This window comes from Aeromonas sp. INTO2 (assembly GCF_049860605.1).
Lineage (GTDB): Bacteria > Pseudomonadota > Gammaproteobacteria > Enterobacterales > Aeromonadaceae > Aeromonas > Aeromonas caviae.
The window spans coordinates 4185001-4297500 of sequence record NZ_CP187588.1 but is presented as its reverse complement, the minus strand read 5'-3'; the positions used below and the strand labels follow the sequence as shown (position 1 = coordinate 4297500).

At 61.4% G+C, this 112500-nt stretch carries 104 protein-coding genes, 4 tRNA genes and 1 riboswitch; of the genes, 68 read left to right on the top strand and 40 right to left on the bottom strand.

The features are described from left to right. The first annotated feature begins 285 nt into the window (after nt 1-285). The 3 genes from ACPW74_RS20335 to ACPW74_RS20325 all read left to right on the top strand — a co-directional run bounded on the left by ACPW74_RS20335 (nt 286) and on the right by ACPW74_RS20325 (nt 2067). Nucleotides 286-600, top strand: a complete 315-nt coding sequence (locus tag ACPW74_RS20335; RefSeq protein WP_039026396.1) for a transposase — start codon at nt 286-288, stop codon at nt 598-600. Further along, nucleotides 597-1418 carry an IS3 family transposase gene (locus tag ACPW74_RS20330; RefSeq protein WP_039026397.1) on the top strand — a complete coding sequence of 274 codons (822 nt, stop codon included), beginning with the start codon at nt 597-599 and terminating at the stop codon, nt 1416-1418. Before ACPW74_RS20335 ends, ACPW74_RS20330 begins: the two co-directional genes overlap by 4 nt. Nucleotides 1419-1575: 157 nt before the next feature. Further along, nucleotides 1576-2067 carry an RNA recognition motif domain-containing protein gene (locus ACPW74_RS20325; protein ID WP_279980915.1) on the top strand — a complete coding sequence of 164 codons (492 nt, stop codon included), beginning with the start codon at nt 1576-1578 and terminating at the stop codon, nt 2065-2067. 3 nt (nt 2068-2070) lie between these two features. On the opposite strand, the gene murI is transcribed toward ACPW74_RS20325, so the two are convergent. Together murI and ACPW74_RS20315 are read right to left on the bottom strand one after the other, a co-directional pair. Continuing rightward, complete coding sequence (murI, locus tag ACPW74_RS20320; protein ID WP_048209425.1) at nt 2071-2859, bottom strand: glutamate racemase; 789 nt, start codon at nt 2857-2859, stop codon at nt 2071-2073. Between the two features lie 108 nt (nt 2860-2967). After that, the gene (locus ACPW74_RS20315) at nt 2968-4833 is read right to left on the bottom strand and encodes a TonB-dependent receptor domain-containing protein (RefSeq protein ID WP_041212100.1); all 1866 of its coding nucleotides are present in this window, start codon (nt 4831-4833) and stop codon (nt 2968-2970) included. Nucleotides 4834-4885: 52 nt separating this feature from the next. Beyond that, nucleotides 4886-5063: riboswitch (cobalamin riboswitch) on the bottom strand. 207 nt (nt 5064-5270) lie between these two features. Between ACPW74_RS20315 and purE the strand changes: the two genes are divergently transcribed. Both purE and ACPW74_RS20305 read left to right on the top strand, forming a co-directional pair. Then, nucleotides 5271-5780 (top strand): 5-(carboxyamino)imidazole ribonucleotide mutase, encoded by a 510-nt coding sequence (purE, locus tag ACPW74_RS20310; protein WP_029313402.1) that lies wholly within the window; start codon nt 5271-5273, stop codon nt 5778-5780. Beyond that, a complete protein-coding gene (locus ACPW74_RS20305; RefSeq protein ID WP_219604248.1) occupies nt 5777-6901 on the top strand; it encodes a 5-(carboxyamino)imidazole ribonucleotide synthase in 1125 nt (374 codons plus the stop codon). The genes purE and ACPW74_RS20305 overlap by 4 nt, the downstream gene beginning before the upstream one ends. A 72-nt stretch (nt 6902-6973) precedes the next feature. On the opposite strand, the gene ACPW74_RS20300 is transcribed toward ACPW74_RS20305, so the two are convergent. The 3 genes from ACPW74_RS20300 to ACPW74_RS20290 form a co-directional block, all read right to left on the bottom strand. Continuing rightward, entirely contained in the window at nt 6974-8167 is a 1194-nt protein-coding gene (locus ACPW74_RS20300) for an L-lactate MFS transporter (RefSeq protein WP_039040686.1), read from the bottom strand. A 109-nt stretch (nt 8168-8276) separates the two neighbouring features. Then, on the bottom strand, nt 8277-9005 hold the full coding sequence (locus ACPW74_RS20295; RefSeq protein WP_010672346.1) for a LytR/AlgR family response regulator transcription factor: 729 nt from the start codon (nt 9003-9005) through the stop codon (nt 8277-8279). Between the two features lie 76 nt (nt 9006-9081). Continuing rightward, on the bottom strand, nt 9082-10755 hold the full coding sequence (locus tag ACPW74_RS20290) for a sensor histidine kinase (RefSeq protein WP_279980910.1): 1674 nt from the start codon (nt 10753-10755) through the stop codon (nt 9082-9084). Nucleotides 10756-10915: 160 nt separating this feature from the next. Between ACPW74_RS20290 and ACPW74_RS20285 the strand changes: the two genes are divergently transcribed. After that, entirely contained in the window at nt 10916-11356 is a 441-nt protein-coding gene (locus ACPW74_RS20285) for a hypothetical protein (protein WP_425858455.1), read from the top strand. Between the two features lie 31 nt (nt 11357-11387). On the opposite strand, the gene ACPW74_RS20280 is transcribed toward ACPW74_RS20285, so the two are convergent. From ACPW74_RS20280 to ACPW74_RS20265, 4 genes are all read right to left on the bottom strand, one after another. Next, nucleotides 11388-11741 carry an Hpt domain-containing protein gene (locus ACPW74_RS20280; protein ID WP_223917310.1) on the bottom strand — a complete coding sequence of 118 codons (354 nt, stop codon included), beginning with the start codon at nt 11739-11741 and terminating at the stop codon, nt 11388-11390. 6 nt (nt 11742-11747) lie between these two features. Further along, nucleotides 11748-12956: an ATP-binding protein gene (locus ACPW74_RS20275; protein ID WP_279980907.1), complete on the bottom strand. Its 1209-nt coding sequence runs from the start codon at nt 12954-12956 to the stop codon at nt 11748-11750. Further along, entirely contained in the window at nt 12842-14377 is a 1536-nt protein-coding gene (locus tag ACPW74_RS20270; RefSeq protein WP_279980906.1) for a transporter substrate-binding domain-containing protein, read from the bottom strand. The genes ACPW74_RS20275 and ACPW74_RS20270 overlap by 115 nt, the downstream gene beginning before the upstream one ends. Nucleotides 14378-14475: 98 nt before the next feature. Further along, nucleotides 14476-15456: an IS5-like element IS5 family transposase gene (locus tag ACPW74_RS20265; protein WP_425858454.1), complete on the bottom strand. Its 981-nt coding sequence runs from the start codon at nt 15454-15456 to the stop codon at nt 14476-14478. On the opposite strand from ACPW74_RS20265, the gene ACPW74_RS20260 reads away from it, so the two are divergent. Together ACPW74_RS20260 and ACPW74_RS20255 are read left to right on the top strand one after the other, a co-directional pair. Then, nucleotides 15455-16249, top strand: a complete 795-nt coding sequence (locus ACPW74_RS20260; protein ID WP_223931207.1) for a hypothetical protein — start codon at nt 15455-15457, stop codon at nt 16247-16249. The two genes, ACPW74_RS20265 and ACPW74_RS20260, sit on opposite strands and share 2 nt — an antisense overlap. 14 nt (nt 16250-16263) lie before the next feature. Continuing rightward, a complete protein-coding gene (locus ACPW74_RS20255) occupies nt 16264-16926 on the top strand; it encodes a fimbria/pilus periplasmic chaperone (protein ID WP_425858453.1) in 663 nt (220 codons plus the stop codon). A 34-nt stretch (nt 16927-16960) separates the two neighbouring features. Here the strand turns inward: ACPW74_RS20255 and leuE are convergent, their stop codons facing one another. Next, complete coding sequence (gene leuE / locus ACPW74_RS20250) at nt 16961-17599, bottom strand: leucine efflux protein LeuE (protein WP_010672336.1); 639 nt, start codon at nt 17597-17599, stop codon at nt 16961-16963. Nucleotides 17600-17810: 211 nt separating this feature from the next. Here leuE and ACPW74_RS20245 point away from each other — a divergent pair, with 211 nt between their 5' ends. Then, the gene (locus ACPW74_RS20245) at nt 17811-19031 is read left to right on the top strand and encodes an MFS transporter (protein WP_039040678.1); all 1221 of its coding nucleotides are present in this window, start codon (nt 17811-17813) and stop codon (nt 19029-19031) included. A 218-nt stretch (nt 19032-19249) separates the two neighbouring features. On the opposite strand, the gene ACPW74_RS20240 is transcribed toward ACPW74_RS20245, so the two are convergent. Together ACPW74_RS20240 and ftnA are read right to left on the bottom strand one after the other, a co-directional pair. Continuing rightward, nucleotides 19250-20434 carry an NAD(P)/FAD-dependent oxidoreductase gene (locus ACPW74_RS20240; RefSeq protein WP_279980903.1) on the bottom strand — a complete coding sequence of 395 codons (1185 nt, stop codon included), beginning with the start codon at nt 20432-20434 and terminating at the stop codon, nt 19250-19252. A gap of 162 nt (nt 20435-20596) precedes the next feature. Beyond that, entirely contained in the window at nt 20597-21121 is a 525-nt protein-coding gene (ftnA, locus tag ACPW74_RS20235; RefSeq protein ID WP_010672333.1) for a non-heme ferritin, read from the bottom strand. 209 nt (nt 21122-21330) lie between these two features. Between ftnA and ACPW74_RS20230 the strand changes: the two genes are divergently transcribed. Further along, a complete protein-coding gene (locus ACPW74_RS20230; protein ID WP_103243938.1) occupies nt 21331-23115 on the top strand; it encodes a GGDEF domain-containing protein in 1785 nt (594 codons plus the stop codon). Between the two features lie 17 nt (nt 23116-23132). On the opposite strand, the gene fabV is transcribed toward ACPW74_RS20230, so the two are convergent. Then, the gene (fabV, locus tag ACPW74_RS20225) at nt 23133-24320 is read right to left on the bottom strand and encodes an enoyl-ACP reductase FabV (protein ID WP_160837954.1); all 1188 of its coding nucleotides are present in this window, start codon (nt 24318-24320) and stop codon (nt 23133-23135) included. Nucleotides 24321-24772: 452 nt separating this feature from the next. On the opposite strand from fabV, the gene ACPW74_RS20220 reads away from it, so the two are divergent. Together ACPW74_RS20220 and trpS are read left to right on the top strand one after the other, a co-directional pair. Then, nucleotides 24773-25207 carry a universal stress protein gene (locus ACPW74_RS20220; RefSeq protein ID WP_010672329.1) on the top strand — a complete coding sequence of 145 codons (435 nt, stop codon included), beginning with the start codon at nt 24773-24775 and terminating at the stop codon, nt 25205-25207. A gap of 191 nt (nt 25208-25398) precedes the next feature. Continuing rightward, complete coding sequence (trpS, locus tag ACPW74_RS20215; RefSeq protein WP_104455000.1) at nt 25399-26412, top strand: tryptophan--tRNA ligase; 1014 nt, start codon at nt 25399-25401, stop codon at nt 26410-26412. Here the strand turns inward: trpS and ACPW74_RS20210 are convergent. Beyond that, the gene (locus ACPW74_RS20210; protein WP_039040672.1) at nt 26391-27365 is read right to left on the bottom strand and encodes a LysR family transcriptional regulator; all 975 of its coding nucleotides are present in this window, start codon (nt 27363-27365) and stop codon (nt 26391-26393) included. The genes trpS and ACPW74_RS20210 overlap by 22 nt on opposite strands. A 91-nt stretch (nt 27366-27456) precedes the next feature. Here ACPW74_RS20210 and ACPW74_RS20205 point away from each other — a divergent pair, with 91 nt between their 5' ends. Together ACPW74_RS20205 and ACPW74_RS20200 are read left to right on the top strand one after the other, a co-directional pair. Beyond that, entirely contained in the window at nt 27457-28356 is a 900-nt protein-coding gene (locus tag ACPW74_RS20205) for a DMT family transporter (protein WP_041212088.1), read from the top strand. Continuing rightward, entirely contained in the window at nt 28341-28502 is a 162-nt protein-coding gene (locus ACPW74_RS20200; RefSeq protein WP_010672325.1) for a hypothetical protein, read from the top strand. Before ACPW74_RS20205 ends, ACPW74_RS20200 begins: the two co-directional genes overlap by 16 nt. A gap of 105 nt (nt 28503-28607) precedes the next feature. On the opposite strand, the gene ACPW74_RS20195 is transcribed toward ACPW74_RS20200, so the two are convergent. Continuing rightward, nucleotides 28608-29081 (bottom strand): DUF6314 family protein, encoded by a 474-nt coding sequence (locus tag ACPW74_RS20195; protein WP_266140310.1) that lies wholly within the window; start codon nt 29079-29081, stop codon nt 28608-28610. A 39-nt stretch (nt 29082-29120) separates the two neighbouring features. Here ACPW74_RS20195 and ACPW74_RS20190 point away from each other — a divergent pair, with 39 nt between their 5' ends. Continuing rightward, on the top strand, nt 29121-29975 hold the full coding sequence (locus tag ACPW74_RS20190; RefSeq protein WP_053287971.1) for a carboxylate/amino acid/amine transporter: 855 nt from the start codon (nt 29121-29123) through the stop codon (nt 29973-29975). 63 nt (nt 29976-30038) lie between these two features. On the opposite strand, the gene ACPW74_RS20185 is transcribed toward ACPW74_RS20190, so the two are convergent. Next, complete coding sequence (locus ACPW74_RS20185; protein ID WP_039040669.1) at nt 30039-30902, bottom strand: GGDEF domain-containing protein; 864 nt, start codon at nt 30900-30902, stop codon at nt 30039-30041. A gap of 169 nt (nt 30903-31071) precedes the next feature. Beyond that, nucleotides 31072-31785: a 3-deoxy-D-manno-octulosonic acid kinase gene (locus tag ACPW74_RS20180; protein ID WP_010672321.1), complete on the bottom strand. Its 714-nt coding sequence runs from the start codon at nt 31783-31785 to the stop codon at nt 31072-31074. A 138-nt stretch (nt 31786-31923) separates the two neighbouring features. On the opposite strand from ACPW74_RS20180, the gene ACPW74_RS20175 reads away from it, so the two are divergent. From ACPW74_RS20175 to ACPW74_RS20140, 8 genes are all read left to right on the top strand, one after another. Beyond that, nucleotides 31924-33024: a glycosyltransferase family 9 protein gene (locus ACPW74_RS20175; protein WP_043153783.1), complete on the top strand. Its 1101-nt coding sequence runs from the start codon at nt 31924-31926 to the stop codon at nt 33022-33024. A 256-nt stretch (nt 33025-33280) separates the two neighbouring features. After that, the gene (gmk, locus tag ACPW74_RS20170) at nt 33281-33907 is read left to right on the top strand and encodes a guanylate kinase (protein ID WP_043153719.1); all 627 of its coding nucleotides are present in this window, start codon (nt 33281-33283) and stop codon (nt 33905-33907) included. Between the two features lie 79 nt (nt 33908-33986). Continuing rightward, nucleotides 33987-34262, top strand: coding sequence for a DNA-directed RNA polymerase subunit omega (gene rpoZ, locus ACPW74_RS20165; protein ID WP_005307060.1), 276 nt, complete (start codon nt 33987-33989; stop codon nt 34260-34262). A gap of 135 nt (nt 34263-34397) precedes the next feature. After that, nucleotides 34398-36515: a bifunctional GTP diphosphokinase/guanosine-3',5'-bis pyrophosphate 3'-pyrophosphohydrolase gene (spoT, locus tag ACPW74_RS20160; protein WP_039040667.1), complete on the top strand. Its 2118-nt coding sequence runs from the start codon at nt 34398-34400 to the stop codon at nt 36513-36515. 107 nt (nt 36516-36622) lie between these two features. Continuing rightward, nucleotides 36623-37354: a tRNA (guanosine(18)-2'-O)-methyltransferase TrmH gene (gene trmH, locus ACPW74_RS20155; RefSeq protein ID WP_216944887.1), complete on the top strand. Its 732-nt coding sequence runs from the start codon at nt 36623-36625 to the stop codon at nt 37352-37354. Next, nucleotides 37354-38019: a CatB-related O-acetyltransferase gene (locus ACPW74_RS20150; RefSeq protein WP_042882094.1), complete on the top strand. Its 666-nt coding sequence runs from the start codon at nt 37354-37356 to the stop codon at nt 38017-38019. Before trmH ends, ACPW74_RS20150 begins: the two co-directional genes overlap by 1 nt. Then, the gene (locus ACPW74_RS20145) at nt 38016-39056 is read left to right on the top strand and encodes an alpha/beta fold hydrolase (RefSeq protein ID WP_290437824.1); all 1041 of its coding nucleotides are present in this window, start codon (nt 38016-38018) and stop codon (nt 39054-39056) included. Before ACPW74_RS20150 ends, ACPW74_RS20145 begins: the two co-directional genes overlap by 4 nt. 103 nt (nt 39057-39159) lie before the next feature. Beyond that, nucleotides 39160-39963, top strand: coding sequence for a Cof-type HAD-IIB family hydrolase (locus tag ACPW74_RS20140; RefSeq protein ID WP_201972530.1), 804 nt, complete (start codon nt 39160-39162; stop codon nt 39961-39963). 70 nt (nt 39964-40033) lie between these two features. On the opposite strand, the gene ACPW74_RS20135 is transcribed toward ACPW74_RS20140, so the two are convergent. The 5 genes from ACPW74_RS20135 to ACPW74_RS20115 all read right to left on the bottom strand — a co-directional run bounded on the left by ACPW74_RS20135 (nt 40034) and on the right by ACPW74_RS20115 (nt 41168). Continuing rightward, nucleotides 40034-40552 (bottom strand): RICIN domain-containing protein, encoded by a 519-nt coding sequence (locus ACPW74_RS20135; protein WP_102948986.1) that lies wholly within the window; start codon nt 40550-40552, stop codon nt 40034-40036. A 171-nt stretch (nt 40553-40723) separates the two neighbouring features. Continuing rightward, nucleotides 40724-40800: transfer RNA gene (locus ACPW74_RS20130), tRNA-Pro, on the bottom strand. Between the two features lie 59 nt (nt 40801-40859). Next, a tRNA-Leu gene (locus ACPW74_RS20125) sits at nt 40860-40945 on the bottom strand. Between the two features lie 20 nt (nt 40946-40965). After that, nucleotides 40966-41041, bottom strand: a tRNA-His gene (locus ACPW74_RS20120). Nucleotides 41042-41091: 50 nt separating this feature from the next. Beyond that, nucleotides 41092-41168: transfer RNA gene (locus tag ACPW74_RS20115), tRNA-Arg, on the bottom strand. 263 nt (nt 41169-41431) lie between these two features. Here ACPW74_RS20115 and ACPW74_RS20110 point away from each other — a divergent pair. The 10 genes from ACPW74_RS20110 to ACPW74_RS20065 all read left to right on the top strand — a co-directional run bounded on the left by ACPW74_RS20110 (nt 41432) and on the right by ACPW74_RS20065 (nt 57849). Next, nucleotides 41432-42022, top strand: coding sequence for a TetR/AcrR family transcriptional regulator (locus ACPW74_RS20110; RefSeq protein ID WP_201972529.1), 591 nt, complete (start codon nt 41432-41434; stop codon nt 42020-42022). After that, the gene (locus ACPW74_RS20105) at nt 42019-43125 is read left to right on the top strand and encodes an efflux RND transporter periplasmic adaptor subunit (protein ID WP_039040661.1); all 1107 of its coding nucleotides are present in this window, start codon (nt 42019-42021) and stop codon (nt 43123-43125) included. The genes ACPW74_RS20110 and ACPW74_RS20105 overlap by 4 nt, the downstream gene beginning before the upstream one ends. 15 nt (nt 43126-43140) lie before the next feature. Beyond that, the gene (locus tag ACPW74_RS20100) at nt 43141-46221 is read left to right on the top strand and encodes a multidrug efflux RND transporter permease subunit (RefSeq protein WP_045522654.1); all 3081 of its coding nucleotides are present in this window, start codon (nt 43141-43143) and stop codon (nt 46219-46221) included. A gap of 120 nt (nt 46222-46341) precedes the next feature. Further along, a complete protein-coding gene (locus ACPW74_RS20095; protein WP_319855324.1) occupies nt 46342-48300 on the top strand; it encodes an ATP-binding protein in 1959 nt (652 codons plus the stop codon). A 76-nt stretch (nt 48301-48376) separates the two neighbouring features. Next, nucleotides 48377-49726, top strand: coding sequence for a glutathione-disulfide reductase (gene gorA / locus ACPW74_RS20090; RefSeq protein WP_048209396.1), 1350 nt, complete (start codon nt 48377-48379; stop codon nt 49724-49726). A 325-nt stretch (nt 49727-50051) separates the two neighbouring features. Then, nucleotides 50052-51734 (top strand): potassium-transporting ATPase subunit KdpA, encoded by a 1683-nt coding sequence (gene kdpA, locus ACPW74_RS20085; RefSeq protein ID WP_425858452.1) that lies wholly within the window; start codon nt 50052-50054, stop codon nt 51732-51734. A gap of 55 nt (nt 51735-51789) precedes the next feature. After that, nucleotides 51790-53847 (top strand): potassium-transporting ATPase subunit KdpB, encoded by a 2058-nt coding sequence (kdpB, locus tag ACPW74_RS20080; protein WP_425858451.1) that lies wholly within the window; start codon nt 51790-51792, stop codon nt 53845-53847. Nucleotides 53848-53905: 58 nt separating this feature from the next. Next, nucleotides 53906-54433 (top strand): potassium-transporting ATPase subunit C, encoded by a 528-nt coding sequence (locus tag ACPW74_RS20075; protein ID WP_425858450.1) that lies wholly within the window; start codon nt 53906-53908, stop codon nt 54431-54433. 105 nt (nt 54434-54538) lie between these two features. Next, nucleotides 54539-57127, top strand: coding sequence for a DUF4118 domain-containing protein (locus tag ACPW74_RS20070; RefSeq protein ID WP_425858449.1), 2589 nt, complete (start codon nt 54539-54541; stop codon nt 57125-57127). Nucleotides 57128-57165: 38 nt separating this feature from the next. After that, on the top strand, nt 57166-57849 hold the full coding sequence (locus tag ACPW74_RS20065; protein ID WP_279980894.1) for a response regulator: 684 nt from the start codon (nt 57166-57168) through the stop codon (nt 57847-57849). A gap of 4 nt (nt 57850-57853) precedes the next feature. Here the strand turns inward: ACPW74_RS20065 and ACPW74_RS20060 are convergent, their stop codons facing one another. Beyond that, nucleotides 57854-58981 carry a multidrug effflux MFS transporter gene (locus ACPW74_RS20060; RefSeq protein WP_279980893.1) on the bottom strand — a complete coding sequence of 376 codons (1128 nt, stop codon included), beginning with the start codon at nt 58979-58981 and terminating at the stop codon, nt 57854-57856. A 92-nt stretch (nt 58982-59073) separates the two neighbouring features. On the opposite strand from ACPW74_RS20060, the gene ACPW74_RS20055 reads away from it, so the two are divergent. Then, entirely contained in the window at nt 59074-59898 is an 825-nt protein-coding gene (locus ACPW74_RS20055; RefSeq protein ID WP_279980891.1) for an AraC family transcriptional regulator, read from the top strand. Here ACPW74_RS20055 and ACPW74_RS20050 read toward each other — a convergent pair. Next, nucleotides 59828-60061 carry a hypothetical protein gene (locus ACPW74_RS20050; RefSeq protein WP_041214189.1) on the bottom strand — a complete coding sequence of 78 codons (234 nt, stop codon included), beginning with the start codon at nt 60059-60061 and terminating at the stop codon, nt 59828-59830. The genes ACPW74_RS20055 and ACPW74_RS20050 overlap by 71 nt on opposite strands. A 283-nt stretch (nt 60062-60344) precedes the next feature. On the opposite strand from ACPW74_RS20050, the gene ACPW74_RS20045 reads away from it, so the two are divergent. Continuing rightward, nucleotides 60345-61595: a valine--pyruvate transaminase gene (locus ACPW74_RS20045; protein ID WP_042864675.1), complete on the top strand. Its 1251-nt coding sequence runs from the start codon at nt 60345-60347 to the stop codon at nt 61593-61595. Nucleotides 61596-61669: 74 nt separating this feature from the next. Here the strand turns inward: ACPW74_RS20045 and ACPW74_RS20040 are convergent, their stop codons facing one another. Together ACPW74_RS20040 and ACPW74_RS20035 are read right to left on the bottom strand one after the other, a co-directional pair. After that, on the bottom strand, nt 61670-62110 hold the full coding sequence (locus tag ACPW74_RS20040) for an Hsp20 family protein (protein WP_010672292.1): 441 nt from the start codon (nt 62108-62110) through the stop codon (nt 61670-61672). Between the two features lie 92 nt (nt 62111-62202). Beyond that, nucleotides 62203-62616 (bottom strand): Hsp20 family protein, encoded by a 414-nt coding sequence (locus ACPW74_RS20035; protein ID WP_010672291.1) that lies wholly within the window; start codon nt 62614-62616, stop codon nt 62203-62205. 256 nt (nt 62617-62872) lie between these two features. Between ACPW74_RS20035 and ACPW74_RS20030 the strand changes: the two genes are divergently transcribed. Next, on the top strand, nt 62873-63643 hold the full coding sequence (locus ACPW74_RS20030; protein ID WP_223931925.1) for an MBL fold metallo-hydrolase: 771 nt from the start codon (nt 62873-62875) through the stop codon (nt 63641-63643). 85 nt (nt 63644-63728) lie between these two features. Next, nucleotides 63729-64694, top strand: a complete 966-nt coding sequence (locus ACPW74_RS20025; protein WP_042864676.1) for a GlxA family transcriptional regulator — start codon at nt 63729-63731, stop codon at nt 64692-64694. Nucleotides 64695-64793: 99 nt separating this feature from the next. Here ACPW74_RS20025 and gyrB read toward each other — a convergent pair whose 3' ends face one another. The 4 genes from gyrB to dnaA all read right to left on the bottom strand — a co-directional run bounded on the left by gyrB (nt 64794) and on the right by dnaA (nt 70865). Then, entirely contained in the window at nt 64794-67205 is a 2412-nt protein-coding gene (gene gyrB, locus ACPW74_RS20020) for a DNA topoisomerase (ATP-hydrolyzing) subunit B (protein ID WP_042016138.1), read from the bottom strand. Beyond that, nucleotides 67202-68305: a DNA replication/repair protein RecF gene (recF, locus tag ACPW74_RS20015; protein ID WP_010672287.1), complete on the bottom strand. Its 1104-nt coding sequence runs from the start codon at nt 68303-68305 to the stop codon at nt 67202-67204. Before recF ends, gyrB begins: the two co-directional genes overlap by 4 nt. Nucleotides 68306-68307: 2 nt before the next feature. After that, nucleotides 68308-69411 carry a DNA polymerase III subunit beta gene (dnaN, locus tag ACPW74_RS20010; protein ID WP_041212068.1) on the bottom strand — a complete coding sequence of 368 codons (1104 nt, stop codon included), beginning with the start codon at nt 69409-69411 and terminating at the stop codon, nt 68308-68310. 83 nt (nt 69412-69494) lie between these two features. After that, the gene (gene dnaA, locus ACPW74_RS20005; protein ID WP_039040645.1) at nt 69495-70865 is read right to left on the bottom strand and encodes a chromosomal replication initiator protein DnaA; all 1371 of its coding nucleotides are present in this window, start codon (nt 70863-70865) and stop codon (nt 69495-69497) included. A gap of 310 nt (nt 70866-71175) precedes the next feature. Here dnaA and ACPW74_RS20000 point away from each other — a divergent pair, with 310 nt between their 5' ends. The 8 genes from ACPW74_RS20000 to mnmE all read left to right on the top strand — a co-directional run bounded on the left by ACPW74_RS20000 (nt 71176) and on the right by mnmE (nt 77451). After that, nucleotides 71176-71934, top strand: coding sequence for an amino acid ABC transporter substrate-binding protein (locus tag ACPW74_RS20000; RefSeq protein WP_010672284.1), 759 nt, complete (start codon nt 71176-71178; stop codon nt 71932-71934). After that, a complete protein-coding gene (locus ACPW74_RS19995) occupies nt 71935-72603 on the top strand; it encodes an amino acid ABC transporter permease (RefSeq protein ID WP_010672283.1) in 669 nt (222 codons plus the stop codon). Nucleotides 72604-72615: 12 nt separating this feature from the next. Continuing rightward, nucleotides 72616-73350: an amino acid ABC transporter ATP-binding protein gene (locus ACPW74_RS19990; protein ID WP_010672282.1), complete on the top strand. Its 735-nt coding sequence runs from the start codon at nt 72616-72618 to the stop codon at nt 73348-73350. Nucleotides 73351-73619: 269 nt separating this feature from the next. Then, the gene (gene rpmH / locus ACPW74_RS19985) at nt 73620-73754 is read left to right on the top strand and encodes a 50S ribosomal protein L34 (protein WP_005307156.1); all 135 of its coding nucleotides are present in this window, start codon (nt 73620-73622) and stop codon (nt 73752-73754) included. Further along, entirely contained in the window at nt 73754-74113 is a 360-nt protein-coding gene (rnpA, locus tag ACPW74_RS19980; RefSeq protein WP_010672281.1) for a ribonuclease P protein component, read from the top strand. Before rpmH ends, rnpA begins: the two co-directional genes overlap by 1 nt. Next, complete coding sequence (gene yidD / locus ACPW74_RS19975; RefSeq protein ID WP_010672280.1) at nt 74080-74328, top strand: membrane protein insertion efficiency factor YidD; 249 nt, start codon at nt 74080-74082, stop codon at nt 74326-74328. Before rnpA ends, yidD begins: the two co-directional genes overlap by 34 nt. A 5-nt stretch (nt 74329-74333) precedes the next feature. Continuing rightward, nucleotides 74334-75980: a membrane protein insertase YidC gene (yidC, locus tag ACPW74_RS19970; protein WP_010672279.1), complete on the top strand. Its 1647-nt coding sequence runs from the start codon at nt 74334-74336 to the stop codon at nt 75978-75980. 109 nt (nt 75981-76089) lie between these two features. After that, on the top strand, nt 76090-77451 hold the full coding sequence (gene mnmE / locus ACPW74_RS19965; protein WP_010672278.1) for a tRNA uridine-5-carboxymethylaminomethyl(34) synthesis GTPase MnmE: 1362 nt from the start codon (nt 76090-76092) through the stop codon (nt 77449-77451). Between the two features lie 70 nt (nt 77452-77521). Here the strand turns inward: mnmE and fhuB are convergent, their stop codons facing one another. The 5 genes from fhuB to ACPW74_RS19940 are packed head-to-tail and all read right to left on the bottom strand — an operon-like array spanning nt 77522 to nt 85061. Continuing rightward, nucleotides 77522-79504, bottom strand: a complete 1983-nt coding sequence (gene fhuB, locus ACPW74_RS19960; protein ID WP_268452389.1) for a Fe(3+)-hydroxamate ABC transporter permease FhuB — start codon at nt 79502-79504, stop codon at nt 77522-77524. Further along, nucleotides 79501-80403 carry an ABC transporter substrate-binding protein gene (locus tag ACPW74_RS19955; protein WP_043153776.1) on the bottom strand — a complete coding sequence of 301 codons (903 nt, stop codon included), beginning with the start codon at nt 80401-80403 and terminating at the stop codon, nt 79501-79503. The genes fhuB and ACPW74_RS19955 overlap by 4 nt, the downstream gene beginning before the upstream one ends. A gap of 31 nt (nt 80404-80434) precedes the next feature. Continuing rightward, nucleotides 80435-81199: an ATP-binding cassette domain-containing protein gene (locus ACPW74_RS19950; RefSeq protein ID WP_010672275.1), complete on the bottom strand. Its 765-nt coding sequence runs from the start codon at nt 81197-81199 to the stop codon at nt 80435-80437. A gap of 46 nt (nt 81200-81245) precedes the next feature. Beyond that, nucleotides 81246-82892, bottom strand: coding sequence for a multidrug ABC transporter permease/ATP-binding protein (locus ACPW74_RS19945; protein ID WP_268452387.1), 1647 nt, complete (start codon nt 82890-82892; stop codon nt 81246-81248). A gap of 60 nt (nt 82893-82952) precedes the next feature. Next, the gene (locus ACPW74_RS19940) at nt 82953-85061 is read right to left on the bottom strand and encodes a TonB-dependent siderophore receptor (RefSeq protein WP_425858448.1); all 2109 of its coding nucleotides are present in this window, start codon (nt 85059-85061) and stop codon (nt 82953-82955) included. A gap of 371 nt (nt 85062-85432) precedes the next feature. Here ACPW74_RS19940 and mioC point away from each other — a divergent pair, with 371 nt between their 5' ends. The 15 genes from mioC (at nt 85433) to glmU (ending at nt 99212) form a co-directional block, all read left to right on the top strand. After that, nucleotides 85433-85882, top strand: coding sequence for an FMN-binding protein MioC (gene mioC / locus ACPW74_RS19935; protein ID WP_164882028.1), 450 nt, complete (start codon nt 85433-85435; stop codon nt 85880-85882). Between the two features lie 508 nt (nt 85883-86390). Beyond that, nucleotides 86391-88280 carry a tRNA uridine-5-carboxymethylaminomethyl(34) synthesis enzyme MnmG gene (mnmG, locus tag ACPW74_RS19930; RefSeq protein ID WP_010672271.1) on the top strand — a complete coding sequence of 630 codons (1890 nt, stop codon included), beginning with the start codon at nt 86391-86393 and terminating at the stop codon, nt 88278-88280. Nucleotides 88281-88300: 20 nt separating this feature from the next. Then, nucleotides 88301-88927, top strand: a complete 627-nt coding sequence (rsmG, locus tag ACPW74_RS19925) for a 16S rRNA (guanine(527)-N(7))-methyltransferase RsmG (protein ID WP_010672270.1) — start codon at nt 88301-88303, stop codon at nt 88925-88927. A gap of 27 nt (nt 88928-88954) precedes the next feature. After that, the gene (locus ACPW74_RS19920; protein ID WP_029313362.1) at nt 88955-89758 is read left to right on the top strand and encodes a ParA family protein; all 804 of its coding nucleotides are present in this window, start codon (nt 88955-88957) and stop codon (nt 89756-89758) included. Further along, a complete protein-coding gene (locus tag ACPW74_RS19915) occupies nt 89755-90663 on the top strand; it encodes a ParB/RepB/Spo0J family partition protein (RefSeq protein ID WP_010672268.1) in 909 nt (302 codons plus the stop codon). The genes ACPW74_RS19920 and ACPW74_RS19915 overlap by 4 nt, the downstream gene beginning before the upstream one ends. A 190-nt stretch (nt 90664-90853) precedes the next feature. Further along, on the top strand, nt 90854-91264 hold the full coding sequence (locus ACPW74_RS19910) for an ATP synthase subunit I (RefSeq protein WP_010672267.1): 411 nt from the start codon (nt 90854-90856) through the stop codon (nt 91262-91264). Between the two features lie 8 nt (nt 91265-91272). Next, nucleotides 91273-92055 (top strand): F0F1 ATP synthase subunit A, encoded by a 783-nt coding sequence (atpB, locus tag ACPW74_RS19905; RefSeq protein WP_010672266.1) that lies wholly within the window; start codon nt 91273-91275, stop codon nt 92053-92055. 58 nt (nt 92056-92113) lie between these two features. After that, the gene (atpE, locus tag ACPW74_RS19900; protein WP_010672265.1) at nt 92114-92353 is read left to right on the top strand and encodes a F0F1 ATP synthase subunit C; all 240 of its coding nucleotides are present in this window, start codon (nt 92114-92116) and stop codon (nt 92351-92353) included. A 51-nt stretch (nt 92354-92404) separates the two neighbouring features. Beyond that, nucleotides 92405-92875 carry a F0F1 ATP synthase subunit B gene (gene atpF / locus ACPW74_RS19895; RefSeq protein WP_010672264.1) on the top strand — a complete coding sequence of 157 codons (471 nt, stop codon included), beginning with the start codon at nt 92405-92407 and terminating at the stop codon, nt 92873-92875. 13 nt (nt 92876-92888) lie between these two features. Further along, nucleotides 92889-93422 carry a F0F1 ATP synthase subunit delta gene (atpH, locus tag ACPW74_RS19890; RefSeq protein WP_010672263.1) on the top strand — a complete coding sequence of 178 codons (534 nt, stop codon included), beginning with the start codon at nt 92889-92891 and terminating at the stop codon, nt 93420-93422. Between the two features lie 15 nt (nt 93423-93437). After that, nucleotides 93438-94979: a F0F1 ATP synthase subunit alpha gene (atpA, locus tag ACPW74_RS19885; protein WP_041214174.1), complete on the top strand. Its 1542-nt coding sequence runs from the start codon at nt 93438-93440 to the stop codon at nt 94977-94979. 42 nt (nt 94980-95021) lie between these two features. Continuing rightward, a complete protein-coding gene (gene atpG, locus ACPW74_RS19880) occupies nt 95022-95888 on the top strand; it encodes a F0F1 ATP synthase subunit gamma (protein WP_010672261.1) in 867 nt (288 codons plus the stop codon). 33 nt (nt 95889-95921) lie between these two features. After that, a complete protein-coding gene (atpD, locus tag ACPW74_RS19875) occupies nt 95922-97310 on the top strand; it encodes a F0F1 ATP synthase subunit beta (RefSeq protein WP_010672260.1) in 1389 nt (462 codons plus the stop codon). An 18-nt stretch (nt 97311-97328) separates the two neighbouring features. Beyond that, nucleotides 97329-97757: a F0F1 ATP synthase subunit epsilon gene (locus ACPW74_RS19870; protein ID WP_010672259.1), complete on the top strand. Its 429-nt coding sequence runs from the start codon at nt 97329-97331 to the stop codon at nt 97755-97757. 93 nt (nt 97758-97850) lie between these two features. Continuing rightward, nucleotides 97851-99212 carry a bifunctional UDP-N-acetylglucosamine diphosphorylase/glucosamine-1-phosphate N-acetyltransferase GlmU gene (gene glmU, locus ACPW74_RS19865; protein WP_279982228.1) on the top strand — a complete coding sequence of 454 codons (1362 nt, stop codon included), beginning with the start codon at nt 97851-97853 and terminating at the stop codon, nt 99210-99212. Between the two features lie 51 nt (nt 99213-99263). On the opposite strand, the gene creD is transcribed toward glmU, so the two are convergent. From creD to blrA, 4 genes are all read right to left on the bottom strand, one after another. Next, on the bottom strand, nt 99264-100655 hold the full coding sequence (gene creD / locus ACPW74_RS19860; protein ID WP_279982225.1) for a cell envelope integrity protein CreD: 1392 nt from the start codon (nt 100653-100655) through the stop codon (nt 99264-99266). Nucleotides 100656-100776: 121 nt separating this feature from the next. Continuing rightward, nucleotides 100777-101571: a class D beta-lactamase gene (gene blaOXA / locus ACPW74_RS19855; RefSeq protein WP_103858081.1), complete on the bottom strand. Its 795-nt coding sequence runs from the start codon at nt 101569-101571 to the stop codon at nt 100777-100779. 99 nt (nt 101572-101670) lie between these two features. Then, nucleotides 101671-103092, bottom strand: a complete 1422-nt coding sequence (blrB, locus tag ACPW74_RS19850; protein ID WP_103858086.1) for a beta-lactam sensor histidine kinase BlrB — start codon at nt 103090-103092, stop codon at nt 101671-101673. 34 nt (nt 103093-103126) lie between these two features. Further along, nucleotides 103127-103801, bottom strand: coding sequence for a beta-lactam response regulator transcription factor BlrA (gene blrA, locus ACPW74_RS19845; RefSeq protein ID WP_279982223.1), 675 nt, complete (start codon nt 103799-103801; stop codon nt 103127-103129). 122 nt (nt 103802-103923) lie between these two features. Between blrA and ACPW74_RS19840 the strand changes: the two genes are divergently transcribed. Further along, entirely contained in the window at nt 103924-104697 is a 774-nt protein-coding gene (locus ACPW74_RS19840) for a DeoR/GlpR family DNA-binding transcription regulator (RefSeq protein WP_010672253.1), read from the top strand. Between the two features lie 55 nt (nt 104698-104752). Beyond that, a complete protein-coding gene (glmS, locus tag ACPW74_RS19835) occupies nt 104753-106585 on the top strand; it encodes a glutamine--fructose-6-phosphate transaminase (isomerizing) (protein ID WP_124244473.1) in 1833 nt (610 codons plus the stop codon). A 60-nt stretch (nt 106586-106645) separates the two neighbouring features. On the opposite strand, the gene ACPW74_RS19830 is transcribed toward glmS, so the two are convergent. Further along, the gene (locus ACPW74_RS19830) at nt 106646-107422 is read right to left on the bottom strand and encodes a LuxR family transcriptional regulator (RefSeq protein ID WP_010672236.1); all 777 of its coding nucleotides are present in this window, start codon (nt 107420-107422) and stop codon (nt 106646-106648) included. A gap of 211 nt (nt 107423-107633) precedes the next feature. On the opposite strand from ACPW74_RS19830, the gene ACPW74_RS19825 reads away from it, so the two are divergent. From ACPW74_RS19825 to ACPW74_RS19800, 6 genes are read left to right on the top strand one after another with little or no spacing between them, the layout of a single operon-like run. Next, nucleotides 107634-108395 carry a DUF3450 domain-containing protein gene (locus ACPW74_RS19825; protein WP_279982221.1) on the top strand — a complete coding sequence of 254 codons (762 nt, stop codon included), beginning with the start codon at nt 107634-107636 and terminating at the stop codon, nt 108393-108395. Then, complete coding sequence (locus tag ACPW74_RS19820; RefSeq protein ID WP_275873062.1) at nt 108392-109699, top strand: MotA/TolQ/ExbB proton channel family protein; 1308 nt, start codon at nt 108392-108394, stop codon at nt 109697-109699. The genes ACPW74_RS19825 and ACPW74_RS19820 overlap by 4 nt, the downstream gene beginning before the upstream one ends. Further along, a complete protein-coding gene (locus tag ACPW74_RS19815) occupies nt 109696-110226 on the top strand; it encodes a MotA/TolQ/ExbB proton channel family protein (protein WP_010672233.1) in 531 nt (176 codons plus the stop codon). Before ACPW74_RS19820 ends, ACPW74_RS19815 begins: the two co-directional genes overlap by 4 nt. Beyond that, nucleotides 110223-110624: an ExbD/TolR family protein gene (locus ACPW74_RS19810; protein WP_010672232.1), complete on the top strand. Its 402-nt coding sequence runs from the start codon at nt 110223-110225 to the stop codon at nt 110622-110624. Before ACPW74_RS19815 ends, ACPW74_RS19810 begins: the two co-directional genes overlap by 4 nt. Next, nucleotides 110621-111283, top strand: coding sequence for an energy transducer TonB (locus ACPW74_RS19805; protein WP_103858085.1), 663 nt, complete (start codon nt 110621-110623; stop codon nt 111281-111283). Before ACPW74_RS19810 ends, ACPW74_RS19805 begins: the two co-directional genes overlap by 4 nt. 2 nt (nt 111284-111285) lie before the next feature. Then, nucleotides 111286-112464 carry a hypothetical protein gene (locus ACPW74_RS19800; protein WP_279982217.1) on the top strand — a complete coding sequence of 393 codons (1179 nt, stop codon included), beginning with the start codon at nt 111286-111288 and terminating at the stop codon, nt 112462-112464. The last annotated feature ends 36 nt before the right edge of the window (nt 112465-112500 follow it).

Sequence of the window (112500 nt, the reverse complement as noted above, 5' to 3'; positions counted from 1 at the left end):
CCACCTCATCAGGAAGCTAGCTCATCAGTTCGGCGTGGTCCGCCGTGCTGGTAGGGGCGCATTATAGGGAGGCCGGTTACGATGACAAGGGATTTTTTGAAGAAAGTCACGGAAACTTCAAATTATCCAGTTAGAAACAACTTACCCAGTGTATATATACAATGTTATCCACAAGCTGATGATTTCAGCCCTCTTTTATTGGCATTTATCAGGATCTTCCTGGCTGAAGGAATGTAATGACCCACTGAAATCCTGCTCAGGTCATAATGAGTGGAGATCACAGACATGAGCATCACGATGGACGAAGAAATCAAACGTTGGACGGCCAAGCGCAAGTCCGCCTTGGTCATGGAAATCATTCAGGGCAAGACCACCGTCGCCGAAGCGGCTCGAGCCTTTGATTTGCCGCCCTCCGAGATTGAAGAATGGGTAGATGACGCCAAACGGGGCATGGAAAACGCCTTACGGGCCAAGCCACTGGATATTCGCGAGCAGTACGAGAAGCAGCTCAAGGAACTCCAGGAAGCTTATGGCGAGGCCATGCTGGAGTTACGCGCCAGAAAAAAGCTGGCCTCCCTGCTGGGCGAGGACGACAGATAGTCGCCGATGTTCAGCAGGGATTACGCGCAGAAGGTATTGATGTCTCCGTCAGCAAGCTCTGCCGCTGGTTTGGCCTGCCGCGTCGTAGTTGGTACTACCGCAGCGTCAAGGCCGCGCCCAAGCTTCAGGAGCATCTGGTCACCCCGATCAAAAACATGATTGAGGAGAACCCATCGTTCGGTTACCGGACGGTTGCAGCCCTGTTGGGGTTCAACAAGAACACGGTACAGCGCATCTTCCAGCTCAAGGGCTGGCAAGTTCGCAAGCGTCCGGTTGGGTTTCGCCCCCGGATCCAGGCCCTGCCTTCGGTGGCCTCAGCGCCTAACCAACGCTGGGCGACGGACCTATGCCGGATCTGGGCTGGTCGCGATGGCTGGTGTTCCTTGGCGCTGGTGATTGATTGCCATACCCGTGAACTACTGGGATGGCATCTCTCGCGCAGTGGTAAATCGAAAACGGCCGAGGCAGCGCTGGAGCAAGCCTTAATTGCTCGCTTCGGCAGCTTGGGACGAGTTGCATCGCCGTTTTTGTTACGTAGCGACAATGGGTTGGTGTTTACCAGCCGCAACTACACAGCACTGGTGAAGAGCTATGGGTTGCAGCAGGAGTTCATCACGCCGTACACGCCGGAACAAAACGGCATGGTCGAGCGGGTGATCAGAACGCTCAAGGAGCAGTGTGCCCATCGGCAGAGGTTCGAGACCTTGCAGCATGCCAGTCGGGTGATTGGCGACTGGATCCAGTTTTACAACCAGAAGCGTCCTCACCAGGCGCTAAAGATGAAAACACCGGCGCAGGCCTATGCCGAAGCCGCTTAGTTGTGCAGGAACGGCTGGGTCATTACAGGAATGCCATACTGAAGCGGATAATTTGCCTCAAGTGGTCCATGGTAGCGTCTGGTCGTAAAGCTGGTTACCATGAAGGTGAATAGAGTGTTGCACCTTTTTTGCTTTCATTTACAAAAGGTCTTTAAAGATGAATTTATCCAAGTTTCCCGTTTATGTGCAGGCAGCAGTTCTTGCTCTGGTATTGGCGCTGCTCGGCTATCTGGTTGCCCAGGCCCTGCAGTTCTCTCTGAAAGTCGAAGTCATTTTTGCCGCCGGTCTGGCCATTGGCGGTTTCGTGGTACCGCTCTTCCTTAACCGTGCGCCTGCCACCGCCCTCGAAGAGGCGACCAGCCAGGAGACCTGTACCTTATATGTAGGCAACCTGCCCTATCGCGCCAACGAGATTGCGGTGCGCGAACTCTTTGCCGAGCAAGGTCAGGTACTGTCAGTTCGTCTGATGAAGGACAAGGCCACCGGCAAACGCAGGGGCTTCGGGTTTGTGGAGATGCCTGTCGCCGATGCGGCCAAGGCCATCGCCGCGCTCAATGACAAGGAGTATCAGCAGCGCACCCTGAAAGTGCGTGAAGCAAATGACAAGCGGGACCGGGATGAGAAGGACGTCAACGACGTCGACGCCTGATATTCAGTACACCACTTCTTCGAGTGACGACAGCCCCCAAGCTTGCAAGGGGGCTGTCAGTTTCTGGGCCCCAGCATCCAGTCGCGTGCAGTAGGCACGCCCCGTCCCCTCGCCAGGTGCCTGGACCGGCAGTGTCGCAAGCAGATGCGCCACCCGCCTTGCCACGGCAAGACCCGAATCGACCAGTTGGCATTCCGGCATCAGCTGTTTGATCTCTTCGTTGAGCAAGGGGAAGTGGGTACATCCCAGTACCAGGGTATCCGGCCTCTCCTCCCCTTCCATCCAGTCTGTGAGCACCTCTCTGAGCAGGGCCATATTGACCGGCAACCCCGCCAGCTTGCGCTCGGCTTCGATAACCAGTTCGGTGGCCCCCTTCAGCAGCACATGCTTGCCCGGGGCGAACTGGGCGATGAGTTCATGGGTATAGTCACGGCTGACGGTGCCGGGCGTTGCCAGCAGACCGATGTAGCCGTTACGGGTCAGGGCGGCGGCAGGCTTGATCGCGGGAACCACGCCGACCACGGGAATGCTGAGTGCGGTACGCAGGGATGGCAGGGCAATGGTACTGGCGGTATTGCAGGCGATCACCACCAGATCGATGGCGTGCTCGGCCACCATGTGGCTGACCAGTCCGGTACAAGCCTCGATGAGGGCCGCCTCACTCAGCTCGCCATAGGGAAAGTGGGCATTGTCGAAACTGTAGAAATAGTTGTGCTCCGGCAGAGCGCGACGGATCTCCCCATAGACGGTCAGACCGCCCATACCGGAGTCGAACACGAGAATATTGGCCACCTGAGCTCCCCCTTGAATGCGAGGCCGCGATCATACTCCCGCCCGGCGCCAATAGAAAAGGCCCTGCCAATGGCAGGGCCCCTGATTTTTCAGATCCAGACAAGGGGATCAGAGTGCGTAGTCCACCGTCACATAGTAGGCACGCTCGTCAGCCGGGTAACCCACCGAGGTCTGGTACTCCTTGTCCAGCAGGTTGCTGATCTTGCCGGAGACCTTCCAGGACGGTGCAACTTGATAGCCCACCGCCAGGTTCCACACGCTGTAACCGCCCAGCTGGGTGGTATTGGCCGCGTCACCATAACGCTCACCCTGGTAGATCCAGCTCAGGGAGCCATCGAACTGCTGCCACTGCGCCTGGCTCACCCACTTGGCCCCCTTGCGGGAGATCAGCTGCAACTGCTTGTCGGTGACCTTGTCCTTGGGATCCTTGTATTCGGCGGAAACGCGATGGCTCAGCCAGCCGGTCTCGAACTCCCCTTCCAGCTCAACCCCTTCAATCCGCGCCTTGCCGACGTTTTGCGGCGTCCACATGCCCTGGCTGTCCGGTGCCCACTGGATCATCTGCTCGAAGTCGTTGCGATAACCGGTCAAGCGCCACTCCACACCAGCGGTCTGTCCGTCCAGCATCAACTCGTGGCTTTTCGACTCTTCCGGCTTCAGATCCGGATTGCCGGACCCCGGGTAGTAGAGATCGTTGAAGGAGGGGGCACGGAAACCGGTGCCGTAACGGGCACTGAGGCGATAATCCTCAACGAAGCGCCAGCCAGCGCCGGTTTGCCAGGTGTTGTGACGTCCGAACTGCTCGTTGTCATCGCTGCGACCGCTCAGCTCGGCCTGCCAGACCTGGTTGTCAAACTGGGCCAGGGCATAGAGCCCGGTGTTGTCACGCTCATCGGCCTCACTCGGGAAGGCGACGCCAGAGGAGCGGGAACTATCGTCCAGCATGTCGCGCTGCCAGTCGGCGCCGCCCCCCAGGGTCCAGCTCTCGTCCAACTTGACGCTGTTGACCCAGTTCAGGGTGTATTGACGGGTATAGAGTCGATCAGCGGACTGATCGCGGCCGCTGGTATCCGGGTAGTCGTAGGCATCCTGTTTGGAGAAGGCGCCGCGCAGCTCGCTCAGGTAGCGCTCGTCATGATAGCGGGAGCCGAGCTGGTAGCTCTGGTTCTCGGTCCAGGTCTCGTTGCGTTGATGAAACGCCGGGCCCCAGGCGGAAGCGGCAGAGGATCTGTCGTACTGGGCAATGTTGCGGAACCAGCGGGTCGTACCGAACAGATCCCAGTTGCTGGCCAGCGCCTGCTGATAATCCACCATGGCGTTATAGCCCCGGTGTCCATGCTTGTCGCCATCGTTCACCCCGACGATGGGATGCACGTTGTAGCCGGTCTCGTCATCGAAACCACCAGCGACCTTGATCTGACCCGCATCACCCACCTGGCTGGCGCTGCTGAAGGCAGCCTGACGCTGCTTGTGGGAGCCCGCGCCCAGGTTGAACTTGTGCTGATTGGTCCCCTGGTCCGGGCGAGTGATGATGTTGATGACCCCACCGATGGCATCGGACCCATAAATAGTGGCGCGTGCACCGCGGATATATTCGATCCGCTCCACCTGGTTGAGGGGCAGGTTGTTGAGCTCGGTCATCCCGGCGGTCAGAGAGGCGCTGCGCACCCCGTCCACCAGCACCAGGGTCTGGGAAGAGGTGCCACCACGTACCCGCAGCGAGCTGAGCTGGCCGCGGCCGCCGTTGCTGACCACTTCCACGCCGGGCAGGGTCTTGACCACGTCGGTCACGGTCTGGGCTTGCAGGCGATCGATCTCGTCACGGGTCACCACGTTGACGGGAGCCAGCACACTGGAGGCAGGCTGGGCGACACGGGTAGCGGTCACCACCATGGTGGGATTGACGGGGATGGTCAGTTGTTGGGCAAAGGCCGCAGTTGGCAACAGGGCAGCCGCCAATAATGTCTTGGACATGAGAGATCCTTAAGTTCGCGTAAGCATCTACTTCGTGGCCGGTTTCTCTCGGCCCGAAATACGAACTTTGGCAGGTCTTCGGGCTTGGGGGCTGATGGCCTACGGCGACGGCTTCCCACCTGACGGCAGTGCCCTGATGTCGCTTCGTTCCCCCTTACCGCTGCGCGCCAGCTCCGGATTCTCACCGGATTCCCTTTTAAGCATGATGCGCCAAAGCGGGGGAATTATAGGCAGAGCCGCCTTGGATGTATAGCCATCTGGATTTCTAATGTCGTTTTTACCCAAAGCCGGTGCCAAGTGGCGCAGATCCTCGCCCCCTCTCATACCTTGAGGCTCGTTGACCGTCATTCGAGAGGGTCAAACACAAGAAATGTTGAGCCAGATCCCACGGCTTTTTGGTAACATGCGGCAAACGTTTGACATCCGAGGAAGCCGTAATGACGACCCCCCCTATGATCGGCCTGGTAATGGGCTCCGACTCTGACTGGCCCGTGATGCAGGCCGCCGCCCGCATCCTCAAGGAGCACGGCGTGCCCTATGAAGCGCGCGTCGTATCCGCCCATCGCACCCCGGATCTCCTGTTTGAATATGCCGCCAGTGCGCGCGATCGCGGTCTGCGCGCCATCATCGCCGGCGCCGGCGGCGCAGCCCACCTGCCGGGCATGCTGGCCGCCAAGACCACGATCCCGGTGCTGGGCGTGCCCATCCCCACCCGCCAGCTCAAGGGGATGGATTCCCTGCTATCCATCGTGCAGATGCCCAAGGGCGTGCCGGTCGCCACCTTCGCCATCGGCGAGGCGGGTGCCGCCAATGCCGGTCTGTTCGCCGTGTCCCTGCTCTCTGTCGCCCAGGATGGCGACGCTCCCCGTTATCACCAGCAGCTCGACGGCTTCCGCGCCAAGGAGCGCGACCGGGTGCTGGCGCTCACCCTGGAGGAGCCGGCATGATACTGCCCCCCGCCACTTTGGGTATGCTCGGTGGCGGCCAGCTCGGCCGCTACTTCGTGATGTCTGCCCACCGTCTCGGCTACAAGGTGATCGTGCTGGACCCGGACCCCATCAGCATCGCCGGTGCAGCCGCCGACGAGCAGATCGTTGCCGCCTATGACGATGCCGATGCCCTGCGCGATCTGGCCAGCCGCTGCGACGCCATCACCTGCGAGTTCGAAAACGTGCCCGCCGCCTCCCTGGCCCTGCTGGAGCAGTACAAGCCGGTGCGCCCGGCCGCGAGCGCAGTACGTGTCTGTCAGGATCGCCGGGAAGAGAAAGCCTTCCTGACCCGCGCCGGTGTACCGGTTGCCCCGAACCTGACCCTGCTGCCGGGCGAGCCGCTGCCCGCCCTGCCCGGCGACCTCTTCCCCGCCATCCTCAAGACCGCCCGCGAGGGCTACGATGGCAAGGGGCAGTGGACTATCCACAATGCGGGCGAATTGCCAGCGGCCCTGGCCGCCAGCGGTGTCCCTTGCGTGCTGGAAAAACGCCTGCCACTGGAGGGGGAGTTTGCCCTCACCCTGGCCCGCAGTCCGAGCGGTGCCATCAGTGCACTGCCCCTGGTGCAGAACTGGCACAGCGGCGGCATCCTGGATCAGACCCGTTCCCCGGCCAATGTGCCCGCCCTGGAGCGCGAGGCCCAGCGCATCGCCGAGCACATCATCGCCGCCCTCGACTATGTGGGCGTGCTGACGGTGGAGTTCTTCCTGGTCGGCGGTGAGCTACTGGTCAACGAGATGGCCCCCCGGCCCCACAATTCGGGTCACCCCAGCATCGACAACGCCGGTTGCAGCCAGTTCGAGTTGCAGGTGCGCGCCCTGTGCGATCTGCCGTTGCCGGCACAGGCTGAGGTTCAGCCCGCCATCCTGCTCAACCTGCTCGGGGATCTGTGGCAAGACGGCACGCCGGACTGGGCCGGCGCCCTGGCCCTGCCCGGGGTGCACCTTCACCTCTATGGCAAGGGTGAGGCCCGCCCTGGCCGCAAGATGGGCCACGTCACCGTCACTGGCCGCGACTGGCCGGCGGTCGAGGCCACCGCGCACCAGCTGCGCGCCCTGCTGGGTCTGCCACCACGCTGAGTCCACCCCTTGACATGCAAAGACCCGGGCCAAGGCCCGGGTCTTTTTTTATGACTTGAGAAGCGAGAGGGGTCAGGCCCTGTCGACAGCCGCAACGGGAGCAGGCAGGCGGATGGTGAGGGAGAGCACCAGGGCCACCACCAGCAACACCAGGATCAGGTTGAAGGTCGCCATGAAGCCGCCGAACAGGGAGGCCACGATGGAGCCGATGATGCTGCCCAGACCAAAGCCCAGGTAGATGACGCCGTAGTTCTTGGTCAGGTTGTTGAGGCCGAAGAAGTCGCTCACCAGCGAGGGGTAGACGGTGATGGTGCCGCCGAAGCTGAACGCCACACAGGCCACCGCCACGAAGAAGAGGTTGGCATTGAGCGGCACGAACAGCAGCAGCGCCATGCCCGCCAGGGTAATCAACTGGGCGATGGTGATGACCCGGATACGGGACATCTTGTCGGAGAGGATGCCCAGCACCAGCCGGCCACCCAGGTTGGCCATGGCGATGATGGCGACGGCGTTGGCGGCGACCACGGCCGGCAGGCCCACCATCTTCTCGCCGATGTCCTTGGCCACGCCGATGACGTAGAGACCGCTCATGCAGGCGGTGAGGAACATCAGCGCCAGCATCCAGTATTGGGGCTTGCGCATCGCCTCGGCCAGGGTGAAGTCGCGGCTCTCGCTCTGCTGCACGGCGGCGGCCTGCTTGGGCGCATCCTTCATCAGCATGCCACCCACCAGCACCATGGACATGGCGATCAGCCCCCACAGTTGGAAGGTGGTCTCAAGGCCGTTGCTGGAGAGCAGCAGCAGGTTGATGTACTTGAAGCCGAGGCTGCCGAGGCCATAAGCACCGATAGAGCAGGCGGAGATGAGCCCCTTGCGCTCCGGGAACCACTTCACACAGTTGGAGAGGGTCATCAGGTAGCCAGTACCGTCTGCAAAACCGACCAGAATGCCGGCACAGAGGTAGAGCATCGCCAGGTTGCTGGCATGAGCGGTGAGGAAGAAGCCGATGCCGAGCAGCACGCCGGCGCCCAGGGTGACGTTGCGCACCCCGAACCGCTCCTGCAGCTTGCCTGCCAGGGAGGAGGCCACCGCCAGGGAGAGGCTGAGCAGGCCGAAGGCGAAGGCGACCTGGCTCACCGGCTCGTCCAGCTTGTCAGAGAGCTGGGCGTTGAACAGGCTCCAGGTGTAAACGGATCCCAGCGCGAACTGGGTGATGATGGTCCCCAACAGGGTGAGGTAACGGGTGCGATTCAGCTCTCTGGTCATGATGCGTCTCGAGGAATGGCCTTAAGGAAACTGGGGCCACTATAGACAAGACGCCGCTCCCACCGACCGATTACGGCATGAAATGCAGATCGGCGGGAATGAATGACAATCAGAGCCGCATCAGCTGACGGAACGCCTTGATGTTGCTGCGGCTGACCGGCACCTCGAACGGCAGGTCATGGAGCCGGATGAGATAGGTGCTGTTGAACCAGGGCACTATCTCGCGGATCTTGTTGATGTTGACGCAGTAGGAGCGGTGGCAACGAAAGAACCCCTCGGCAGGCAACCGACTGACGAACTCGCTGAGGGTCATGGTCATCACGTAGCGATCGGTACGGGTGTAAACATGGGTCAGCTTCTCGTCCGCTTCCGCGTAGTAGATCTGCTCGCAGGGGGTGACGATGATGCGCTCCCCCTTCACCAGATTGACGGTGCGGTTCTGTGGCGTCCCGGGCTCCGCACCCTGGGGCTGGGACTTGCCCGCCAGTTCGAGCTTTTGCAGCAGATTGATGAGGCGCGGCTCGTTGTAGGGCTTGAGGATGTAGTCGAATGCCTCCAGCTCGAACGCCTCCACCGCAAACTCCTTGTAGGCGGTGACGAAGACGATGTGGGGCGGATGGCTGGACTTGTGCAGGTTCTTGGCCAGCAGCAGGCCGTCGATGGCGGGGATCTGGATATCCAGAAACACCACGTCTACTTCGTGATCCTGCAGATACTTGAACGCCTCCAGCCCGTCTTCGAAGCTCGCCACTATCTCGATGTTACTGTGCTGCCCCACCAGAAAGGCCAGCTCCTCGCGGGCCAGATACTCATCTTCCACAATGATCGCTTTCAGCATGACATTGCCCCCATAAGGAGCACAGGAGAGGCCAGCTCCTCCCGTATCAAACATTCGTCTTCCACTATGATGGCTTTCAGCATGGCATTGCCTCCTGATCAGGCAGATAGAAACAGACTTCGGTCCCCGGCTCCAGCCGCTTGAGGTGCAGGCCGTCGCCATAGAGCAGCTTTACCCGCTGATGCACGTTCATCAGACCGATGCTGCGGCTCTCCACCCGACCGGCGGCGACCCCGTCGATCACCGCCTGGCTGATGCCGTAGCCTGTGTCGCGCACCGCGACCCGGATGCCGCCCGCCAGCTGCTTCACCTCGATGGTGACCCGACCCGGCGCACTGCGGGGCTGGATGCCGTGCAGGATGGCGTTTTCCACCAACGGCTGCAACAGCAGGCTCGGCACCTGGATATGCACGTCGTCCACCTCGAACACCACCTCCAGCTTGTCGCCGAAGCGGGCCTGCTCGATGGCCACGTAGTCGCGCACCTGCTGCAGCTCCTCCTGGATGTCGATGAGGGTGTCCCCCTTGTTGAGGTTGTAGCGCAGGTAATCCGCCAGATTGGCAATGAGCTGGCGTGCCTGCTGGGGACGGATGCGGATCAGCGACGAGATGGCATTGAGGGCGTTGAACAGGAAGTGGGGGTTGATCTTGCTCTGCAGCGCGGTGAACTCCGCCTTGCGGGTCATCTCCTTGAGCTGCTCGATGCGCGACACCTCCATCTGGGTGGAGATGAGCTGGGAGAGACCCACCGCCATCTCCTTGAGGGAGCTGGTGATGCTGTGGGTGCGGCGATAATAGATCTTGAGAGTGCCGCTGACGGCGCCGTTTTCCCGCAGCGGAATAATGATGACCGAGTGAAAATCGGAGAGGTGATACTGGCGCAGATCGTTGTTGATGATGATCTGGTCGAGCAGCACCGCCCTGTGGGTCATGTCGCTGATGGCGTGGTGTTCGTCCAGCTCGTAGTAATCCTTGCCCACCCCCACATAGGCCAGCACGTCGCGGGTATCGGTGATGGCCACCGCATCGGCGCTGATCTCGCTGCGAATGATGCCGCACACCTGGCTCAGGGAGTGGCGATCGATGTTCTGGAAAAACGGCAACGTCTTGTTGGCGATGTCGAGCGCCAGCTTGGCCTGCTTGGCGGCAATCAACTCCTTCTCGTCGTCCAGGTCCTGCACCAGCTTGATGATGAGCCCGATACAGAGCGCCCCGGCGATCATGGGATAGGCAATATGACTGACAATCTCCACACCTACCGCATGGGGCTCGGTCAGTTGCCAGATAAGCAGCATGGTCAGCCCCTCGCAGGCCATCCCCGCCAGGATGCCATAGAGCCAGAGCCGCGACTTGCGACAGCGCAGGTGCAGCCAGGTGGCAAGCAGGCCGGCGATGATGCTGGCGATGAGACAGGGAATGGAGGTGTGGCCATCCATGTCGATGAGGTAGCGGTGCAGCCCCGAGATGACCCCGGCCGGAATGCCGACCCAGGGGCCGAACAGGATGCCGCCCGAGATGATGGCGATGATCCGCACGTTGATGAGGGCCCCCTCCACCGGAATGCCGGTGTAGGTGCTGAACACCGCGAACAGGCTGAAGATGCTGGCCACCAGCACCAGCTCGGCCGGGGTGTGGTCACGCTTCTGGAACAATCGCTGAAACGGCCGGGTGCGGGTGAGAAGAAAGAGCGTCATCAGCATCAGCGCCGCCCGCTCAAACACCGCCAACAACATCATCTGATTTTCGAGCATGGCTCTCCTCCGTCAATGGCATGGCGCCAGGGGCGGATCATACCCCTTATCTGCCGCCGACTCATGGGCGAATCCGGGGAGAGCGGTTCAGCTTTCGGGGAAAGCGCCGATAAGAGGAGGCCCTCGCCAAGGAGGGCCCAGTCCGACAAAGGAGATAACTATGTTTCAAAAAAGCATGGTGCTGGCAGTGATGATCGGTTGCAGCAGTGCCGCCGTTCACGCCAATACGCAGGTGAGCCAGCTGAACTGGCAGGCCACCGCCAGCAAAGAGACCAACATGGAAGTAGCGCTTACCCACCCAGGCCTCCAGGCCATCAATTCGGATCCGGCACAGGCTCCCGTCCAGATCCTGGCAGCAGACCTGAGCCACCCGGATTTCAACACCACCTATCGTTTGCAAGCCCGCGCACTCTACGGCTCCCTGCCACAGCAGGATGATCTCCGGATCACGCTGGCGCTCAACGGACAACCCCTCGAAGCAAGCCGCGCCCTCCCCTTGGCACAGGCGACCCGCTATTACCTCAGCTATCAAGCCCCGTCAGCCAGACCGGGCCAGGTGGGCGACGCCGCCTATGAGTTGATGGTGTACTGGCTGGGCTGACCACAGGAGCCGAAGGCATGTTCCCATGCCTTCATTCCTCCCCTTCCATCACCTGCAGTTGGGTCGCCGCCAGCCGAACGACCTCGTACTCTTGCTGCAAACGGGCCAACGCCTCGGGCAGCCTCGCCTGATCGAGTTCCCAGGATTCTATTTCGCTGCAGGTCGCCACCAGTTTCAGAGTGCCCATGATCCTGGCGCCCCCTTTCAGGCGATGTATACGGTCGATGAACTGGCCGACATGCCCCTCCTCCGCGGCCCGTTGCAATCTCGCGATATCGTCGTCACTGGCCCGCACAAACTCGGCCAGCAGAGGCACCATCAGGGTCGACTGATGTGCGGTCAGCGGCCCCAGATACCGCCGGATCTCCTCCATGCAGACGACCATGTCACTCTACTCTTCCCGCTGCATGTGCCGACGCAGGCAGTGATCGAGCGCCTCCAGTCCGACGGGCTTGAACAGACAGTCATCCATCCCTGCCGCCTGCCCTTCATTGATCTGCTCCTGCCGCGCATCGGCCGTCAGCCCGAGGATCACGGTGCGTCGCCAGCCGTGCAGCCGCTCCAGCTCCCGGCACTGACGAGCCAGCTCGAATCCGTTCATACCGGGCATGTTGAAGTCGGTCATGACAACATCAAACCTGGCTTCGATCAGCCGCCGCAGCGCCTCTTCTCCCGACTCGACGGCCGTGGCGTCATGACCCAGATAGGCCAGCTGCTGGCTGACCAGCAACCGGTTGGCTGGATGATCATCCACGACCATGATCTTCAGTCGCCGCCCCGGCTCAACCACCGGCTCCTGTGCAGGCGCAGCGGGCATCGCCACGGCATCGGCCACCGGCAGCTTCATCTCGACACTGACCCGGGTTCCCTGCCCGGGCGTACTCTCCAGTTTCAAGGAGCCGCCCATCGTCTCGCACAGGGAGCGGGAGATCATCAGACCCAGGCCTGTACCCGACTGCTGGATTTTCTCGGGTTGGCTGGCCTGGCTGAAGGGCTCGAACAGCCTGGCCTGCTCGGCCTGATCGATGCCGATACCGGTATCCAGAATGGTGAGCTGCACGGTACACCAGCCATCGCTGACCCGGGAGGCCAGCGTCACCGTGACCGATCCGCAATCGGTGTACTTGATGGCGTTGCTGATCAGGTTGGAGACGACCTGCTTGTAACAAAGACCATCGATCTGCACCCAGGACGGATCGCCCGTGACGAGCTCCAGCCGCAGGTTTTTCTGCCTCGCCAGCGCAGTGAATACGGTGATGACCGACGCTGTCAGGGTCACGATGTCATGGGGCTCGGGGGCCAGTTCAAACCGGCCAGACTCGATCTTGGAAATATCCAGGATGTCGCCGATGAAGCTCAGCAGATCGCTGGCAGAGCCATGGACAAGGGCGAGGGAGGCCTGATCCTCCTCATGCAGCCGACCCCGCTTGAGCGCCAGTTCCAGCAAGCCGATGATGGCATTCATGGGGGTACGGATCTCGTGGCTCATGGTCGCGAGGAAGGTGCTCTTGGCACGGTTTGCCTCCTGGGCCTCCTGGCTGGCCACCGCCAGCTCATCGAGCAGGCGTACCCGTTCGCTGACGTCGATCCAGCCCCCCACCCCCCCTGCACATTGCCGTCCAGATCGTAGTAAGGCTGAACCCAGTGATAGACGTCGACCCCGCCCGTCGGCAGGACCAGACGGTGATCCCCCTCCTGGGCGCGGCGGCTGTCACAGGAAAGCATCAGATCCCCGTGCAGGGGAGCAAGAAAAGGCCAGCGCGTGCGTGCGTCGTCCAGGCCCGTGCCGAGCAGACCGACCTTGGGCTCGCCAAGGAAGCTGGCATAGCTGCTGTTGCACAGCACCAGGATCCCGTTCAGATCCCGCGCATAGATGGGGTGAGGTGTCCCGTCCACCAGATCGGCGATGAACTTGAGCTGGGTGCTCAGCGCCCCCTCCACCAGCCGCCGCTCGCGGATCTGCTTGCGCAGGGACAGGCCCCACAGGCCAACCCAGAGGGTCAACAGCAGGATCAACGCGATAAAGACCCCGAACTCCTGAATCAACTCCTGCCAGGAGACACTCTCCTGTTTGACATTGACCCGCCAGCGGTTGGAGAGCCCTTCCAGCTCATCCGGCGGAATGATGGCAATCACCTTGTCCAGAATGTCCCGCAGTACGGGATGCGCGGGGGTGACCGCCAACGCGGCACCGATGGGGATGGAATCGAACAGCTCCCCCGTAATGATCAGGCTGTCGGGGAATTTGCTGTTCACGTAGTACTTGGCCACCCGCAGCGGCAGTATGGTCACATCGCACACATCCATCGCCACACAGCGCATGGCATCTTCAATCGTATCGAACTGCCGCGACGTCAGCTTGCCGTATTCCGCCTCGATGGCCTGGGTCGAGATAAAGCCTCTGACCATGGCCACGGTGCCGATCTTGAGCAGCGATGCAGGGGGGACCTCCCGGTGGCGCAACCCCACCACATAGGAGAGGGGATCGAGGACAAAGGCCCGGCTGAACAGATAGCGGTTCCTGCGCTCGGCAGAAGGGCTCAACACCCCCGCATCCACCTGGCCGCTATCCAGCAACTGGGTCATCTGCTCCGGCGTCTTGGCAGGCACCACCTCGAGCTCCACCCCCAGCTTGGCTCGCATGACCTGCAGCAGATCGGCGACCACGCCGTGCATGGTACCGGTGACGTCATAGAAACTGAGGGGCGGGATGCCGCTGTTCACCGCAATCCGGATCTTCTCCCGTTTGCTCAGCCATTCCCATTGTTCGCGGCTCAGGTCGATTCTGCTGGCACCGATGGAGAGGCCCCCCCCATTCCAGCGCTTGGCCACTTCCGCCCGCTTGCCCTCGAGGATCTCCCCCAGCGCGATATCCATGATCCTCTTGAGTCGCCGCTCCTTGGGATTGAGGGCAAAGGCAAAACCGGCGGTATCGATATAGAGCGGCTTCAATAATTGAATGCTGCTCTGATAGGGAAGGTGCGAATAAGCGGGGAAATTCTTCTCGGCTGACTCAGTCATTTCATTTTTTCAGTTTGAGCCGATCTTTTCTCCCGTAAATGCCTTGAATCAGCCTATTTAGACCGTTTCTTCGCCATTTAAGGCGCTATTCCCAGTTTTTAGTGAGATCTCTCCCACTGACGTATCATTTGGTCCGCCCGAAACAGGTTGGCCAGCGTGAATAACATCGCCAGTTGGTTATCGTTTTTCAGCAACCCCTTGTATCTGGCTTTCATGAAGCCGAACTGTCGCTTGATGATGCGAAATGGGTGCTCCACCTTGGCCCGGATGCTGGCTTTCATGTATTCGATGTTGATGGCCGTTTTGTTCTTGCGTGGATGCTGTTTCAAGGTTCTTACCTTGCCGGGGCGCTCGGCGATCAGCCAGTCCACATCCACCTCGGCCAGCTCCTCGCGCTGTGGCGCCCCTTGGTAGCCGGCATCGGCTGAGACAAATTGCTCCTCTCCATGCAGCAGATTACCCAACTGATTGAGGTCATGCTCGTTGGCCGCGGTGGTGACTAGGCTGTGGGTCAGGCCACTCTTGGCATCGACACCAATGTGGGCCTTCATGCCAAAGTGCCACTGATTGCCTTTCTTGGTCTGATGCATCTGCGGATCGCGTTGCTGCTCTTTGTTCTTGGTCGAGCTGGGTGCCTCAATGATGGTGGCATCGACCAAGGTGCCTTGAGTCATCATGACGCCTGCTTCGGCCAGCCAGCGATTGATGGTCTTGAACAATTGGCGGGCCAGTTGATGCTGCTCCAGCAGGTAGCGGAAATTCATGATGGTGGTGCGGTCCGGCAAGGCGCTATCCAGGGATAACCGGGCAAACAGACGGATGGAGGCGATTTCGTACAGAGCATCTTCCATCGCGCCATCGCTCAGGTTGTACCAATGCTGCATGCAGTGAATGCGTAGCATGGTTTCCAGCGGATAAGGTCGCCGGCCATTACCAGCCTTGGGATAAAACGGCTCGATGACTTCCACCATGTTTTGCCATGGCAGAATCTGCTCCATGCGGGACAAGAAAATCTCTTTTCTGGTCTGACGGCGCTTACTGCTGAATTCACTGTCGGCGAAGGTGAGCTGATGACTCATGATGAACCCTTTTTCATGGCTCCAGATGACAAACATGATCTCATATCAGGGACTTGTTCGCACCTTCCCAAGCAAAGGCTCTCGCTACAACATCAGCTATTTAAGAGGACAGCCATCTGTTTATCTTTTCTTGTCCAGCAATTTCTTCAAACAGGTTGTGAGGCTGGGGCTGCAAGATCAACTGACTCGCAGTCTGATCAACTTCAATATGAAGAATGGATATGCTCCCGAGAGTGGATACTATGAATTCAGCGGCACAACCGAAATACATATAAAACCACGGGACTTCAGCGTATCCATCTTGTCTTCGGAGGGCGTCAGCAATCCTTACAGGGAGGGGCAGGTCGGGAAAGACATTCTGAGCTTCTCATACAATATCTCTGATAGCGGCCCCATCAGTGCCGATATGCTGGAAATTTCTATTTCACAGGACAGAGGTTCGCCCTATCGGGGATATTGCACTTTCTATCCGGCAGGCTCCTTCGCACCTGAACAGGCCGTCCCCATCCCTACCAGGCTGGTATTCGATTCGGTGGTTCATGGCGCGGGTTCACGGCACGCCATTCGCTGCGATCGCACACCGGTGGATATTCGCACCCTCGGAATACAGGACAATCAACCACCGCAGGAGTGGAATGATCCCGTCAACGGCCAGGGCATCACCCGGTTTTACAAACTGGCGCTGGAATTCGACCTGACCGATCCCATGGTGCAGCGCACCATGGGCGACGAGATGTGGGAAGGCGAGGTGGAACAAAGCGGCACCATCACCATCAAGGGGACCTGGCGCTGACCATGGAGTACAACATGCATCGTCTACTTTGGCCCTTGCTGGGCGGCTTGCTGGCCTCACAGGCCGCCGCCCTCGACATCGGCGCCATGACTCTTGCCATGGCGCCAGAGCAGGAGTTCATTACCAGAACCCTGACCAACAACAGTGCTTCACCCAAGCTGTACGACATACAGATGGAAAAAATCAGCGATCCCACGGCCAGAGGCAGAACACTGCCCACCGTCCCCGGTGAGCTGCTGTTTGCCCCCAGGCGCTTCACCCTGCACGCCAGACATGCCCAGAACGTCAAGTTCTACTACAAGGGGCCCGCCGATGACCATGAGCGTTACTACCGCATCACCTTCACCGAGTCACCGGCAGCCCAGGTGGATGAAGGCAGCCAGACGCAGCACCGGGGAACCGTCGAGGTGAAGCTGGCCCTGCAGTCCATCCTGGTGGTGCGTCCGCGTCAGTCACGTTTTGCATACCAGCTGGACCCGGCACAGAGCACCATCACCAATACCGGCAACACCTATTTCGAGTTCATGGTGAAACGGGGCTGCCAGCAGGCGGACAGCAAGTACCTGCTGCCCGGGGAGACCTACCACAATCCCGGGATCAATCAGCCGGGCAACCAGAAGCTCATCGTCTACCAGTCCCGCTTCATCCCCGTGGGCAAGGATTGCTGGCCAGACTAGGTGCCCGACACCGGACGGTCAGCAATCCCCAGGGTCAGGAGGAGAGCGTCGCCAGCCTGGCCGCAAACCCCATGAAGAAGAGGCCGATAAGGCCGTTGCCGAGACGGGCCGCCGTCTGGCGCTGACGGAAAAAGCGGGCCATCAGGGTACCGCCGAAGATCAGCAGGGTCAGGTAGACGAAGCTCATCGCTTCCAGCATGCCAGCCAGCACCAGGTAGGATATCCAGGTGTGGGCATAGCTGAAGTCGATGAACTGCACGAAGAAAGAGACGTAGAACAGAATCGCCTTGGGATTGGTGAGGCTCAGGGTGAGGGCCTTGGTAAAATAGCGCTCACCGGGATCCATCTCGGACGCCGGTCCCGCCTTTTTGGCGATGAAGTTCGCGTGCAGGATCTTCACCCCCAGATAAAGCAGGTAGATGGCGCCCAGATAGCGCACCAGGGTAAACAGCAATGGGGTGGTGCGAATGAGGGACGCGATCCCCAGATAGGCGCAGAAAATGAGGATGGCATCGCCGACGAAGACGCCGAGGGCGGCGCGATAACCCGGGCCTATGCCGCGCACGGCACCGGTTCGCAGCACGTAGAGGGAGTTCGGGCCCGGGGCGATGATGATGAAGAAGAGACCGACCAGATAGGTCCAGACGTTGATGACACCCAGGCTTTCGAACATGTTCCCTCCATGGCGGGTGATGGGCCGGATAACGGCGGCAGGCCTTCTATACTAATCCGCCCCGCGCCAAGCACAAGATCTGACCAGCCATCCACACGCCGTCAGCATGAACGGCCTGCGCGCCACGCGAACGCAATCCGGGCGTTCGCCCACTTTGGTTATGTCCAGATACGCCGGGATAGGGCATGGTAGAGGGAGTGATCCCCCAGCCATGGACAAGACCTTGAGTACCGACACCCCGATCACCGCCCCGCCCGCGGTGGACAACCCGACTACCACCGCTTATCCGGTGATCGCCGCCATCAGCTTCTCGCACCTGTTGAACGACATGATGCAGTCGGTACTGCTGGCCATCTATCCCCTCCTGAAGCTGGGGCTCGATCTGTCGTTCACCCAGATAGGTCTCATCACCCTCACCTACCAGTTCACGGCCTCGCTGCTGCAACCCCTGATCGGCCTCTATACCGACCGCAGACCCATGCCCTACTCCCTGCCTCTGGGCATGGGCTTCACGCTGGTGGGGCTGCTCTACCTGTCGCAGGCAGGCAGCTTTGGCGCCGTGCTGTTGTCGGCCATGCTGATCGGCATGGGCTCCTCCGTCTTCCACCCGGAATCCTCCCGGGTCGCCCGCATGGCGGCCGGCAACCAGCCCGGTCTGGCCCAGTCTCTGTTCCAGATCGGCGGCAATCTGGGATCGGCCATCGGCCCCCTGCTCGCGGCGCTCATCATAGTGCCGAAGGGACAGGGTAGTGCGGCCTGGTTCTCGTTGTTCGCACTCATCGGGGTCATCGTGCTCAGCTTCGTCGGCCGCTGGTCCAGCCACCATGCCGCCAGCTTCCATCGGCGGATGAGGGCCCATGCCGGCACCGGCCTGAGCCGCCGCCAGATTGGCTGGTCACTGGCTATCCTCGGTCTGCTGATGTTCTCCAAGTTCTTCTACATGGCCAGCCTGAGCAGCTATTACACCTTCTACCTGATGGACAAGTTCCACCTGTCGCTGGAGAGCGCCCAGCTCTATCTGTTCGCCTTCCTGTTTGCCGTCGCGGCAGGGACAGTGCTCGGCGGGCCGCTCGGCGATCGCATCGGTCGCAAGCGGGTGATCTGGATCTCCATCCTCGGCGTCGCTCCCTTCACCCTGCTGCTGCCCCACGTCGACCTGTTCTGGACCTCGGTGCTGTCGATCGTCATCGGCCTCATCCTGGCGTCGGCCTTCTCCGCCATCCTGGTCTACGCCCAGGATCTGGTACCCGGCAAGGTCGGCACCATTTCAGGCCTCTTCTTCGGCTTCGCCTTCGGCATGGGAGGGATAGGGGCCGCCCTGCTGGGCAAATTGGCCGATGCCACCAGCATCGAAACCGTCTATCAGGTCTGCGCCTATCTGCCCCTTATTGGCCTGCTGACCGCCTTCCTGCCCAATATCAGGAGAGGCTAGAGGCCAACCAGCGACCGACCATAAAAAACGCGGCCTGAGCAGGCCGCGTCTGGTTCCATCACTCGGGCCGCCTGACACGGCCCGATCCGCTCGGACTCATCCGCTGAGCCTCTTTGTCAGCAGTACGGCCTCTCCCCCAGCCCGACGACCGGGCCCACTGGAAGTTGTCACCCGAGAGGCCGCTGACGGGACTATTCACAGCAAGGATGCGGCATCCCTCAGCAGTACTGGCCTGCCACCCAGCCCGACGACCAGGCCCACTGGAAGTTGTAACCACCGAGCCAGCCGGTCACATCGACCACTTCGCCGATGAAGTAGAGGCCGGGCAAGGTGCGCGCCTCCATGGTCTTGGAGGAGAGCTCGTTGGTATCCACTCCCCCCAGGGTCACTTCGGCGGTGCGATACCCTTCGGTGCCGTTGGGCAGGATCTGCCAATCCCCCAGCAGGGTGGCCACCGCCTCCAGCTCCCGTTCGTTGTACTGGCGCATCGGCTTGCTCACCAGCCATCCCAGCTCCACCAGCTTGTCGACGAAGCGCTTGGGCAGCTCGCGCCCCAGCACGGTTTTCAGCTCCTGGGCAGGATGGGCCTGGGCCCAGGTCTTGAGGGTCTCTGGAATGTCGAGATCCGGCAGCAGGTTGATGTGAATCTTCTCCCCCGCCAGCCAAAAAGAGGAGATCTGCAGGATGGCGGGGCCGGAGAGGCCGCGATGGGTGAACAGCATGGCCTCCTTGAAGCGGGTGCCGTCCTCGGCGGTCACCGCCACCGGCAGGCTGACCCCCGCCAGATCGGCGAAGGCCTCCTTGTCGGCCTGATGCAGGGTAAAGGGCACCAGCCCGGCGCGAGTCGGCAGCACGGTGAGGCCGAACTGCTCCGCCAGCTTGAAGCCATAAGGGGTAGCACCGAGTTTCGGCATGGAGAGGCCGCCGGTGGCGACCACCAGCGACGAGCAGGCGATCTCCCCCTTGCTGGTGTCGAGCACGAAGCCTTCATCTGTCTTGCTGACGGTGAGGATCTCGGTCTGGAACTGCAGGGTCACGCCAGCCCAGTCGCACTCGGTCAGCAGGATGTCGACGATATCCTTGGCGCTGTCGTCGCAGAAGAGCTGGCCCAGCGTCTTCTCGTGGTAGTTCAGGCCATGCCTGTCCACCAGATCGATGAAATCCTGCTGGGTATAGCGCGCCAGCGCCGATTTGCAGAAGTGGGGGTTGGCCGAAAGGAAGGCATGGGGACCCGCCTGATGATTGGTGAAGTTGCAGCGACCGCCGCCGCTGATGAGGATCTTGCGGCCCGGCTTCTTGGCGTTGTCGAGCACCAGCACGGAGCGACCCCGGTAGCCAGCCTGGGCCGCACACATCAATCCGGCCGCCCCGGCACCGATCACCACCACATCCACCTGTTTCATCGTCACTCACCCATCAAAAGAAAAACGGCCCCTTTACCTTAAAGGACCGTCATTGTACCCGGCAGACACCAGCACAGCGGTACAAGGACACCTGCAAATAGAAAACGGCCCCTTTACAAGGGGCCGTCATTGTACTGACTGAACACTAAGTGTCCACGACTATCAGGCGTTGCCGTCCATGATGCTGGCCGGGGCGCCCTTGGCCAGCTCGGCCAGCTCCTTGTCGATGAAATAGAGGCCCTTGCCATCCTCGCCCACCAGGCTCAGACGGTCGACGATGCTCTTGAACAGCTTCTCCTCTTCGTGCTGCTCGGCCACGTACCACTGCAGGAAGTTGAAGGTGGAATAATCCTGGGTGGTGAAGGCGACGTGGGCCAGACCGTTGATGCACTTGGTGATGTGATACTCGTGCTCCAGGGTGGTGCGGAAGATGTCACCCAGGGACTTGAATTCATGGGGAGGCGCTTCGATGGCCCCCAGTACCGGCATGGCGCCGGTCTCGCTCACGTAGGTGAACAGGCGCTCCATGTGCTGGCGCTCCTCGACCGCATGCTGGCGCAGGAAGGTGGCGGCCCCCTCGAAGCCCTTGTCCTCGCACCAGGCGCTCATCTGCAGGTAGAGGTTGGAGGAATAGAATTCAAGATTAATCTGCTCGTTCAACTTCTCGATCATGGCTTTGGCCAACATGATGATTCTCCACTGTGATTTGCCCACGATTGTCGCCACTGTTGCATCCTGACGCAACCAGAGACAACCGACGCACCCCGCAGTTGCGACGACTTTTCACCTCATCCTCTCCCCCATACGGTTATAGAGAAGCAAAGAAACATGGTGTAGATGACATCAGCCATTATGATGGCGCCATTGGTCGGGGAAAGGATTCAATGAGATTCATAATGGCACTGGCGCTGCTCTGGATGACCCAGTTGCAGGCAGCTCCCTCCTTGCTGAAAGAGGCTGAATTGCAGGCGGCGCGCGATCCCGTCGGCTATCTGCAGCGCCTCGACGCCAGTCCCCAGCAGGATATGGAACTGTTCTACGCCAGGTCCCTGGCCCAGGCAGCCCTTGGCCGCTATCCACAGGCACAGCGCGACAATGCCCGCGCCCGGGGTCTGGCCAATGCCCAGCAGGAGACCCTGCGCCTGCTCGACTTCCGGTTGCAGCAGATTGCCCTGACCCTGGATGCCGATACGCCGGATCAGGCGCTCGAGCTGCTCACCCAGCTCTGGCCAGCGGTCCGGCATCACCCCAGGCAGGTCTCGGAGTGGCATGCCCTCAACGGGCTCGCCCTCTACCGTACCCAGCAGATGAAAGAGGCGATCCTCGAGCTCAAGACCGCCTATCACCTCAAGCAGAAAGAGCCGGGTTCCATCCTCTCCACCTTGCAGTGCGGCCGTCTGCTGATGACCCTCGGCAACCTCTATGCGGACCTCAATCTCTACCGTGAGGCCGAGACCTATTATCAGGATGCCCTCGGCCAGATGGTGCAGCTCAACGAGCCCAACAGCCAGGCCATCATCCGGGCCAACATGGCCAGGCTCTACATCGACATGGGCCAGCCTGCCAGAGCCAGCCAGTTGCTCGATACCCTGCTGGCCACGCCGAGCCTGTCACCCCACTATCGCGCCATCGTCCTCGGCTACCAGGCCATGGTGTTCAACGCACGGGCGGACTGGCACTCAGCCTGGCGCAGCCTGGAGGAGGCACAAGCCATCTATGACAGGCTGGATAGCCCGCAGGCGGCCTCCCGTCTGACCGAGATCAGGGCAAGAACCCTGCTGGGTCGTGGCGAGAAGCAGCTGGCCCTGCAACTGCTGATGGAGCACACCGCCCCTCTCTCCATGGATGGTCGGGCGATGCAGGCCAGGTTGCTGGCCGATCTGGGCCGCTACCCCGAGGCCTATGGGGCCATGACCCGCTACATGCAGTACTACAAGCAGCACTTCAACCAGACCCTGAGCCAGCACGCGGCCGCCTTCCAGGTCGAGATGGATCTGGCTCGCAGCGAGGCCAGCAATCGCGCGTTGCAGCAGGAAAACGAGAGCAAGCGCCAGCAACTGCTCTACCAGCAGAGTGCCCGCTACTACCAATTGCTGCTGCTGGTGCTGCTGGCCGTCGCTCTGATCCTGCTCGGGCTCACCACCCGCAGGCTCCACCGCAGCTCGCGCCACCTCTACAAGCTCGCCACCTTCGATCAGCTTACCGGGCTGCCCAACCGGCGCGCCCTGCTGGAGAGACTGGGTCAACAGTGGCTGCACGAAACGCCCCTGACCCTGCTCATCATCGACATCGATCACTTCAAGCAGATCAACGACAAGCATGGTCACCAGGCGGGGGATCAGGCTATCCGGCAGTTGGCCAGGGAGCTCAAGAGCTGGGCACCGGACCAGCAATTGATCGGACGCTGGGGCGGGGAAGAATTTCTGGTGGCCATGACCCAGGACGGGGCCACCTGCTGGCGGCTGGCGGAGCAGCTGAGAAGCCGGATCGCCTACCTGGCCGCCCCCCACATGACCATCAGCATCGGAGTGGCGGAACGCTCGACGCAGGATGACAGCCTGAGCCAGCTCATCCATCGGGCCGACATGGCCATGTATCAGGCGAAACGCCAGGGGCGCAACCAGACCGTACTGGCCCAGTCTCCCAATCTTTCCCCTGAACTGGCCTGCAACGTCGCCTGATGCCCCTCGTGCGGGTGTCAGGGCGTCAGCTCAGTGAGTGACGCCACGTTCACCGGCGCACCGTAATCCACCCCCGGCAGCTCGAAGCCGTTGAGCTGCATGAACTCCTGGCGCAACCCGGCAAAATCCCCCAGGGCGCGGAAGTTCTCCGGCGTCACCTTGGGCCAGAGTGCCGAGACGGCGGCCTGCACCGCTGGCTCAAGCTCGTGGTCATCCATCCGGATCAGCCGGTTGCCATCGGCGACGACCCCTCTGGGCCCGTACATCTTGTCGGCAAACAGCCGCTGCATCTGCTCGATGCAGCCCTCGTGGACACCACGCTCCTTCATCACCCCCATCAACAGGCCCAGATAGACAGGCAGCACCGGAATAAACACGCTCGCCTTGGTCACCAGCGCCTTGCAGACCGACACCCAGGCATGACCGCCAATCCCGGCAAGTTGCAGGTTGATGGTCTCGGCGGTGGCGTGCAGGTGCTCCTTGGCATAGCCGATGGTGCCGTCCCGATAGAGGGGATAGGTGGACTCGGGGCCAATGTAGGAGTAGGCGACGGTCCGGGCACCGGGGGCCAGGCAATCCGCCTGCTGCAATGCCTGCATCCAGCGCTGCCAGTCCTCGCCCCCCATCACGGTGACGGTGTCGCGGATCTCCTCCGGGGTGGCTGGCACCAGCGACTGCTGCACCAGCGCATCGTGCTCCAGATCCAGCCCCCAACCTTGCAGCGGCTGGCCTGTGGTCTTGAGCACCGAGCGTACCTGTGTGCCATCCGGCATCACCCTGACTCCGCTCGCCAGCGAATAGACCACCAGATCCACCTGCCCGAGCTGCTGGCGGATGACGTCGATGGCCTGCTGGCGCATGGTGTCGGAGAAGGCATCCCCAATCAGGTTGACGGCGATGCGACCGGCTTGCTCCGCCGCCTGACGAAACCAGATGTTGTTGTACCAGCCAGCACTGCCGAGCCCCTTGTCGGAGGGACCCCGCTCGAACGAGACGCCCAGGGTATCGGCCCCGGCGCCGAAGGTGAGCGCGATCCGGGACGCCAGCCCGAAACCGGACGATGCCCCCAGCACCAGCACCCGTTTCGGCCCGTTGAACGGCCCCGCCGCCCGCACCTGTTCGATCTGTTGCAGCACGGCGGCGCGACAACCCATGGGGTGGCAATTGCGGGCAACACAACCCTGGATCTGGGGATGAATGATCATGAAGGACTCTCCGGTGCATCGGTGGGACATGAGAAACGGCCATGACAGCGTCACCCGGTTGCAGGTGAGGAGCCCTGGCCATTTTGCCAAGGGAACTGGCTACAGCATAACCAAGGGGGGCGGGATTACCTTGATGTCGGACTGGATATGGGCTGGAAGAGGGCAGAAAAACAAAAGGGAGCGCGAGGCTCCCCAAAGCGGTATTCAGATGCTTTTTGTTGTTTTGTGTTCATTGCGAAGCACGGGCACATCCTATTCCCCCACCTTCCCGGGGGCAATAGCACGCCTGTGACCGGCGTCAAACTCCTGTTCAAAATATGCACTCCCCGGCCACCTGCACCTCTACGCCTTCCGGTTCGGGGTCAGGCAAATCCTGAAACTGTGGCGACGATGCCGTTTTAGTTTCAGCAGACATTGGTATAGTGGACCCAGGATCAGTGAGGAGAACTCCCATGAATGGAACCTATTACAAACACGTACTGGCCGCGATCGACCTGTCGGAAGACAACCGCAAGGTGATAGAGAAGGCGGTCGACCGGGCCCGCTCCAACGGCGCCAAGCTGTCGGTGATCCATGTGGATGTGGACCTCAAGGATCTCTACACCGAGATGATCGACATCGACATCGACAACGTGCAGGACCAGGTGATCGCCGAAGCGAAGGAGAAGCTGGAAGCCTTCCTCGCCTCGGTGGACTACCCCATCGAGAAGAAATTGGTGATCTGCGGCGATCTGAGCGAGCGGGTCAACCAGGCGGTCAAGGACTACCAGATCGACCTGCTGGTGTGCGGCCATCGCCAGAGCTTCTGGAGCCTGCTCACCTCGAGCGCACGCCAGCTGATGAATACCGTGCCCTGCGACATGCTGGTCGTGCCCTTGCAGAAGTGATCGAACAGGCGTAGTGTGATTTGCCATGAATATGACCTCATTCAATCACAACTACTGGTGGTGCTGCTTCTAAACAGGCGGCACTGCTTTTCTATGTAAAATTTACCAAAGAAAACACCGTGACCGCCGAGAGGCGGTCATTGTTTTCATCCCTTTGTCGCCTCCCGGCTCACCCAACTGGAGAGAGTGACATGCACAACCCCGTGATCCTGACCGGCGACCGCCCCACCGGCAAACTGCACATCGGCCACTACGTCGGCTCCCTGCGCCAGCGCGTGGCCGCCCAGCACCATTACCGCCAGTTCGTCATGATCGCCGATCTGCAGGCGCTGACCGACAACGGCCACAACCCGGCCAAGGTGACCGACCACGTGCTGGAGGTGATGGCCGACTACCTGGCCGCCGGCCTCGACCCGGCCAAGACCACTTTCTGCCTGCAGAGCGCCCTGCCCGCCCTCGCCGAACTCACGACCTACTACCTCAACCTGGTCAGCGTCGCCCGGCTGGAGCGCAACCCCACGGTGAAGGCCGAGATCCAGCAAAAAGGGTTCGAGCGCAGCCTACCTGCCGGCTTCCTCGTCTATCCGGTCAGCCAGGCCGCCGACATCACCGCCTTTCGTGCCACTCACGTGCCGGTGGGCGAGGATCAGCTGCCCATGCTGGAGCAGACCAACGAGATAGTGCGCCGCTTCAACACCCTGGTTGGCAAAGAGGTGCTGACCGAGTGCCAGCCCATCCTGAGCGACACCGGCCGCCTGCCCGGCATCGACGGCAAGGCCAAGATGTCCAAGTCCCTTGGCAACACCATCGAACTCGGCATGTCGAGCGACGAGATCAAGCAGGCGGTGTTCGCCATGTATACCGACCCCAATCACCTCAAGGTGAGCGATCCGGGACAGGTGGAGGGCAATACGGTGTTCGCCTATCTGGATGCCTTCCACCCCGACAAGGCACTGGTGGCCGAGATGAAGGCCCATTACCAGCGCGGTGGTCTGGGGGACATGCGCTGCAAGCAGGTACTCAACGACTGCCTGCAGACCCTGCTCGCTCCGATGCGGGAGCGGCGCGAGGCAGCCATCGCCGACAAGCGCCAGCTGCTGCGCCTGTTGCAGCAGGGTACCGAGCAGGCCCGGGCCCTCACCGACGAGGTGCTGGCCGAGGTGAAGGGGGCGATGGGGCTGGACTACTTCTCCGGATTGGCGTGATCTGCCCCCTGCGGCGCGGGATGGCCGAGCGCATCCGCGCCGTAGCGCTCCCTCGCCAGCCGGTGCAACAACCCCTTGAACCAGCCGATCGCCTCGTCATGGGCACTGAGCGGGTGGCCCGCCATCAGGTAGACGATGGGGATGGCGGGTTCCAGCTGGTGCAGGCGCAACGGATAGTGGCGACAGAAGTGGCGCCCGATCATCTCGGGCACCACCACCAGGTAGCGGCCGGTCGCCATCAGCGGCGGTACCGCCATAAAGCTCGGCAGCCTGACCCCCAGCTCCCGCTCCACCCCGAAACGGGCCAGCCAGAGATCCACCATGGCCTGGCTGTGGCCCCAGCTGGAGGTGTGGATATGGGGGCGGCTGACCAGTTCTCCCGGCCCCAGCATGTCGGGCAGAGCGCTGCCGAGGGGCGACAAACAGACCAGCGGATTGCTGAACCACTCCTCGCGCCACAACCGGGGCGAGAGATGGTTGGCACCGGCAAACCCGATCACCAAATCCAGTTCCCCCTTCTCCAGCTCCCGCTCGTAGTCGCTGTCCGCCAGCTCGCACACTTCCAGTCGGCAGTGGGGAGCCTGCTGCACCATCCACTCCACCAGCACCGGCACCAGGCCGTGCTCCACCGAGCCCGGGGTGGCGATGCGAAAGATCCGCCGGGCACTTGCCGGGTCGAATCCCTTGGCCTGACGCAGCCCCTGCTCCAGCATGGCCAGCGCCTGGCGCACCGGGCTCGCCAGCGCCTTGGCCCGTTCGGTCGGCATCATCTCGCGCCGACTCATCACGAACAGGGGGTCGTCAAGCGCCGTTCGCAGCCGCCCCAGCGCATGGCTGACGGTGGACTGGGAGAGGTGCAACCGTTCGGCGGCACGGGTGACGTTGCGCTCCTGCATCAGCATGTCGAACACGGTGAGCAGGTTGAGGTCGAGGCGGGAAAGGGGCAGTTCCATCGATATTGGCCATAGTTGAATGACGACAATTCATTTTTGGCATAGTAGCAGATTGCATAGAATGCGCAGGCGAATTACATCGGAGATTCAAATGCGTAGCTATCTGTTGTTGCTGGCGATCGGCCTGTTGTGGGGCTCCCAGTTCATTTTCATGCACCAGGCCGTGGCTGAACTGCCCCCCATCATGGTGGCCGCCGGACGCGCCCTGTGTGGCAGCCTGACCCTGGGTCTGCTCTGCCTGTTCATGCGCCTCAAGAGTGAACACACGCCCTGGCGAACCTATATGCTGATCGCCCTGCTCGACGCCACTATCCCCTTCATCATGGTGGCCTGGGGACAACAGTATGTGGACAGCGCCATCGCGGCCGTGGTCATGGGTTGTATCCCCTTTGTGACCATTCTGGCGGCTCCCTTGTTTATTTCTGGTGAAAGAATCACCAAGGGCGGCCTCGTCTCCGTGATCATCGGCTTCATCGGTGTACTGGTACTGTTCTGGCCCAAGCTGACCAGCGGCATGAATGCCGGCCTGCTCGGTGCCATGGCCATCCTGTTCGGTGCCAGCTGCTTCGCCATCGGCCTGCTGATGATCAAGCGCTTCGCCAAGGACCATCCTGTGGTCGTGGCCCGCAACATCCTGATCTCCTCGGCCATCCAGCTGCTGCTGGCCGCGCCCTTCGTGGCCGACCTGAGCAGCCTCACCCTGCCGAGCCAGCAGGCCATGGGCGCCGTCGCCATGCTGGGGATCTTCTGTACCGGCCTGGTCTACTTCCTCTACATGGCGCTGATCCAGAAGGCGGGCCCGACCTTTGCCTCCTTCAGCAACTACCTGGTGCCGCTGTTCGGCGTCATGCTGGGAGCCCTGTTCCTCGGCGAGCAGATCCAGTCCACCACGGGCGTGGCGCTGGCCCTGATCCTGGGTTCGGTCGCCCTCAACCAGTGGGCACAGCAGCGCCGCCAACAGCGGGAGGCTGCCTTATGTCAGGCATCCTGACCACCCTCTGCGGCGGTCTGGTACTGATAGCCGGCTGGCAGTATCGCCACCGGCTGGCCGGGGTGCTGGGTCTGCTGATGGTGCTGCTGCCCTGGTTCTTCGACAGCAAGCTGCAAGCCATGCTGAACTATGCACTGAATGCCTGAAGACCCTCTCTGCGTGTGTGACGAGAGTGTATCTCTCCTGTTTTTGGGACCGTTTTAACAAAACCTCCGATTTGTCCCCTCTACCGGCGCCCTGCGCCGGTTTTTTTATCTCTGCGCCTCTGGTCCGTAGCGATAACTCAACCGCTCGTTCTTGCGCGGCCCCGTTATCTGCCAGGTGAGCAGGAAACCCTCGCCGGTTTCGGTCAGCTCGGCGCTGTAGTGATCCTGCCCGCACAGGTGAGGCTCGGCCGTGACCCAGTGCCCGTCCCCCCGGGGCAACAGCTCGAACAGCATCACCGGCTGCTCGTAGCGCAGGTGGGAGAGCATGATCCCCCGTGCGGTGCGCTGCCACCAGAAGCGGTTGTGCATGGCCAGCTCCCGGCCATGGGGCGTGGTGTAGCGACCCGTCTCGGCATACAGCCACCCCCCATGGTGATCGGTCACCACCACGGCACCCTCCCCGCGACCGCACCAGTCGGTGGCGGATCCGACCCCGTTGCTCGCCTCGAAGGCAAATGCTCCGATCTGTGACAACCCTTCCCATAAACGCTGGATCGCGCCTTCCAACTCGGCCATCATAGCGCCCTCCAAATTGACAACTGACGACAATTCAATCACATGAACTACTTGATAGGGGTTACCCTGCTCTGGTCCTTCTCCTTCAGCCTGATCGGGGTCTACCTTGCCGGTCAGGTGGATGCCTACTTCTCGGTACTGACCCGCATCGTGCTCGCCAGCCTGGTGTTTCTGCCCTTCCTGCGCCGTCGCTGGCTGCGCCCCGATCTGGTGGCCAAGCTGATGGCCCTCGGTGCCATCCAGCTCGGCATCATGTATCTCTTCTACTACCACTCCTTCTTGCTCTTGACGGTACCGGAAGTGCTGGTGTTCACCATCTTCACCCCCATCTATGTCACCCTGATCCACGACCTGCTGGAAGGGCGCTTCAAGCCTGTCTATCTGTGGGGGGCCCTGCTGGCGGTGCTGGGGGCGGCCGTCATCCGTTTCGACGGCCTGACCGAAAACTATGTACTGGGATTCCTGGTGGTGCAGGGCGCCAACGTCTGCTTCGCTCTGGGCCAGGTAGGCTACAAGGTGCTGCTGGCCCGGGAGGCTGAGCAGCCGCCCCAGCTGGCGGTGTTCGGCTGCTTCTATCTGGGCGCCCTGGTGATCGCCCTGCCCGCCTGGTGGCTGCTGGGCAAACCTCAATATCCCGCCAGCTCCCTGCAATGGGGCATCCTCTTCTGGCTGGGGGTCGGGGCATCCGGGCTCGGCTACTTCCTGTGGAACAAGGGGGCGACCCTGGTCAGCAGCGGCGTGCTGGCCATCATGAACAACGCCTTGATCCCCGCGGGTCTGCTGGTCAATCTGGTGCTCTGGGGAAAGGATACCGACCTGCTCAGGCTCGGTCTGGGCGCCCTGCTGATGCTGGCTTCTCTCTGGGTCTGCCAGCGTCAGCAGGTCAGTGAGCGCTGACTGAAAACCATTGACGCTGATGGGTCCATCGGCGTCAATGGGTACGCGGACAGTGACTGGCCGTCAGCCGACCACGGCGTTGTGTTCCCGCTTCGCCTGACCGTGGCAGGAGGCCAACCGGGCCAGCAGGTGATCGAGCTGCTCGGCACTCTGGCTCTGCACCAGGCCGATGCTCACGGTCACCGGGCGCTGGGGCAGCAGGCTGGCGTCGGCGATCTCAAGACGCAGCCGCTCGGCAATCTCCAGGCCGCTCAACCGATCGGTCTGGGAGAGCATCAGGATGAAGCCGTCTTCGTCCCAACGAGCGAAAGGATCTTCCCGGCGCAGCTCGCGGCGCACGATGCGGGCCAGCTTGGCCAGCATGGCGTCGCAGGCCGCCTCCCCGAACAACTGCAGGATCTTGCTGCGGTGATCCACGCTGAACTGCAGCAGACAGAAACTGCCGCTCTCGCTGGCCAGCCGTTCATCCAGCAACAGCTCGAAGTGGCTGCGGCTCTCGAGGCCGGTGAGGGGATCCGTGTCATGGCGATCCTCCAGGGGCGCCATGGCGGCATCCAGATGGCGAACCACCCCCAGCAGTTGACCCCCTTCGTCGCGACGGACCCGCTCCTCCAGCCGGATGTAATGGCCCTGATGGTGCAGGATGCGGTACTCGAGTCGAAGCCCGTTGCTGCGCCCTTGCTGACAGGCCTCCAGGGCCTCTGCCAGACGGGGAGCATCATCCGGATGTACCCGATCCAGCCAGCCGAGATCTCCCAGCTCGCCCCCCTCCAGACCCAGCAGTTGCAGACAGGAAGGGTCCCGCCTCAGACCCTGCCCGGCCGACCAGGTCCAGATCCCGGCCTCCAACATCGCCATGGCCTGTGCCATCAGCGTCACCTCAAGGGGAGTGGTGACCTCAACCCCGGGAGTCTCATACCTTTCCATCACGCGCCTCGAAACCGGATCTGAATATCTGTCCAAGCAATCACACTCAATAAGTAACATTGGTGCTGGCGCCGAGCAACCGCGCCAGCATCGCTGGCCTCGCACCTCTCGCCCCCGGTGGTCCGCCATCAGGGCTTGCCAGCCTCCAGATACGAAGTGAAGCTCGACGTCACGCCACCTTGCCCTGATAGCCTGCCATCAGGGCCTGCCAGTTTTCCGGCACGAAGTGGAAGCTGGTGTGCAGTTGCGACTCCTTGTTGAAGGAGCGCAGCAACCGCTCCAGGTTGGCCTGCTGCCAGTTGCCGGGGGAGCGGATGGCTCCTTTGTCGAAGTCGATCACCCACACCTTGCCCTCCTTGTCGAGCAGCAGGTTGTGGCTGTTGAGATCCGCATGATAGACCCCTGCATCGTGCAACTGGCGCACCGTTTTGCCTATCTTGTGCCACACCTCACCGGCGATCGGCCCCTGCTTGAGCAGGGCCACCAGATCCTTGGCGCCGCGAATGCGCTCGATCAGGATGTCGGCCCGATAGAAGGGCCCCTGCTTGACCATGCGGGCCGCAAAGGGGCGCGGCACCGGCAGCCCCTGTTCACTCAGGGTCGCCAGCAGACGATATTCAGCCATGGCCCGGCTGCTCTCCACCCCCTCAAACCAGAACCGGTCACGCACCAGCTTGCCCACCATGCCGCCACGGTAGTAGTGACGCAGCACCAAGTGGCGGGATTCATCCTTCACGAACCAGGTCACCCCGCGACCGATGGAAGAACCTACCACCTGGCGATGGGTCTGCCACCAGACAGGATCGAACAAGGCAGGGGAAGGATCGCGGAAGACTCCGTCGGCATACCAGCAGACCTGGTTGTGGGTGGTGTGTGTCAGCATGATGAGAATTCCGGTCGATAGTGGGTGCAGGGCATCCATTCAGAAAGCCGTGCCGGTCGGGCAACCGGCGCAATTTTACAATCCACAGGGGAGTTTGCATAATGCCATCCATCCATTTTGCCATCGTTGCGCCACATCATGCCGCTGTTCCAAACGCCGCCCTCCTCCATCTGCATCCTGCGGCTCTCCGCCATCGGAGATTGCTGCCACGCGCTGGCGCTGGTGCGCGTCATCCAGCGGGAGTGGCCCCAGACCCGCATCACCTGGATCACTGGCAAGATTGAGGCGACCCTGTTCGCCGATCTGCCGGGGGTCGAGGTCATTCCCTTCGACAAGAGCAAGGGGTGGCGCGGCTATCGCGATCTCTGGCAGACCCTCAAGGGGCGCAGGTTCGATGCCCTGCTCCACCTGCAGGCCGCCATGCGCGCCAGCATCGCCACCCTCGGCATCAAGGCCAAGGTCAAACTCGGGTTTGATCGGGAGCGCGCCAGCGACGGTCAGTGGCTGTTCACCAACCATCGGGTCCCCTCACCCGCCTCCCCCCACGTGCTGGACGGCTTTCTCGCCTTCGCCAAAGAGCTCGGGATAAAGGATCTGACCCCGGACTGGCAACTGCCCATCAGCGCCGAGCACCAGGCCTGGGCGAAGGAGAAAATTGGCGGCAAGCCGACCCTGCTCATCTGCGCCGCTGCCAGCAAGGCATTCAAGAATTGGACTGCCGCCGGCTATGCCGCGCTGGCGGATCACGCCGCAGACAAGGGCTTTCAGGTCTATCTGTGCGGCGGACCAGCCAGGCTGGAGCGGGATCTCGCCGCCGAGATCCAGCGCCTCAGCCAGAGCAAGCCGGCAGATTTGGTGGGGCAGACCAGCCTCAAGCAATTGCTGGCGCTGATTGGCGAGGCGAGCCTGGTGCTGGCCCCGGATACCGGCCCTGCCCACATGGCTACCCTGGTGGGGACACCCGTGATCGGCCTCTACGCCCACCACAACCCGGAGCGTACCGGACCCTATCTGTGCCGGGATTATCTGGTCAGCGTCTATCAGGAACTGATTGAGCAGGAGACCGGCAAGCCGCTGGCCGAGCTCGGCTGGCGCACCCGCCTCAAGGATCCGGACGCCATGGCCAAGATAAGCCGCGAGCGGGTCATCGCCGCCTTCGACCGCCTCTGTACCGACAAGCATCTTCTACCAACCCAGGGCAACTCGGAAATTCCGAGCCCTGGCGCAGGGATAATCTGATGGCCCGGCCCCGGCTCCGTGGGCAGAATGGCCCTCTATGCGGGTAACGCCCGCACAGCAAGCTACGGATATTTTGATCGGCTGGAATATGATTCCGGCCGTTTTTTTATCCGCCCCCATCTGCTAAGATTCGCCGCCTTTACATCCTCCTGACTCTGATTCCTCCGCGCATTGCGAGCAACCGTCTCCCTTATCGGGCACAAGACGGCGGCCTCTGCTACAACCAAAGCGCGGATCATCGCTTAAAGGTACAGACATGGCGCAACAAGGCACTCTCTATATCATCTCTTCCCCGAGCGGGGCCGGTAAGTCCAGCCTGCTCAATGCCTTGCTGACCCAGCACAACGCCGCCAGCAAGATGCAACTCTCGGTCTCCCACACCACCCGCGCCACCCGTCCCGGTGAAGAGCACGGGGTGCACTACCACTTCGTCCAGGTGGAAGAGTTCAAGGCGCTGATCGAGCGCGGTGACTTTCTGGAGTGGGCAGAAGTCTTCGGCAACTACTACGGCACTTCCCGCGCCGCCATCGAGGCCTGCCTGGCGCAGGGCATCGACGTCTTCCTCGACATCGACTGGCAGGGTGCCCGCCAGATCCGCGAACAGATGCCGACCAAGTCCATCTTCATCCTGCCTCCCAGCCGCGAGGAGCTGGAGCGCCGCCTGATCGGCCGCGGCCAGGACAGCGCCGAGGTGATCAAGGGCCGGATGGAGAAAGCCATTGCCGAAATGGTGCACTATGACGAGTATGACTATGTCATCATCAATGAAGACTTTGAGCTGGCACTGTTCCAGCTCAGGGCCGTCATCGAGTGCCAGCGCCTGGAAATGCGTCAGCAACAGCAGGCCCAGCAAAACTTGCTGAAACAGCTACTGGCAGAGTAAGCCAAAAACAAGTAAACTTTTGCGTCATTTTTAAACACTGCTTTTTCAATCACAGAAAGCCCAAACACTGGAGTCCCGCATGGCCCGCGTTACTGTAGAAGATGCTGTAAAACAGGTAGGTAACCGTTTTGACCTGGTGCTGGTCGCCGCGCGCCGCGCTCGTCAAATCGCGGTACAAGGCAAGGATCCCCTGGTCGACGAAGAGAACGACAAGCCGACCGTGATCGCCCTGCGCGAGATCGAACTGGGTCTGGTCAACAACCAGGTGATGGATACTCAGGACCGCTACGAGCAGCAAGAGCAGGAAGCCGCCGAGCTGGCTGCCGTTGCTGCCATCGCAGAAGGTCGCGGCTAAGTCAGTCGCCTCCCATAGTCGGCGCCCGCCCGGGTGCCGGCTGTTCTCCCCATTTACAACCGCTCGAAAACCTCGCAAACTCGAGGGCATACCCTCAATTTCACGGATTGCCGTTTAACCGCTGCGGGGACTGTCTTGTATTTATTTGAAAATCTTAAAGAAATAGCCAGTTCCTACCTGCCACCCGAGCAGGTTGAGAAGCTCAGGCAAGCCTATGTGGTAGCCCGTGATGCTCACCAGGGACAGATGCGTTCCAGTGGTGAACCCTACATCACTCATCCCGTTGCCGTGGCCCGCATCCTGGGCGACATGCGCCTCGATCACGAGACCCTGATGGCTGCCGTGCTGCACGACGTCATCGAAGATACCCCTGTCACCAAGGACGATCTTGCCGAGCAGTTTGGCAACGCCGTCGCCGAGCTGGTCTCCGGTGTCTCCAAGCTCGACAAGCTGAAGTTCCGCGATCGCAAGGAAGCCCAGGTCGAGAACTTCCGCAAGATGATGATGGCCATGACCCAGGACATCCGGGTCATCCTGATCAAGCTGGCCGACCGCACTCACAACATGCGTACCCTCGGCTCCTTGCGACCGGACAAGCGCCGCCGCATCGCCCGGGAAACCCTCGAGATTTTCGCCCCCATCGCCAACCGCCTCGGTATTCACACCATGAAGAACGAGCTGGAAGAGCTCGGCTTCGAGGCGCTCTACCCCATGCGCTCCCGGGTACTGCGGGAATCGGTACGCCGCGCCCGTGGCAACCGGCGCGAGATCATCGACTCCATCCAGAGCGAGATTGAGGGGCGTCTGCGGGAAGCCGGCATCGATGCCCAGGTAAGCGGACGCGAGAAGAACCTGTTCTCCATCTACAACAAGATGGAGAAGAAAGAACTGCAATTCCACGAAGTGATGGATATCTATGCTTTCAGAGTGAGAGTGAAAGACATAGACACCTGCTACCGGGTGCTTGGGCAGATGCACAGCCTCTACAAGCCGCGCCCCGGTCGCTTCAAGGACTACATCGCCATCCCCAAGACCAACGGCTACCAGTCCCTGCACACCTCCCTGGTGGGCCCCCACGGGGTACCGGTGGAGGTGCAGATCCGCACCGAGTTCATGGACCAGATGGCCGACAAGGGCGTCGCCGCCCACTGGGCCTACAAGCAGGATGGGGACAGCTCGGGCACCACGGCCCAGATCCGCGCCCAGCGCTGGATGCAGAGCCTGCTGGAGCTGCAACAGAGCGCCGGCAGCTCCTTCGAGTTCATCGAGGGAGTCAAGACCGACCTCTTCCCCGACGAGATCTACGTCTTCACACCGGAGGGCCGCATCATGGAGCTGCCCGCCGGCGCCACCCCGGTGGACTTCGCCTACACGGTGCACACAGACATCGGTCATGCCTGCGTCGGTTCCCGGGTCGACCGCCACCCCTATCCGCTGAGCAGCCCGCTGCACTCCGGTCAGACGGTGGAGATCATCACGGCCCCCGGCGCCCGCCCGAACGCGGCCTGGCTCAACTTCGTGGTGACCACCAAGGCGCGCTCCAAGATACGTCAGTTCCTCAAGAACCTGCGCACCGAAGAGTCCGTGGTGCTGGGCCGCCGCCTGCTCAACCATGCCCTCGGCGCCAAGAACATCGAAGACATCCCGGAAGCCCGCGTCAAGCAGGTGCTGGCCGATACCAAACACGAGAACCTGCAGGGGCTGCTGGCCGACGTGGGCCTTGGCAACGCCATGAGCGTCATGGTGGCACGCCGCATGCTGGGAGATGAACTGCCGCCGGAAGAGCAGCCCAAATCCACCAGCAAGAAGATGCCGATCAAGGGGGCCGACGGCATGCTGGTCACCTTCGCCAACTGCTGCCGCCCCATCCCGGGGGACGCCATCATCGCCCACATCAGCCCAGGCAAGGGACTGGTGATCCACCAGGAGTCCTGCCGCAACATCAAGGGCTACAGCCGCGAACCGGACAAATACCTGCCGGTGCAGTGGGAGGTGGACAAGGAGCAGGAGCAGGAATTCCGCACCGGCATCAGCATCGAGATCGTCAACCACCAGGGCGCCCTGGCGGAGCTGGCCAACGTGATTGCCGCCACCGGCGCCAACATCCACGCCATCAGCACCGAAGAGAAGGATGGCCGGGTCTATGTGGTCACCCTGCTCATCACCACCAAGAGCCGGATCCACCTCGCCAACATCATGCGCAAGATCCGGGTCATGCCCAACGTGCTCAGGGTGAGCCGACAGAAAAACTGAACACAGGCGGCGCAAGCCGCCTGCTGCTTTTCAAGAGATACCCAGGGCCCCATGCCGCAAGCCACCAGCCTTGTTGCATGCACCGGCCTCACGACATAGAAACCGACATGACTCCTGAACGCTTCAAACGCATTTCCGACATGCTGGCCCAGCGCCAGCTCGACCTGACCGTCTGCATGGAAGAGGTTCATAAACCTCACAACCTGGCCGCCATCGTGCGCACTGCCGATGCCATCGGCATCCACCGGGTGCACGCGGTCTGGCCCAAGAGCTGGATCCACAAGCGCAAGGGCACCGCCCGCGGCAGCCAGAACTGGGTGGACGTGAAGCTGCACCCGGACATCGGCAGTGCCGTGACCGAACTCAAGGCCTCCGGCATGCAGATCCTGGCGACCCACCTCTCCGACAGCTCCGTGGACTTTCGCGCCATCGACTACACCAGACCCACCGCCATCCTGGTGGGCCAGGAGAAGCACGGCATCGGCGAAGAGGCGCTGGCCCTGGCCGATCACCATATCGTCATCCCCATGGTGGGCATGGTGCAGTCCCTCAACGTCTCGGTGGCCGCCGCCGCCATCCTCTACGAGGCCCAGCGCCAGCGCGAACTGGCCGGCTGTTATCAGCGCGGCTGCCCACTCACACCCGAAGAACAGAACACCATCTTGTTCGAGGGGGGCTATCCCGTCTATGCCCAGCTCTGCAAGGAGAAAGAGATGCCCTACCCCCAGCTCGGCCCGACCGGCGAGATCCTGGCGGACGAACGCTGGTGGCAGCAGATGCAGCTGACCCGCAAAGGATGGGCCGCACAACAGGAAGAAGATGAATGGCAGGATCAGTGATGGAAAATCCGTTCGGCAGCTGGCTGGAATCCCAGGTCATACGGGATCATCTGACCAACCCCAATATCGAGGCCGGGGAATACAGCTATTACTCCGGCTACTACCACGGCAAGCCGTTCGAGGATCATTGCGTGCGCTACCTGCTCGGCGATGGCTCGACGCGGGAGTCCTGGGACAGTGGCCAGTGGGGTAAGGAAGTTGACCGTCTGATCATCGGCAAGTTCTGCTCCATCGCCTCCGGCGCCACCTTCATGCTGGCGGGCAACCAGGGTCACCGGATGGACTGGGTTTCCACCTTCCCCTTCGATGCTGCCCGCTTCGGTGACGGCGTGCAGGACGGTTTTCTGCGCAAGGGAGACACCCGGATCGGCAACGATGTCTGGATCGGCTCGGAAGCCATGATCATGCCCGGCATCACCATCGGCGATGGCGCCGTCATTGCCACCCGGGCCGTGGTCACCCGGGATGTGGCCCCCTACACCATAGTGGGCGGCAACCCGGCCAGACCGATCCGCCCCCGTTTTGACGAGGAGCAGGTCGCCATGCTGCAAGCCATGCAGTGGTGGGACTGGCCGCTGCCCCGCCTGCAAGCCGCCATGCCCCTGCTCTGCTCGAACGATATCACTGCGCTCTACCACCACTGGCGCGAGGAGCTTGCCCGATGAAACCTGCCTCCCTTTCCCTGCTGGCCCTGACCCTGTTTTCTGCCGGAGCCCTTGCCGTGAGCAATCCTTACCAGCTGACCACTGAAGCCAACGTTCCCGCCCTCTATCAGCAGACCCTGCCCGACTTCTGGCGCCAGCATGCCGTCGAGGGGGAGTTCCAGGGCAAGGACGGGGTCACCCTCCGCTATGCCGCCCTGCGCCAGCCCAAGATCGATCGCGCCATCCTCATCGTCAACGGCCGGGTCGAGAGCTACCTCAAGTATCAGGAGCTGGCCTGGGATCTCTGGCGCCAGGGTTACAGCCTCTACCTCATCGATCATCGCGGCCAGGGAATGTCAGACCGCATGCTGGCCGACAAAGAGAAGGGGTATGTCGACCAGTTCGACGACTATGTCGCCGATCTCAAACAGTTTCATGATGAAGTGATCGCCCAGGACCAACCCGCCAAGCTGTTCCTGCTGGCCCACTCCATGGGGGGGGCCATCTCGGCCCGCTATCTGGAACGCTGGCCGAACGACATCCAGGCGGCGGTGCTCTCCTCCCCCATGATGGGCATCAACCTCGGCGGCCTGCCCAAGTGGCTGGCCAAGGGGCTGGCGGCCACCATCGGCACGGTCGGCGGCTGGGTGGGCGAGCCCCCCTACGGCCCGGGTCAGGGACCCTATGAGGATCACGGCTTTGCCGACAACGAGCTGACCCACAGCACGGCGCGTTATCAGGCCTTCCGCCAGATCTACGAGCAGCATCCCCAGGTCAGGCTGGGGGGCGCCACCGCCCACTGGATCCATCAGGCCATCACAGGATCGGACGCGGCCGTAGCCGACGCCGGCGCCATCAAGACGCCGCTGCTGCTGCTGCAGGCCGGCGAGGACAGCGTGGTGGACAACGCCGCCCAGGAGGCCTTCTGCGCCAAGGCCCAATGTGAAGGGGGCAAGCCGCTGCGCATCGACGGGGCCTGGCACGAGCTCTTCATCGAGGCGGATCCCCAGCGCCAGGCCGCGCTCAATGCGACCCTGGCCTTCTTCGCGCGCTACTGACGCGACCAGAAGGGGCTGGTTATTTTTTGGATCCCTAAATAAATGGGGTGACGGCAGACGCTGGGGTACACTCCCCCGGCGTTCAATTGAAGTCGAGGTAATGATGTTCAAGGTAGTTGTGTCCGATCTCGATGGTACCCTGCTCAACGGGCAGCACCAGATCTCCTCCCGCACCCGGGATACCCTGCACCGCCTGGTCGACCAGGGCGTCAAGTTCGTGGTCGCCACCGGCCGTCACCATGTGGATGTGCGCAGCATCCGCGATGCGCTGGGGCTGGATATCTACCTCATTACCTCCAACGGCGCCGTGGTACACGACAAGCAGGATCAACTGGTCTACAACCAGGCGCTACCGAGCACGGTGGCGGCCGAGCTGATCGCCATGGACCGCGACCCGTCCATCCACATCAACGTCTACTACGGCGACGAGTGGCTGGTGGAAGAGGAGCTGCCCTGGTTGCTGAAGTTCCATCACGACTCCGGCTTCAGCTACCGTCTGGCGGATCTCGCCAGCCACCCGATGGACAGGGTCAACAAGGTGTTCTACATCGGCGACCACGACAAGCTGCTGAAGATAGAGGCGCACCTCAACCAGCAATATGGTGATCGACTCAACGTCACCTTCTCCCTGCCTGACTGCCTCGAGGTGATGCATGCCGGTGTGCACAAGGGTAATGCCGTGCGCGCCGTGCTGGAGCAGCACGGCCTGGAGATGTCACAGGCCGTGGCCTTCGGCGATGGCATGAACGACTTCGAGATGCTGAGCATGGTGGGCCGTGGCGTGGTCATGGGCAACGCCCATGATCGCCTCAAACTGGCCCTGCCAGAGCACGAACAGACCCTCACTTCCGATGAAGATGGCGTTGCCGTCTATCTGGAGAAACTGTTCGCCTCCCAGACCCGCTGATACGGTACCCCCATCGCGGATCGAAAAAGGGTGGCCCATGTGGCCACCCTTTTTTCTTCTCGCTCTCTTGTCACCACACCAGAGCCGGGTGTATCAGACGGTTCAACAGCGTGCCGGAGGGCGTCCACTCAAAGCTCTGGTTGGCGCCGCCATAGCATTCGGCGAGGCGCAGGGGGACGGCCGGCTTGTGACGGCGACCCGCCACATCCAGGCACAACGACACCTGCCGATTGAACAGCCGATCCCCCTGCCACTGCCATTGATGGCTCTCCTCCCGGCACGCCTCCATCCCCAGACCATCTTCCCCTCTGGCGACCAGGCAATCCCCGGCCAGTTGCAGGGCGCCGACATCCCAGCTGAATGACTGGTTCGGTTGCTGATCGCAGGGCTGGGTCAGCAGACGGCCCTGCTCGCTCAGGGTCACGCAGAAGCCACCACTGGTTACCAAGGTGGCCTCGAGTTCCGCCTTTGGCTTGGGGGCGGCGCCCATCAGAAGAGCTTCCGGTTTCGGCTGCAGGGCGCAACCACCCAGCAGCAGTGCGGCCATGGCCAGCACGGAGAGTTGAAAAGAAGTGACATGGTGATGCATAGGCCTTGTATCTGGTCCGTGCCCGAGCGTCCCCTGTCTCGCGGCTCCGGGCCCCAGCATAGCGAACTCGTGGCGAACAGGCGCCTGAAGAAGTGTAAAAAGACGTGACAGGAAAAAGCGGAAGAGAAACGCCAAAAAGCAAAAACCCCGCCTGAGCGGGGTTTTCAAATGTGGTCGGTGATAAAGGATTCGAACCTTTGACCCTCTGGTCCCAAACCAGATGCGCTACCGGGCTGCGCTAATCACCGAGGGGGTATTCCAAAAACACAAAGATGACCATCTGGTCATCCTCGTCATACAGCAAGTATGGTGCGAAGAGAGGGACTCGAACCCTCACACCCGGGGGGCACTAACACCTGAAGCTAGCGCGTCTACCAATTCCGCCACCTTCGCGTACCTGACAAGCTGTAAAATGGGGTGGCTGATGGGGCTCGAACCCACGACAACCGGAATCACAATCCGGGACTCTACCAACTGAGCTACAGCCACCACAGCTGTTTTCGTTCTTCAACACGCCCGTTTAACCGGCGCACTTTTGATGGTGCGCCCGACAGGATTCGAACCTGTGACCTCTGCCTCCGGAGGGCAGCGCTCTATCCAGCTGAGCTACGGGCGCTACGCTGTCGAACGGGGCGCATTATTGATGATGATGCCGACCTTGTCTACTCTTTTTTTGACACAAAGAATCAAGTGCCTGTTTTTCAATCACTTCCGCCCCTTTTCAACTATTTTTGTTTTGTTCAGGCTGGATCCAGCAATTCCCCACTACTTTTTGAATCCCTCACCCCATAGGGTCAGAGATGATGGGCAATGCTTGACTTGCCTTTGCGCCCACCTAGAATGAATGAACGTTCATTCAGTCGTTGACCTCTGATAACCATGGATAAGAAAGAACGCATTTTCGAAGCAGCTCACGAGATCCTCGGCGAGCAGGGCTTCTACGGCCTTTCCATTGCCGTGGTCGCCAAGAAAGCCAAGGTGGCGGCAGGCACCATCTATCGCTATTTCAGCGACAAGGATGACCTGATCCGCCAGCTCTATCAGCACACTACCCTCAAGTGTCATCCCCTGGTCATGGAAGGTGTGCAGATAGAAGAGGTGTCCTATAAGCAGTATCGACGCCTCTGGCTCAACATCGATGCCATCTTCACCAGCTACCCCAATGCACTCAAGTGCAAATTGCAGTACGAAAGTTCTCCATTGGGGGCTGAATTGGAGCGGGATCCGGTCATAATGGCGACGTGGGCGCCACTTGAGCGCTTCTTTGAGCAAGGACGCCAACAGGGACTCTTCATCGATCTCCCCATTCTGGTGTTGCAAGCATTGAGTCTGGATTGCGTGGCCAACCTGGCACAGCAGCGCCGGGTTCACGATTTCGAATTGACGCAGGAACAGCTGGAGACGGTCATCCGGGCCAGCTGGAATGCCATTTTAAACCCTAATGTTTCCATCACAGGAGCCTGTTCATGAAAAAGTGGATGGCCATCATGTTGCTGATAGCACTCGCCCTGTTTGGCAGTGTCATCGGCTTCAATATGTTCAAGCAGAAGAAGATTGCAGAGTTCATGGCCAATCGGCCCGAGCCCGAGTTCCCGGTCACCGCCATGGTCACCAAGGCGCAGGACTGGGTCCCCACCATTGAAGCCATCGGCTTCATCGAGCCGAACCAGGGGGTCACCCTCTCCAGCGAGCTGTCAGGCACCATCGACAGCATCCGGTTCGAATCCGGGGCACATGTCAAAGCGGATCAACTGCTGCTGAGCCTGGACTCCAGTGTGGAAAAAGCCAATCTGAACTCTTCCCAGGCCAGACTGCCGGCAGCCAGGGCCAAGTTCGAGCGCTACAAGAACCTCTATCAGAAGAACTCCATCTCCCGGGACCAGCTGGATGATGCCGAGGCAAGCTACCGCTCCCTCGAGGCGGACATCGACAGTCTGAAGGCCACCATCGCCCGTCGTGAGGTGCGAGCCCCCTTCAGCGGTGCCGTGGGCCTGCGCAACGTCTTCCTCGGCCAGTATCTGGAACCGGGTACCCAGATTGTGCGCCTGGAAGACACCAGCGTGATGCGCCTGCGCTTCACCGTGCCCCAGACCGACATCTCCAAAATCACCCTGGGACAGACCATCAAGATCAACGTGGATGCCTATCCCCAGACCCAGTTTGACGGCCAAATCACAGCCATCGAGCCCGCGGTCAACTATCAGAGCGGCCTGATCCAGGTGCAGGCAGACATTCCGAACAACGACGGCCAGCTCCGTTCCGGCATGTTCGCCCGCGCCAGCATCATACTGCCCACGGTGAAAGACCAGATAGTGATCCCGCAGTCCGCCATCTCCTTCACCCTCTATGGCGAGAACGTCTATGTCATTCACGAGGCTGACGGCGTGAAACGTGCCAAGCAGGTGGTGGTCAAGGCAGGTGAGCGTCGCGGCAACGATGTCCATGTGCTGTCCGGCATCAAGGCTGGCGATCAAATCGTGCTGTCGGGTCAGGTTCGCCTGAGCAACGATACCAAGGTGCACGTGGTCGAGAACGATGCCCTTGCCGTTCCGGCACAAACCCCGATGCTGTAAGCGCGGAGAGCTGCGATGCGATTTACTGACATATTCATAAAACGGCCTGTGCTGGCGATCTCGCTCAGCTTCCTGATAGCCCTGCTGGGCTTCCAGGCCATCTTCAAGATGCAGGTGCGTGAATACCCCGAGGTGATCAACACCGTCATCACGGTCAACACCAGCTACTATGGCGCCAGTGCGGACCTGATCCAGGGCTTCATCACCCAGCCCCTGGAGCAGGCGGTCGCCCAGGCCGACAACATCGACTTCATGACCTCCTCGAGCCAGCTGGGCAGTTCCACGGTGACGGCGTACATGAAGCTCAACACCGATCCGAACGCCGCGCTGTCCGACATCCTGGCCAAGGTCAACTCGGTGCGTTCCCAGTTGCCCAAAGAGGCGGAAGACCCTTCGGTCACCTCCTCCACCGGCTCCACCACGGCGGTGCTCTACATGGGCTTCACCAGCCCGGAGCTCAACTCCAGCCAGATCACCGACTACCTGGAGCGGGTCATCAAGCCCCAGCTGTTTACCGTGGGCGGGGTCTCCAAGGTGGATCTGTATGGCGGGGTCGAATTCGCCCTGCGGGTGTGGCTGGATCCGGCCAAGATGGCCGCCTTTGACCTGACCTCAAGCGACGTGATGACGGTGCTCAACAGCAACAACTATCAGTCCGCGACCGGCCAGGCCACCGGCTATTTCACCCTGTTCAACGGCAACGCCGAGACCCAGGTCGGCAACATCGAAGAGCTCAAGCGCCTGGTGGTCGCCACCCGCGACAGCAAGGTGATCCGTCTCTCCGACATCGCCAAGGTCTCCCTGGAGAAGAGCCACGACATCTATCGCGCCAGCGCCAATGGCCGCGAAGCCGTGGTTCTGGCCATCAACGCAGCCCCGACAGCCAACCCCATCAACATCGCCCACGATGTGCTGGAGCTGCTGCCGAGCCTGAAGCGCAACATGCCGAGCACCATGCAGGTGAACATCCTGTATGACTCCACCATCGCCATCAACGAATCCATCCACGAGGTCATCAAGACCATACTGGAGGCGGCCGCCATCGTACTGGTGGTGATCACCCTGTTCCTCGGTTCGTTCCGGGCGGTCATCATCCCCATCATCACCATTCCCCTGAGCCTCATCGGCGTGGTGATGATGATGGACATGTTCGGCTTCTCCATAAACCTCATGACCCTGCTGGCGATGGTGCTGGCCATCGGTCTGGTGGTGGATGACGCCATCGTGGTGCTGGAGAACGTCGACCGTCACATCAAGGAAGGGGAAGAGCCGTTCCGGGCCGCCATCATAGGTACCCGGGAGATCGCCGTGCCCGTCATCGCCATGACGGTCACCCTGGCGGCGGTGTATGCGCCCATCGCCCTGATGGGGGGCATCACCGGCTCCCTGTTCAAGGAGTTCGCGCTGACCCTGGCAGGAGCCGTGTTCGTCTCGGGCATCATCGCCCTGACCCTGTCGCCCATGATGTGCGCCAAGATGCTCAGGGCCAACGAGGAGCCCGGCAAGTTCGAGCGTACCGTACACGATCTGCTGGACCGGATGACGGCCCGCTACGACGCCATGCTCCATGCCGTGATGCAAAAGCGCATCGTGGTCATCCTGTTTGCCGTCATCGTGTTCGCCAGCCTGCCGCTGCTGTTCAAGTTCATTCCGAGCGAGCTGGCCCCGTCCGAGGACAAAGGCGTCATGGCGGTGCTGGGGACGGCCCCTTCCAACGCCAACCTGGACTACATCGAAAACACCATGGCGGATGTGAACAAAGTCCTGGACGACCAGCCGGAGATCGCTTACTCCCAGGTCTTCTCGGGGGTGTTCAACTCCAATCAGGCGTTCGGTATCGCCTCCATGGTGCCCTGGAGCCAGCGTGAAGCGAGCCAGAAAGAGGTGCTGGATCGGGTCGCCGGTCTGGTGAAGGACATCCCCGGGATGGCCATCACCACCTTCCAGTTCCCGGAACTGCCGGGGGCGTCGAGCGGTCTGCCCATCCAGTTCGTTATCACCACCCCGAACAGCTTCGAGAGCCTGTTCCTGATCGCGGGTGAGATGCTGGCGGCAACCCAGGCCAACGGCCAGTTCGTCTATTCGGATCTCGATCTGAACTACGACTCGGCCACCATGAAGATCAGCATCGACAAGGACAAGGCGGGTGCCTACGGCATCACCATGCAGGACATCGGCATCACCATGGGCACCATGATGGCGGACGGTTACGTCAACCGTATCGACCTGGATGGCCGCTCCTACGAGGTGATCCCGCAGGTGGAGCGCAAGTTCCGTCTCAACCCCGAGTCCATCAAGGGCTACTACGTGCGTGCCGCCGACGGCAAGTCGATCCCGCTGGGCAGCCTGATCAAGATTGAAGTGAAGGGAGAGCCCCGTGCCCTGCCCCACTTCAACCAGCTGAACTCCGCCACCATCGGCGCCGTGCCGGCACCTGGCGTGGCCATGGGGGATGCGATCAACTGGTTCAAGGCGACCGCGGAAGAGAAGCTGCCCCAAGGCTATCGTTACGACTTCATGGGGGAAGCCCGCCAGTTCGTGACCGAAGGGAATGCGCTCTACGCCACCTTCGCCCTGGCCCTGGCCATCATCTTCCTGGTGCTGGCGATCCAGTTCGAATCCGTGCGTGACCCGCTGGTCATCATGGTGTCGGTGCCGCTGGCCATCAGTGGCGCGCTGATCGCCCTGGCGTGGGGTATGGCCACCATGAACATCTACTCCCAGGTCGGTCTCATCACTCTCGTCGGTCTGATTACCAAGCACGGTATTCTGATCTGCGAGGTGGCGAAGGAGGAGCAGCTGCTGCATGGTCTGAACCGGATGCAAGCCGTGATGCAAGCTGCCAAGGTCCGTCTGCGCCCCATCCTGATGACCACGGCGGCGATGATCGCAGGCCTTATCCCGCTGCTCTATGCCTCGGGTGCGGGGGCGGCACAGCGCTTCAGCATCGGCATCGTCATCGTGGCGGGTCTGGCCATCGGCACCCTGTTCACCCTGTTCGTGCTGCCGGTCATCTACACCTTCCTGGCATCCGAGCACAAGCCGCTGCCGGAATTCGACGAATCCATCCCGGCAAAAGCCAAGGGCGGTCACTGATCCCAGCCCACACAAACAAGGCCCCGAAAGGGGCCTTGTTTTTATCCATTGGATGACACACGACATAAGTCCATGAAGCAGTTAAACTAAACCGCACTCAATCCAGACCGCAAGGACGCCATGTCAGGAATCTTCTCCCAGGCCGTCGGCCTTAACGGACTCTCTTATCGTCTGCTTTCCTACATTCTGATCTGCAGTACGGTGCTGGCACTGCTCATCACCGTGCTTCAGCTCGCCTGGGACTACAACAAGGATGTGACCGTCATCGAGGCCAGCATCGGCCAGATCGAGGCCTCCTTCCTGCAACCCATCTCGGCCAGTCTCTGGAACCTGGATGAAGAGCAGGTGAAGGTGCAGATCGAGGGCATCATGAACCTGCCCAACATGCAGTTCGTCATGGTCAAGGAGATGCTGGGCAATTCGGAAGTGCCCCTGCTCACCCAGGGGGTGGAGCAGCCCCAATACGACATCTCCCGCGAGTTCACCCTGAGCTATCAGGGGGAAGTGGTTGGCAAGTTGTTCGTCGCCGCCTCCCTGGAGCAGGTCTACCAGCGCCTCATCGAGAAATCCGTGCTGATCCTGGTCAGCCAGACCATCAAGACCCTGGTCGTCTCGTTCTGCATCCTGGTCATCATCTACTATCTGGTGATCCGTCATATCAACCGCATCGTCAGCTATGCCCAGAAACTGAGCCTGGATCGCCTCGCGGTAGAGCTGACCCTGGAAGGTCGCCCCCTGCCCCGCAAGTCCCCTGACGAATTCGATACCCTGGCCGCCACCCTCAACCAGATGCGCACCCGGCTGAACGACGAGTTCACGGCCCGCCATCAGGCCGCCGATCAGCTCCAACAGGAGCGGGACTTCTCCGCCACCCTGATCAACTCCGCCAACATGGTCATCTGCTGCATGGAGCCGGATCTCAACATCGCCAGCATCAACCCGGCGGCCATCCTGCTCACCGGCTATCACCACCAGGAGCTGTTGCAGCACAACTGGCTGGATCTCTTCGTCAGCAAGGAGCAGCGTGACGAGCTGGCCGCCACCCTGGCCGATCAGGGCGCTCTGGAGGACAGGGAGATCACCATGCACGACCAGCAGGGCAACGAGCTGGTACTGCAGTGGACCTTCGCTCCCTTCTACGAGGGGCCCAACCTCAAGTACCTGATCGGCTTTGGCTATGACATCACCCCCCTCAAAAAGGTCGAGCGGGAGATCACCCTGTTCAACGAGCAGCTGGAAGGCAAGGTGGCGGAACGCACCCGCAGCCTGAGCGATGCCAACGACCAGCTGGGCAAGGCCTATGACGATCTCAAGCAGGCCCAGCAGACCCTGGTGGAGTCGGAGAAAATGGCCTCCCTCGGTTCCCTGGTTGCCGGCGTGGCCCACGAGATCAACACCCCCATCGGCATCAGCGTCACCGCCTCCTCCTACCTGCAGGAGCGGGTGGCCGACTTCAAGCAGCATATCGAGGCCAAGCAGCTCTCCCGCACCTACCTCAACGAATTCACCCAGAATCTCGACGAGTCGATGCAACTGCTGCAAGGTAACCTGAGACGCGCCTCCGAGCTCATCGCCAGCTTCAAGCAGGTGGCAGTGGATCAGTCCTCCGAGGCCCGCTACAACTTCAGCCTCGCCGACAACCTGCATCAGGTGGTGGTCTCCCTCGGCTACAAGCTCAAGAAGGCCCAGTGCGAGGTGGACATCCAGTGCGATCCCAAGCTGAGCATCTACTCCTTCCCGGGCAGCTTCACCCAGATCTATTCCAACCTGATCCTCAACTCCATCCATCACGGTTTCGATGGCTGGGACAGGCCCAGAAAGATCACCATACAGGTGGCGCAGCAGGGAGACGAGCTGGTCATCGACTACAGTGACAACGGCCGCGGCATCCCCCCGGAGATATTGCCGCGCATCTTCGATCCCTTCGTCACCTCCAAACGGGGCCAGGGTGGCAGCGGGCTCGGCACTCACATCATCTACAACCTGGTGGTCCAGCTGCTGCGCGGCCGCATCCACTGTGCCAGCGAACCGGGCCAGGGTGCCCAGTTCCACATTCGCCTGCCCATCCAGCAGAACTGAGCACCGGCTCTTGTGAGCCGGCCGCTTTATCCCCATCATGCTGTGACTGCATTCTTAACGAGCGGAGAACCTCGCAATGGCACAGCATTTTGACTACATCGCCATCGGTGGCGGCAGCGGCGGCATCGCCTCAGCCAACCGGGCAGCCATGTACGGCAAGAAAGTCGCCCTGATCGAAGCCAAAGAGCTGGGTGGCACCTGCGTCAACGTCGGCTGCGTACCGAAGAAGGCCATGTGGTATGCAGGCCAGATCGCCGATGCCCTGAAATATGGCGCCGACTACGGCTTCGACACCACGCTCAACCACTTCAGCTGGGCCAAGCTGGTCGAATCACGTCAGGCCTATATCGGGCGCATTCACCAGTCCTACCAGAACGTGCTGGGCAAGAACCAGATCACTGTCATCAAGGGCTTCGCCCGCTTCGTCGACAGCCATACCGTCGAGGTGAACGGCGAGCACTACAGCGCCGATCACATCCTGATTGCCACCGGCGGCCGCCCCGAGGTCCCGACCATTCCGGGCGCCGAACTGGGTATCGACTCCGACGGCTTTTTCGACCTGCAAAGCCAGCCCAAACGGGTTGCCGTGGTGGGTGCCGGCTATATCGCCGTGGAGATCGCAGGCGTGATGCAGGCCCTTGGCTCCGAGACCCATCTGGTGGTGCGCAAGCATGCGCCGCTGCGCAACTTCGACCCCATGATCCACGAGACCCTGGTGGAGATCATGGCGCAGGAAGGGCCCAAGCTGCACACCCACGCCATTCCCAAGGCCGTCATCAAGAACGCCGACGACAGCCTGACCCTGCAACTGGAAGATGGTCGCCACCTCACCGTGGACTGCCTCATCTGGGCCATCGGTCGCGTGCCTGCCACCGACAACCTCAATCTGGCTGCCACCGGCATCACCCTGGACGAGAAGGGCTTCATCCCGACCGACAAGTTCCAGAACACCGCCGTCGCCAACCTCTATGCCGTCGGTGACAACACCGGCCGCATCCAGCTCACCCCGGTGGCTGTCGCGGCAGGCCGCCGCCTCTCGGAGCGGCTGTTCAACAACAAGCCGGGCGAGCACCTCAACTACGATCTGGTGCCGACCGTGGTGTTCAGCCACCCGCCCATCGGCACCATCGGCCTGACCGAGCCGGAAGCCGTTGCCGAGTACGGGGAAGATCAGGTGAAGGTCTACCGCAGCCAGTTCACCGCCATGTACTCGGCCCTGACCCAGCATCGCCAGCCCACCCGGATGAAACTGGTCTGCGTCGGGCCGGAAGAGAAGGTAGTCGGCCTGCATGGAATCGGCTTCGCCATGGACGAGATCCTGCAAGGCTTCGGCGTCGCCATGAAGATGGGCGCCACCAAGGCGGACTTCGACAACTGTGTCGCCATCCATCCCACCAGCGCGGAAGAGTTTGTGACCATGCGCTAACCGCATATCAAAGTCACAGCAACTTGCTACCAAACCCGGCCCAGGCCGGGTTTTTTGTGCCTTGCCCGTCCACCAGCTAGCAAAACCTCCCTTCTTTACGCCGATTTTACGCCAGCCAAATTGGGCTTTATGGCGCCTTTACGCCCGTTTTACATACCCTTTCAGCGTCAATGAGACCCATGGGATCGACACGGATATGCATCGATCCCTGACGCTAATTACCTCAACGGAGTCGTTATGAATTGGCTATATCTGCTGCTGGTCCTCGCCCTCGCGGGCTATCTGCTGCGCGCCCTCGCGCGCACTCATGAGTGAGGAACCGGATATGTGGCAAGAGATCATCTATCCCGTCGCGTTCGTGCTGCTGGTGCTGCTGCCGGCGCCTCTGCTTGGCAACTACCTGTATCGGGTGTTTGAAGGCAAGAGTCGCTGGCTGGCCCCGCTTGAGCGCGCCACCCTGGCCTGCTGCGGCACGGACGGGCGCGAGCAGGGCTGGAAGTCCTACGCCCTCAGCCTGCTGGCCTTCAACGGCGCAGGCTTCGGCCTGCTGTTCCTGATCCTGATGGCGCAGGGGCTATTGCCCCTCAACCCGCAGCAGCTGCCCGGGCTGAACTGGCAACTCGCCTTCAACACCGCGGTCAGCTTCATGACCAACACCAACTGGCAGGCCTACTCCGGCGAAGCCAGCCTCTCCTACTTCAGCCAGATGGTGGGGCTCACCACCCAGAACTTCGTCTCCGCCGCCACCGGCGCCGCCGTCGCCATCGCCCTGTTTCGCGGCATCGCCCGCCAGCAGACCACCCACCTTGGCAACTTCTGGCAGGATCTGGTGCGCTTCTGCCTCTACGTGCTGCTGCCGATGGCGCTGATCCTGGCGCTGCTGCTGGTATGGCAGGGGGTGCCCCAGAGCCTGTCTGCCTACCTGCCGTTCCACGCGCTGGAAGGCCAGGAGCAGCTGCTGCCGCTCGGCCCGGCCGCCTCCCAGATCGCCATCAAGCAGCTCGGCTCCAACGGCGGCGGCTTCTTCGGCATCAACTCGGCCCATCCGTTCGAGAACCCGACCGCCCTCTCCAACTGGCTGGAGATGGTCGCCCTGCTGACGCTGGCCGCCGCCATGGTCTGTACCCTGGGGCGCTACGTGAAGGATCTGGCCCACAGCCGCGCCATCCTCATCGCCATGACCATCATGCTGGTGCTGGGGCTCTGCCTCGCCATCGGCCAGGAGCTGAAGCCGGATCCCGCCCTCGCCCACCTCACCAGCGAAGCCGGCAACTGGGAAGGCAAGGAGAGCCGCTTCGGCCCCGTGCTCTCCAGCATCTGGGAAGTGGCCACCACCGCCGCTTCCAACGGCTCGGTCAACGCCATGCACGACAGCTTTGCCCCGCTCGCCGGCATGGTCGCCATGATCAACATGCTGCTGGGTGAAGTGGTGTTTGGCGGCGTCGGTGCCGGCATCTACGGCATGATGCTGTTCGTGCTGCTGACCGTGTTCCTGTGCGGCCTGATGGTGGGGCGTACCCCCACCTATCTGGGCAAGCGGCTCGGCATCACCGAGATGAAGTGGGTGGTCGCCAGCATGCTGGTGATGCCGGTCGGGGTATTGGTGATCGGCGGCATTACCCTGCTGATGCCGAACTCCGCCACCGTCATCGGTCACGATGGCCCCCATGGCCTGTCACGACTGATCTATGCCTACGCCTCGGCCGCCGGCAACAACGGCTCCGCCTTCGCCGGCTTTGCCGCCGCCGACAGCTGGCAGTGCATCGCCATCGGGCTGGCCATGCTGCTCGGCCGCTTCGGCTACATCATTCCGGTGCTGGCCATCGCCGGCCAGCTGGCCCGTGCCCCGCGCCAGGAGACGAGCGAAGGGGACTTCCCCGTCAGCGGCCCGCTCTTCATCACTCTGCTGATCGTCACCGTGCTGCTGATGGGGGGGCTCTCCTTCCTGCCGGTGCTGGCGCTGGGCCCGGTGGCGGAACACCTGAGCCTGCTGGGAGGAGCCTTCTGATGCTGCACCTCCGACTGATCTGCGTGACCAACTATTCGATGCAGGGAGCTTTCCAATGAGCAAATCCGCTTCAATGAGCACCGACACCATTCAGGTGAAGGGCAAGAAACAGAAATCACAGATCCTGCAGGCCATGGTGGAAGCCCTCTATCGCTTCAATCCCAGGGCGCTGTTCGGCAGCCCCATCCTGTTCACCCTCTGGCTGGCGGCCGTGATGGCGACCTTGGAGTCGCTGCTGGGGCAACCGCTCTCCGGCGTCGCTCCTTCTCTGGCCTGGCAGCTGACCGCCTGGCTCTGGCTCACCCTCTGGTTTGCCAACTTCGCCGAGACCCTGGCCGAGGGTCGCGGCAAGGCGCGGGCCGACAGCCTGAAGGCCGGCATGAGCCAGCTCAAGGCTCGTCGGGTCACCAGCCCGCAGGATGACAAGGGCGAATGGGTACCGGCCACCAGCCTGCTCAAGGGCGACCTGGTGCTGGTGCGCAGCGGCGAGATGATCCCGGCCGACGGCGAAGTGGTCGCCGGCATCGCCTCGGTCAACGAGGCGGCCATCACCGGCGAATCCGCCCCCGTCATCCGCGAGTCCGGCACCGACCGCAGCGGCGTGACCGGCAACACCACCGTCGTCTCCGACCAGATCTGGGTGCACATCAGCAACAACCCGGGCGAAAGCACGCTAGATCGCATGATTGCCCTGGTGGAAGGGGCCAAGCGGCAGAAGACCCCCAACGAGATGGCGCTGGATGCCCTGCTGGTAGGGCTGACCCTGATCTTCCTGCTGGTGGTGGCCACCCTGCCCTGGTTCCTTGACTACAACGGCACCCAGGTGCCCCGGCTCTATCTGCTGGCGCTGTTCATCACCCTGATCCCGACCACCATCGGCGGCCTGCTCTCCGCCATCGGCATCGCCGGCATGGACCGGCTGGTGAAGCTCAACGTGATCGCCAAGTCGGGCCGGGCGGTGGAAGCCGCCGGCGACGTGCGCACCCTGCTGCTGGACAAGACCGGCACCATCACCTTCGGCAACCGGATGGCGGACGAACTGATCCCGGCCCCCGGCGTGGACCCCTCCCTGCTGGCTCAGGCCGCCATGCTGGCCTCGCTCGGTGACAACACGCCGGAGGGCAAATCCATCCTGACCCTGGCGGGCAAGAGCTACACCAGACCGAGCCAGCTGGAGAGCGACATCCTCATCCCCTTCAGCGCCGAGACCCGGCTGAGCGGGCTGGATCGCAACGGCCATCACTATCGCAAGGGGGCGGTGGATGCAGTGCTGCGCTACCTCTCGCTCGATCGCAAGGCGGTGCCCGAGCTCATCCTCAAATCGGTGGACAACATCGCCCGCCAGGGCGGCACACCGCTGCTGGTCTGTACCCACGAGAAGCTGCTGGGGGTGGTGTTCCTCAAGGACATCATCAAACCGGGCATCAAGGCCCGCTTCCAGATCCTGCGCCACATGGGGATCCGCACCGTGATGATCACCGGTGACAACCCGCTGACCGCCGCCGCCATCGCCGCCGAAGCCGGGGTAGATGACTTCATCGCCGAGGCGACGCCGGAGAAGAAGCTGGCCTACATCCGTCAGGAGCAGGCCGACGGCCGGCTGGTCGCCATGTGCGGGGACGGCGCCAACGACGCCCCGGCGCTGGCCCAGGCCGACGTAGGGCTGGCCATGAACGAGGGGACTCAGGCAGCCAAGGAGGCGGGCAACCTGGTGGATCTCGACTCCAACCCCACCAAGCTGCTGGACGTGGTGCTGGTGGGCAAGCAGCTGCTGGTGACCCGCGGCGCCCTGACCACCTTCTCCATCGCCAACGACGTGGCCAAGTACTTCGCCATCCTGCCGGCCCTGTTCATCGCCGCCTATCCGCAGCTGGGGGCGCTGAACCTGATGCAGCTGGGCAGCCCGGAGAGCGCCATCCTGTCGGCCATCATCTTCAACGCCCTGATCATCGTCGCGCTGGTGCCGCTGGCCCTGCGCGGGGTCAGCCTGAAGGGAACGGCGGCCAGCCTGCTGCGCCGCAACCTGCTGATCTACGGCGTCGGCGGCCTGATAGTGCCTTTCATAGGTATCAAGCTGATCGACCTGGTCATCACCGGCCTGGGCCTAGTGTGACTACATAGTGGGGTGCAGGCCTGGCTTGTACCCCATCAATCTTTTGGAGCAAAAAATCATGATAGCAATCAGAACCCTGCTGACCCTGACCCTGCTTCTGGGGGTGGCTTATCCGCTGGCCGTCACCGGACTGGCCCAGCTGCTCTTCCCCTGGCAGGCCAACGGCAGCCTGCTCACCAATGACAAGCAGCAGGTGGTCGGCAGCGCCCTGCTGGCCCAGAAGTTCGAGCGGGCCGACTACTTCCACTCCCGCCCCTCCGCCAGCGACTTCGCCACCATAGGTGGCGGCGGCAGCAACCTGGGGATGAGCTCGCCGCTGCGGGCCGAGTTTGCCGCTACGACGGCCAAAGAGCAGCCGGAAGCCAGGGTCCCCGCCCTGCTGACCCGCTCCGCCTCCGGCCTCGATCCCCATCTGCCGCTCGATGCGGTGCTGGCTCAGGTGGAGCGGGTCGCCGGGCAACGGGGGCTGGATCCCGTTCGGCTGACGGAGCTGGTCAAGTCGGCGACACAAGCTGGTATCCTTGGCCCGCAGGTGGTCAACATTCTCCAGTTGAACCTGCAACTCGATCATCAAAAGGGCGCCTGAGGGCGCTCCTTGCCGTTCGGGAAGGCTCCCTTTCGACAACGGGGGGGACAAGCATGAACAATGAGGTCACGGCCGCGGTTCGGCCGATGCAACGGGAGCGCGGGGATGCGTGATGAAGTGAGGGCCGACGCCCTGCTGGCGAGCCTGGAACAGGAGCACAGGGGCAAGCTGAAGGTGTTTCTCGGCGCGGCCCCCGGTGTGGGCAAGACCTACGCCATGCTGCAGGCGGTGCGGGAACAGGCCAAAGAGGGGGTCGACATCCTGATCGGGGTGGTGGAGACCCACGGTCGCCAGGAGACCCTGGCCCTGCTCGACAAGCTCGCCATCCAGCCGCGCAAGCTGCACCTGCACCGCCAGCAGCGGCTGGAGGAGATGGATCTGGACGGCCTGCTGGCGCGCAAACCCGCCATCGCCGTGGTGGACGAGCTGGCCCACAGCAACGCCCCCGGCAGCCGCCACGAGAAGCGCTGGCAGGATGTGGAGGAGCTGCTCGGCGCCGGCATCGACGTCTACACCACCCTCAACGTGCAGCACCTGGAGAGCCTCAACGATCTGGTGTGGCAGCTGACCGGGGTCAGGGTCAAGGAGACCCTGCCCGATCAGGTGCTGCTGGAGGCCGACAGCCTGGTGCTGATCGACCTGCCCCCCAAGGAGCTGCTCGGCCGTCTCAAGGAGGGCAAGGTCTATGTACCCCACCAGGCCAAGACCGCCCTGCAGTCCTTCTTCTCCCTCAACAATCTGACCGCCCTGCGGGAGCTGGCGATGCAGACCGCTGCCAGCCACGTGGAGGGAGATCTGCAACTGCAGTGGCAGGCCGCCGGCAAGACCACACTGCCGCTGAGGGGCAAGCTGATGGTCTGCCTCGGCGACGAGCACGGCGCCGCCCTGGTGCGCTACGGCCACCGCTTCGCCCAGCGCCGCCAGCTGCCCTGGCTGGTGGTGCACGTCGACAGCAAGGGGCAGCGTTCCGCCGAGCAGGAGCAGGCGCTGGCGCTCGCCTCCCAGCTGGGTGCCAAGGTGTTGACCCTCTCCAGCCCGGCGGTGGCCGATGCCCTGCTGGAGACGGCCGAGCAGCAGCAGGTGTCGCAACTGCTGCTGGGCAAACCCCACAAGGCGCCGTGGCGCCGCTCCCTGGTGCAGCATCTGCTCAGGCAGGCGCAGGGGCTCGAGATCACCCTGGTGGACACAGAGAAGCGCAAACCCGGCCTGAACTGGCAACCGCTCCACCCCAAGGACATTCGCCAGAGCCTGTTGGCGGTGGTCATCATGGGGACCACCTCGGCCGCCGTCTGGGGGCTCTCCCACTGGCTGCCGCCCGCCTCCCTGCCCATGCTGTTCGTGCTGGGGGTGCTGGCCACCGCGCTCACCACCAGCCTGGTGCCCGCCATCCTGGCCGCCGTGCTGGGCTTCGTCGGCCACAACCTGCTGTTCACCGTCCCCTACTTCTCCCTCAGCGTCGCCAGCCACAGCGACCTGCTCACCCTGTTCGTGCTGCTGATCGTCGGCATCACGGCCGGACGGCTCGCCTCCCGCCAGCGCCAGCAGCTGGTCGGCCTGCGCGAGACCCAGCAGCTGGGCAACGCCCTGCTCTCCCTGAGCCAGGGGCTGGCCACCGCCAACAGTCCGGTCGAGGTGCTCAGGCAAGGGAGCCAGGCCATCTCGCTGGCGCTGGGCCAGCCGGTGTTCGCCCTCGATCGGCACTACCAGTACTGGGCCGGCTCGACCGAGCACAAACCGGGACAGACCGACAAGGCGGCCATCGACTGGTGTCTGGCCCAGAAGCAGAGCGCCGGCGCCCACACCGCCACCCTCAACGCGGCCGAGGCCCAGTACCATCACCTCAGCGATGATCTGGTGCTGGGCATACTGCTGGCCAATCCGCTCGCCTCCTCGGCCGAGCATCAGCTGCAGGCGCTGCTCACCGATATCCGCGCCGCGCTGGCGCGGATCGATCTCAACGAGCGGCTGGCCGACAGCCAGCTGCAGGCGGAGACCGACCGGATGCGCGCCGCCCTGCTCTCCTCGGTCTCCCACGATCTGAAGACGCCGCTCGCCACCATCATGGGGGCCGGCAGCACCCTGCTGGAATATGGTGACCGGATCAGCAGCGAAGACCGCAGCGAGCTGTTGCACTCGGTGCAGGAGGAGGCGCGCCGCCTGCACAGCTATGTGCAGAACCTGCTGGACATGACCCGCATCGGCTCACCCGACTTCCAGCTGAAACGGGACTGGATCGATCTGGCGGATCTGGTGGAGAATGCCCGTCGCCGGCTCGACTCCTCCTGGCGCCAGCACAAGCTGCTGGTGTACTTCGATCAGCAGATCCCCCGGCTCTATGTACACGGCGCCCTGATCGAGCAGGTGCTGGTCAACATCCTCGACAACGCCTCCCGCTACTCGCCTGCCGGCACCCCCATCGAGTTCAAGGTGATGCTGGCGGACCCCGACCTCATCATCGACATCATCGATATCGGGGTCGGCATCGCCGAGTCGGATCGGGACAAGATCTTCAATCTGTTCTACACCCAGCCGGTCGGCGACTGCGGCAGCCGCGGCACCGGGCTTGGCCTCGCCATTTCCCGCGCTATGATAGAGGTCCACGGCGGCCGCATCTGGGCATTCGCCGGCCCCAACGGCAACGGCACCTGCATGCGCATCTCCCTGCCGCTGGCCCTCAACGCACCGGCGGCCTGATGGTCGCCGCCCTTTTCAATCAGCAAACGGGAGGCTGAATGGCTCACATACTGGTCATCGACGACGAGGCGGCCATCCGCCGTTTTTTGCGGATCAGCCTGATCGCCGAAGGACATCAGGTGAGTGAGGCGGTCGGCGTCACCGAGGGGATGGCCCAGTATCGCCACCTCAACCCCGACCTGGTGATCCTGGATCTGGGCCTGCCGGACGGTGATGGCATCCAAATCCTGCACGCCATCCGCGAGCATCACGCCAATCCCGTTCTGGTGCTCTCGGCGCGGGACTCGGAGCAGGAGAAGGTGCGGCTGCTGGATGCGGGGGCCAACGACTACATGAGCAAGCCGTTCGGCGTCGGGGAGATGATGGCCCGTATCCGGGTGCTGCTGCGCCAGCGCGTCGGTGCCACCAGCGGCGAATGCCGCCACTTCCCCCACTGTGGCCTGACCCTGGACAGCAGCAGCCACAAGGTGACCCTGCAGGGCGAGGAGATCCCCCTCTCGCGCAAGGAGTTCGCCCTGTTGCAGGCGCTGGTGTGCCACCCCGGCAAGCTGGTGCAACAGACCCAGCTGCTCATCGACATCTGGGGGCCAAGCCACAAGGAGGACACTCACTACCTGTGCATCGTCATCGCCAGCCTGCGCAAGAAGCTGGGAGATAACCCCCAGCAACCCACCCTGATCGAAACTGAAGCCGGCATCGGCTACCGCTTTATCGGCAGCTGATGTTTCACGTGGAACGACGCCAACCGCAGCAAAGTGCCAGCAGACCGCATCCCCCGAGCAGCAGCCCGAGATCCTGCAAGCTGGCGGCAACCGCCAATCCCAGGCTGAGCAACAGATAGTAACCGAGCCCGAACAGGGCCCCGGCACTGCCCGCCACCTCCCGATAGGCCAGCAGTGCCTGGCTCAACACATTGGGGATCGCCAGCCCGAACGCGACCACCACTCCCGTCATGGGCAGCAGAAACCAGAGCGATGCCTGACTGGCCCACACCAGCCAACCCGAACCCGACGCCAGCACGGCGGCGAGCCGTATTAACGAGGCAGGCGTCCAGCCACGGCCCAACAGATGCTTGTTGAGCAGGCTGCCCACCAGGGTCGCCAGCGCCAGCACGATGCCGGAGTAACCAAACTCGCCAGCGCTCAACCCCAGACTGGCAAACAGAAACGGCGCCAGGCTGTAGTAGCCGAACAGCATGGTGTTGAACAGCGCCACCAGGGCGGCGCTGCGCCACAAGACGGTATCACGCACCATCCGGCAGGCCAGCGGCCAGAGTGCGACCCTTTGGGTAGTGGCCGGGCGGGTTTCCGGCAGTTGCCAGCAAGCCATCAGCAACAAGCCGATTGCCAGCGCCAGCAGGGCGCCGAATACCCCGACATAACCCAAGCCATCAGCCAGCAGGCCACCGCTCACCAGCCCCAGTACCGGGCTCAGGGAGAGCGCGATGCCCATCACCGAAAAGACCCGTGCCAGATCGCTGCCCTGATAGCTGTCGCGCAGCATGGTCTGGGTCACCACGGAACCCACGGCGGCGCCGAAGGCCGCGATGACCCGGGCCAGCAGCAGGGTTTCAAATTGAGTGGCCAGCAACGCCAGCAGAGTGCCGGCGCCATAGGTCAGCAGCCCCGCCAGCATGGCGGGACGCCGCCCGATGAGATCGCACACTCGGCCCCAGCAGACCACGCCCGCCGCAAACGCCAGAAAATAGACCGACAGGGTCTGGGACGCCTGCCCCTCGCTCACCCGAAACTCCGTGGCGATATGGGTCAGCACCGGGCTGTAGATGGTCTCCACTATCTGGGGAAACATCATCAATCCGACCACCAGCCAGCGCGGTGGCAACCTGTTGTTCATGACACACCTCCTTCACAAGAGGTCGCCATTCTAGAGAGGGATAACTTGTCCGATTACAATAAGGCGGACTATAAACAGCAAGAATCGGACACATGGCCTTTATTCTTCCCGATCACCCCTTTGATCCGGACCAGCACGACGGCAGCGCCATCGGTATTGCCGCCGCCCTCGGCTGGCACGACTCCGGCCGCCATCAGCACCAGCGCCACCAGCTGCTGTTCGCCCAGGCAGGCTGCATGACCATAGAGCTGGACGATCAGGTCTGCCTGCTGCCGCCGACGCGAGCGGCCTGGTTGCCAGCAGGCCTGCCCCACCGGGTGTTGATGCGCGGGGTAGTGGCCTATCGCTCCCTCTACTTCCAGCCGGAGCCCGCGTTGCCAAACGAGATGGCGGTGCTGGCGGTCAACCCGCTGCTGCGGGAGATCATCGAGCGGATGGCGCTCTGGCCGTGGGACAAGCCGGCGGCGGAGCAGCATTGCACGCTGGCGTTGTTGCAGGAGGAGCTGGCGCAAGCGCAGCGGGAATCCTGGCAGTTGCCGCTGCCGTCAGACGGACGTCTGACCGGCTGGCTGCAGGAGATAAAGCGGGGTGACACCCTGCCCGATCGGCTCAACCGGCTGGCCGAACGAGTGGGTGCCAGTGACAAGACCATAGGCCGCATCTTCATGCGGGAGACCGGCATGAGCTACCAGGCCTGGCGCCAGCAGTGGCGACTGCTGCGGGCCATGGAACTGCTGGCCGAAGCCGAGCCCATCAGCCGGGTAGCCGCAGCCCTGGAGTTCGCCAGCGACAGCGCCTTCATCGCCTTCTTCAGGCAGCACACGGGGCAGACCCCCTTGCGCTACCTCAGCTCTCGGGATGAGTCGCATCGGCCGAGCTCGCCTCCACCACCAGGGTCTCCAGGGCCAGCGGCTTGAGGTTGTGGATGGCCTCTGCCACCACGTCATGGGAGGCCTGCTGCTGCAAGGCCAGCATCTCCTGCTGCAGGGCGGCGCTGTCCAGCTCGGGTCTGGGGTTCTCGGCGGCCATGGCATTCAGGCTCAGGCTGCTGGCAATCAGGGTAGCGATCAGGATCTTCATCTGGCGTGCTCCGGTGTGGTTGAGATGACCACATAACTATTCCAATAGTTGTGCCAGATTTATAACAACATGATTTTATTGATATAAATGATTTTTTGATGCTGCCACCCCCCTTCCTGAATCGAATATTGGTTATTTTAAAACCTATAAATGGTTTTTTTTACCACCTCCATCATGGCAACCCTGTTCCACGTGAAACGCCCCGTTTTTTTGATCGACACCCGCTTTTGAAGTGAGCTATGGTGCTAGCTCCCCCCTTAACTGACTCTGGATTTGCCACCGAATGGAATTCTCCTTGTTCGGCGAGAAGTTCACTCGCCACGCCGGTATTACCCAACTCATGGACGACCTCAATCAAGGGCTGCTGAATCCCGACGCCATCATGCTGGGAGGCGGCAATCCGGCCCCCATCCCCGCCATGCTGGAACGCTTTCAGGCCGAGGCCAATACCCTGCTCGACAACGGCGAACTGATCAAGGCCATGGCCAACTACGATGGCCCCCAGGGCAAGGACAGGTTTACCAAGGCGCTGGCCGCCCTGCTCAGCAAGGAGCTGGGCTGGGAGATCTCCGCCCGCAACATCGCCCTGACCAATGGCAGCCAGAACGCCTTCTTCTATCTGTTCAACCTGCTGGCCGGCGAGTTCGCCGACGGTCGCAAGAAGAAGGTGCTGTTCCCCCTGGCCCCCGAATACATCGGCTATGCCGACTCGGCCCTCTCGGACGATCATTTCGTCGCCTACAAACCCACCATCGAGAAGCTGCCCGACGGCCAGTTCAAATACCACGTGGATTTCGAAAGCCTGCAGGTGGGCGACGACATCGGGGTGATCTGTGTCTCCCGGCCGACCAACCCCACCGGCAACGTGCTCACCGACGAGGAGATCGAGCACCTCGATCAGATCGCCCGTGACAAGGGGATCCCGCTGCTCATCGACAATGCCTACGGCGTGCCCTTCCCCGGCATCATCTTCAGCGACGCCAAGCCGTTCTGGAACGCCAACACCATCCTCTGCATGAGCCTCTCCAAGCTCGGCCTGCCGGGCACCCGTTGCGGCATCGTCATCGCCGACGAGAAGATCATCCGGGCCATCACCAACCTGAGCGGCATCATCAATCTGGCGCCGGGCAGCCTGGGTCCGGCCATCACCATTCCGATGATCGAGAGCGGTGACATCATCACCCTGAGCGAACAGGTGGTGAAACCCTTCTACCAGCAGAAAGCCACCTTCGCGGTCCAGCTGCTGCGCGAGGCCATTCCGGATCCGCGCTTCCACATCCACAAGCCGGAGGGAGCCCTCTTCCTCTGGCTCTGGTTCGAAGACCTGCCGATCCACTGCCAGGAGCTGTATGAGCGACTGAAGGCGAAGAACCTGCTGATCGTGCCCGGCCACTACTTCTTCCCCGGCATCGACGACCCCGAGTGGCGCCACAGCCAGGAGTGCATCCGCCTCAACTATGCCCAGAGCGAAGATCTGGTGCGTCGTGGCATCGCCATCCTGGCCGACGAGATCAACGCCCTCTACGCCGGTTGATTCCCCCTTCGGCATGAAAAAAAAGAGGCCTGCAGATACAGGCCTCTTTTCTATCAGGTGGTCAGCGATGTTGTTTAACCGGGCAGTGCCAGCTGATCGGGTTTGCCGATGGGGATGGCACGGGGCTTGAGCGCTTCCGGCAGCTCCCGGGCCAGCTCTATGGTCAGCAGACCGTGCTCCAGCCTGGCCCCCTGCACTTCCACGTGCTGGCTCAGCTTGAAGGCGAGCTCGAAGTCCCGCTCGGCGATCCCCTGATGGAGGAATTGGCGCTCGCCCATGGTGGCGACCTTGCGCCCCTTCACCTTGAGGGTGCCATTTTCGGTCTCCAGCTCCAGCTCATTGCGATCGAAACCGGCCACGGCAACCGTGATGAGGTAGCTGTCGTGATCCCGCTTTTCGATGTTGTACGGGGGGTAGGCCGAGGTCTTCTGATCGAACAGGCCTTCCAGCTCGCGGGCCATCCGCTCGAAGCCGACGGCATTGGAATAGAGATGAGAAAAATCGAGGTTACGCATGATCCTATCCTTCTATAAAGCAACAGGGTTTACTCTCCACGGGCCCGCCATCGGCACCCGGGAAACATCAGCAATGCAACGAGGTCAGGCTGTCAGCCGTTGATCTCGATCTTGCGGGGCTTCATCGCCTCGGGCACTTCGCGCACCAGGTCGATGTGCAGCAGACCGTTCTTCAGGTCGGCCCCCTTCACCCGCACGTAGTCGGCCAGCTGGAAGCGACGCTCGAAGCCGCGTTCGGCAATGCCTTGGTAGAGGTAGTTGCGCTCGGTGTCGGCCTGCTTGCTGCCCTTCACCGTCAGCAGATTTTCCTGGAAGCTCAGCTCCAGCTCTTCCTGGGTAAAGCCCGCCACCGCCATGCTGATACGGTAGTCGCTGTCACCCAGCTGCTCGATGTTGTAGGGGGGATAGCCGGCATTGCCATTGCTGGCGGCAGATTCGATGAGAGTGGCCAGACGATCGAAACCGATGGCAGAACGATAGAGCGGAGAAAAGTCGATAGAACGCATAGTATTACCCTCTTGTGAGCGATAACGGATTGTTTGCCCTCCTGATGGACGGGCACCTGGTCGAAACCTCTGTCGAGCGTTCCGGCCTTGTTATCTATATAGGGGCCAGCATTTGGCTTTCAAGGGGTAAAAACAAAAGAAATGCAGGCCATCAAGAATGGCCCGATTAGATCGATAATAGGCCTGCGGGCCACTCATGATCCGTCCCTCATCCCTCCATACTGGCCGTGTCCCCAACGAGAAACCGGAGCACGCCATGAAGATTACCCAGGTTCGCAACGCCACCCTGCTCATCCACTACGCAGGAACCCGCTTCCTCATCGACCCCATGCTGGCCCCCAAGGGGAGCTACCCCGGCTTCGAAGGCATGGCCAACAGCCATCTTCGCAACCCCCTGGTCGAGCTGCCGCTGCCCATGGCGACCCTGCTGGAGGTGGATGCGGTGATTGTCACCCATGACCATCTGGATCACTGGGACGATGTCGCGAAAACGAAGATCCCCAAGCACCTTCCCCTGTTCGTGCAGCATCAGAAAGATGCCGACACCATGAGGGGATGCGGCTTCGAGGATGTGCGCCTGCTGGGCGAGGTCGGCGAGTTCGCCGGCATCCGCCTGCAACAGACGGAAGGCCGGCACGGCAGCGATACCATCATGGCCCTGCTGGGGGATCGCCTTGGCGAGGTCAGCGGAGTGGTCTTCTCCCATCCCGCCGAAAAGACCCTCTATCTGGCCGGCGACACCGTCTGGAATGCCCAGGTTGAACAAGCGCTGCACCGGCACCAACCCGAGGTCGTCGTCCTCAACTGCGGTGATGCCCGGGTGACGGGTCTGGGCGCCATCATCATGGGCAAGGAGGATGTGGCCGCCGTCTATCAGGCCGCCCCGCAGGCCACCCTGATCGCCAGCCACATGGAGGCGGTCAATCATGCCCTGCTGTCCCGGCGGGAGCTGCGCGACTACCTGGACAGCCAGGGGATGGCCGCCCGGGTACGGGTGCCCGAGGATGGCGACATCATGGTGCTCTGAGCGAGAGGCCCGGCACCACATGGCCCTTCGGCTTTCTGTTGCTGCCCCGTATGATGGGGATCCGAGTGCAAAGGAGTCTGCCACCATGCCCCGTCCCCTTATCGTCGCCGTCATCACCTTCGATCGCTTCAGCCCCTTTCACTGCTCGGTGCCCTGCCTCATCTTTGGCGACAAGATGATGCCGGGCCAGTCGTTGTTCGAGCTGAGACTCTGCGCCGGGGATGACACGCGGCAACCCGCCTCCTCCCAGGGCTTTCGCATGGAGGCCGACTATGGCCTGGAGGGCCTGCTGGAGGCGGATATCATCATCATCCCCTTCTGGCGCGATCCGGCCGAGCGCCCCGCCCAACCCCTGCTCGATGCCCTGGTTGCCGCCCGGATCAGGGGAGCCCAGATCGTGGGGCTCTGTCTCGGCACCTATGTGCTGGCCTATGCCGGCCTGCTGGACGGGCGCGGTGCCGCCACCCACTGGGAATTTGAACAGGAGTTCGTCCAGCGCTTCCCCCGGGTGCGGCTCGATACCAATGCCCTCTACGTCGACGACGACGGGCTCATCACCTCGGCTGGCACCGCCGCCAGCCTGGACTGCTGCCTCTATCTGGTTCGCCAGCATCACGGCAGCCAGATTGCCAACAAGCTGGCCAGGCGGCTGGTGGTGCCTCCCCACCGGGAGGGTGGCCAGGCCCAGTTCATCGAGCAGCCGGTACCCGCCTCCACCCGGGATGCCAGGATCAACCAGCTGTTCGATCACCTGCGCCTGCACCTGGCCGCGCCCCACACCCTGGACAGCCTGGCGGAACATTGCATGATGAGCCGACGCACCTTTAGCCGCCGCTTCCAGCTCGCCACCGGTCTCTCCCTCGGGGAGTGGCTGATGGCGGAGCGTCTGCGCCGCAGCCAGACGCTGCTGGAGTCCAGCTCCCACACCGTGGAACGCATCGCCGAACTGGTGGGGCTCGGATCTGCCACCATATTGCGCAAGCACTTTCGCGCCCGCTTCGGGGTGTCGCCGCGGGAGTGGCGCCGCACCTTTCGCGGTGACAGAGTCTAGGTCCCTCATGTTTCACGTGGAACGCGCCCTCTCCCTTCCATCCAGAAAACAAAAAGCCGCTCACGAGGAGCGGCTTTTGATGGTTGTCGGACCGTCTGATTAGACGTCGAGGTTGGCAACCCGCAGGGCGTTGGTCTCGATGAAGTCGCGACGCGGCTCTACAGCGTCACCCATCAGGGTGGAGAAGAGCTGGTCGGCGCCGACCGCATCGTCGATGGTGACACGCAGCATGCGACGGGCTTCCGGATCCATGGTGGTTTCCCACAGCTGCTCCGGGTTCATCTCGCCCAGCCCTTTATAGCGCTGGATGTAGATGCCACGCTTGCCTTCGCCCATCAGCCACTCGACCGCTTCAACGAAGCTGGCGACCGGCTTCACCTTCTCACCACGCTTGATGTAACCGCCTTCCTCGATCAGGTTGGCGATCTCCTTGCCCAGGGAGACCAGCTGACGGTACTCGGAGGATTGCAGGAAGTCATAGCTCAGCGGATATTCACGGTCGACCCCGTGCTGGCGTACCACGGCGTGGGGCACGAACAGGCTGCGCTCCTCGTCGCGGCGTACCTGCATCTGGTACTGGATGCCGTGGTTGCTCTCGTTGAGCACGGCCTCCATGCTCTGGCACCAGGCCTGCAGATCGCTCTCGCTGGCCAGCAGGGTTTCGTTCAACTCAGGCTGATAGATCAGCTGGGTCAGCACGGCTTCCGGGGCGCGGCGGGACATGCGGGTGATGAGGTGAGTCACGGAGCGATGCTGGTTGACCAGACGCTCCAGCGCCTCGCCACCGATGGCCGGGGCAGACTCGTTGACGTGCAGGGTCGCACCGTCCAGCGCCATGGCGGTCTGGTACTGCAACAATGCGTCTTCGTCTTTCAGGTACTGCTCCTGTTTGCCCTTCTTCACCTTGTAGAGCGGCGGCTGGGCGATGAAGACATAGCCACGCTCGATGATTTCCGGCATCTGACGATAGAAGAAGGTCAGCAGCAGGGTACGGATGTGCGCACCATCGACGTCCGCATCCGTCATGATGATGATGTTGTGATAGCGCAGCTTGTCCGGGTTGTACTCGTCGCGACCGATGCCACAGCCCAGAGCGGTGATCAGGGTGCCCACCTCCTGGGAGGAGATCATCTTGTCGAAACGGGCCTTCTCCACGTTCAGGATCTTGCCCTTGAGGGGCAGGATGGCCTGGTTCTTCCGGTTGCGACCCTGCTTGGCGGAGCCGCCAGCAGAGTCCCCTTCCACGATGTAGAGTTCGGAGAGCGCCGGGTCTTTCTCCTGACAGTCCGCCAGCTTGCCGGGCAGACCGGCGATATCCAGCGCGCCCTTGCGGCGGGTCAGTTCGCGGGCCTTGCGGGCCGCTTCACGGGCACGGGCCGCATCGATGATCTTGTTGACCACGATCTTGGCGTCGCCCGGGTTTTCCAGCAGAAAGTCGGCCAGCTTCTCACCCATCGCCTGTTCCACGGCGGTCTTCACTTCGGACGAGACCAGCTTGTCCTTGGTCTGGGAGGAGAACTTGGGATCAGGCACCTTGACGGAGATAACGGCAATCAGACCTTCACGGACGTCGTCACCACTGGCGGCGGACTTGGCCTTCTTGCTGTAGTCCTCCTTGTCCATGTAGTTGTTCAGCGTCCGGGTCAACGCGGTACGGAAGCCCACCAGGTGGGTGCCACCATCCCGCTGCGGAATGTTGTTGGTGAAGCAGTAGACCCCTTCCTGATAGGCGTCGTTCCACTGCATGGCGACTTCGACACCGATGCCGTCCTGCTCTGTGGTGAAGTGGAACACCTTGGGGTGGATCGGGGTCTTGTTCTGGTTCAGGTACTCGACGAAGGCCTTGATGCCCCCTTCGTAGCAGAAGTGGGCCTCGCGGCCGTCACGCTCGTCCATCAGACGGATGGAGACGCCGGAGTTGAGGAAGGAGAGCTCGCGCAGACGCTTGGCCAGGATCTCGTAGTGGAACAGGGTGTCGCTGAAGATGGTCGGGCTCGGCCAGAAGCGAACTTCGGTCCCGGTGCCGGTGCTGTCACCAATCTGCTTGAGGGGTGCCTGCGGCTCGCCCAGGTGATAGGTCTGCTCGTAGACATGACCGTTGCGGCGGATGGTCAGCAGCAGCTTGTCGGAAAGCGCGTTCACCACGGAGACGCCCACACCGTGCAGACCGCCGGACACCTTGTAGGAGTTGTCATCGAATTTGCCGCCGGCGTGCAGCACGGTCATGATGACTTCGGCGGCGGAGCGGCCCTCTTCCGGGTGGATGTCCACCGGAATGCCGCGACCGTTGTCGCGCACGGAGACGGAGCCGTCGGAATGGATCTTGACCTGGATATCGGAGCAGTAGCCAGCCAGAGCCTCGTCGATGGAGTTGTCGACGACCTCGAACACCATGTGGTGCAGGCCCGATCCATCGTCCGTATCGCCGATATACATCCCCGGGCGCTTGCGGACCGCATCCAGGCCCTTGAGCACCTTGATATTCGAGGAGTCGTAAGTATTTTCACTCATAGCTTACTCTCTGCCTTCTCTAACGTTTCGGAGATCTTGCCTTGTTCCACGTGGAACAGCTTGCAGTCACTCGCATCCATCATGTCTGCGAGCTGACCGGTATCGATGGCGGTGATGAACACCTGGGACGCGCACTGCTTCAGCCTTGCAGCCAGCAGACGACGTTTGTCGACATCCAGTTCAGAGGCAAAATCATCAATTAAAAAAATACAGCCGCGGCTGCTATGTTGATTCAAATAGAGCCCTTGGGCCAGCCGCATGGCACAGACCAGCAACTTCAGCTGACCCCTGGACAAAATATCCTGCGCGGGCACGCCGTTCGCCTTGAGCCGCACGTCCGCCTTCTGCGGACCGACCCCAGTGTACCCCAGCGAACGATCCCGTTCGAACCCCGCCTCCAGCAATGCATCGAGGGGAGTGTCTTTTTCCCAGCCTCGATAGAATCCAAGACTGATATCGAACTCCGGCAGAAAATCTGCCGTCATCTCCTTGATCAGGGGCGTAATGGCCTGACAATAACTGGCGCGAAAACCCGCCAGCTCGCCACCCAGTCGCACCAGCTCCTGATCCCAGAACGCCAGTTGACGATACTGGGTGCTCTGGCGCAGCAAGGCATTGCGCTGCTTCAACAGCCGACGCACCCGCCCCCAGAGGGAGAAGAAGGTCGGCTCCTGATGGAAAACACCCCAGTCGAGCCAGGCCCGGCGAGCCTGGGGGCCACCGGTCAGCAGGCTGAAACCATCGGGGTGGATCAACTGTACCGGCAACAGCTCCGCCAGATCGGCCAGGCGCTGGGCCTGGGCACCGGCGATCTTGAGCTGGGTTTCGCCCCCCTTGTCCTTGGCAAGCCCGATGGGCACCTGACGCCCCTCCAGCTCGCACTGGGCAAACAGGGTAAAGGCCCGCTCGCCCTGGCGGATGACCCGCCCGGTCAAATGGGTACGAAACGAGCGGCCGAGACCAAGGTAATGAATGGCTTCCAGCACGCTGGTCTTGCCGCTGCCGTTGCTCCCGACCAGGATATTGAGGCCGGGAGACAGCGCAAGACTGGCGTGCTGAATGTTGCGAAAGTCGCTGAGCTGGAGTTTGACCAAGGACACGACTAGATCCGCATCGGCATCACCACATACTGGGCATCTTGGTTCTCAAAATCCTCAATAATGGCGCTGCTGATGGAATCGCTCAGGCTGATCCGGATTTGGTCACATTTTAACGTATTCAACACGTCCAGCACATAGGAGACGTTGAAGCCGATCTCCATCTCGCCAGCGGCGTATTGTACGTCAAGCAGCTCTTCGGCTTCTTCCTGTTCCGGGTTGTTGGCGGTGATGCGCAGCAGGTTTTCCTGCAGATTGAGACGCACCCCACGGAATTTCTCGTTGGAGAGGATGGCGGCACGGGCAAAGGCCTGGCGCAGATCCTCGCGACCGGCGATCAGGGCCTTGTCGCTCCCTCTCGGGATGACGCGGCGCCAGTCCGGGAAACGGCCATCCACCAGCTTGGAGGTGAAGATGAAGCCATCCAGGGCCGCGCGCAGGTTGCTGCGACCCACTTGCAGCCGCACCGGCTTGTCTTCCGCTTCCAGCAGGCGCACCAGTTCCAGCACCCCTTTGCGTGGCAGGATAACCTGATGATCGGGCAGCGATTCCGTTACCACTTCGCGGCGGCAGGTGGCCAGCCGGTGACCGTCCGTCGCCACGGTACGCAGGCCGTGTCCTTCGCTCTCGAACAGCATGCCGTTCAGGTAGTAGCGCACGTCCTGGCTCGCCATGGAGAACTGGGTCGCGTCGATGAGTTTTTTCAGCTCCAGCTGGCTGATGTCGAACTCGAGCACGGATTCCCAATCCTCGATGTTCGGGTATTCGGTCGCCGGCAGGGTCGACAGGTTGAAGCGGGAGCGGCCGGAACGGATGATGAGGCGCTCTCCCTCGGTGCTGAGGCGGATCTCCGCCCCCTCCGGCAGACCGCGACAGATGTCCAGCAGCTTGCGCGCCGGCACTGTGGTGCGGCCATCCTGGCTGTCGCTGTTGAGATAGACCTGTCCGATCATCTCCACCTCGAGATCGGTCCCGGTCAGCGACAGCAGGCCATTGCTGACATCGAGCAGGACGTTGCCGAGGATGGGCAGGGTCGGCCGGCCACCCAGGGCACCGGACACCAGTTGCAGGGGACGTAACAGGGCCTCACGGCTAATTTCGAGCTGCATCTGTGCTCTCCGTTGTTATTGGGAGGAAAGGATTCGGATCAGGCTGGAACATGCAATCTGCATCTGTGCACTCCGTTCCGTTATCAGGAAGAAAGGGTACGGATCAGGTTGGAATAGTCTTCCTTGATGTCGTGACTCTCTTCCTTCAGCTGCTCGATCTTGCGGCAGGCATGAAGAACCGTGGTGTGGTCACGGCCACCAAAGGCATCCCCTATCTCAGGCAAGCTGTGGTTGGTCAGCTCCTTGGCCAGCGCCATCGCCAGCTGGCGCGGGCGGGCAACGGAGCGGGAACGACGCTTGGAGAGCAGATCCGCCAGCTTGATCTTGTAATACTCCGCCACCGTCTTCTGGATGTTGTCGATGGTGACCAGCTTCTCCTGCAAGGCCAGGAGATCGCGCAGCGCCTCGCGCACGAAGTCGATGTTGATGGCGCGGCCGGTGAAGTTGGCATTGGCGATCACCCGGTTGAGGGCACCTTCCAGTTCACGGACGTTGGAGCGCAGCCGTTTGGCGATAAAGAAGGCCACTTCGTCCGGCAGGTGGATCTGGTTCTCGTCCGCCTTGCGCATCAGGATGGCAACCCGGGTCTCCAGCTCCGGCGGCTCGATCGCCACCGTGAGTCCCCAGCCGAAGCGGGACTTGAGACGATCTTCCACCCCGTTGATCTCTTTCGGATAACGGTCCGAGGTCAGAATGATCTGCTGGTTGCCTTCAAGCAGGGCATTGAAGGTGTGGAAGAACTCCTCCTGGGAGCGCTCCTTGTTGGCGAAAAACTGGATGTCATCGATGAGCAGGGCATCGACGCTACGGTAATAACGCTTGAACTCTTCAATGGCGTTATTCTGCAGCGCCTTCACCATGTCCTGCACGAACCGTTCGGAGTGCATGTAGATAACTTTGGCGTCTTTCTTGCGATCCTTGATGGCATTGCCAACGGCGTGCAACAGGTGGGTCTTGCCAAGGCCAGTGCCGCCATAGAGGAACAGCGGGTTGTAGGCACCACCCGGATTGTCGGCCACCTGACGGGCGGCTGCACGGGCCAGCTGGTTGGACTTACCCTCAACGAAATTCTCGAAGGTATAGTTCACGTTGGTGTTGCTCTTGTGGTTTGGCTCGGGCTTGTTTTCGGCCTTGTTTTCCCAGCTCTTGGGAGAGTTATTCACAGGATCGACACCACGGGCCGGCGCCCTGGCGACCGCGACGGGATGAGGGCGATTGCCGATATCAAAACGCAGGGTGGGAGCGTCGGCTCCGCACAGCTCGTTGATGATGCCGTTGACCCGGAGCAGGTACTTGTCGCGTACCCAGTCCAGAACAAAGCGGTTCGGTGCATACAGGGTCAGAGTATTGTCACTCAACTCCGCTTGAAGCGGCCGGATCCACATGCTGAATTCTGCCGAGGGCAACTCATCTTGCAGCCGGTTAAGGCACTGCTGCCATAGCGAAGCAGTCACTCTAGACTCCCGTCAATTGATTAAGTAAAGACCGGCTATTCTACGTTTTTAGTGGCCGGATCTCCAGTTGCTGCCGCACGGATCCAGCAAATAAGATCCTTGACTTTCAAGGATCCAACGCCCCAGGATCCCATTTCATCCCCAAAGTTACCCACAGCCGGATATCGTCAATGTGGACAGAATGGCGCGCTGCGACCATAGTTATTTTATATAACCAAATATCATTTATTTTTTATATTTTATTCCAATAACATCAGCGCCAACCCGTGATTACAACTAAAAATACAGCACTACAGAGAGAGGAATCCCCATGAAAACCACCATCAAACTGATTTCCGGCGCCGCCATTCTGCTGGCCAGCCTGTCCGGCCAGGCCATCGCCCAGGAAACCATCAAGGTCGGCATGTCCGGCAAATATTTCCCGTTCACCTTCGTCAAGCAGGACAAGCTGCAGGGCTTCGAGGTGGACATGTGGAACCAGATCGGTGAGCGCACCGGCTACAAGGTCGAGTTCGTGACCGCCAGCTTCTCCGGCCTGTTCGGCATGCTGGAAACCGGCCGCGTTGACACCATCTCCAACCAGATCACCATCACCGACGAGCGCAAGGCCAAGTACGCCTTCTCCCAGCCCTATGTCTATGACGGTGCCCAGATCGTGGTCCGCAAAGGCAACAACACCATCCACGGCATCAAGGACCTGGAAGGCAAGAAGGTCGCCGTCAACCTGGGCTCCAACTTCGAAGAGCTGCTGCGCAAGAACGACCCCAACAAGAAGATCGACATCCGTACCTATGACTCCGCCTTCGAGCAGGATGTCGCCCTGGGTCGCATCGACGCCTTCGTGATGGACCGCGTCTCCACCGCCCAGCTGATCAAGGAATCCAAGCTGCCGCTGCAACAGGCCGGTGCACCGTTCGAAACCATCGAGAACGCCCTGCCCTTCCTGAAGACCCCGGAAAAGCAGGCCGTGCTGAAGAAGGTTGACGATGCCCTCACCGCCATGCGCAAAGACGGCACCCTGACCAAAATCTCCGAAAAATGGTTCGCAGCGGACATCACCAGCAAATAAATGATGGAATTTGACCTCGAGTACACGCTAGGGCTGTTTCCCATCCTGCTCAAATACCTGGGCACCACGATGGAAATGGCCCTGTGGGGATTCGTATTGGCACTCGTACTGTCGCTGATCCTGGCGATAGTACGGGTGTTTCGCGTTCCCGCACTTCACTGGCTGGCGATGCTGTATATCTCGTTCTTCCGGGGTACACCGCTGCTCGTCCAGCTGTTCCTGCTCTATTACGGGCTGCCGCAGCTCTTCCCCATCTTCGTGGGGATGGATGCCTTTACCGCCGCCATCATCGGCCTGACCCTGCACTTTGCCGCCTACATGGCCGAGTCGATCCGGGCAGCTATTCTCGGCATCCACAAGAGCCAGATGGAAGCCGCCCTCAGCATCGGCATGAGTCGGCTGCAGGCGATGCAGCGGATCATCCTGCCCCAGGCGGCCCGCATCGCGACACCATCGCTGATGAACTACTTCATCGACATGATCAAGAGCACCTCCCTGGCGTTTACCCTGGGTGTGGCGGAGATCATGGGCAAGGCCCAGATGGAAGCGGCCTCCTCCTTCAAGTTCTTCGAGAGCTTCATGGCGGTGGCGCTGATCTACTGGGTGGTGGTCATCTTCTTCACCCGCTTGCAGCATCTGCTGGAAGTGCGGCTGAACCGTGCTTATTAAAGGAGGCCTGTCATGATCAACCTAACGGGTCTCTCCAAGGCCTATGACGGAAATCAGGTGCTCAACGGCATCGATCTTGAGGTAAAGAAGGGGGAGATTGTTGTCATCATCGGCCCCTCCGGTACCGGCAAGTCGACTCTGCTGCGCTGCCTCAACCTGCTGGAAACCCCGGATGCAGGGCGGCTCGTCATCGATGACCTCGCCGTGGATCTGGCCAAGGCCAGCGACCAGCAGGCCATCGAACTGCGCAAACGCGCCTCTTTCGTGTTCCAGAACTACGCCCTGTTCGCCAACAAGACGGCGCTGGACAACATCGCCGAGGGGCTGATCACCGTCTGGAAGCAGCCGAAGGCGGAGGCTCGTGCCACTGCCCTGGGCATCCTCAAGGACATCGGCCTCGCCGAGAAACAGGATGCCTACCCGGCCTCCCTCTCCGGCGGCCAGCAACAGCGCGTCGGCATCGGCCGGGCCATGGCGGCCCACTCCAAGGTGATCCTGTTTGACGAGCCCACCTCCGCCCTCGATCCCGAGTGGGTCGACGAGGTGCTGGGCCTGATGAAGCAGCTCGCCCGCCAGCACCAGACCATGGTAGTGGTGACCCATGAGATCGAGTTTGCCCGTGATGTCGCCGATCGGGTGATCTTCATGGAAGGAGGCCGGATCGTGGAGCAGGGCCCGCCGGATCAGATATTGGTCGATCCGCAGGATCCCCGTACACGGGAGTTCCTGCGCAAAGTACTTAAATAGCTCTCTCTTTGGCGGCCTGGCCGCCTTTTTTCTTGAGGGATCCTTGTTTAACCCCGGGTTGCCAGTATAATTCGGGGCCCTTGATCCTCCGGATCCTGCCAGATTATCCCGCTCGGTCGACGAACGGGGCGAGATGGAAAGGAACGGCGGATTGACGAGAAGCTGAACTCTGTTTAGAATTCGGCCTCTTTTGCTAGTCGTCACACGCTATAGCTGGCGCGTCGGCTAAGTGTGACAATCAAAACTGTACAGAAATACGGAATCGAATCATGAAACGTACTTTTCAACCGTCCAACCTGAAGCGCAAGCGCTCTCACGGTTTCCGCGCTCGCATGGCTACTGCCAACGGCCGCAAAGTTCTGGCCGCTCGTCGTGCCAAGGGTCGTGCCCGCCTGGTAGTCTAATGCCTACCCAGCACACCTTCTCTCGGGAGTTACGTCTGTTAACTCCCGAACACTTCAAACGCGTTTTCGCCGAGCCTGTCCGGGCCGCTTCTCCGCAAATTACGCTTCTTGCTTGCCCCAACTCCCTCGAACACCCCCGTCTTGGCCTCGCCGTGCCCAAAAAGGCGCTCAAGCGTGCCGTCTGGCGCAACCGTGTAAAACGAGTGGTTCGGGAAAGTTTTCGCCTCAATCAAGCCAATCTGCCCGCTATCGACATCGTCGTGATCGCCAAGGGTGGCGTGAAGGAGATGGACAATGAAGCGCTGTTCAAGTTACTGGAAAAGCTATGGCGCACTCTGTCACGCCGTTGCAATGGGTAGCAATCAAACTGATACGCCTGTATCAGCTAATCATTAGTCCCCTGCTCGGGCCGCGCTGCCGTTTCACCCCGACTTGTTCCCAATTTGCGATAGAAGCAATCCGACTTCACGGTTTCATAAAAGGCGTTTGGTTAGCCAGTAAACGTCTATTAAAATGCCATCCCTTATCCGAGGGTGGTTATGACCCGGTTCCGCAACCAAAGCGAAGAAACTGAAGACTATGGAATCACAACGCAATTTACTCCTGATCGGTTTGCTGTTCGTGAGCTTCTTGCTCTGGCAACAGTGGGAGTCCGACAAGGCTCCGAAGCCGGCCCCGACTACCGTGGCCCAAACCGAACATTTCGTACCTGAAGCCGGTCAGACCGGTGATATTCCTCAGGTTTCCGAGCAAGCAAATGGTAACGCCGCGCGCAAGCTGATCACCGTCTCCTCCGACGTGCTCAAATTGACCCTGGATACCCAGGGCGGTGACATCGTCTCTGCCGAACTGCTGGCACACAAGCTGGAAGAAGGCAAGGAACAGCCGTTCACCCTGCTGACCAGCCAGCCTGCCCACCTCTATGTGGCCCAGAGCGGTCTGGTCGGTCGCAATGGTCCGGACAGCCAGGCCCAGGGTCGTCCTACCTATGAAGCCGCCCAGACCAGCTATCAGCTGGCCGATGGTCAGGATCAAGTCGTCGTTCCGATGACCTGGACCGACAGCAAGGGCGTGGTCTTCACCAAGGAGTTCGTGCTCAAGCGCGGTGATTACGCCGTGGGCGTCGACTACAAGATCGACAACAAGTCTGCCGAGCCGGTCCAGGTACAGTTCTACGGTCAGCTGAAGCAGACCATGACCACGCCGAAGGATCAGGAAGGTCATGCCATGGTGGCCAGTGCCTACCGTGGTGGTGCCTTCTCCAGCGAAGACTCCCGCTACAAGAAGTACACCTTCGACGAGATGAAGGATGCCGACCTGAACAAGACCACCCAGGGTGGTTGGGTCGCCATGCTGCAGCACTACTTCGTCTCTGCCTGGGCTCCGAATGCCAACGACACCAACAGCTTCTACAGCCGCGTGATCCCGGGCAAGGACCAGGCCATCATCGGCTACAAGGCGCCTCTGGTTGACGTCGCTGCCGGCCAGCAGGCCGAAGTGAGCGGCAAGCTGTGGATCGGTCCCAAGCTGCAGGATCAGATGGCCAAGGTGGCAAACCACCTGGATCTGACTGTCGACTACGGCTGGCTCTGGTTCATCGCCCAACCGCTGCACTGGCTGCTGACCGTGTTCCACGGTTTCGTCCAGAACTGGGGTCTGGCCATCATCATGCTGACCCTGCTGGTGCGCGGCATCATGTTCCCGCTGACCAAGGCCCAGTACACCTCCATGGCCAAGATGCGCATGCTCCAGCCCAAGCTGGCTGCGCTCAAGGAACGCTTCGGTGACGATCGCCAGAAGATGTCCCAGGGCATGATGGAGCTGTACAAGAAGGAGAAGGTCAACCCGCTGGGCGGCTGCCTGCCCATCCTGGTTCAGATGCCCATCTTCATCGCCCTCTACTGGGCACTGATGGAGTCTGTCGAGCTGCGCCACGCGCCGTTCGCCCTGTGGATCACCGACCTGTCGGTGAAGGACCCCTTCTTCGTGCTGCCAATCCTCATGGGTGCCTCCATGTGGTATCTGCAGAAGATGAGCCCGACCACCATCACGGACCCGATGCAGCAGAAGGTGATGCAGTTCATGCCGATCATCTTCACCTTCATGTTCCTCTGGTTCCCGGCAGGTCTGACTCTGTACTGGCTGGTGAGCAACGTCATCTCCATCATCCAGCAGACCATCATCTATCGTCAGCTGGAGAAGAAAGGCCTGCACTCACGCAACTGATGCGCAGCCCATCTTTCCTGATGACAAAAGAGGCGGCCTTCGGGCCGCCTTTTTTATTACAATGTCCCCCACCCTCTTACTCATTCAGCCAACCAGCGAGTCAAGCAAGATGACAACAGATACCATCGTGGCCCAGGCCACCGCCCCCGGCCGTGGCGGCGTCGGCATAGTCCGCGTCTCCGGCCCTGCCGCCGAGCGGGTCGCCGAGATAGTGCTCGGCAAGCTCCCCAGGGTGCGTTATGCCGAATATCTGCCGTTCAGGGACGAGCAGGGCCAGGCGCTGGATCAGGGCATCGCCCTGCTGTTCAAGGCCCCCAACAGCTTCACTGGCGAAGACGTGCTGGAGCTGCAGGGCCATGGTGGCCCCGTCATTCTCGACATGCTGATCCGCCGCATCCTGCAGATCGACGGCATCCGCCCCGCCCGCCCGGGCGAGTTCAGCGAGCGCGCCTTCCTCAACGACAAGCTGGATCTGGCCCAGGCCGAGGCCATCGCCGATCTCATCGAAGCCTCCAGCGAGCAGGCCGCCCGCAGCGCCATGCACTCCCTGCAGGGGCAGTTCTCCGGCAAGGTTCAGCAGTTGGTGGAGAGCCTCACCCGGCTGCGCATCTATGTGGAAGCGGCCATCGACTTCCCGGATGAAGAGATCGACTTTCTCTCCGACGGCAAGGTGGCGGGTGACCTCTACGCCATCATGTCCGAGCTGGACGACGTGCGCGGCGAGGCCAAGCAGGGTGCCCTGCTGCGAGAGGGGATGAAGGTGGTGATCGCCGGTCGCCCCAACGCCGGCAAATCGAGCCTGCTCAACGCCCTCGCAGGCCGCGAGTCCGCCATCGTCACCGAGATCGCCGGTACCACCCGCGACGTGCTGCGCGAGCACATCCATCTGGATGGCATGCCATTGCACATCATCGACACCGCGGGCCTGCGCGATACCCAGGACAAGGTGGAACAGATCGGCATCGAGCGCGCCTGGGCCGAGATCGAACAGGCCGACCGGGTGCTGTTCATGGTGGACGGCACCACCACGGATGCCGTCGATCCCCACGATATCTGGCCGGAATTCGTTGATCGGTTGCCAAAAAACATCGGCCTCACCGTGGTGCGCAACAAGGCGGACCTGACCGGCGAGGATCTGGCACCGAGCCAGGAGCAGGGCCACGCCGTCTATCGCATCTCCGCCAAGACCGAGCTGGGGCTGCCCGCACTGCGCGAGCACCTCAAGGCCTGCATGGGCTTCCAGGGCAACACCGAAGGGGGCTTCATGGCCCGCCGCCGCCACCTGGACGCACTGGAACGCGCCGCCGAGCGGCTGCTGGTAGCCAGGGAGCAGCTTGAGGTCTATGTGGCTGGCGAACTGGTGGCCGAGGAGCTGCGCCTGGCCCAGGAGTCCCTGTCCGAGATCACCGGCGAGTTCAGCTCCGACGATCTGCTGGGCCGCATCTTCTCCAGTTTCTGCATCGGCAAGTAAGTCCGCAGAGCAGGCAATGAAAAGCCCGGGTTCATCCCGGGCTTTTTTTGTGCGCTTTTCATCCACCGACCTAGAGGCGGCGCAGGCACCACATGAAGTAAGCACCCCCTAACAGGGTGGAGACCAGACCGACGGGCACCTCCTGGGGAAAGAGGATCTGCTGGCCGATCCAGTCCGCCGACACCATCAGCAAAGCGCCACAGCCTGCGGCGCCGAGCAGGTGCCAGCGCGCCCTCACCAGCCCCATCAATCTGGCCAGGTGCGGCGCCAGCAGACCGGCAAAGGAGAGCGGGCCTATCACCATGGTGGCACTGGCGGTGAGCACGGCCACCAGCAGCAGGATGGTGAGCTGGGCGCGGCCGAGGTGGATCCCCAGAGCCGTCGCTACCGCCGGCCCCATGGGCATGAGATCGAGCCAGCGGCTCACCAGCAGGCAGGCTGCCAGCATCAGCAGCGCCAACACCACCAGGGCAAGGGCCACCGGCTGGGTGACGTAATAGGTGGAGCCGGACATCCAGGAGAGCAGTTGCTGCACCCGCAGGTCACCGTTGGCCAGGGCGATGGCCTGCAACGGCTCGAACAGCGCCGTGATGGCGATGCCAGACAGCAGTATCCGCTCCGGCTGGAAGCCGTTGCGCCGGTTGATAAGCACCAGCAGCAGCAGGCAGGCGAAGGCGCCCACCAGCCCCCCTAGCAGCAGCATGGGCAGCGGCAAGGCGGGCAGCAACAGGGCCGCCGCAATCACCCCCATGAAGGTGCCACCGCTCACCCCCAGCAGTTCGGGGCTCGCCATGGGGTTGTTGCTGACTCGCTGCAACAGGGTGCCTGCCAGCGCCAGCAACACGCCTGCGGCACCCGCTGCCAGCGTGCGCGGCAAGCGCCACTCCAGCTGGGCCTGCCACCGCAGCCAGCTCGGCCAGCCCCAGCCGCCCATCCCCTGCCCAAACAACAGGGAGGCGATCACCGCCACAGCCAGCCCCAACACCATCAGGCCGACAAGGCGAGTCGGCGCCGGATGGCGGGCCAACAACAGAGAGGAGTTCGCCTTAGGCGCACTCTGCTTGATACCAAGACGCGGGATCAGCCAGAGCAGCAGCGGCGCCCCCAACAGGGCCGTCATGGCGCCGGTCGGGATCAGCACAGGCCAGAACCGGCTCAGGGTCTGCAGCAGCAGATCGGTGGCCGCCAGCAACAGGGCGCCGAGGATGGGTGCCCACAGCAGCCGCTGGGCCAGTTTTCTGACCCCCAGCAGCCGCACCATGGCGGGCGCCGCCAGCCCGATAAAACCGATCAGCCCCACCACGCTCACCACGCAGGCGGTGACAAACACCGCGAGGCCGAGGCCGGCGAATCTCAGGTGCTTGAGAGAGACCCCCAGGCTGCGAGCGCTGGCATCGTCCAGCTCCAGCACTGCCAGCGGGCGCACCAGCACCACCGCCAGCATCGCGGCCAGCAGCAACCGTGGCAGCAGATAGCCGACGCCGCTCCAGCTGTTCTGGGCCAGAGATCCGCTCCCCCACACCAGCAACCCTTTGAGCTCCTCCTGGAAGAACAGCAGCAATCCCATGCTGATGGCGGCCAGATAGAGGTTAATCACCAGCCCTGCAAAGACGATGACCACGGGATTGAGCTGACGGCGCCAAGCCAGGGCGAAGACCAGCCCCATGGCCAGGCTTCCCCCGGCCATGGCGATCCACTCCCGCCCGATCAGCAGCCAGGAGGGGGCGAGCAGGGTCACCATCATCAGCGCCAGCTGGGCGCCGGAGGCCACCCCCAGGGTGGTGGGCGAGGCCAGGGGATTGCGCAGCACCTGCTGCATCAGGGTACCGGCGAGCCCGAGGGCGGCACCGGCCAGCAGGCAGATGGCTAGGCGCGGCAGCCAGCTGAAATGGACCACCGCCTGGCGGGCATCGTCCAGCTCGGGGGAGAACAGGGCCTGCCACCAGAGCGCCCCCGGCAGTTGACGTGCCAGCTCGGCGCAAGCCAGCCCCAGTGTCAGCACCAACAGGCAGAGACCCGGGCGCAGCAGGGGCGAAGAAAGAGAAGATCTCATTGATTTGATCCCCCGGTTGCACTGTGGACAGCCTGCTCCCGCAGGGCACCGTCCAGCAGGGTGGCGAAGCGGCGGGCCGCCAATATGCCACCAAAACTCCATGTCGCAGGCAGATGGATCACTGGATTGTTCTGCACTAGCGGGAGATGCTGCCACAATCCAGGCTCCTGAAGTTTTTCACCAACTCCTACGGGCACGGGGTCCACCACCACCAGCCTGGCCTCCGACATCCCGAGAAACTGCTCCAGGCTCGCGACCGAGAATCCCCAGGCATTGGTCTCTCCCTGCCAGGCGTTGCGAAGGCCGAGGCGCTGCATCACTGCCTCGAACAGGCTGCCATGGCCAAACACCCGCACATGGCGCTCATCAATGAATTGCACCACCAGCAAGGGGGGCAGATCGGCGGGCTGCGCCGCCTGCATCTGTGCCAAGTCCAGCTCCAGCGCGGCGAGCTGGCGTTCGGCCTCGGTCTCTTTGTTGACCAGGGCGGCTATGGTCAGGGTCGCTTCCCGCAGTCGCAGCCACAGATCGGTGCCCGGTTCATACAGGGCGATGGAGTGCACCGGCGCGATGCGGGAGAGGGTTGGCGCCAGGGGGGCCGCCAGCGGCGAGATGAGAATAAGATCCGGTTTGAGCTCCGCCAGCAGTTCCCGGTTGGGCTGGGCACGCAGCCCGATATCGATCACCCCGGCAGGAAGCTGAGGTTCACCGACCCAGGCGCGATAGGGGGCCACATCCCCCACCGCCATCGGGGTGACCCCCAGAGCCAGCAGGGTCTCGGCTATGGTCCAGTCCACTGTGGCGATGCGAGGCGTGGCGCTGGTGGCGTCGGTGGCGGTGACAAGCTGCCCGGCCTCCCCTGCCAGGGGTAGCAGCAGACTGAGCAGACAGGGCGCCATCTTCAATAAACGGTTCAAGAGCGGCCCCCGGTCAGACGATGGCGATGGCGTGGTCATGGGCCGGATGGCGAATGACCTCCATGGGGATGCCATAGATGGCGTTCAGGGTCTCCCCTGTCATAATCTGTTCGGGCTCGCCGTGGGTCAGCAGACGGCCGGAGTGCAGCGCCACCAGCCGATCGCAGAAGCGGGAGGCCATGTTGATGTCGTGAATGACGATGATGACCCCGAGGTTGAGCTGGCGGCTGAGCTGCTTGACGAGCGTGAGCACCTCCACCTGATGGGCCACGTCCAGGGCGGCCAGTGGCTCGTCCAGCAGGATGAAACGGCTCTCCTGAGCCAGCAGCATGGCGAGCCAGACTCGCCCCCGCTCCCCGCCGGAGAGGGTATCCACCAGCCGATCGGCAAAGCGTTCGGTGTGGGTCAGGGCGATGGCCCGCTCCACCTGACGGTGATCTTCCGCTCCCATCCGGCCCAGCAGGCCGCGCCAGGGGTAGCGCCCCATCTCCACCAGTTCGCGGCCGAGCAGGTTTTCGGCACTCGGCAGGTGCTGGGGCAGATAGGCCACCTGACGGGCAAACTCCCGGTTGCCCCAGGCAGACAACGGCTGGTCATCGAACAGGATCTCCCCGCCGCTGTGGGGTTGCTGGCGCGCCAGCAGCTTGATCAGGGTCGATTTTCCCGACCCGTTGTGGCCGATGAGGCCATAGACCCGACCTTGCTCGAAGCGAAGGCTGGTGGGGTGCAGCAGCGTGCGGTCATTGACCGCGAAGCTGGCGGATTTCATCTCGAACATAAGCAATTCCTGTGCTGGCTTGCTGCCAGTCTCATCGGTGCCAGCATCAGGTCGGCACCTTGCCATCCAGATGGGCGACCGCATCCCGGCTCACCTGCTCGCGCTGCTCGCCGGTCAGTTCGGTGAGGCGGCCCTGGCGCATCTCCAGCAGGCGATCGGCCAGAGAGAAGTAGTGATCGTCGTGGCTGATGGCGATCACCGTCTTGCCCATCTCCTTGAGACGCGGCAACAGCACCTGATAGAAGATGCGGCGGAACTGGGGATCCTGATCCGCGGCCCACTCGTCAAACAGCATCACCTCCCGCTGCTCTGCCAGGGCCAGCAGCAGGGCGACCCGTTTGCGCTGGCCCTGGGAGAGGTCGATATCGGCGATGAAGCCATCCTCGATGGCAAGCTTGCTGCCCATCTGCAACCGCTCAAGCCACTCGGCGAGCAGCGCCTCTTTCGGCTCGGGCCCCAGCAAATGCTGGAACAGGTGGTAGTCGGTGAAGATGGCGGAGAAGAGCCCCAGATAGCCGTTGCGATCGGTGACCGGCTCCCCATCCAGCAGGATCCGGCCAGAGACAGGTTGATAGAGCCCGGTCAGCAGCATGGCCAGGGTCGACTTGCCGGAGCCGTTGCCACCGATGAGGAATATCTGCTCCCCCCGATCCATCACCAGATTGATGGGGCCCACGGAGAAACCGCCCTCCCCCTGGTAGTGAAAGCTCACCTGATCCAGCTCGATGCGCTGCCAGGGGCGAGGCGCAGGCGGCAACGGGAACGCTTCGTCCGGCTCTGCCAGATTGAGGGCAGCTATCTTGTCGAACGCCACCTGGGCGGCGATCAGGGTCGGCAGGGCTCCGATGCCTTGCAGCAAGGGAGTGCGCAGGAACAACAGGGTCAGGGCGTAGGTGGCGGCCACATTGGTGTTGGCCCAGCCCAGCCCGTTGGCCAGGAAGAAGACCAGGCCGATGGCACCCAGCATCATGATGTTCGACCAGTTCACCGCGCTCAGGTGGTAGGTATCGGCGCGGATGATCTGCTCCCGGTAGTCCCGGGCATTCTGCTCATAGAGCTGGTGGTAGACGAAGTGGGCACGCTCGCGGTTGAGCGCCAGCTCCTTGCTCCCGGCGATGATGGACTGGTAGTTCTGGTAGAGCCTGTCTTCGGCCTGGCGCATGTGCGCCAGGTGGCGATAGACCCGGTTCACCAGCAGCCAGCCCACCACCATGGTCACGGTGACCCAGAGGGCGGTAACACCGAGCAAGGCGGGAGAGAGCAGGCCAAGGTAAATGATGGAGCCCAGGGTGAGCACCAGACCCTGTACCAGTTCCGGCAGGCGCACGAAGGCGATGGTGATCTGACCGATGTCGCTGGAAAGGGAGGCCAGGAGCGGCCCCTGCCCTATTTGACGCAGACGGGCGACGTCGGTATCCAGCAGTTGCTTGAGCAGGCGGCCACGCAACCGGTAGACGAAATGGTGACCCAGGGTGGTCAGGGCCAGCTGGGATCCGAGCGTGATCACCAGCAGCAGCAAGACAAGGCCGACAAGCTGACCCAGGATCGGCAGCGGATCCCCGACTGATTCGATAAGTGATTGATTGATGAAGGCAATGACGCCTATCCCGCTGACAGCACTCAGCAGGCTGAGCAGGGTAATGGCGATGAAGGGCCAACGGTATTGGCGATAAACCAGTGACAAGAGTTCCATGACAGGCCTGTAGATGAATGGAAGGAGGGCGGGAGCCTTCGCCCCCGCCCGGCCTGTCGCTTACCAGCGGTAGTTGACGGTGCCGACTATGCTGCGCGGCTCGCCGTAGTAGCAGTAGTAGTCGCAGCTCGCCACATAGGTGTCGTTCAGCAGGTTGTTGACGTTGATCTGGGCACGCCAGTTCTTGGCAAAGTCATACCCGATCATCGCATCCCATACGGTGTGTGCAGGTACCTGGGCGGAACCATAGATGGGGGTGTAGTCCGCATTCACCGCGCCGATGCCGACGCTGGAACCCACATAGCGCACGCCGGAACCCAGCTCAAGACCGGATATCGGGCCCTGCTGCACCTTGTAGTTGCCCCAGAAGGAGGCCTGGTGGCGCGGGATCAGGCTCGCACGACGATCGCCGTTGCCGGTGTCGTTGGTCTTGGCATCGGTATAGGTATAGGCAGCGGTCAGGCGCAAGTCCTCGGTGGCCTGCACGCTCCCCTCCAGCTCGACCCCATGGGAGGTCACTTCACCGGCCTGGGTCTGCTGGCCGGAGCCGGTAGAGACCAGGGAGTTGGTCTGCTCCAGATCGAACAGCGCCAGGTTGATGTAGCCATCGAGGAAGCTGGGTGCGTACTTGACGCCGGTCTCGTAGAGCTTGCCTTCCAGCGGCTTGTAGGAGTTGCCGGTGTTGGGGTCTATCCCCGGCAGCACTTCGAAGGATTCCGCATAGGCGAAGTAAGGGGAGAGACCGTTGTCGGCCAGGTACATCAGGCTGCCGGAGAGAGAGAGGTTGTCGTCGTACTGTTTCTCGTTCTTGCTCTTGGCTTCGCTGATGTTGTGGGTTTCCACGTAATCGAAACGACCGCCCGCGGTCAGCAGCCAGCGATCATCCCAGCGGATCTGGTGCTGGGCATAGAGGCCGCTCTGGCCCTTGGTGCTCTTCTGATGGGTCGCGGTGGATTCATCAAAACCGGGGAAACCGCTGTAATCCGGGTTCATGGTGTTGATGGCGCCCATGCCATAGTTGTCGGCTTCCTGGCCTTCATTCACATGGCGCTGCAGATCCACCCCCAGCAGCAGGGTCTGCTCCGTGCTGTCGGTGTTCCAGTAGCCCACCATCTGGTTGTCCATGGTGGCGCTCTTGGTATCCCCATCCCGGTAGACCAGGCCGCGGTAGGCGGTGGTGCCTTCATAGGTCGGGAAGATATAGGTCTGGCGCAGCAGCAGATCGTTGTAGTTGAAGCGAACGTTCTGCTTGAACTCCCAGGTCTGGTTGAGCTGGTGGGCCAGCTCGTACCCGGCGGAGATCTGGGTATTGCGATTGCGATCGTAATCCGGCTGGCTCAGGTTGGTGGAGGGATCGATCTGGCCGCCGGAGGTATTCAGGGTGCCATAGACCGGGAAGAAGCCGTTGGTCGGCACCCCTTCATCGTGCTTGAAGCTGGAAAGCAGCGTCAGCGTGGTGCGATCCGAAATATCCAGGGTCACGCTCGGCGCCAGATAGGCACGCTCGTTGTAGGTGCCGTCCAGCACGCCGTCCCGCTCGTTGTAGAGGGCCACCAGACGATACCGGCTGTTGTCGGTAAGGGTGTCGGAGACATCCACCCCGACCTGGCGCAGATCCCGGTTGCCCAGTTGCAGGTTCACCAGTCCCTGCGGGGTCGCGGTCGGACGCTTGCTGATGGCGTTGATGACGCCTCCGGGAGGGGCTTCGCCATACAGAATGGAGGCCGGGCCTTTGAGCACTTCCACGCTCTCAAGGCCGAAGGGTTCCGGGGTCCAGACATAGTAACCGGTGCTGAACAGGCGGTTGCCATCCAGGTAAGAAGCCGCATCGAAGCCACGCACCTTGAACCAGTCCGCGTCCGTGTCCGAACCGTAGGACTGGGACAGGACGCCGGAGCGATAGCGCAGGGACTCGTCGAGCTTGAGTACGGCGTGCTGGTCCAGCTCTTCGCGATTGACCACGGAAACGGCACGGGGGGTCTCTGCCATGGGGACCTCGACCTTCATGGCGGTCCCGGTCACGACCATGGTTTCACCCGCCTTGGGCAACTCTTTATCCGCCTGTCCCGCCGCCAACACGGGCAGGGACGCCAGCAGACAGGAGAGCGGCAGCAGCTGTGCGCCTCTCTTTCGCATCACGGCATTCGGGGTATTTTTTTGCGCAATCATATAAGTGTCTCAAATATCAATAAGTTATGTTTGATTTCTTATTATGGGTGCCCAATTGGACCGGTCAGCCCGGCGCCTCAGGCGAATAAAGCAGCGCCATGCTACTACAGGTGCCGTGATCGAATCGATTCAATAATTGCTAATCATTTGCATCTGCATTGTTAATTGATGTTTTAAAGTGTCGTTTGACAACGAAAGGTGCGATGAGGTCCCAACAGGCGGAAAGAAGGCAGCATGACGGCCACGAGACCGGTTTTGGCTGCAAAAAAGTGGACAGGATCCTTATCCCCAAGCTTTATCCATATTTATCCACATGCTTTGGCGGTAAGATCCCCGCTCTTCACTTTTTCGATGACATCAGGATCCATTCCATGGCCAAACTCAACCTCGTCGTCGGCTCCATGCTGGGGGCCTCCGAATATGTCGCAGATCATGTGGTCGGCCTGCTTGAACAGGCGGGCCACCAGGCGGAGATCCACAACCCCGCCAGCCTGGCCAGGCTCCTGACCGAGCCAGGAGCCATCGTGCTGGTGGTCACTTCCACCCATGGTGCGGGGGATGTACCCGACAATCTGCAGCCCTTTGCCCAGGATCTTGCCGAACAGCAGCCGGATCTCGCCGCCTTCAAGTACGGAGTGATCGCCCTGGGGGATCGCAGCTATGACACCTTCTGCCAGGGCGGCAAGACGCTGGATCGGCTGCTGGCAGAGTGCGGGGCAAACCGGATCGGGGAGCGTCTGGAGATAGACGTCACCCAGCACGAGATCCCGGAAGATGCCGCAGAAACCTGGATCCACGACTGGATGACCTTGATCGGCTGATCAGGGCCAGGGAGATCCGGTCACGACCCCCGATCTCCCTGGTTATCCCCAGATCCCTATCCACCAGGTTATTAACAGGGGGATCCGGATAAGTTTTTCCCGATTATTCCCCACATAAGCCAAGACGACTGTGTATAACTTCGGTACCAAGCTCTGCAAAACCTATAGTTATTCATGTATTAGATCTTGCCAACCATGTATCTGTGTATAAAAACCCATGTTATCCCCCCGTTCGCCCCCTCTGGATCCAAGCTTTTCCACAAGCAGCGATCGACCTTAACCGAATGATCTTTATGATCAAAAATGCCTTATTAACAGAAGTCGTGGATCCTAATAAAAGATCCAATAAAAGATCGATCTAAAGATCCTTAAGATCTATTTAACCGATCCCTGATACATACTGATCCTGAAGTAGACGTTCCCCTCCGGATGCTAAACAGATAGAATGATCCGCCCTTCAGACCAGGCAAACAAAGATCTTCAGGCGTGCAGATCAAGGTGATCCCCAATGCAATACCATGAACAATTTGATGTGATCGTCGTCGGTGGCGGTCATGCAGGAACCGAAGCAGCAACAGCGGCAGCCCGCATGGGTCTCAATACCCTGTTGCTCACCCACAACATAGATACGCTGGGGCATATGTCCTGCAATCCGGCGATCGGCGGGATCGGCAAGGGACACCTGGTCAAGGAAGTCGACGCCCTTGGCGGGATCATGGCGCAGGCCATCGATCTCGGCGGGATCCAGTTCCGCACGCTCAACTCTTCCAAGGGCCCTGCGGTGCGGGCTACTCGTGCCCAGGCGGATCGCCTGCTGTACAAGGCTGTGGTGCGTCAGACACTGGAGAACTACCCGAACCTGAAGATCTTCCAGCAGGCCTGCGACGATCTGGTCATGGACGGGGATCGCGTCGCCGGGGTCGTTACCCAGAGCGGGATCCGCATCAGCGGCAAGACGGTCGTACTGACAGTTGGCACCTTCCTCAATGGTCTGATCCACATCGGCATGGAGAACTACAAAGGGGGCCGCGCCGGGGATCCTCCCTCGATTGCCCTCGCCCAGCGCCTGCGTGAAATGCCGCTGCGCATCGATCGCCTCAAAACGGGCACGCCACCACGCATCGATGCACGCACCGTCGATTTTTCCGTGATGCAGCAGCAACATGGTGACGATCCTCGCCCGGTCTTCTCCTTCATTGGCAACGCCAGCCAGCATCCGCGCCAGATGCCTTGCTACGTGACCCATACCAATGAGCAGACCCACGAGGTGATCCGCAACAACCTGGATCGCAGCCCCATGTACGCCGGGGTGATCGAGGGGATAGGCCCGCGCTACTGTCCGTCGATCGAGGACAAGATCACACGCTTTGCCGACAAGACGGCGCACCAGATCTTTGTGGAACCGGAAGGCCTGACCACCCACGAGCTCTACCCGAACGGGATCTCCACCAGCCTGCCGTTCGACGTGCAGGTGCAGATCGTCCGCTCGATCCGTGGCTTCGAGAATGCCCATATCACTCGCCCTGGCTACGCCATCGAGTACGATTTCTTCGATCCGCGGGATCTCAAGGCCAACATGGAGAGCAAGTGCATCGAGAACCTCTTCTTCGCCGGCCAGATCAACGGCACCACCGGCTATGAGGAGGCCGCTGCCCAGGGTCTGATGGCCGGTCTGAACGCGGGCTTGCGCGCCCAGGGCAAGGAAGCCTGGCACCCACGCCGGGATCAGGCCTACATGGGCGTGATGATGGACGATCTCTCCACACTGGGGACCCGCGAACCCTATCGCATGTTCACCAGCCGTGCCGAATATCGCCTGCTGCTGCGGGAAGACAACGCGGATCTGCGCCTGACCGCCATCGGCCGCGAGCTGGGTCTGGTGGATGATCATCGCTGGAGCCTGTTCAATGCCAAGGTGGAACAGGTGGAGCAGGAACGTCAGCGCATGCGCTCGACCTGGATCCACCCGCAGCATCCGTCTCTGGAGGCCGTCAACGCCCTGGTCAACACTCCCCTGACCCGGGAGCAGAGCCTGGAAGAGCTGCTGCGTCGCCCCGAGGTGACCTACGATGCCCTGATGGCCATCGAGGGTGTGGGGCCTGCATTGACCGATGCGGCTGCCGCGGATCAGGTGGAGATCCAGATCAAGTACGCCGGTTATATCGAGCGTCAGCACGACGAGGTGGAGAAACAGCTGCGCAACGAAAACACCCTGCTGCCGCTGGATATGAACTACCGCGACGTGAACGGTCTCTCCAACGAGGTGATCGCCAAGCTCAACGATGCCAAGCCAGAGACCATTGGTCAGGCGTCCCGCATCTCCGGCATCACCCCTGCCGCCATCTCCATCTTGCTGGTGCACCTGAAGAAACACGGCCTGCTGCGTAAAACCGCCTGAGGAATTCCCCGTTGGACAACATGCTGCAAAGATTGAACGGCCTGCTCATGCAGGCCGGAATTGTTATCACCGAAACCCAGAAGACCCAGTTGGTGCAGTTGGTCGAGTTGCTGCACAAGTGGAACAAGGCTTACAATCTCACCTCGGTGCGAGATCCGGACGCCATGCTGGTCAAGCATATCCTCGACAGCCTGGTGGTGAGCCCTCACCTGCACGGTGAACGCTTCATCGATGTGGGGACCGGCCCGGGTCTGCCCGGACTGCCGCTGGCCATCATCAATCCGGACAAACAGTTCGTGCTGCTCGACAGCCTGGGCAAGCGGATCAACTTCATCCGCCAGGTGATCCTGGAGCTGGGGTTGACCAATGTGACCCCCGTCAAATCCCGGGTGGAGGAGTATCAACCCGAGACCGGATTTGATGGTGTACTGAGCCGGGCTTTCGCCTCCCTGGAGGACATGCTGAGCTGGTGTCATCATCTGCCGTCACCCGAGGGCAGCTTCCTGGCGCTCAAGGGACAATACCCCGAGCAGGAGCTGGCACAGTTGCCTGACAGCATTCGTCTGGTTGCCACCCACAAGCTGGTGGTGCCGGAACTGGAAGGCGAACGCCATCTGCTGGAGTTTAAAGCCATCCAGCCCGAATAGGGCCGCCGCATTCATTTAGGGGACAGTGTGGGAAAAGTCATTGCCATAGCCAACCAGAAGGGTGGAGTGGGTAAAACCACCACCTGTGTGAATCTGGCCGCCTCCATGGCCGCTACCCGGCGCAAGGTGCTGGTGATCGATCTGGATCCGCAGGGCAATGCCACCATGGGCAGTGGCGTCGACAAGTACGATGTCGAACGCACTGCCTATGAACTGCTGATCGAAGATGCCCCCATCGGCGAGGTGATCATCCCCGAAACCTCGGGAGGCTATCACCTGATCGCCGCCAATGCCGACGTGACCGCGGCAGAAATCCGCCTGATGGAGTTTTTTGCCCGCGAGATCCGCCTGCGCAACGCCCTGGCCTCGGTCAGGGACAAGTACGACTACGTCTTCATCGACTGCCCGCCTTCTCTCAACATGCTGACGGTGAACGCCATGGCCGCCGCCGACTCCGTGCTGGTGCCCATGCAGTGCGAATACTATGCGCTGGAAGGGCTGACCGCCCTGGTGGACACCATCAGCAAGCTGGCAGCCGTGGTCAATCCGGAGCTGAAGATCGAAGGGGTGCTGCGCACCATGTTCGATCATCGCAACCGGCTGGCCAATGATGTGTCCGATCAGCTGAAACAGCATTTCGGGGACAAGGTCTATCGCACCATCATTCCCCGCAACGTAAGACTGGCGGAGGCGCCGAGCTTTGGCGCGCCAGCCATGCACTATGACAAATCATCGGTGGGGGCCAAGGCCTATCTGGCCCTGGCTGGCGAGATCCTGCGCCGCCAGGAGCAGGAGTCCCAGCCGCTCACCGCAGATCGAGAGAGCATATGACGCCGAAGAAACGTGGGCTGGGCAAGGGGCTGGACGCCCTGCTCAGCACCAGCACGGCCGCCCGCCAGAAACAGGTGATGAGCGACCAGCGTACCGAACAGGCCATGGCCCCGACCAATCAGGGGGAATTGCGCAAGCTGCCGGTGGAGTGGTTGCAGTCCGGCAAATACCAGCCGCGCAAGGATATGTCCCAGGATGCGCTGGAGGAGCTGGCCAACTCCATCCGTGCACAAGGGGTGATCCAGCCCATCGTGGTTCGCTCCATCGGTGAAAACCGTTTCGAAATCATTGCTGGTGAACGCCGCTGGCGCGCCTCCCAGCTGGCCCGTCTCGAAGTGGTGCCCTGCCTGGTCAAGGATGTCGCCGACGAGGCGGCCGTCGCCATCGCACTCATCGAGAACATCCAGCGTGAAGATCTCAACGCCATCGAGGAGGCCGTCGCCCTCCAGCGCCTGCTGACAGAGTTCGAACTGACTCACCAGCAGGTTGCCGAGGCGGTAGGCAAGTCCCGCACCACGGTCACGAACCTGCTGCGTCTCAACCAGCTCAACGAGGACGTGAAGCGCTTCGTGGAACACGGCGACCTCGACATGGGGCATGCCCGTGCCCTGCTGGCCCTGAGCGGTCAGGCCCAGTCAGAGCTGGCCAAACTGGTGGCCCAGAAGGGGCTGACAGTGCGAGATACCGAGAAGCTGGTGCAAAAAGCACTGGAACCGGCAAAAACCAGGGTTGAACCCGTCCGCGATCCGCAGTTTGGTTATCTCGAGCGCCAGATTTCTGAAAAAATTGGCAATCAGGTGCAACTTCAGCCGGGCAAGAAAGATAGCGGCAAGTTAGTAATAAGTTACGATAACTTGGCAGATTTGGACCGGGTATTGGGCTATTTTGGCCTGTCAGAATCGTGATTTTTACGCTTTTTGTAGTAATAAAACATCCATTACTTTCGATATGAACATAACCTTAATTTCGCGCGGAAAGCCGCAAAAATTAAGGATTTTTGCCATGTTGCAATAGCCGTCTTCACGGGTATAATTTGACCGGCTTTTCGAGCTGTGAACCTGGGGTCTTCGGATCCCGATTTTTTACAGTTCTGTAATGTTCAGGGGTAGGTTGGTGAAGCAGAAAATAGCCTTGGAAGGTTTGACGCTGGCCTTGGCTATGCTCGTTTGTCAGCTGGTCCTGATCCTGGCGATCGCCACCGTCTGGTTTTATCAGGCGGGAGAGTTCGCCGGACAATCCTCTCTCTACGGAGGGGGGATGTACTGGGTTCCTCAAGCCCTGTTCACGCTCTGGGTTCTGCGCCGCAAGGTGACGAAAGAGAGCGTAGGCCTGGTTTTGCGGGACTTTTATGGTGGGGCAGGGATTAAGCTCATTACTACAACAGGACTTTTCGCCCTGCTGTTTGGCGCCGGGATTGAGGTCGACACCGCCTCGTTCTTCGCCACTTATATCCTCGCCCTCGTTGTACAGTGGATAGTTTCATTCACGCTTAACAACCACTATTAGGAAAACTCATGTCTGCAACCGGAGAAGTCCTGACTCCTCAGGGATATATCTCCCACCACCTGACCCACCTGCAGGTAGGGTCCGGGTTCTGGACGGTGAATATCGATTCCATGATATTTTCCGTCGTGCTAGGCGCCCTGTTTATCTGGTTGTTCCGCAAGGTTGCCGTCAAGGCCACCAGCGGTGTGCCCGGTAAGCTGCAGTGCTTTGTGGAGATGCTGGTCGAGTTTGTGAATGGTAACGTCAAGGACATCTTTCATGGTCGCAACAAGGTCATCGCACCTTTGGCCCTGACGGTGTTCGTGTGGATCTTCCTGATGAACTTCATGGACCTGATCCCCGTTGACTTTATCCCTCACGCTGCACAGTTGATGGGTGTTCCCTATCTGCGTGTGGTTCCCTCTGCTGACGTTAACATCACCATGTCCATGGCTTTGGGCGTGTTCTTCTTGATCCTGTACTACAGCATCAAGGTCAAGGGTATCAGCGGGTTCGTGAAGGAGCTGACGCTTCAGCCTTTCAATCACCCTGCTGCCATCCCGGTTAACTTCATCCTTGAAACCGTCACGTTGATTTCCAAGCCTGTTTCATTGGGTCTGCGACTGTTCGGCAACATGTATGCTGGCGAACTGATCTTCATCCTGATTGCGGGTTTGTTACCCTGGTGGTCACAGTGGATCCTGTCCGTGCCTTGGGCAATCTTCCACATCCTGATCATCACTTTGCAGGCGTTTATCTTCATGGTTCTGACCATCGTCTATCTGTCGATGGCGCAGGAAGACCATGGTTGATGCAACTCAAATAATCCTTTTTATACAATCAATTACATCTAAATAAATGGAGATCCTCATGGAAAACTTGAACATGGACCTGCTGTACATCGCTGCTGCAATGATGATGGGTCTGGCGGCTATCGGCGCCTCCATCGGTATCGGTATCCTGGGTGGCAAGTTCCTGGAAGGTGCAGCCCGTCAACCTGACCTGATCCCTGTTCTGCGTACCCAGTTCTTCATCGTGATGGGTCTGGTGGATGCGATCCCGATGATCGCCGTTGGTCTGGGTCTGTATGTGATGTTTGCGGTTGCCTAAGTCATTACGACTCACGCAGAACCCATTAACTAACTAAAGAGGACATCGGCTGTGAATATCAACGCCACCCTCCTCGGCCAAGCAGTTGCTTTTTTCATCTTCGTAGTGTTTTGCATGAAGTACGTATGGCCGCCGCTGATGGCTGCCATCGAAGCCCGTCAGAAAGAAATCGCTGACGGCCTCTCTTCTGCAGAGCGTGCCAAGAAAGATCTGGAGCTGGCCAAGGCCAACGCCACCGATCAGCTGAAAGAAGCCAAGCTTCAGGCTGCTGAAATCATCGATCAGGCCAACAAACGCAAGGCCCAGATCATTGATGAGGCCGCTGTCGGAGCCCAAGCTGAGCGGGAGAAAATCCTGGCTCAGGGCCGTGCAGAGATCGAAGCTGAACGTCATCGTGCCAAAGAAGAACTGCGCAAGCAGGTTGCTGCTCTTGCCATCGCGGGTGCAGAGAAGATCCTGGCACGCCAAATCGACCAGGCTGCCAACAGCGACATCGTCGACAAACTGGTAGCAGAACTGTAACGGGAACGGGGCTATGTCTGAACTGACTACAATCGCTCGCCCCTACGCCAAGGCTGCTTTCGAGTTTGCCGTTGAGCACAAGGCGGTTGACCAATGGCTGGAGATGCTCGATTTCGCCGCTCAGGTGGCAGAAAACGAGACCATGCACAGCCTGGTAAACGGCTCCGTTGCTGCCGAAGAACTGGCAAAGCTGTTTGTCGGTGTCTGCGGTGAGCAGCTCAACGAGCACGGTCAGAACCTGATCCGGGTGATGGCCGAGAATGGTCGCTTGGGTGTGCTGCCGGCGGTCGTTGCCGAATTCGTCGCGCTCAAGGCTGAACTGGACAAAGAAGTTCAGGCTGACGTGATTTCGGCGATCGAACTGACCGACCAGCAGAAAGCCAATATTCAGGCTTCTCTGGAACAACGTCTCGCGCGCAAAGTGAAGCTGAATTGCAGCACAGATGCGTCCTTGATGGCCGGGGTGCTCATCAAGGCCGGTGATCTCGTTATCGACGGCACGGTCCGCGGTAAGCTGGATCGCATGGCCGATGCGCTGCAATCTTGATTGGGGTATTAGAGCATGCAACTGAATTCCACTGAAATCGCCGAGCTGATCAAGCAGCGCATTGCGCAGTTTGATGTCAAAAGCGAAGCGCGTAACGAAGGTACTATCGTCTCTGTGAGCGACGGTATCATTCGTATCCACGGTCTGGCCGATGCCATGCAGGGTGAGATGATCGAGCTGCCGGGCAACCGCTTCGCTCTGGCATTGAACCTGGAGCGTGACTCCGTTGGTGCCGTAGTAATGGGTCCCTATGCCGATCTGGCCGAAGGGATGAAGGTAAAGGGTACCGGCCGCATTCTGGAAGTGCCGGTCGGTCGTGGTCTGTTGGGCCGGGTGGTCAACACCCTGGGTCAGCCGATCGACGGTAAGGGTCCGGTAGACAACGACGGCTTCTCGCCGATCGAAGTGATCGCCCCGGGCGTTATCGAGCGTAAGTCTGTTGACCAGCCAGTCCAGACCGGTCTGAAAGCCATCGATGCCATGATCCCTATCGGTCGTGGCCAGCGTGAGCTGATCATCGGTGACCGCCAGGTTGGTAAGACCGCCATCGCCATCGACACCATCATCAACCAGAAAGATTCCGGCATTAAGTGCGTCTACGTTGCGATCGGCCAGAAGGCCTCCACCATCGCCAACGTGGTGCGCAAGCTGGAAGAGCACGGCGCCCTGGCCAACACCATCGTGGTCGTGGCTTCTGCCTCCGAAGCGGCTGCTCTGCAGTACCTGGCTCCCTACGCCGGTTGCTCCATGGGCGAGTACTTCCGTGACCGCGGCGAAGACGCACTGATCATCTATGATGACCTGTCCAAGCAGGCCGTTGCCTATCGCCAGATCTCCCTGCTGCTGCGCCGTCCGCCTGGACGTGAAGCTTACCCGGGTGACGTCTTCTATCTGCACTCCCGTCTGCTGGAGCGTGCTGCTCGCGTCAACGCCGAGTACGTAGAGAAGTTCACCAATGGTGCCGTGAAAGGCCAGACCGGTTCCCTGACCGCCCTGCCGATCATCGAAACCCAGGCCGGTGACGTCTCCGCGTTCGTTCCGACCAACGTGATCTCCATCACCGACGGCCAGATCTTCCTGACCTCCCAGCTGTTCAACTCCGGTATTCGTCCGGCGGTTGACCCGGGTATCTCCGTATCCCGTGTGGGCGGTGCTGCTCAGACCAAGATCGTCAAGAAGCTGTCCGGTGGTATCCGTACCGCGCTGGCCCAGTACCGCGAACTGGCGGCATTTGCCCAGTTCTCTTCCGACCTGGACGATGCCACTCGCAAGCAGCTGGATCACGGTCAGAAAGTCACCGAGCTGATGAAGCAGAAGCAGTACTCTCCGATGAGCGTGGCCCAGCAATCCCTGGTGCTGTTCGCCGCCGAGAAGGGTTATCTCGCCGATGTCGAACTGAGCAAGATCGTCGACTTCGAAGCCGCTCTGCTCTCTTACGCCAATACCCAGCATGCCGAGCTGATGGCTGAAATCAATGCCAAGGCCGACTACAACGACACGATCGTTGGCAAGCTGACTGCGTTGCTGGATGACTTCAAGGCAACCCAGACCTGGTAAGCGTGTGTGGCAGCGCAAGCTGCCACCTGATGGAGAGAAGAGATGGCCGGCGCAAAAGAGATACGTAACAAGATCGGGAGTGTGAAGAACACTCAGAAGATCACCAGCGCTATGGAAATGGTGGCAGCGAGCAAGATGCGCCGTGCGCAGGAACGCATGTCTGCCAGCCGTCCGTACGCTGAAACCATGCGCAAGGTGATCGGCCATATCGCTCAGGGGAACTTGGAATACAAGCACCCCTACCTCATCGAACGTGAGGTGAAGCGAGTGGGTTACATCGTCGTCTCCACCGACCGTGGCCTGTGTGGTGGTCTGAACATCAACCTGTTCAAGGCTGCCCTCAATGATATGAAGCAATGGAGCGCGAAAGGTGCCAAGGTTGACCTGGCATTGATCGGTAACAAGGCCTCCAACTTCTTTGAACGGCACGGCGCCAAGGTGAAAGCCCACGTCTCCGGACTGGGTGACAACCCGAGCGTCAATGACCTGATCGGTTCAGTGAAGGTCATGCTGAAGGCTTACGACAACGGTGAGATTGACAGGCTGTATCTGGTGTACAACAAGTTCGTCAACACCATGGTTCAGCAACCAAAAGTCGATCAACTGCTGCCTTTGCCCGTAACAGAAGACAGCAAGCTCGCCAAGAAGCACCACTGGGACTACCTCTATGAGCCGGATCCCAAGCAACTGCTGGATACCCTGCTGATTCGCTACGTCGAATCCCAGGTCTACCAGGGTGTGGTAGAAAACTTGGCAAGTGAACAGGCAGCCCGAATGGTTGCCATGCAAGCCGCGACTGACAACGCCGGCAACCTGATTAACGATCTGCAACTGGTATACAACAAGGCCCGTCAGGCCAGTATTACCCAGGAGCTCACAGAGATCGTTTCCGGTGCTGCTGCGGTGTAAGGCAAGGGTTATCAAAGGTTTAGAGGATTTGACATGAGTAACGGTTTCATCGTCCAAATCATCGGCGCTGTGGTGGACATCGAGTTCCCGCAGAATGCCGTGCCCCAGGTGTACGATGCACTGAAGGTTGTCAGCGAAGGCCAAGGCCAGGGTCTGGTACTGGAAGTTCAGCAACAGATCGGCGGCGGCGTCGTGCGTTGCATCACCATGGGTTCCTCCGACGGTCTGCGTCGTGGGTTGGAAGTAGTTAACAGCGGCAAGGCCATCCAGGTACCGGTCGGTACCTCGACCCTGGGCCGTATCATGAACGTACTGGGCGACCCCATCGACGAGAAGGGTCCGATCGGCGAAGAAGAGCGTTGGTCCATCCACCGCGAAGCCCCCAGCTACGAAGATCAGTCCAACAGCACCGAGCTGCTGGAGACCGGCATCAAGGTTATCGACCTGGTATGTCCGTTCGCCAAGGGTGGTAAGGTTGGTCTGTTCGGCGGCGCCGGCGTAGGCAAGACCGTCAACATGATGGAGCTGATCCGTAACATCGCGATCGAGCACAGCGGTTACTCCGTGTTCGCCGGTGTAGGTGAGCGTACCCGTGAGGGTAACGACTTCTACCACGAGATGATGGAGTCCAACGTACTGGACAAAGTATCTCTGGTTTACGGTCAGATGAACGAGCCGCCCGGAAACCGTCTGCGCGTGGCGCTGACCGGCCTGACCATGGCCGAGAAGTTCCGTGACGAAGGTCGTGACGTGCTGTTCTTCGTGGACAACATCTACCGTTACACCCTGGCCGGTACCGAAGTATCCGCACTGCTGGGCCGTATGCCCTCCGCAGTAGGTTACCAGCCGACCCTGGCTGAGGAGATGGGTGTTCTGCAAGAGCGCATCACCTCCACCAAGACTGGTTCCATCACCTCCGTACAGGCCGTTTACGTGCCTGCGGATGACTTGACCGACCCGTCTCCGGCGACCACCTTCGCCCACCTGGATGCGACCGTCGTACTGTCCCGTCAGATCGCGGCTCTGGGTATCTACCCGGCCGTTGACCCGCTGGACTCCACCTCCCGTCAGCTGGATCCGCTGGTGGTTGGCAAGGAGCACTACGAGACCGCTCGTGGCGTTCAGACCGTACTGCAGCGCTACAAGGAGCTGAAGGACATCATCGCCATCCTGGGTATGGATGAACTGTCAGAAGAAGACAAACTGACCGTAGCCCGTGCCCGTAAGATCGAGCGTTTCCTGTCCCAGCCGTTCTTCGTGGCCGAAGTATTTACCGGTTCTCCGGGCAAATACGTGCCGCTGAAGGAAACCATCCGTGGCTTCCAGGGCATCCTGAAGGGCGAGTATGACGATCTGCCGGAGCAGGCGTTCTACATGGTTGGCGGCATCGACGAAGTCGTCGAGAAGTCCAAGAAACTGTAAGCCTCGATAGGAGGGCCCATGGCTGAGATGATCTCCTTTCACCTGGATGTGGTGAGCGCCGAAGGAAAACTGTTTTCCGGTCGCGTGCAATCTGCCCAGGTATCAGGCTCCGAAGGTGAGCTGGGTCTCCGCCACGGTCATGCTCCGTTGCTGACTGCCATCAAGCCGGGCCTGGTCCGCTTGATCAAGCAAAATGGTAGCGAAGAGGTGCTGTACATCTCCGGCGGCATGCTGGAAGTACAACCCGAAGCCGTGACCGTGCTGGCCGATACCGCCATTCGCGCAGACGATCTGGATGAGGCGAAAGCCCAGGAAGCCAAGCGTCGTGCCGAAGAGCGGATCAACAGCTCCCATGGTGATATCGACTATGCTCAGGCGTCTGCCGAGCTGGCCAAAGCGATGGCCCAGTTGCGGGTTATCGATATCGTCAAAAAGAATTACCGTTAATCACGGTGATGCAAAAAGCGACCTTCGGGTCGCTTTTTTTTTGCCCGTTGGATAGACTCCGCCCAGCATTTCCACCTGTTTCAAAGGCTAGCTATGTCTCTCAACGTCGTGATCCTGGCTGCGGGCAAAGGCACCCGCATGCGTTCCTCCCTGCCCAAGGTGCTGCACCCCGTTGCCAGCAAGCCCATGGTCTCCCATGTGATCGAGACCGCCCGCCAGATCGGTGCCGAACAGCTGCACCTGGTCTATGGCCACGGCGCCGAACTGCTGAAGGAGCGGATCCAGGCATCCGACCTGAACTGGGTGCTGCAGGCCCAGCAACTGGGGACCGGCCATGCCGTCGCCCAGGCCGTTCCGTTCTGGCATGACGAAGACGACGTGCTGGTGCTCTACGGCGATACCCCGCTGATCCAGCCCGAGACCCTGCAACGCTTGCTGGCCGCCAAGACCGACGATGGCATGGCGCTGCTGACCGTGGTACTGGAGAACCCGACCGGCTATGGCCGCATCGTGCGGGAACATGGTCAGGTGGTCGGCATTGTCGAGCAGAAGGATGCCAACGCCGAGCAACTTGCCATCCGCGAAGTGAACACCGGCGTGCTGGTGGCCAACGGCGGCCAGTTGCGCAGCTGGCTCTCCCGCCTGGACAACAAGAATGCCCAGGGCGAGTTCTATCTGACCGACGTCATCGCCATGGCCCATGGGGATGGCTGTGCCATCGCCGCCGTCCACCCTGACAGCGCCATGGAAGTGGAAGGGGCCAACAATCGGGTGCAGCTGGCTGCGCTTGAGCGCAGCTACCAGCAGATGCAGGCCGAGAAGCTGATGATCGCCGGCGCCACCCTGATCGACCCGGCCCGCTTCGATCTGCGCGGCACCCTGGAAATCGGGGAGGAGGTGGTGATCGACGTCAACGTCATCATCGAAGGCAAGGTGGTGCTGGGTAATCACGTGCGCATCGGTGCCGGCAGCGTATTGAAGGATTGCGTCATCGGCGACCACACCGAGGTGAAACCCTACTCCGTCATCGAAGGTGCGCAAATTGCTGACCAGTGCTCGGTCGGGCCCTTTACCCGCCTGCGCCCGGGTGCCGTGCTGGAGCAGGATGCCCATGTCGGCAACTTCGTCGAGATGAAGAAGGCTCGGCTGGGTGTGGGCTCCAAGTGCGGTCATCTGACCTATCTGGGTGATGCGGAGATCGGAGCCGGTGTGAATATCGGTGCCGGCACCATCACCTGCAATTACGATGGGGTGAACAAGTTCCAGACCATCATCGAGGACGACGTTTTCGTCGGCTCCGATACCCAGCTGGTGGCGCCGGTGCGGATCGGCAAGGGGGCGACCCTGGGGGCGGGTTCCACCATCACCAAGGATGTGGCGGAAAACGAGCTGGTGATCACCCGGGTGCCCCAGCGCCACATTCCGAACTGGCCCCGTCCGGTCAAGAAGAAGTGATGCCCGATCAATGAAATGCAAACCGGCGCCCGAGGGCGCCGGTTTTTTTGCTTATGGCTGATGGCTGGTGTTACTGGTCGATGGCTGGGGGGCCGCCCATGCGGTGGCGGAGGGACTGCTCTCCATCACCTGATACCAGTCGAGCTTGCGAGTCAGCCCCATGACAAGCGCCAGGGTGGCGAACAGCAGCAGGGCGCCGAGCAACAGGGCTGTCTCCTCGGCCTGCAGCAGCCCGAACAGAATGGCGTAGACCAGCCCCAGCAGGGCGGCGAATCCCATGCCCTGTTTCGGGCCGCCCAGCACATGGCTCAGGTAAAAGCCGTTGAGGGCCACACTGGCTAGGGCGGCAATGAGATAGGCCCAGGCAAAGCCGAGATGCTCAGTCAGCGCCAGCAGCACCAGATAGAAGATGGCCAGCCCCATGCCCACCAGCGCGTACTGGATGGGGTGTACCCGCAGCCCCTTGAGCAGCTCGAACATGAAGAAGCTGATGAAGGTGAGGCCGATGAACAGCAGGGCATATTTGGCGGCCCGCTCGTTCAGCTGATAGTGATCCACCGGTTGCACCAGGCTGACGCTGAATGACGACAGTTTGGTGCCCGCTCCCTTCATCATGCGGTTGAAGCGGCTCTCCATGTCGGTGGCGAACCAGCTGGTCTGCCAGCTTGCCTCGAACCCTTGATCCGCAAGGGTGCGTTCACCGGGCAGAAAGTCGCCGAGAAAATTGGGATGGGGCCAGTTGCCGCTCAGGTGAAACCGGCTGTCCTGTCCGAGCGGCACCACTTCCAGCGCGTTCATGCCCTGCAGATCCAGCTCGATGTGAAAGCGGCCATCTTCGTCTGGCAAGGCGTCGAGCGGGGCATGGATCCCCACTCGCCCGTCCCCCAGCTGGGCGCCAGGGGCAAACGGGATGCGTTGCTCCCCCCATTGCAGTTCGGGTACGCGGCTGATACCCCGGGCATCGGAGAGGATCAGGCTGAGATAGGGTTTGCCCGGCACCAGGGCGGGATCCGCCGGGTCGAAGCTCAGGTTCGGGTTGCCGGCCACCAGTCCCTTGTCAGCCAGGCTGGTGGGCATCAGGCCGGAGAGGGAGAGGCGACTGTGATAAATCTGGGCCTGATAGATGCCGAGCTTGCGCGGGGTCACCTCCATGCTGGCCCGCACGTCCAGCCTCTTGGGCAGCAGGTAGCGATAGACCTGCTCCTTGCGCTCGAAATGTTTGCCATCCTGCTCGACGGTGACGGCCCGGGTATAGGGCTGCACCAGTACGGGCCCCATCAGGCGCTGGGGCCCGCTGTGGCTGGCCATGATGCTGTGAATGGCCTGACTGCGATAGGCCTGGCGCTCCCGATTCAGCTCCATGATGGCGTGAACCGGGATCATCATCAGCAGGCAGAGCAACAGCAGCAGGGCGATCTTGTGGGTGAAAATCTGTTTGACCATGACACGTCTCCTTGTTGTTGAACGGGAGTGTGCCGGGGTCGCGTGAAGGGAGGATGGGGCAGTGTGAAGTGGTGGTGAAGGGGGATAAAAAAACCGGCGCCAGGCGCCGGTGTTGCTGGCATCAGAGTGTCTTCAACCGGGCCGGCAGGGAGGCGAACACCTCCTCCCTGGCCCTGAGGGAAGCGAACTGCTTGCCCGGCTTCTGGATAACGGTGTGGACGAAGATGAGCGTCTTGTCCTGTTTGCTGGCCCAGCCGACGAACCAGCCGATCTGCTGCTCCCTGTCCAGGCTGCCATCCAGCAGCTTGGGGTAGCCCATGCCGGTCTTGCCGTGGATCTGCCAACCGTCGATGTCGGGCTGACGCATCAGGTTGGCGGTATGACGCAGGGTCTGGGCGGAGACCGGCAGCTTGCCGCTCACCATCTTGCCAAGGAAGCGGGCTTGCTCCTGGGGGCTGATGGCGAGGCTGGTGCTGAGCCAGGCCTGGGTCAGACCGTCGTGCTTGCCCGGGTTGCCTTCGAGATCCCGGTTGCCGTAGTCGAAGCTGTCCACGTAGTGCTGGAAGCGAGCTTCTCCCAGCCACTCGGTGAGGCGCTGCGAGTACCAGATGACCGAGAATTGCATCCAGCTGCTCGGGGTGGTGGTCTGTTTCCACTCCGGCAGGAAATCAGGATCACCGGCCTTGAACGGCAGGGCCGGCAGTTGTTCATCCACCAGGAAGCCGCTGTCATAGCCCATCAGTGCCAGCGGGATCTTGAAGGTGGAGGCCGGGGTCAACTGGGCGGCACAGTCCCCCTGGGTGCTGACGGGTTTGCCGGTTCCATCGGCAAACAGCATGCAGCCAGAAGCGGCGCTGGCAGGCAGTGCACAGAAGAGGCCGGCGGCAAGCAGACCGGACAACAGCATACGGGGCATATCTATCTCCTTGATTAATACGAATGCGCATCGACGGGGAAGGTCGTCATCGAGGAGGTGCAGCTTAGCCCGGCTCTGTGTGCTTGGTGTGAAGTGTCCTCAGTTGCCGGGCAGCCAGAGTGTGGCCAGCACCCCCCCGTCCGGCTGATTGGCAAGGGCAAGATGGCCGCCGTGCTGGCGTGCCACCTCCATGGCAAAACTGAGCCCGAGGCCGCTGCTCTTGCCCTTGTCTGGCCTTGGCAGGGAGTAGAAACGCTCGAAAATCCTGGGCAGCGCAAAGTCGGGAATGCCTGGCCCCTGATCCCGCACCCGGAAGCAATAACCCCCCTCCTCCATGGCGCCGCTCAGCACCAGGGTACTGCCGGCGGGGGCGAAATCGAGGGCGTTGTCCAGCAGGTTGCCAAGGGCCTGCTCCACCAGCAGGGGATCCCACTTCTGCTTCTGACCTTCCCCCAGCTCGGCGTGCAGGGCGATCTGGCGGCGCTGGGCCTGGATCTGGCGGGCATCGAGCACCCGTCTGCCCAGCCGGGCCGGCTCAACGGATTGTCTGTCCAGCCCCTGCCCTGATTCGAGGCGGGCGAGTTGCAGCATGCGTTCGATCAGCTGCTGCATGCGGGCCGTCTCCAGATTGATGTTGCCGATGAAGCGCTTTGCGATGTCCGGCGGCGGCGCCTCGGCCAGGATCTCCCCCGCCCCGCGAATGGCCGCCAGCGGGCTTTTGAGCTCGTGGGTCAGGCTGTGGACATAGGCCTCGATATAGGCCTTGCCGTCCAGTTGGCGGCGCATGGTCTCCAGGGAGTGGCCTAGCCTGTCCAGTTCGGGGCTGTAGAGGCGCGGCAGGCTGGCGGGCTGACCCTGGCTGATTGCATCCGCATAGTGCACCAGCTTGCCGATGGCGCGGTTGAGCCACCACACCAGCAAGGCGCCGATGAGCAGCGAGATGAACAGCAGCAGGGCCGCCCCTTTCAGCAACTGGTGTTCGCTGCGCTCTATCATGGGCTGCAGGGTGCTGTTGGGCTTGGCGACGGTGAGGGAGCCGATGATCTCGACCCCTTCCCGCAGCGGAGCTGCCACATACATGGTCGAGCTGGCAGCATCGTCGGGATCGGTGCGGGTGCTGCGGGCGCCATATTCGCCACGCAGGGTCAGGTAGACGTCGTTCCAGCGCGAGTAGTCCTTGCCCAGATCCACCCCGTCCGAGTCGTAGACCACCCTGCCTTTTGCGTCGGTCACATAGATGCGGTACTCCGCCTGCTGCTTGAGGTGGCCATCGATGAGGGCATTGATGGGACTCTGGTTGAGGCGGGCGAAGGCGCTGGCCAGCCGGCCATTCGCCATCTTTCCTTCCTGCATGTCGTCCAGGGCCAGGGGGGCCAGCATCTGCGCCATGTCCACCAGGGTATCTTCGGTGGCGCTGCGTACCCCGGGCTTGATCTCCTCGACGAAGATCTCCAGCACGAACCAGGCGGCCAGGGCGAAGATCAGCACCAGGCCGCACAGCAGTTGCAATCCGATTCTCATCTCATCCCCCTGCCGATGCCCGGCCACCCTGAGTTCATGCCAGCTCCAGACTGTAGCCCAGCCCGCGGTGGGTCAGGATCAGGTTGGCGTCAGGATCCCGCTCCCGCAGCTTGGCCCGCAGGGTCTTGATATGGGTGTCGACGGTGCGATCCAGACTCTCTTCCGCATCCTGCCACACCAGGTCCATCAGCTGCTGGCGGGAGTAGACCCGACCCGGCGCCTGCATCAGGGTCTTGAGCAGCAGGTACTCATAGCGGGTGAGCGACAGGGGCTGGCCCAGGAAGCAGATTCGTGCCCGCTCCTCGTCCAGGGCGAGTGGCTGTATCGGCTGGGAGGGGGCGGGCTGACTGCGGCGCAGGATGACCCGCACCCGGGCGCACACCTCACGGGGCGAGAAAGGTTTGGCCACATAGTCGTCTGCCCCTATCTCCAGCCCGATCAGCCTGTCTATCTCCTCGCTGCGGGCGGTGAGAAACATCAGGGGAATATCGGTCAGTGCCCGCACCCGCTTGCACAGTTCGAAGCCGCTGATGTCCGGCAGCCCCACATCCAGGATCAAAAAATCCGGTCGCGTCTGTTCCAGTCGCGCCAGCAACGGCTGACCGAGGGGGAACCACTCCACCTCGAAACCATCGGTCTGCAGGGCATAGATCAGGGTATCGGCAATGCTGGCTTCATCTTCCACCAGCCAGATGAGTCGTTTTTGCATGGCGTCCTCGTCGCAAATCGGTTCCTCATTCTGGCATCGAACCAAATCGGATCCTATTTGCCGATTGATTTTTCCCGAAAAGGCATTAATATTTCGCCATTCTTTCGAATCGAAACTTATAAATGACCAAACGCAACACACAGCAGCGCCGTCACACCATAGTGAGTCTGGTGCAGGAGCAGGGGGAAGTCAGCGTCGATGCCCTGGCCAAACACTTCGCCACTTCCGAGGTGACCATCCGCAAAGATCTGGCGGTGCTGGAGACCGGTGGCCTGTTGCTGCGTCGCTACGGTGGTGCCGTTCCCCTCCCCAGCGAGATGGTGGTGGACAGCAACCCGGAACAAGTTTCGAATCGAAAGCTGGCCATTGCCCGCGCCGCCGCCGAGCGGATCCGCGATCACAACCGCGTCATCATCGACAGCGGCAGCACCACCAGCGCCATGATCCCCATGCTGGGCAACAAGCGCGGCCTCATCGTCATGACCAACTCCCTCAATGTGGCCGGTGCCCTGCGCGAGCTGGAAAACGAGCCCACCCTGCTGATGACTGGTGGGACCTGGGATCCCCATTCCGAATCCTTCCAGGGGCAGGTGGCGGAGCAGGTGCTGCGCTCCTATGACTTCGACCAGCTCTTCATCGGTGCCGATGGCATCGACCCGGAGCGGGGCACCACCACCTTCAACGAGCTGGTGGGCCTCTCCCGGGTCATGGCCGAGGTGTCGCGGGAAGTCATCGTCATGGTGGAGTCGGAGAAGATCGGCCGAAAAATCCCCAATCTCGAGCTGCCCTGGTCCGGCATCCATACCCTGGTGACCGACGAGGGGCTGAGCAATGCGGCCAGAGAACAGATTCAGGCCAGGGGGATCACGCTGATTTGCGCCCCCGTGGCCGTGTGACCTGAACAAACCATTATCCAACCGAATTAACGTCTTACGTTTCAAGGAGAAGTCTATGTGTGGCATCGTCGGGGCCGTCGCCCAACGTGATGTGGCTGAAATCCTGGTAGAGGGCCTGCGCCGTCTGGAATACCGTGGCTACGATTCGGCCGGTGTCGCCGTGTTCAGCGCCAACCAGCCGTTGCAGCGGGTGCGTCGCCTCGGCAAGGTGGCCGAGCTGGCCAAGGCACTGGAGGAGCAGTCCGTCCACGGTGGTACCGGCATTGCCCACACCCGCTGGGCTACCCATGGCGAGCCGTCCGAGCGCAATGCTCACCCCCACGTCTCCGAGCATATCGTGGTGGTGCACAACGGCATCATCGAGAACCACGAAGAGCTGCGGGAAGAGTTGAAGGCGCTGGGCTATGTCTTCAGCTCCGACACTGACACCGAAGTGATCGCCCACCTGGTGCACCACGAGCTGAAATCCGCCCCCAGCCTGCTGGCGGCCATGCAGGTAGCGGTGAAGCAACTGCGCGGCGCCTACGGCACCGTGGTCATGGACAGCCGTGACGACAGCCGTGTGGTGGTGGCCCGCTCCGGCTCCCCCCTGGTGATCGGCCGCGGCATCGGCGAGAACTTCATCGCTTCCGACCAGATGGCCCTGCTGCCGGTGACCCGCCGCTTCATCTTCCTGGAAGAGGGTGACGTAGCCGAAGTGACCCGCCGCGACGTGCACATCTTCGATACCCACGGCGAGGCCGTGATGCGCGAGGAGCTGGAGTCCGAGCTCTCCCACGATGCCGGTGACAAGGGCGAATACCGACACTACATGCTCAAGGAGATCTACGAGCAGCCCAAGGCCATCACCAACACCCTGGAAGGCCGCCTGGGCAGTGATCACGTGGTGGTCGAGTCCTTCGGCAACGGCGCCCGCGCCATTTTCGACAAGGTTGAGCACGTCCAGATCGTCGCCTGCGGCACCTCCTACAACTCCGGCATGGTGGCCCGCTACTGGTTTGAAGAGATCGCCGGCGTCTCCTGCGACGTGGAGATCGCCTCCGAGTTCCGCTACCGCAAGTCGGTGGTGCGCCCCAACAGCCTGCTGGTGACTCTTTCCCAGAGCGGAGAAACCGCCGATACCCTGGCCGCCCTGCGGTTGGCCAAGGAGTCCGGTTACATGAGCTCCCTGGCCATCTGCAACGTACCGGGCTCCTCCCTGGTGCGCGAATCCGACCTGGCCTTCATGACCCGTGCTGGTGCCGAGATCGGGGTGGCGTCCACCAAGGCGTTCACCACCCAGCTGGCTGGCCTGCTGATGCTGGTGGCCTCCGTCGGTCACTGCCGTGGCAACCTGAGCGCCGCCGCCGAGGCCGAACTGGTCAAGGCGCTGCAAGCCCTGCCTGTGCGTATCAAGGAGAGCCTGGCCCTGGCCAAGCAGATCGAGACTCTGGCCGAAGAGTTTGCCGACAAGCACCACAGCCTGTTCCTCGGTCGTGGCAGCCAGTACCCCATCGCCATGGAAGGGGCGCTCAAACTCAAGGAGATCTCCTACATCCACGCCGAGGCCTATGCCGCCGGTGAGTTGAAACATGGCCCGCTGGCGCTGATCGATGCCGAGATGCCCATCATCGTCGTGGCGCCGAACAACGATCTGCTGGAGAAGCTCAAGTCCAACGTGGAAGAGGTGCGCGCCCGTGGCGGTATCCTCTATGTGTTCGCCGATGCGGACGCCGGCTTCAAGAGCGACGAGACCATGCGGGTGATGAGCCTGAACCACGTGGAAGAGATGATTGCGCCGATCGTCTATACCGTGCCGTTGCAGCTGCTCTCCTACCATGTCGCCCTCATCAAGGGCACCGACGTGGATCAACCGCGCAACCTGGCCAAATCCGTGACTGTGGAATAAGCCGTCGCCGGAAATGAAAAAAGAGCCGCATTGCGGCTCTTTTTGTTTTGGCAAAACAGGCTACGACAGCCGCAGGTTGGTGATGGTGACGTCGTCCAGGGAAGGCACAATGATGCCGCTGGAGATGCTCTTGGCGATCGCCTGGTTGCGGTTGCGCGAGTCCGTCTTGTTGGTGACCTGATTGAGGTGGAAGTTCACGGTTCGCTCGCTGATGCCGAGGATGGTGGCGATCTCCCAGGAGGTTTTGCCCTCGCTGGCCCAGAAAAGGCACTCCTTCTCCCGATCCGACAGCTCGGCCAGGTATTTCATCAGGTCTGGTCTGGCCTTGATGAGGGTCAGGGCCGAGTTGAAGATGTAGCTGGCACAGAATGACAGCAGGGGAACGTTTTCAAACATCAGATCGGAATTGGACTTCTCCTTGCTGATGAAAGAGAGGATGCCGTGTTCCCCCTGAGGTGTGTGCAGCGGGAAGGAGACGCCGTTCCTCACCCCGAAGTCGGCGGCGAGGTTCATCACCTCCCTGCTGGCGCTGGGCAACCAGGGGGCATCGCAATCGAGCTTGTTCCAGAAGATGGGCTGGGTCTGCTTCAGTCCCAGGAAGACGACCGGATCCTGGGTCAGGTAGTGCCGTTCCGAATAGGCATCAAACCAGCTGGTGGGGCAGTTGTTGAACAAGGCCACATGGGATTTCTGCATGCTGATGGGGAAAATAATCAGCAAACGGAAGTAATCAAACCCCATCTGATGACTGAAGCGCTCCAGTTGTTGCTGGATCTCGCTGGTCTTCTTCGCCTTGGTGAACCGATCTATGTGTTCCCAGATCGCATCGTTAAACATGTAAGTCTCCTTTTTCGATCACTTATCTTGCTGATCGAAAAGACATTTTTTAGTTATTTAAAATGGTGTTGCGACTACCAACGCCAGTTATTCCCGTACTTGTCTAAAAAGTATCCTGTTTTTTCGGCCAGAGGCCAAGAAAATCATCTGATTGCCAGTGACCCTACTCTTTGAGACAATGAGAATAGTTATCATTGTTAAGATTTATATCATGAACAAGTTTTGGGGTCTGGCCTTGTTACCCATGGCCGTTCATTGCGTCGTGTCCGCCGACGAGGTGGTTGCGCCAGCATTGAAGAACAGTATCGCCGACGGGAAAGCCTCCCAGCTGCGTGTGGAGAAAGCCGCCGATGGCGCCGTCGCCGCCAGGATTGAGCTGCAAAATGCCCAACTGCAACTGCGGGATCTGGAAGCCTACAACCGCTATATGCAGTCTCTGGTGGCCGATCAGCAAAACGAGCTGGGCAAGCTGAACCAGCAGTTGGAGGCGGTACAGGAGACCAGACAGGGGCTTGTCCCCCTGATGCTGCAGATGCAAACCGATCTGGAACAGCTGGTACAGGATGACATCCCGCTGCGCAGGGAGGATCGTCTGGCGCGGGTTGCTGCCTTGAAAGCGACGCTGGCAAGAGCCGATGTGAGCGAGGCGGAGAAGTTCCGCCAGCTATTGCAGGCCTATCAGATTGAAGCCGAATACGGCAGCAGGCTGGACCATTATTCCGCCGAGCTGGTGCTGGATGGCGCACCGCGCCGGGTCGACGTGTTGGCACTGGGCCGGGTCTCCCTGCTGGCGATGACCGCCGATCGCTCCCAGGCGTGGCGCTGGTCTGCCGAGCACAAGCAGTGGCAAGCCCTCGACGGCCAGTGGCTCTCCCCCATCGCCGAGGCGTTGGAAATGGCTGCCGACAAGAAAGTTCCCCAGTTGTTAAATGTCCCCCTTTCCGTCAGCCGTGGTCAGGAGGCCCAGTCATGAGCGTCACCATGAAGTGGTTACCCCTTGCCCTCGCCCTCTCTCTGGGCACCACAGCCGCCGTGGCCGAGGAAGCCTGGCAGCAGCAGGAACAGGCCCGTGAGCAGAAGGCTCAGCAGGATCTGGCGTCTGTCTCCAGGGAGCTGAGCAGTGCCCGTGCCAAGCTGGCCGAGGCCCAGCGCCTGAGCAAGGAGCTGGCCAGCCAGTTCGCGGCCAATGAAAAGCAGCTGGTGGAGCTCAATACCCAGTGGGAGCAAGCCTCCGGCGACATGAACGACATCTTTGCGGTCACCCGTCAGGGGGCAAGCGATGCGGTCAAGCTGCTGAGCGAATCCGCCGTCGAGGGCCAGTATCCTGATCGCCTCGCCCCGCTGAAAACCATGGCACAGGATAAACAGGTGCCTGATCGCGCCGCCCTTGCCCTGCTGCCAGCCACCTTGCTACAGGAGATCCGCGAATCGGGCCGGGTTGCCCAGTTCAACGGCAAGGTGCTTGATGCCCAGGGCGTTGCCAGCGAGCAGACGTTGACCCGGATCGGCAGCTTCGCCCTGCTGGGCGATGCTGGTTTCTTGCAACCGGAGGCCGAAGGCCTGAGTCCGGTGCTGGGCCTGCCAGGCAGCGTGCTTTCCGCTGTGGCCGCTTATCAGGGTCAGGAGGGAGAAGCGTTGCCGCTGGATCCCTCCCACGGTGTTCTGCTCGATATGCTGGCCCAGGCGCCCACCTTCTGGCAGCAAGTCCAGCAGGGCGGCCAGGTCGGCGCCATCATCGTGCTGCTGGCCGCTATCGGCCTGGGGATCGCTGGAGTACGGCTGTGGAGCCTCTCTCGCGAACTGGGTCGGGTTCGTCGCCAGCTCAAGAGCGGTGAATATCATGCCGACAACGCCCTCGGCCGGGTGCTGACGGTGGCTGACAAGCATCCAGAACTGAGCATGGAGACCCTCGAACTGCGTCTGGATGAGGCGATCCTGCAGGAGACCCCTCGCCTGGAGCGCGGCATCGGCATGGTCAAGGTGATCGCGGCCATCGCCCCCATGCTGGGTCTGCTCGGGACAGTGACCGGTATGATCGGCACCTTCCAGGCCATCACCCAGTTCGGTACCGGCGATCCCAAGATCATGGCGGGCGGCATCTCCATGGCCTTGGTCACCACGGTGCAGGGTCTGGTAGCGGCCATTCCGCTGATCCTGGCCCACAGCCTGCTGCAGTCCCGTTTCACCGAGCTCTCCAACGTGCTGGAACAGCAGGTGGCCGGGATCCTGGCCGAGCGGGCCGAAAGCAATGGTGACAGGGTGGAGCGGGTAGCATGATGCTCGACATCTGGCAGCAGTTGCAGAGCTTCATGGGCCGTGGCGGCCCGGTGCTCTGGGTCATTCTGGCCTTGCTGGTGCTGATGTGGATTCTGATGATCGAGCGGCTGCTCTACCTCAACCTGGGGTTTGCACCGTTGCAGCGTGAGCTGCTGGGCCGCTGGCAGGCGCGTCGCGAGCGTCACAGCTGGCACGCTCGCGCGATTCGCGGGCGCTGGCTGGCAGAAGTGGAGCTGGCGCTCAACCGTCATCTGATCTTCATCCGCACCCTGGTGGTGCTCTGCCCCATGCTGGGGTTGCTGGGTACAGTGACCGGCATGATAGGCGTATTCGATGCGCTGGCTGCGGCCAACCGCTTTAACCCGGAGAGCATGGCGGGCGGGATCTCACGCGCCACCATCCCCACCATGGCAGGCATGGTGGTGGCCCTCTCCGGCGTGTTGTTACTTAGCCGGCTCGAGAGTCAGGCCAAGCGTGCGCTGGCCAAGACCCGGGACGGCCTGCGAGAAGAGAAGGTAATGCAATGAGACGGCAATCCAAACGCCAGCGCGATGAAGTGCAGATCGACATGACCCCCATGCTGGATATCGTCTTCATCATGCTGATCTTCTTCATCGTGACCACCTCCTTCGTGCGCGAAGCCGGGCTTGAGGTACACAGACCCCAGGCCAGCCAGGCCAAGGCGCAGAAATCGTCCAGCATCATGCTGGCGATCGGCGCTCAGGGGCAGATCTTCCTCGACCGCAAACAGGTGGATGTGGAGCGGGTGCAGGCCACCCTCGCCCGACTGTTGGCGGAGCAGCCCGAGGCAAGCCTGGTTATCCAGGCCGACGAGCGGGTACCCCACGGCAAGGTGGTGCGGGTGATGGATGAAGCCAAGGCGGCAGGCATCGCCAACATCGCCGTGGCGGTGGCACCGAAATGAAACACAAGTTGATGAGCCTGGGACTGGGGATCGCCCTCAGTCTGGGCATCCTGTTGTTCATGGCCACCCTGGTGGAGCCGCCCGGAGGGGAGAAGGCGATCACAGAGCAGAAATCCATCGTCATCAACATGCAGAACGAGGTGACCGAGGTACAGGTGCGTGAACGGCCGGTACCCCAGGAGCCGGAACCCTTGCCGGAGCCGCCTGCCGCGCTGGCTTCGACACCGCTGCCCATGCCGGCGGCGGCCCCGTTGCCTTCGGTACAGCCGAGCCTGGATCTGGTCTCGACCCTGAGCGCGGTACAGGTCTCTGCCCCTGGCGTGGCGACCAGTCCCACTCCGGTCGCGAGCGGCAATTTCCATGGTCAGCAGCAGGGTACCGGGATCGGTGCCGGCGACATGCTGATGCCGCTGCAACGGGTTGAGCCTGTTTATCCCTACCGGGCCCAGCAGGCCGGCATCGAGGGGTCCGTGACCTTGCGTTTCAGCGTCGATGCAGACGGCCGGGTACAGGATGTGGAGGTGGTCGAGGCGAAGCCGAAGCGTCAGTTCGAGCGAGCGGCCATTCAGGCGATCAACAAGTGGCGCTATCAGCCGAGGCCGGGCGCCACCGACAAACTGGTGCAAGTCATCACGCTCAAATTCAAATTGGAGTCATAACCATGTTGCGGATCTGGATCTGTCTGCTGGCCCTGGTCAGCCAAGCCTGTCTGGCGATGGAGGTGAGCCCTCATTTCTCCCGCCAGCTGGAGCCCGTGATGAAGCTCTATCAATCCGGCAAGTGGCAACAGGCCCAGAACAAGGCGGCTGTGCTCAAACCCGGTTCCGAGGCTGAGCACGCCTGGCTGGCGCAGTTACAAGCCTCTCTGGCCGCCAACCTGCAGCAGACCGCACAGGCGAGTCGCTACGTGGAGCAGGCTCTTGCCTATAAAGAGTGGCCAGAGCAGCAACGACTTCAGTTGTTGCGTCTGCGAGGGGATATCCAGGCCCAGCAATCCAACTGGTCCGGCGCCATCGCCAGCTACAAGGCCGCATTGGCCATCAAGGCTGACGATGCCTTGCGTCTGCGCTTGGCTGGCCTCTATTACCACAACAAGCAGTACGGCGAGGCAGCCAGCCAGAGTGAACAACTGTTGAAGAAAAGCTGGCAGAAGCAGGCAGCCATCATCCGCCTCTCCGCCCTCACTGCCTTGCAGCGTTACGGCGTGGCTGCGGATCAGGCCGAAGAGTTGATCCGCCGCGAGCCGAAAGAGAGCAAGTGGTGGCAGCAGGCGGTGTCGCTCAATCTCTCCGACAAGCGTGGTGATCGAGCGCTTGCACTGCTGCAAACCGCCATCGACCGTCAACTGATGGATGATGCCGCCGCCCGCAACCAGCTGATCCGCCTGTATGCCTGGCAGGGGCTGCCCTATCGCGGTGCGCGTCTGCTGGAGTCTGCCATGGCCAAGGGACAGATGAAGCAGAGCGCCGAGAATCGCCAATTGCTGGCCCAGTTGTGGGAAGGGGCACGTGAGTGGCCGAAGGCTGTGGACAGCTGGCAGCTGCTTGCCCGGGAACATGCTCACCCCAAGGCCGCCATGCGTGCCGCCGAACTGCTGCTGCAACAGGGCAAGACGGATGCCGCCATGACCCAGCTCGCGGCCATCAAGTCAGTGAAGGGAGAGCAGGGCAACAGAGCCAAGGCCCTGCTGGTGCAGGCACACCTCAATAAAGAACAATATGCTCAGGCGCTGGTGTTGGCTCGCGAGCTGCAACAGCAGAACAACTGGCAAGACAGGGCGACCAGCTGGGTCAACTACATTCAGGCCCAGACTGACGGTATGAACAAAAAAGCGGCATGAAACTGGGGTAAACTCTCATTTCATGGGGTTTAGCCT

Bases quoted from the DNA above. Each gene is read 5' to 3' on its own strand.
- ACPW74_RS20335 (WP_039026396.1), top strand. From the start codon at position 286: ATGAGCATCACGATGGACGAAGAAATCAAACGTTGGACGGCCAAGCGC.
- ACPW74_RS20325 (WP_279980915.1), top strand. From the start codon at position 1,576: ATGAATTTATCCAAGTTTCCCGTTTATGTGCAGGCAGCAGTTCTTGCT.
- ACPW74_RS20315 (WP_041212100.1), bottom strand. From the start codon at position 4,833: ATGTCCAAGACATTATTGGCGGCTGCCCTGTTGCCAACTGCGGCCTTT.
- purE (WP_029313402.1), top strand. From the start codon at position 5,271: ATGACGACCCCCCCTATGATCGGCCTGGTAATGGGCTCCGACTCTGAC.
- ACPW74_RS20305 (WP_219604248.1), top strand. From the start codon at position 5,777: ATGATACTGCCCCCCGCCACTTTGGGTATGCTCGGTGGCGGCCAGCTC.
- ACPW74_RS20300 (WP_039040686.1), bottom strand. From the start codon at position 8,167: ATGACCAGAGAGCTGAATCGCACCCGTTACCTCACCCTGTTGGGGACC.
- ACPW74_RS20295 (WP_010672346.1), bottom strand. From the start codon at position 9,005: ATGCTGAAAGCGATCATTGTGGAAGATGAGTATCTGGCCCGCGAGGAG.
- ACPW74_RS20290 (WP_279980910.1), bottom strand. From the start codon at position 10,755: ATGCTCGAAAATCAGATGATGTTGTTGGCGGTGTTTGAGCGGGCGGCG.
- ACPW74_RS20285 (WP_425858455.1), top strand. From the start codon at position 10,916: ATGTTTCAAAAAAGCATGGTGCTGGCAGTGATGATCGGTTGCAGCAGT.
- ACPW74_RS20280 (WP_223917310.1), bottom strand. From the start codon at position 11,741: ATGGTCGTCTGCATGGAGGAGATCCGGCGGTATCTGGGGCCGCTGACC.
- ACPW74_RS20270 (WP_279980906.1), bottom strand. From the start codon at position 14,377: ATGACTGAGTCAGCCGAGAAGAATTTCCCCGCTTATTCGCACCTTCCC.
- ACPW74_RS20260 (WP_223931207.1), top strand. From the start codon at position 15,455: ATGATGAACCCTTTTTCATGGCTCCAGATGACAAACATGATCTCATAT.
- ACPW74_RS20265 (WP_425858454.1), bottom strand. From the start codon at position 15,456: ATGAGTCATCAGCTCACCTTCGCCGACAGTGAATTCAGCAGTAAGCGC.
- ACPW74_RS20255 (WP_425858453.1), top strand. From the start codon at position 16,264: ATGCATCGTCTACTTTGGCCCTTGCTGGGCGGCTTGCTGGCCTCACAG.
- leuE (WP_010672336.1), bottom strand. From the start codon at position 17,599: ATGTTCGAAAGCCTGGGTGTCATCAACGTCTGGACCTATCTGGTCGGT.
- ACPW74_RS20245 (WP_039040678.1), top strand. From the start codon at position 17,811: ATGGACAAGACCTTGAGTACCGACACCCCGATCACCGCCCCGCCCGCG.
- ACPW74_RS20240 (WP_279980903.1), bottom strand. From the start codon at position 20,434: ATGAAACAGGTGGATGTGGTGGTGATCGGTGCCGGGGCGGCCGGATTG.
- ftnA (WP_010672333.1), bottom strand. From the start codon at position 21,121: ATGTTGGCCAAAGCCATGATCGAGAAGTTGAACGAGCAGATTAATCTT.
- ACPW74_RS20230 (WP_103243938.1), top strand. From the start codon at position 21,331: ATGGCACTGGCGCTGCTCTGGATGACCCAGTTGCAGGCAGCTCCCTCC.
- fabV (WP_160837954.1), bottom strand. From the start codon at position 24,320: ATGATCATTCATCCCCAGATCCAGGGTTGTGTTGCCCGCAATTGCCAC.
- ACPW74_RS20220 (WP_010672329.1), top strand. From the start codon at position 24,773: ATGAATGGAACCTATTACAAACACGTACTGGCCGCGATCGACCTGTCG.
- trpS (WP_104455000.1), top strand. From the start codon at position 25,399: ATGCACAACCCCGTGATCCTGACCGGCGACCGCCCCACCGGCAAACTG.
- ACPW74_RS20210 (WP_039040672.1), bottom strand. From the start codon at position 27,365: ATGGAACTGCCCCTTTCCCGCCTCGACCTCAACCTGCTCACCGTGTTC.
- ACPW74_RS20205 (WP_041212088.1), top strand. From the start codon at position 27,457: ATGCGTAGCTATCTGTTGTTGCTGGCGATCGGCCTGTTGTGGGGCTCC.
- ACPW74_RS20200 (WP_010672325.1), top strand. From the start codon at position 28,341: ATGTCAGGCATCCTGACCACCCTCTGCGGCGGTCTGGTACTGATAGCC.
- ACPW74_RS20195 (WP_266140310.1), bottom strand. From the start codon at position 29,081: ATGATGGCCGAGTTGGAAGGCGCGATCCAGCGTTTATGGGAAGGGTTG.
- ACPW74_RS20190 (WP_053287971.1), top strand. From the start codon at position 29,121: ATGAACTACTTGATAGGGGTTACCCTGCTCTGGTCCTTCTCCTTCAGC.
- ACPW74_RS20185 (WP_039040669.1), bottom strand. From the start codon at position 30,902: ATGGAAAGGTATGAGACTCCCGGGGTTGAGGTCACCACTCCCCTTGAG.
- ACPW74_RS20180 (WP_010672321.1), bottom strand. From the start codon at position 31,785: ATGCTGACACACACCACCCACAACCAGGTCTGCTGGTATGCCGACGGA.
- ACPW74_RS20175 (WP_043153783.1), top strand. From the start codon at position 31,924: ATGCCGCTGTTCCAAACGCCGCCCTCCTCCATCTGCATCCTGCGGCTC.
- gmk (WP_043153719.1), top strand. From the start codon at position 33,281: ATGGCGCAACAAGGCACTCTCTATATCATCTCTTCCCCGAGCGGGGCC.
- rpoZ (WP_005307060.1), top strand. From the start codon at position 33,987: ATGGCCCGCGTTACTGTAGAAGATGCTGTAAAACAGGTAGGTAACCGT.
- trmH (WP_216944887.1), top strand. From the start codon at position 36,623: ATGACTCCTGAACGCTTCAAACGCATTTCCGACATGCTGGCCCAGCGC.
- ACPW74_RS20150 (WP_042882094.1), top strand. From the start codon at position 37,354: ATGGAAAATCCGTTCGGCAGCTGGCTGGAATCCCAGGTCATACGGGAT.
- ACPW74_RS20145 (WP_290437824.1), top strand. From the start codon at position 38,016: ATGAAACCTGCCTCCCTTTCCCTGCTGGCCCTGACCCTGTTTTCTGCC.
- ACPW74_RS20140 (WP_201972530.1), top strand. From the start codon at position 39,160: ATGTTCAAGGTAGTTGTGTCCGATCTCGATGGTACCCTGCTCAACGGG.
- ACPW74_RS20135 (WP_102948986.1), bottom strand. From the start codon at position 40,552: ATGCATCACCATGTCACTTCTTTTCAACTCTCCGTGCTGGCCATGGCC.
- ACPW74_RS20110 (WP_201972529.1), top strand. From the start codon at position 41,432: ATGGATAAGAAAGAACGCATTTTCGAAGCAGCTCACGAGATCCTCGGC.
- ACPW74_RS20105 (WP_039040661.1), top strand. From the start codon at position 42,019: ATGAAAAAGTGGATGGCCATCATGTTGCTGATAGCACTCGCCCTGTTT.
- ACPW74_RS20100 (WP_045522654.1), top strand. From the start codon at position 43,141: ATGCGATTTACTGACATATTCATAAAACGGCCTGTGCTGGCGATCTCG.
- ACPW74_RS20095 (WP_319855324.1), top strand. From the start codon at position 46,342: ATGTCAGGAATCTTCTCCCAGGCCGTCGGCCTTAACGGACTCTCTTAT.
- gorA (WP_048209396.1), top strand. From the start codon at position 48,377: ATGGCACAGCATTTTGACTACATCGCCATCGGTGGCGGCAGCGGCGGC.
- kdpA (WP_425858452.1), top strand. From the start codon at position 50,052: ATGTGGCAAGAGATCATCTATCCCGTCGCGTTCGTGCTGCTGGTGCTG.
- kdpB (WP_425858451.1), top strand. From the start codon at position 51,790: ATGAGCAAATCCGCTTCAATGAGCACCGACACCATTCAGGTGAAGGGC.
- ACPW74_RS20075 (WP_425858450.1), top strand. From the start codon at position 53,906: ATGATAGCAATCAGAACCCTGCTGACCCTGACCCTGCTTCTGGGGGTG.
- ACPW74_RS20070 (WP_425858449.1), top strand. From the start codon at position 54,539: ATGCGTGATGAAGTGAGGGCCGACGCCCTGCTGGCGAGCCTGGAACAG.
- ACPW74_RS20065 (WP_279980894.1), top strand. From the start codon at position 57,166: ATGGCTCACATACTGGTCATCGACGACGAGGCGGCCATCCGCCGTTTT.
- ACPW74_RS20060 (WP_279980893.1), bottom strand. From the start codon at position 58,981: ATGAACAACAGGTTGCCACCGCGCTGGCTGGTGGTCGGATTGATGATG.
- ACPW74_RS20055 (WP_279980891.1), top strand. From the start codon at position 59,074: ATGGCCTTTATTCTTCCCGATCACCCCTTTGATCCGGACCAGCACGAC.
- ACPW74_RS20050 (WP_041214189.1), bottom strand. From the start codon at position 60,061: ATGAAGATCCTGATCGCTACCCTGATTGCCAGCAGCCTGAGCCTGAAT.
- ACPW74_RS20045 (WP_042864675.1), top strand. From the start codon at position 60,345: ATGGAATTCTCCTTGTTCGGCGAGAAGTTCACTCGCCACGCCGGTATT.
- ACPW74_RS20040 (WP_010672292.1), bottom strand. From the start codon at position 62,110: ATGCGTAACCTCGATTTTTCTCATCTCTATTCCAATGCCGTCGGCTTC.
- ACPW74_RS20035 (WP_010672291.1), bottom strand. From the start codon at position 62,616: ATGCGTTCTATCGACTTTTCTCCGCTCTATCGTTCTGCCATCGGTTTC.
- ACPW74_RS20030 (WP_223931925.1), top strand. From the start codon at position 62,873: ATGAAGATTACCCAGGTTCGCAACGCCACCCTGCTCATCCACTACGCA.
- ACPW74_RS20025 (WP_042864676.1), top strand. From the start codon at position 63,729: ATGCCCCGTCCCCTTATCGTCGCCGTCATCACCTTCGATCGCTTCAGC.
- gyrB (WP_042016138.1), bottom strand. From the start codon at position 67,205: ATGAGTGAAAATACTTACGACTCCTCGAATATCAAGGTGCTCAAGGGC.
- dnaN (WP_041212068.1), bottom strand. From the start codon at position 69,411: ATGCAGCTCGAAATTAGCCGTGAGGCCCTGTTACGTCCCCTGCAACTG.
- ACPW74_RS20000 (WP_010672284.1), top strand. From the start codon at position 71,176: ATGAAAACCACCATCAAACTGATTTCCGGCGCCGCCATTCTGCTGGCC.
- ACPW74_RS19995 (WP_010672283.1), top strand. From the start codon at position 71,935: ATGATGGAATTTGACCTCGAGTACACGCTAGGGCTGTTTCCCATCCTG.
- ACPW74_RS19990 (WP_010672282.1), top strand. From the start codon at position 72,616: ATGATCAACCTAACGGGTCTCTCCAAGGCCTATGACGGAAATCAGGTG.
- rpmH (WP_005307156.1), top strand. From the start codon at position 73,620: ATGAAACGTACTTTTCAACCGTCCAACCTGAAGCGCAAGCGCTCTCAC.
- rnpA (WP_010672281.1), top strand. From the start codon at position 73,754: ATGCCTACCCAGCACACCTTCTCTCGGGAGTTACGTCTGTTAACTCCC.
- yidD (WP_010672280.1), top strand. From the start codon at position 74,080: ATGGCGCACTCTGTCACGCCGTTGCAATGGGTAGCAATCAAACTGATA.
- yidC (WP_010672279.1), top strand. From the start codon at position 74,334: ATGGAATCACAACGCAATTTACTCCTGATCGGTTTGCTGTTCGTGAGC.
- mnmE (WP_010672278.1), top strand. From the start codon at position 76,090: ATGACAACAGATACCATCGTGGCCCAGGCCACCGCCCCCGGCCGTGGC.
- fhuB (WP_268452389.1), bottom strand. From the start codon at position 79,504: ATGAGATCTTCTCTTTCTTCGCCCCTGCTGCGCCCGGGTCTCTGCCTG.
- ACPW74_RS19955 (WP_043153776.1), bottom strand. From the start codon at position 80,403: ATGGCGCCCTGTCTGCTCAGTCTGCTGCTACCCCTGGCAGGGGAGGCC.
- ACPW74_RS19950 (WP_010672275.1), bottom strand. From the start codon at position 81,199: ATGTTCGAGATGAAATCCGCCAGCTTCGCGGTCAATGACCGCACGCTG.
- ACPW74_RS19945 (WP_268452387.1), bottom strand. From the start codon at position 82,892: ATGGAACTCTTGTCACTGGTTTATCGCCAATACCGTTGGCCCTTCATC.
- ACPW74_RS19940 (WP_425858448.1), bottom strand. From the start codon at position 85,061: ATGATTGCGCAAAAAAATACCCCGAATGCCGTGATGCGAAAGAGAGGC.
- mioC (WP_164882028.1), top strand. From the start codon at position 85,433: ATGGCCAAACTCAACCTCGTCGTCGGCTCCATGCTGGGGGCCTCCGAA.
- mnmG (WP_010672271.1), top strand. From the start codon at position 86,391: ATGCAATACCATGAACAATTTGATGTGATCGTCGTCGGTGGCGGTCAT.
- rsmG (WP_010672270.1), top strand. From the start codon at position 88,301: ATGCTGCAAAGATTGAACGGCCTGCTCATGCAGGCCGGAATTGTTATC.
- ACPW74_RS19915 (WP_010672268.1), top strand. From the start codon at position 89,755: ATGACGCCGAAGAAACGTGGGCTGGGCAAGGGGCTGGACGCCCTGCTC.
- ACPW74_RS19910 (WP_010672267.1), top strand. From the start codon at position 90,854: ATGTTCAGGGGTAGGTTGGTGAAGCAGAAAATAGCCTTGGAAGGTTTG.
- atpB (WP_010672266.1), top strand. From the start codon at position 91,273: ATGTCTGCAACCGGAGAAGTCCTGACTCCTCAGGGATATATCTCCCAC.
- atpE (WP_010672265.1), top strand. From the start codon at position 92,114: ATGGAAAACTTGAACATGGACCTGCTGTACATCGCTGCTGCAATGATG.
- atpH (WP_010672263.1), top strand. From the start codon at position 92,889: ATGTCTGAACTGACTACAATCGCTCGCCCCTACGCCAAGGCTGCTTTC.
- atpA (WP_041214174.1), top strand. From the start codon at position 93,438: ATGCAACTGAATTCCACTGAAATCGCCGAGCTGATCAAGCAGCGCATT.
- atpG (WP_010672261.1), top strand. From the start codon at position 95,022: ATGGCCGGCGCAAAAGAGATACGTAACAAGATCGGGAGTGTGAAGAAC.
- atpD (WP_010672260.1), top strand. From the start codon at position 95,922: ATGAGTAACGGTTTCATCGTCCAAATCATCGGCGCTGTGGTGGACATC.
- ACPW74_RS19870 (WP_010672259.1), top strand. From the start codon at position 97,329: ATGGCTGAGATGATCTCCTTTCACCTGGATGTGGTGAGCGCCGAAGGA.
- glmU (WP_279982228.1), top strand. From the start codon at position 97,851: ATGTCTCTCAACGTCGTGATCCTGGCTGCGGGCAAAGGCACCCGCATG.
- creD (WP_279982225.1), bottom strand. From the start codon at position 100,655: ATGGTCAAACAGATTTTCACCCACAAGATCGCCCTGCTGCTGTTGCTC.
- blaOXA (WP_103858081.1), bottom strand. From the start codon at position 101,571: ATGCCCCGTATGCTGTTGTCCGGTCTGCTTGCCGCCGGCCTCTTCTGT.
- blrB (WP_103858086.1), bottom strand. From the start codon at position 103,092: ATGAGAATCGGATTGCAACTGCTGTGCGGCCTGGTGCTGATCTTCGCC.
- blrA (WP_279982223.1), bottom strand. From the start codon at position 103,801: ATGCAAAAACGACTCATCTGGCTGGTGGAAGATGAAGCCAGCATTGCC.
- ACPW74_RS19840 (WP_010672253.1), top strand. From the start codon at position 103,924: ATGACCAAACGCAACACACAGCAGCGCCGTCACACCATAGTGAGTCTG.
- glmS (WP_124244473.1), top strand. From the start codon at position 104,753: ATGTGTGGCATCGTCGGGGCCGTCGCCCAACGTGATGTGGCTGAAATC.
- ACPW74_RS19830 (WP_010672236.1), bottom strand. From the start codon at position 107,422: ATGTTTAACGATGCGATCTGGGAACACATAGATCGGTTCACCAAGGCG.
- ACPW74_RS19825 (WP_279982221.1), top strand. From the start codon at position 107,634: ATGAACAAGTTTTGGGGTCTGGCCTTGTTACCCATGGCCGTTCATTGC.
- ACPW74_RS19820 (WP_275873062.1), top strand. From the start codon at position 108,392: ATGAGCGTCACCATGAAGTGGTTACCCCTTGCCCTCGCCCTCTCTCTG.
- ACPW74_RS19815 (WP_010672233.1), top strand. From the start codon at position 109,696: ATGATGCTCGACATCTGGCAGCAGTTGCAGAGCTTCATGGGCCGTGGC.
- ACPW74_RS19810 (WP_010672232.1), top strand. From the start codon at position 110,223: ATGAGACGGCAATCCAAACGCCAGCGCGATGAAGTGCAGATCGACATG.
- ACPW74_RS19805 (WP_103858085.1), top strand. From the start codon at position 110,621: ATGAAACACAAGTTGATGAGCCTGGGACTGGGGATCGCCCTCAGTCTG.
- ACPW74_RS19800 (WP_279982217.1), top strand. From the start codon at position 111,286: ATGTTGCGGATCTGGATCTGTCTGCTGGCCCTGGTCAGCCAAGCCTGT.